This window comes from Aliiglaciecola lipolytica E3, from assembly GCF_000314975.1.
In the GTDB taxonomy this organism is placed as follows: domain Bacteria; phylum Pseudomonadota; class Gammaproteobacteria; order Enterobacterales; family Alteromonadaceae; genus Aliiglaciecola; species Aliiglaciecola lipolytica.
The window spans coordinates 1-115,343 of the sequence record NZ_BAEN01000068.1 but is presented as its reverse complement, the minus strand read 5'-3'; the positions used below and the strand labels follow the sequence as shown (position 1 = coordinate 115,343).

Annotated in this window: 118 protein-coding genes; 22 read left to right on the top strand and 96 right to left on the bottom strand. The window is 41.3% G+C overall.

Annotated features, from left to right (window positions below):
• Positions 1 to 97: 97 nt before the first annotated feature.
• The 3 genes from GLIP_RS17980 to bioH form a co-directional block, all read right to left on the bottom strand.
• Entirely contained in the window at positions 98 to 1,057 is a 960-nt protein-coding gene (locus GLIP_RS17980) for a putative metalloprotease CJM1_0395 family protein (protein WP_008846115.1), read from the bottom strand.
• A gap of 11 nt (positions 1,058 to 1,068) precedes the next feature.
• Positions 1,069 to 1,389, bottom strand: a complete 321-nt coding sequence (locus GLIP_RS17975; protein ID WP_008846114.1) for a hypothetical protein — start codon at positions 1,387 to 1,389, stop codon at positions 1,069 to 1,071.
• A 61-nt stretch (positions 1,390 to 1,450) separates the two neighbouring features.
• Positions 1,451 to 2,236, bottom strand: coding sequence for a pimeloyl-ACP methyl ester esterase BioH (bioH, locus tag GLIP_RS17970; RefSeq protein ID WP_008846113.1), 786 nt, complete (start codon positions 2,234 to 2,236; stop codon positions 1,451 to 1,453).
• A gap of 233 nt (positions 2,237 to 2,469) precedes the next feature.
• Between bioH and GLIP_RS17965 the strand changes: the two genes are divergently transcribed.
• Positions 2,470 to 3,015, top strand: coding sequence for a ComF family protein (locus GLIP_RS17965; RefSeq protein WP_153886370.1), 546 nt, complete (start codon positions 2,470 to 2,472; stop codon positions 3,013 to 3,015).
• Between the two features lie 12 nt (positions 3,016 to 3,027).
• Here GLIP_RS17965 and GLIP_RS17960 read toward each other — a convergent pair whose 3' ends face one another.
• Positions 3,028 to 5,586, bottom strand: a complete 2,559-nt coding sequence (locus GLIP_RS17960) for a M14 family metallopeptidase (protein ID WP_008846111.1) — start codon at positions 5,584 to 5,586, stop codon at positions 3,028 to 3,030.
• A 237-nt stretch (positions 5,587 to 5,823) separates the two neighbouring features.
• Here GLIP_RS17960 and nfuA point away from each other — a divergent pair, with 237 nt between their 5' ends.
• Both nfuA and GLIP_RS17950 read left to right on the top strand, forming a co-directional pair.
• Positions 5,824 to 6,402, top strand: a complete 579-nt coding sequence (nfuA, locus tag GLIP_RS17955; RefSeq protein WP_008846110.1) for a Fe-S biogenesis protein NfuA — start codon at positions 5,824 to 5,826, stop codon at positions 6,400 to 6,402.
• Between the two features lie 56 nt (positions 6,403 to 6,458).
• Positions 6,459 to 6,713, top strand: a complete 255-nt coding sequence (locus GLIP_RS17950) for a hypothetical protein (protein ID WP_052155009.1) — start codon at positions 6,459 to 6,461, stop codon at positions 6,711 to 6,713.
• Here GLIP_RS17950 and GLIP_RS17945 read toward each other — a convergent pair.
• On the bottom strand, positions 6,658 to 8,004 hold the full coding sequence (locus tag GLIP_RS17945) for an MATE family efflux transporter (RefSeq protein WP_008846109.1): 1,347 nt from the start codon (positions 8,002 to 8,004) through the stop codon (positions 6,658 to 6,660). The two genes, GLIP_RS17950 and GLIP_RS17945, sit on opposite strands and share 56 nt — an antisense overlap.
• Here GLIP_RS17945 and GLIP_RS17940 point away from each other — a divergent pair.
• Positions 7,983 to 9,089 carry a polysaccharide deacetylase family protein gene (locus GLIP_RS17940; RefSeq protein ID WP_226992249.1) on the top strand — a complete coding sequence of 369 codons (1,107 nt, stop codon included), beginning with the start codon at positions 7,983 to 7,985 and terminating at the stop codon, positions 9,087 to 9,089. The two genes, GLIP_RS17945 and GLIP_RS17940, sit on opposite strands and share 22 nt — an antisense overlap.
• Positions 9,090 to 9,093: 4 nt before the next feature.
• A complete protein-coding gene (locus tag GLIP_RS17935) occupies positions 9,094 to 9,555 on the top strand; it encodes a GNAT family N-acetyltransferase (protein WP_008846107.1) in 462 nt (153 codons plus the stop codon).
• Positions 9,556 to 9,593: 38 nt separating this feature from the next.
• Here GLIP_RS17935 and GLIP_RS17930 read toward each other — a convergent pair whose 3' ends face one another.
• The 7 genes from GLIP_RS17930 to GLIP_RS17900 are packed head-to-tail and all read right to left on the bottom strand — an operon-like array spanning position 9,594 to position 15,020.
• Positions 9,594 to 10,481, bottom strand: a complete 888-nt coding sequence (locus tag GLIP_RS17930) for a dienelactone hydrolase family protein (protein ID WP_008846106.1) — start codon at positions 10,479 to 10,481, stop codon at positions 9,594 to 9,596.
• 56 nt (positions 10,482 to 10,537) lie between these two features.
• Positions 10,538 to 11,179 (bottom strand): GNAT family N-acetyltransferase, encoded by a 642-nt coding sequence (locus GLIP_RS17925; protein ID WP_008846105.1) that lies wholly within the window; start codon positions 11,177 to 11,179, stop codon positions 10,538 to 10,540.
• Between the two features lie 10 nt (positions 11,180 to 11,189).
• Positions 11,190 to 11,828, bottom strand: coding sequence for an SCO family protein (locus GLIP_RS17920; protein ID WP_008846104.1), 639 nt, complete (start codon positions 11,826 to 11,828; stop codon positions 11,190 to 11,192).
• A complete protein-coding gene (gene cyoE / locus GLIP_RS17915) occupies positions 11,825 to 12,742 on the bottom strand; it encodes a heme o synthase (RefSeq protein WP_008846103.1) in 918 nt (305 codons plus the stop codon). Before cyoE ends, GLIP_RS17920 begins: the two co-directional genes overlap by 4 nt.
• 6 nt (positions 12,743 to 12,748) lie before the next feature.
• On the bottom strand, positions 12,749 to 13,726 hold the full coding sequence (locus GLIP_RS17910) for a COX15/CtaA family protein (protein WP_008846102.1): 978 nt from the start codon (positions 13,724 to 13,726) through the stop codon (positions 12,749 to 12,751).
• Between the two features lie 12 nt (positions 13,727 to 13,738).
• Positions 13,739 to 14,305: a hypothetical protein gene (locus GLIP_RS17905; protein WP_008846101.1), complete on the bottom strand. Its 567-nt coding sequence runs from the start codon at positions 14,303 to 14,305 to the stop codon at positions 13,739 to 13,741.
• Entirely contained in the window at positions 14,298 to 15,020 is a 723-nt protein-coding gene (locus GLIP_RS17900; protein ID WP_008846100.1) for an SURF1 family protein, read from the bottom strand. Before GLIP_RS17900 ends, GLIP_RS17905 begins: the two co-directional genes overlap by 8 nt.
• Positions 15,021 to 15,041: 21 nt before the next feature.
• Here GLIP_RS17900 and GLIP_RS17895 point away from each other — a divergent pair, with 21 nt between their 5' ends.
• A complete protein-coding gene (locus tag GLIP_RS17895; RefSeq protein ID WP_040523472.1) occupies positions 15,042 to 15,251 on the top strand; it encodes a DUF2909 domain-containing protein in 210 nt (69 codons plus the stop codon).
• Between the two features lie 20 nt (positions 15,252 to 15,271).
• Here GLIP_RS17895 and GLIP_RS17890 read toward each other — a convergent pair whose 3' ends face one another.
• The 6 genes from GLIP_RS17890 to GLIP_RS17865 all read right to left on the bottom strand — a co-directional run bounded on the left by GLIP_RS17890 (position 15,272) and on the right by GLIP_RS17865 (position 21,690).
• Positions 15,272 to 16,165 (bottom strand): cytochrome c oxidase subunit 3, encoded by an 894-nt coding sequence (locus tag GLIP_RS17890; protein WP_008846099.1) that lies wholly within the window; start codon positions 16,163 to 16,165, stop codon positions 15,272 to 15,274.
• A 12-nt stretch (positions 16,166 to 16,177) separates the two neighbouring features.
• On the bottom strand, positions 16,178 to 16,747 hold the full coding sequence (locus tag GLIP_RS17885) for a cytochrome c oxidase assembly protein (RefSeq protein WP_008846098.1): 570 nt from the start codon (positions 16,745 to 16,747) through the stop codon (positions 16,178 to 16,180).
• A 13-nt stretch (positions 16,748 to 16,760) separates the two neighbouring features.
• Positions 16,761 to 18,350 (bottom strand): cytochrome c oxidase subunit I, encoded by a 1,590-nt coding sequence (ctaD, locus tag GLIP_RS17880; protein ID WP_008846097.1) that lies wholly within the window; start codon positions 18,348 to 18,350, stop codon positions 16,761 to 16,763.
• A gap of 11 nt (positions 18,351 to 18,361) precedes the next feature.
• Positions 18,362 to 19,516: a cytochrome c oxidase subunit II gene (gene coxB, locus GLIP_RS17875; protein ID WP_008846096.1), complete on the bottom strand. Its 1,155-nt coding sequence runs from the start codon at positions 19,514 to 19,516 to the stop codon at positions 18,362 to 18,364.
• A gap of 513 nt (positions 19,517 to 20,029) precedes the next feature.
• Positions 20,030 to 20,653: a transcriptional repressor LexA gene (gene lexA, locus GLIP_RS17870; protein ID WP_008846095.1), complete on the bottom strand. Its 624-nt coding sequence runs from the start codon at positions 20,651 to 20,653 to the stop codon at positions 20,030 to 20,032.
• A 167-nt stretch (positions 20,654 to 20,820) separates the two neighbouring features.
• On the bottom strand, positions 20,821 to 21,690 hold the full coding sequence (locus tag GLIP_RS17865; RefSeq protein WP_008846094.1) for a PEP-CTERM sorting domain-containing protein: 870 nt from the start codon (positions 21,688 to 21,690) through the stop codon (positions 20,821 to 20,823).
• A gap of 446 nt (positions 21,691 to 22,136) precedes the next feature.
• On the opposite strand from GLIP_RS17865, the gene plsB reads away from it, so the two are divergent.
• Positions 22,137 to 24,587, top strand: a complete 2,451-nt coding sequence (plsB, locus tag GLIP_RS17855) for a glycerol-3-phosphate 1-O-acyltransferase PlsB (protein WP_008846093.1) — start codon at positions 22,137 to 22,139, stop codon at positions 24,585 to 24,587.
• Between the two features lie 56 nt (positions 24,588 to 24,643).
• On the opposite strand, the gene ilvA is transcribed toward plsB, so the two are convergent.
• Positions 24,644 to 26,185, bottom strand: coding sequence for a threonine ammonia-lyase, biosynthetic (gene ilvA / locus GLIP_RS17850; protein ID WP_008846092.1), 1,542 nt, complete (start codon positions 26,183 to 26,185; stop codon positions 24,644 to 24,646).
• A complete protein-coding gene (ilvD, locus tag GLIP_RS17845; RefSeq protein WP_008846091.1) occupies positions 26,186 to 28,033 on the bottom strand; it encodes a dihydroxy-acid dehydratase in 1,848 nt (615 codons plus the stop codon).
• A gap of 515 nt (positions 28,034 to 28,548) precedes the next feature.
• Between ilvD and GLIP_RS21550 the strand changes: the two genes are divergently transcribed.
• A complete protein-coding gene (locus GLIP_RS21550; RefSeq protein ID WP_052155008.1) occupies positions 28,549 to 29,337 on the top strand; it encodes a PEP-CTERM sorting domain-containing protein in 789 nt (262 codons plus the stop codon).
• A 151-nt stretch (positions 29,338 to 29,488) separates the two neighbouring features.
• Positions 29,489 to 31,000 carry a YifB family Mg chelatase-like AAA ATPase gene (locus GLIP_RS17835; RefSeq protein WP_008846088.1) on the top strand — a complete coding sequence of 504 codons (1,512 nt, stop codon included), beginning with the start codon at positions 29,489 to 29,491 and terminating at the stop codon, positions 30,998 to 31,000.
• Here GLIP_RS17835 and ilvY read toward each other — a convergent pair.
• Positions 30,994 to 31,860 (bottom strand): HTH-type transcriptional activator IlvY, encoded by an 867-nt coding sequence (gene ilvY, locus GLIP_RS17830; protein ID WP_008846087.1) that lies wholly within the window; start codon positions 31,858 to 31,860, stop codon positions 30,994 to 30,996. The two genes, GLIP_RS17835 and ilvY, sit on opposite strands and share 7 nt — an antisense overlap.
• A 184-nt stretch (positions 31,861 to 32,044) precedes the next feature.
• Between ilvY and ilvC the strand changes: the two genes are divergently transcribed.
• Together ilvC and GLIP_RS17820 are read left to right on the top strand one after the other, a co-directional pair.
• Complete coding sequence (gene ilvC, locus GLIP_RS17825; protein ID WP_008846085.1) at positions 32,045 to 33,529, top strand: ketol-acid reductoisomerase; 1,485 nt, start codon at positions 32,045 to 32,047, stop codon at positions 33,527 to 33,529.
• A gap of 685 nt (positions 33,530 to 34,214) precedes the next feature.
• Entirely contained in the window at positions 34,215 to 34,547 is a 333-nt protein-coding gene (locus GLIP_RS17820) for a hypothetical protein (protein ID WP_008846084.1), read from the top strand.
• Positions 34,548 to 34,593: 46 nt separating this feature from the next.
• Here GLIP_RS17820 and GLIP_RS17815 read toward each other — a convergent pair whose 3' ends face one another.
• The 4 genes from GLIP_RS17815 to GLIP_RS17800 all read right to left on the bottom strand — a co-directional run bounded on the left by GLIP_RS17815 (position 34,594) and on the right by GLIP_RS17800 (position 37,830).
• Positions 34,594 to 35,850, bottom strand: a complete 1,257-nt coding sequence (locus GLIP_RS17815) for a multidrug effflux MFS transporter (RefSeq protein WP_040523528.1) — start codon at positions 35,848 to 35,850, stop codon at positions 34,594 to 34,596.
• A gap of 184 nt (positions 35,851 to 36,034) precedes the next feature.
• A complete protein-coding gene (can, locus tag GLIP_RS17810) occupies positions 36,035 to 36,625 on the bottom strand; it encodes a carbonate dehydratase (protein WP_008846082.1) in 591 nt (196 codons plus the stop codon).
• Between the two features lie 133 nt (positions 36,626 to 36,758).
• On the bottom strand, positions 36,759 to 37,340 hold the full coding sequence (locus GLIP_RS17805; RefSeq protein ID WP_008846081.1) for a hypothetical protein: 582 nt from the start codon (positions 37,338 to 37,340) through the stop codon (positions 36,759 to 36,761).
• On the bottom strand, positions 37,333 to 37,830 hold the full coding sequence (locus GLIP_RS17800) for an RNA polymerase sigma factor (protein WP_008846080.1): 498 nt from the start codon (positions 37,828 to 37,830) through the stop codon (positions 37,333 to 37,335). Before GLIP_RS17800 ends, GLIP_RS17805 begins: the two co-directional genes overlap by 8 nt.
• A gap of 174 nt (positions 37,831 to 38,004) precedes the next feature.
• Between GLIP_RS17800 and GLIP_RS17795 the strand changes: the two genes are divergently transcribed.
• Positions 38,005 to 38,277: a hypothetical protein gene (locus GLIP_RS17795; RefSeq protein WP_008846079.1), complete on the top strand. Its 273-nt coding sequence runs from the start codon at positions 38,005 to 38,007 to the stop codon at positions 38,275 to 38,277.
• 53 nt (positions 38,278 to 38,330) lie between these two features.
• On the opposite strand, the gene GLIP_RS17790 is transcribed toward GLIP_RS17795, so the two are convergent.
• Positions 38,331 to 39,236, bottom strand: coding sequence for a DMT family transporter (locus GLIP_RS17790; protein WP_008846078.1), 906 nt, complete (start codon positions 39,234 to 39,236; stop codon positions 38,331 to 38,333).
• 122 nt (positions 39,237 to 39,358) lie between these two features.
• On the opposite strand from GLIP_RS17790, the gene GLIP_RS17785 reads away from it, so the two are divergent.
• Complete coding sequence (locus GLIP_RS17785) at positions 39,359 to 40,837, top strand: M20 family peptidase (protein WP_008846077.1); 1,479 nt, start codon at positions 39,359 to 39,361, stop codon at positions 40,835 to 40,837.
• A gap of 142 nt (positions 40,838 to 40,979) precedes the next feature.
• Here the strand turns inward: GLIP_RS17785 and GLIP_RS17780 are convergent, their stop codons facing one another.
• The 9 genes from GLIP_RS17780 to GLIP_RS17740 form a co-directional block, all read right to left on the bottom strand.
• Positions 40,980 to 42,230: a glutamate-5-semialdehyde dehydrogenase gene (locus GLIP_RS17780; protein WP_008846076.1), complete on the bottom strand. Its 1,251-nt coding sequence runs from the start codon at positions 42,228 to 42,230 to the stop codon at positions 40,980 to 40,982.
• 17 nt (positions 42,231 to 42,247) lie between these two features.
• The gene (proB, locus tag GLIP_RS17775) at positions 42,248 to 43,345 is read right to left on the bottom strand and encodes a glutamate 5-kinase (RefSeq protein ID WP_008846075.1); all 1,098 of its coding nucleotides are present in this window, start codon (positions 43,343 to 43,345) and stop codon (positions 42,248 to 42,250) included.
• Between the two features lie 92 nt (positions 43,346 to 43,437).
• A complete protein-coding gene (locus GLIP_RS17770; RefSeq protein ID WP_008846074.1) occupies positions 43,438 to 43,854 on the bottom strand; it encodes a hypothetical protein in 417 nt (138 codons plus the stop codon).
• A gap of 98 nt (positions 43,855 to 43,952) precedes the next feature.
• On the bottom strand, positions 43,953 to 44,321 hold the full coding sequence (locus GLIP_RS17765) for a tellurite resistance TerB family protein (protein ID WP_008846073.1): 369 nt from the start codon (positions 44,319 to 44,321) through the stop codon (positions 43,953 to 43,955).
• Between the two features lie 150 nt (positions 44,322 to 44,471).
• Positions 44,472 to 46,163 carry a Mur ligase family protein gene (locus GLIP_RS17760; RefSeq protein ID WP_008846072.1) on the bottom strand — a complete coding sequence of 564 codons (1,692 nt, stop codon included), beginning with the start codon at positions 46,161 to 46,163 and terminating at the stop codon, positions 44,472 to 44,474.
• Positions 46,163 to 48,979, bottom strand: a complete 2,817-nt coding sequence (gene cphA / locus GLIP_RS17755; RefSeq protein ID WP_008846071.1) for a cyanophycin synthetase — start codon at positions 48,977 to 48,979, stop codon at positions 46,163 to 46,165. Before cphA ends, GLIP_RS17760 begins: the two co-directional genes overlap by 1 nt.
• A gap of 202 nt (positions 48,980 to 49,181) precedes the next feature.
• A complete protein-coding gene (locus GLIP_RS17750; protein WP_008846070.1) occupies positions 49,182 to 49,997 on the bottom strand; it encodes a cyanophycinase in 816 nt (271 codons plus the stop codon).
• Positions 49,998 to 49,999: 2 nt separating this feature from the next.
• On the bottom strand, positions 50,000 to 51,169 hold the full coding sequence (gene iadA / locus GLIP_RS17745) for a beta-aspartyl-peptidase (RefSeq protein ID WP_008846069.1): 1,170 nt from the start codon (positions 51,167 to 51,169) through the stop codon (positions 50,000 to 50,002).
• A gap of 169 nt (positions 51,170 to 51,338) precedes the next feature.
• Positions 51,339 to 51,779 (bottom strand): VOC family protein, encoded by a 441-nt coding sequence (locus GLIP_RS17740; RefSeq protein WP_008846068.1) that lies wholly within the window; start codon positions 51,777 to 51,779, stop codon positions 51,339 to 51,341.
• Between the two features lie 458 nt (positions 51,780 to 52,237).
• Between GLIP_RS17740 and GLIP_RS17730 the strand changes: the two genes are divergently transcribed.
• The 4 genes from GLIP_RS17730 to GLIP_RS17715 all read left to right on the top strand — a co-directional run bounded on the left by GLIP_RS17730 (position 52,238) and on the right by GLIP_RS17715 (position 55,944).
• Positions 52,238 to 53,083, top strand: coding sequence for a DUF3014 domain-containing protein (locus GLIP_RS17730; RefSeq protein WP_008846065.1), 846 nt, complete (start codon positions 52,238 to 52,240; stop codon positions 53,081 to 53,083).
• Positions 53,084 to 53,111: 28 nt separating this feature from the next.
• Positions 53,112 to 53,648, top strand: coding sequence for a DUF1285 domain-containing protein (locus tag GLIP_RS17725; RefSeq protein WP_008846064.1), 537 nt, complete (start codon positions 53,112 to 53,114; stop codon positions 53,646 to 53,648).
• A gap of 95 nt (positions 53,649 to 53,743) precedes the next feature.
• On the top strand, positions 53,744 to 55,048 hold the full coding sequence (locus tag GLIP_RS17720; RefSeq protein ID WP_008846063.1) for a metal-dependent hydrolase family protein: 1,305 nt from the start codon (positions 53,744 to 53,746) through the stop codon (positions 55,046 to 55,048).
• 128 nt (positions 55,049 to 55,176) lie between these two features.
• On the top strand, positions 55,177 to 55,944 hold the full coding sequence (locus GLIP_RS17715) for a class I SAM-dependent methyltransferase (RefSeq protein WP_008846062.1): 768 nt from the start codon (positions 55,177 to 55,179) through the stop codon (positions 55,942 to 55,944).
• A gap of 67 nt (positions 55,945 to 56,011) precedes the next feature.
• Here the strand turns inward: GLIP_RS17715 and tusA are convergent, their stop codons facing one another.
• The 3 genes from tusA to rph are packed head-to-tail and all read right to left on the bottom strand — an operon-like array spanning position 56,012 to position 57,635.
• A complete protein-coding gene (gene tusA, locus GLIP_RS17710; RefSeq protein ID WP_008846061.1) occupies positions 56,012 to 56,272 on the bottom strand; it encodes a sulfurtransferase TusA in 261 nt (86 codons plus the stop codon).
• Positions 56,262 to 56,903: an orotate phosphoribosyltransferase gene (gene pyrE / locus GLIP_RS17705; RefSeq protein WP_008846060.1), complete on the bottom strand. Its 642-nt coding sequence runs from the start codon at positions 56,901 to 56,903 to the stop codon at positions 56,262 to 56,264. Before pyrE ends, tusA begins: the two co-directional genes overlap by 11 nt.
• 18 nt (positions 56,904 to 56,921) lie before the next feature.
• Positions 56,922 to 57,635, bottom strand: coding sequence for a ribonuclease PH (gene rph, locus GLIP_RS17700; RefSeq protein WP_008846059.1), 714 nt, complete (start codon positions 57,633 to 57,635; stop codon positions 56,922 to 56,924).
• 247 nt (positions 57,636 to 57,882) lie between these two features.
• Here rph and GLIP_RS17695 point away from each other — a divergent pair, with 247 nt between their 5' ends.
• Positions 57,883 to 58,746, top strand: a complete 864-nt coding sequence (locus GLIP_RS17695) for a YicC/YloC family endoribonuclease (RefSeq protein WP_008846057.1) — start codon at positions 57,883 to 57,885, stop codon at positions 58,744 to 58,746.
• Positions 58,747 to 60,129: 1,383 nt separating this feature from the next.
• On the opposite strand, the gene GLIP_RS17685 is transcribed toward GLIP_RS17695, so the two are convergent.
• The 12 genes from GLIP_RS17685 to GLIP_RS17630 form a co-directional block, all read right to left on the bottom strand.
• Positions 60,130 to 61,164: a virulence RhuM family protein gene (locus tag GLIP_RS17685; RefSeq protein WP_008846055.1), complete on the bottom strand. Its 1,035-nt coding sequence runs from the start codon at positions 61,162 to 61,164 to the stop codon at positions 60,130 to 60,132.
• Between the two features lie 36 nt (positions 61,165 to 61,200).
• Positions 61,201 to 61,938 (bottom strand): ATP F0F1 synthase synthase, encoded by a 738-nt coding sequence (locus tag GLIP_RS17680; protein ID WP_226992248.1) that lies wholly within the window; start codon positions 61,936 to 61,938, stop codon positions 61,201 to 61,203.
• Between the two features lie 98 nt (positions 61,939 to 62,036).
• Positions 62,037 to 62,609 (bottom strand): hypothetical protein, encoded by a 573-nt coding sequence (locus tag GLIP_RS17675; protein ID WP_226992247.1) that lies wholly within the window; start codon positions 62,607 to 62,609, stop codon positions 62,037 to 62,039.
• Between the two features lie 100 nt (positions 62,610 to 62,709).
• The gene (locus GLIP_RS22365) at positions 62,710 to 63,057 is read right to left on the bottom strand and encodes a hypothetical protein (protein ID WP_226992246.1); all 348 of its coding nucleotides are present in this window, start codon (positions 63,055 to 63,057) and stop codon (positions 62,710 to 62,712) included.
• 67 nt (positions 63,058 to 63,124) lie between these two features.
• Entirely contained in the window at positions 63,125 to 65,242 is a 2,118-nt protein-coding gene (locus GLIP_RS17670; RefSeq protein WP_226992245.1) for a restriction endonuclease-like protein, read from the bottom strand.
• Positions 65,243 to 65,327: 85 nt separating this feature from the next.
• Positions 65,328 to 67,271, bottom strand: coding sequence for an McrB family protein (locus GLIP_RS17665; protein ID WP_008846052.1), 1,944 nt, complete (start codon positions 67,269 to 67,271; stop codon positions 65,328 to 65,330).
• On the bottom strand, positions 67,258 to 68,520 hold the full coding sequence (gene dcm, locus GLIP_RS17660; RefSeq protein WP_008846051.1) for a DNA cytosine methyltransferase: 1,263 nt from the start codon (positions 68,518 to 68,520) through the stop codon (positions 67,258 to 67,260). Before dcm ends, GLIP_RS17665 begins: the two co-directional genes overlap by 14 nt.
• Positions 68,510 to 68,842, bottom strand: coding sequence for an HVO_A0114 family putative DNA-binding protein (locus GLIP_RS17655; protein ID WP_040523465.1), 333 nt, complete (start codon positions 68,840 to 68,842; stop codon positions 68,510 to 68,512). Before GLIP_RS17655 ends, dcm begins: the two co-directional genes overlap by 11 nt.
• A 779-nt stretch (positions 68,843 to 69,621) precedes the next feature.
• Complete coding sequence (locus GLIP_RS17645; protein ID WP_008846049.1) at positions 69,622 to 70,332, bottom strand: endonuclease/exonuclease/phosphatase family protein; 711 nt, start codon at positions 70,330 to 70,332, stop codon at positions 69,622 to 69,624.
• A 12-nt stretch (positions 70,333 to 70,344) separates the two neighbouring features.
• Positions 70,345 to 72,555 (bottom strand): VTT domain-containing protein, encoded by a 2,211-nt coding sequence (locus GLIP_RS17640; RefSeq protein ID WP_008846048.1) that lies wholly within the window; start codon positions 72,553 to 72,555, stop codon positions 70,345 to 70,347.
• A gap of 285 nt (positions 72,556 to 72,840) precedes the next feature.
• Positions 72,841 to 74,034: a UxaA family hydrolase gene (locus GLIP_RS17635; protein ID WP_008846047.1), complete on the bottom strand. Its 1,194-nt coding sequence runs from the start codon at positions 74,032 to 74,034 to the stop codon at positions 72,841 to 72,843.
• The gene (locus GLIP_RS17630; RefSeq protein WP_008846046.1) at positions 74,031 to 74,336 is read right to left on the bottom strand and encodes a UxaA family hydrolase; all 306 of its coding nucleotides are present in this window, start codon (positions 74,334 to 74,336) and stop codon (positions 74,031 to 74,033) included. The genes GLIP_RS17635 and GLIP_RS17630 overlap by 4 nt, the downstream gene beginning before the upstream one ends.
• Before the next feature lie 540 nt (positions 74,337 to 74,876).
• On the opposite strand from GLIP_RS17630, the gene GLIP_RS17625 reads away from it, so the two are divergent.
• Positions 74,877 to 75,782, top strand: a complete 906-nt coding sequence (locus GLIP_RS17625) for a GntR family transcriptional regulator (protein WP_226992244.1) — start codon at positions 74,877 to 74,879, stop codon at positions 75,780 to 75,782.
• A 65-nt stretch (positions 75,783 to 75,847) separates the two neighbouring features.
• Here the strand turns inward: GLIP_RS17625 and GLIP_RS17620 are convergent, their stop codons facing one another.
• Complete coding sequence (locus GLIP_RS17620; protein ID WP_008846043.1) at positions 75,848 to 76,315, bottom strand: hypothetical protein; 468 nt, start codon at positions 76,313 to 76,315, stop codon at positions 75,848 to 75,850.
• A gap of 99 nt (positions 76,316 to 76,414) precedes the next feature.
• A complete protein-coding gene (locus GLIP_RS17615) occupies positions 76,415 to 79,018 on the bottom strand; it encodes an ATP-binding protein (RefSeq protein ID WP_226992243.1) in 2,604 nt (867 codons plus the stop codon).
• Positions 79,019 to 79,278: 260 nt separating this feature from the next.
• Between GLIP_RS17615 and GLIP_RS17610 the strand changes: the two genes are divergently transcribed.
• Positions 79,279 to 79,467, top strand: a complete 189-nt coding sequence (locus tag GLIP_RS17610; protein WP_008846040.1) for a hypothetical protein — start codon at positions 79,279 to 79,281, stop codon at positions 79,465 to 79,467.
• Positions 79,468 to 79,515: 48 nt separating this feature from the next.
• Here GLIP_RS17610 and GLIP_RS17605 read toward each other — a convergent pair whose 3' ends face one another.
• The 3 genes from GLIP_RS17605 to GLIP_RS17595 form a co-directional block, all read right to left on the bottom strand.
• Positions 79,516 to 80,718: an HD-GYP domain-containing protein gene (locus tag GLIP_RS17605; protein WP_008846039.1), complete on the bottom strand. Its 1,203-nt coding sequence runs from the start codon at positions 80,716 to 80,718 to the stop codon at positions 79,516 to 79,518.
• A gap of 99 nt (positions 80,719 to 80,817) precedes the next feature.
• Positions 80,818 to 81,159, bottom strand: coding sequence for an MGMT family protein (locus GLIP_RS17600; protein WP_008846038.1), 342 nt, complete (start codon positions 81,157 to 81,159; stop codon positions 80,818 to 80,820).
• Position 81,160: 1 nt separating this feature from the next.
• Positions 81,161 to 83,158, bottom strand: a complete 1,998-nt coding sequence (locus GLIP_RS17595; RefSeq protein WP_008846037.1) for a tyrosine-type recombinase/integrase — start codon at positions 83,156 to 83,158, stop codon at positions 81,161 to 81,163.
• Positions 83,159 to 83,326: 168 nt separating this feature from the next.
• Here GLIP_RS17595 and GLIP_RS17590 point away from each other — a divergent pair, with 168 nt between their 5' ends.
• Positions 83,327 to 83,917, top strand: a complete 591-nt coding sequence (locus GLIP_RS17590) for a tRNA-uridine aminocarboxypropyltransferase (RefSeq protein WP_040523461.1) — start codon at positions 83,327 to 83,329, stop codon at positions 83,915 to 83,917.
• On the opposite strand, the gene GLIP_RS17585 is transcribed toward GLIP_RS17590, so the two are convergent.
• From GLIP_RS17585 to GLIP_RS17420, 35 genes are all read right to left on the bottom strand, one after another.
• Positions 83,914 to 84,189, bottom strand: a complete 276-nt coding sequence (locus GLIP_RS17585) for a hypothetical protein (protein WP_008846035.1) — start codon at positions 84,187 to 84,189, stop codon at positions 83,914 to 83,916. The genes GLIP_RS17590 and GLIP_RS17585 overlap by 4 nt on opposite strands.
• Before the next feature lie 27 nt (positions 84,190 to 84,216).
• Positions 84,217 to 85,164 carry an alpha/beta fold hydrolase gene (locus tag GLIP_RS17580; protein WP_008846034.1) on the bottom strand — a complete coding sequence of 316 codons (948 nt, stop codon included), beginning with the start codon at positions 85,162 to 85,164 and terminating at the stop codon, positions 84,217 to 84,219.
• A 72-nt stretch (positions 85,165 to 85,236) separates the two neighbouring features.
• Positions 85,237 to 85,644: a hypothetical protein gene (locus GLIP_RS17575; protein ID WP_008846033.1), complete on the bottom strand. Its 408-nt coding sequence runs from the start codon at positions 85,642 to 85,644 to the stop codon at positions 85,237 to 85,239.
• A gap of 74 nt (positions 85,645 to 85,718) precedes the next feature.
• Positions 85,719 to 86,138: a DUF1801 domain-containing protein gene (locus tag GLIP_RS17570; RefSeq protein WP_008846032.1), complete on the bottom strand. Its 420-nt coding sequence runs from the start codon at positions 86,136 to 86,138 to the stop codon at positions 85,719 to 85,721.
• 67 nt (positions 86,139 to 86,205) lie between these two features.
• Positions 86,206 to 86,574, bottom strand: a complete 369-nt coding sequence (locus tag GLIP_RS17565) for a VOC family protein (protein WP_008846031.1) — start codon at positions 86,572 to 86,574, stop codon at positions 86,206 to 86,208.
• 188 nt (positions 86,575 to 86,762) lie between these two features.
• Positions 86,763 to 87,437 (bottom strand): 2OG-Fe(II) oxygenase, encoded by a 675-nt coding sequence (locus GLIP_RS17560; protein WP_008846030.1) that lies wholly within the window; start codon positions 87,435 to 87,437, stop codon positions 86,763 to 86,765.
• A gap of 234 nt (positions 87,438 to 87,671) precedes the next feature.
• Positions 87,672 to 88,241: a hypothetical protein gene (locus GLIP_RS17555; RefSeq protein WP_008846029.1), complete on the bottom strand. Its 570-nt coding sequence runs from the start codon at positions 88,239 to 88,241 to the stop codon at positions 87,672 to 87,674.
• 24 nt (positions 88,242 to 88,265) lie between these two features.
• Entirely contained in the window at positions 88,266 to 88,988 is a 723-nt protein-coding gene (locus GLIP_RS17550) for a ZIP family metal transporter (protein WP_008846028.1), read from the bottom strand.
• 27 nt (positions 88,989 to 89,015) lie between these two features.
• Entirely contained in the window at positions 89,016 to 89,219 is a 204-nt protein-coding gene (locus tag GLIP_RS17545; protein WP_008846027.1) for a DUF3565 domain-containing protein, read from the bottom strand.
• Entirely contained in the window at positions 89,220 to 89,624 is a 405-nt protein-coding gene (locus GLIP_RS17540) for a VOC family protein (protein WP_008846026.1), read from the bottom strand.
• A 49-nt stretch (positions 89,625 to 89,673) separates the two neighbouring features.
• Positions 89,674 to 89,928 (bottom strand): RNA recognition motif domain-containing protein, encoded by a 255-nt coding sequence (locus tag GLIP_RS17535; protein ID WP_008846025.1) that lies wholly within the window; start codon positions 89,926 to 89,928, stop codon positions 89,674 to 89,676.
• A 99-nt stretch (positions 89,929 to 90,027) separates the two neighbouring features.
• Positions 90,028 to 90,516 (bottom strand): DUF2165 family protein, encoded by a 489-nt coding sequence (locus GLIP_RS17530; protein WP_008846024.1) that lies wholly within the window; start codon positions 90,514 to 90,516, stop codon positions 90,028 to 90,030.
• Positions 90,517 to 90,840: 324 nt separating this feature from the next.
• Entirely contained in the window at positions 90,841 to 92,484 is a 1,644-nt protein-coding gene (locus GLIP_RS17525) for a sulfatase family protein (RefSeq protein WP_226992242.1), read from the bottom strand.
• 85 nt (positions 92,485 to 92,569) lie between these two features.
• Complete coding sequence (locus GLIP_RS17520) at positions 92,570 to 95,944, bottom strand: GH116 family glycosyl-hydrolase (RefSeq protein WP_008846022.1); 3,375 nt, start codon at positions 95,942 to 95,944, stop codon at positions 92,570 to 92,572.
• Between the two features lie 270 nt (positions 95,945 to 96,214).
• Positions 96,215 to 96,931, bottom strand: a complete 717-nt coding sequence (locus tag GLIP_RS21545) for an META domain-containing protein (protein ID WP_008846021.1) — start codon at positions 96,929 to 96,931, stop codon at positions 96,215 to 96,217.
• Positions 96,932 to 96,971: 40 nt separating this feature from the next.
• A complete protein-coding gene (locus tag GLIP_RS17510) occupies positions 96,972 to 97,379 on the bottom strand; it encodes a hypothetical protein (RefSeq protein WP_052155007.1) in 408 nt (135 codons plus the stop codon).
• Between the two features lie 12 nt (positions 97,380 to 97,391).
• Complete coding sequence (locus tag GLIP_RS17505; RefSeq protein WP_008846019.1) at positions 97,392 to 99,704, bottom strand: FdhF/YdeP family oxidoreductase; 2,313 nt, start codon at positions 99,702 to 99,704, stop codon at positions 97,392 to 97,394.
• A 51-nt stretch (positions 99,705 to 99,755) separates the two neighbouring features.
• Positions 99,756 to 100,724: a formate dehydrogenase accessory sulfurtransferase FdhD gene (locus tag GLIP_RS17500; protein ID WP_008846018.1), complete on the bottom strand. Its 969-nt coding sequence runs from the start codon at positions 100,722 to 100,724 to the stop codon at positions 99,756 to 99,758.
• 10 nt (positions 100,725 to 100,734) lie between these two features.
• Positions 100,735 to 100,911 (bottom strand): hypothetical protein, encoded by a 177-nt coding sequence (locus tag GLIP_RS21975; protein WP_008846017.1) that lies wholly within the window; start codon positions 100,909 to 100,911, stop codon positions 100,735 to 100,737.
• Positions 100,912 to 101,037: 126 nt separating this feature from the next.
• Positions 101,038 to 101,526 (bottom strand): helix-turn-helix domain-containing protein, encoded by a 489-nt coding sequence (locus GLIP_RS17495; protein WP_008846016.1) that lies wholly within the window; start codon positions 101,524 to 101,526, stop codon positions 101,038 to 101,040.
• Positions 101,527 to 101,836: 310 nt separating this feature from the next.
• Complete coding sequence (locus GLIP_RS17490; protein WP_008846014.1) at positions 101,837 to 102,241, bottom strand: GFA family protein; 405 nt, start codon at positions 102,239 to 102,241, stop codon at positions 101,837 to 101,839.
• Positions 102,242 to 102,622: 381 nt separating this feature from the next.
• The gene (locus GLIP_RS17485; protein WP_008846013.1) at positions 102,623 to 103,015 is read right to left on the bottom strand and encodes a hypothetical protein; all 393 of its coding nucleotides are present in this window, start codon (positions 103,013 to 103,015) and stop codon (positions 102,623 to 102,625) included.
• A 17-nt stretch (positions 103,016 to 103,032) separates the two neighbouring features.
• Positions 103,033 to 103,416 (bottom strand): hypothetical protein, encoded by a 384-nt coding sequence (locus tag GLIP_RS17480; RefSeq protein ID WP_008846012.1) that lies wholly within the window; start codon positions 103,414 to 103,416, stop codon positions 103,033 to 103,035.
• Between the two features lie 115 nt (positions 103,417 to 103,531).
• Positions 103,532 to 103,798 (bottom strand): hypothetical protein, encoded by a 267-nt coding sequence (locus GLIP_RS17475; protein ID WP_008846011.1) that lies wholly within the window; start codon positions 103,796 to 103,798, stop codon positions 103,532 to 103,534.
• Between the two features lie 181 nt (positions 103,799 to 103,979).
• The gene (locus GLIP_RS17470) at positions 103,980 to 104,447 is read right to left on the bottom strand and encodes a hypothetical protein (RefSeq protein ID WP_008846010.1); all 468 of its coding nucleotides are present in this window, start codon (positions 104,445 to 104,447) and stop codon (positions 103,980 to 103,982) included.
• Between the two features lie 61 nt (positions 104,448 to 104,508).
• A complete protein-coding gene (locus tag GLIP_RS17465) occupies positions 104,509 to 104,988 on the bottom strand; it encodes a cold shock domain-containing protein (protein ID WP_008846009.1) in 480 nt (159 codons plus the stop codon).
• A gap of 62 nt (positions 104,989 to 105,050) precedes the next feature.
• The gene (locus tag GLIP_RS17460; RefSeq protein ID WP_008846008.1) at positions 105,051 to 105,557 is read right to left on the bottom strand and encodes a GNAT family N-acetyltransferase; all 507 of its coding nucleotides are present in this window, start codon (positions 105,555 to 105,557) and stop codon (positions 105,051 to 105,053) included.
• A 96-nt stretch (positions 105,558 to 105,653) separates the two neighbouring features.
• A complete protein-coding gene (locus tag GLIP_RS17455; RefSeq protein ID WP_008846007.1) occupies positions 105,654 to 106,454 on the bottom strand; it encodes an alpha/beta hydrolase in 801 nt (266 codons plus the stop codon).
• Between the two features lie 165 nt (positions 106,455 to 106,619).
• The gene (locus GLIP_RS17450; RefSeq protein WP_008846006.1) at positions 106,620 to 107,051 is read right to left on the bottom strand and encodes a hypothetical protein; all 432 of its coding nucleotides are present in this window, start codon (positions 107,049 to 107,051) and stop codon (positions 106,620 to 106,622) included.
• A gap of 298 nt (positions 107,052 to 107,349) precedes the next feature.
• On the bottom strand, positions 107,350 to 107,793 hold the full coding sequence (locus GLIP_RS17445; RefSeq protein WP_008846005.1) for a hypothetical protein: 444 nt from the start codon (positions 107,791 to 107,793) through the stop codon (positions 107,350 to 107,352).
• 147 nt (positions 107,794 to 107,940) lie between these two features.
• On the bottom strand, positions 107,941 to 108,570 hold the full coding sequence (locus GLIP_RS17440; RefSeq protein WP_008846004.1) for a hypothetical protein: 630 nt from the start codon (positions 108,568 to 108,570) through the stop codon (positions 107,941 to 107,943).
• Between the two features lie 85 nt (positions 108,571 to 108,655).
• Positions 108,656 to 108,943 carry a hypothetical protein gene (locus tag GLIP_RS17435; RefSeq protein ID WP_008846003.1) on the bottom strand — a complete coding sequence of 96 codons (288 nt, stop codon included), beginning with the start codon at positions 108,941 to 108,943 and terminating at the stop codon, positions 108,656 to 108,658.
• A gap of 77 nt (positions 108,944 to 109,020) precedes the next feature.
• The gene (locus tag GLIP_RS17430) at positions 109,021 to 109,437 is read right to left on the bottom strand and encodes a GNAT family N-acetyltransferase (RefSeq protein WP_008846002.1); all 417 of its coding nucleotides are present in this window, start codon (positions 109,435 to 109,437) and stop codon (positions 109,021 to 109,023) included.
• 68 nt (positions 109,438 to 109,505) lie between these two features.
• Positions 109,506 to 110,291 carry a DUF2071 domain-containing protein gene (locus GLIP_RS17425; protein ID WP_008846001.1) on the bottom strand — a complete coding sequence of 262 codons (786 nt, stop codon included), beginning with the start codon at positions 110,289 to 110,291 and terminating at the stop codon, positions 109,506 to 109,508.
• Between the two features lie 33 nt (positions 110,292 to 110,324).
• Positions 110,325 to 110,783 carry a helix-turn-helix domain-containing protein gene (locus GLIP_RS17420; protein ID WP_008846000.1) on the bottom strand — a complete coding sequence of 153 codons (459 nt, stop codon included), beginning with the start codon at positions 110,781 to 110,783 and terminating at the stop codon, positions 110,325 to 110,327.
• Positions 110,784 to 110,860: 77 nt separating this feature from the next.
• On the opposite strand from GLIP_RS17420, the gene GLIP_RS17415 reads away from it, so the two are divergent.
• Positions 110,861 to 111,352, top strand: a complete 492-nt coding sequence (locus tag GLIP_RS17415; protein WP_008845999.1) for a DUF2938 domain-containing protein — start codon at positions 110,861 to 110,863, stop codon at positions 111,350 to 111,352.
• Positions 111,353 to 111,711: 359 nt separating this feature from the next.
• Here GLIP_RS17415 and GLIP_RS17410 read toward each other — a convergent pair whose 3' ends face one another.
• From GLIP_RS17410 to GLIP_RS17380, 6 genes are all read right to left on the bottom strand, one after another.
• Complete coding sequence (locus tag GLIP_RS17410) at positions 111,712 to 112,116, bottom strand: GFA family protein (protein ID WP_008845997.1); 405 nt, start codon at positions 112,114 to 112,116, stop codon at positions 111,712 to 111,714.
• Between the two features lie 69 nt (positions 112,117 to 112,185).
• Positions 112,186 to 112,410: a hypothetical protein gene (locus tag GLIP_RS17405; RefSeq protein WP_052155006.1), complete on the bottom strand. Its 225-nt coding sequence runs from the start codon at positions 112,408 to 112,410 to the stop codon at positions 112,186 to 112,188.
• Positions 112,411 to 112,829: 419 nt separating this feature from the next.
• The gene (locus GLIP_RS17400; RefSeq protein ID WP_040523456.1) at positions 112,830 to 113,027 is read right to left on the bottom strand and encodes a hypothetical protein; all 198 of its coding nucleotides are present in this window, start codon (positions 113,025 to 113,027) and stop codon (positions 112,830 to 112,832) included.
• A 1,022-nt stretch (positions 113,028 to 114,049) separates the two neighbouring features.
• Entirely contained in the window at positions 114,050 to 114,475 is a 426-nt protein-coding gene (locus GLIP_RS17390; protein ID WP_008845993.1) for a DUF4177 domain-containing protein, read from the bottom strand.
• 191 nt (positions 114,476 to 114,666) lie between these two features.
• Positions 114,667 to 114,951 carry a helix-turn-helix domain-containing protein gene (locus tag GLIP_RS17385; protein WP_008845992.1) on the bottom strand — a complete coding sequence of 95 codons (285 nt, stop codon included), beginning with the start codon at positions 114,949 to 114,951 and terminating at the stop codon, positions 114,667 to 114,669.
• Positions 114,944 to 115,291 carry a type II toxin-antitoxin system RelE/ParE family toxin gene (locus GLIP_RS17380; RefSeq protein WP_008845991.1) on the bottom strand — a complete coding sequence of 116 codons (348 nt, stop codon included), beginning with the start codon at positions 115,289 to 115,291 and terminating at the stop codon, positions 114,944 to 114,946. Before GLIP_RS17380 ends, GLIP_RS17385 begins: the two co-directional genes overlap by 8 nt.
• Between the last annotated feature and the right edge of the window lie 52 nt (positions 115,292 to 115,343).

Below are 115,343 nucleotides of genomic sequence, written 5' to 3'. Positions count from 1 at the left end.
CGGAGATGGCTCCGCTAGAATCGCTGAATAGAAAACGATAGAGTAAGCTGCTCTTCTCACTCAAATAGTCAGTTGAACGTTAGAAGTTTACTAAGCTTTAAGCACTAAATTGCAGTTGAGAACTGCGAGATTCGGAGATTTTTTGATAAAAATTTTCGATAACTGAAACACGTTGTAAAATACTACTGTCTCTGTTTTCAAGACGTTCACGAACTTGTGCCAAAGTAGCAGTCTCAGTAGTTTGATCTAAGGACCGAGTGGGTGGTTCTGCACTAAAACCATCAACAATTTCATCTAAATTTGGCGTATTGGCTGATATTGCGCTTTCATCATCAACGTTACTCACCAACCCCTGTTGTTCAATGTTATCTGAAATTGCTTGTTTTGCACTTTCGGCTTTCTCTCTAGCAATATCTGATCGCGCTTCAGCAGCTAACTTAGTTGCCTCGCTCGCAACACGTAAATCCTGAGGAGAAGGATCGGCTGGAGCAAGCGCAGCAGCTCTTACTTGTTGCATTTTACGGATAGTTTCTTCAGGCGTATTTTCTTCAGATATATCAATCGACACCTCACCGGCGACCGCATACTGATTACCATCCGGCCCATTCTCATATTCATAAGTGGGTGAAGCGGCATACTGCCCGCCTACGGCACTGTGCGCTTGTTCATGGGCGCGTACCTCAGCATCAGTACTTTTAAGTTCCTCGATTTTCTGTTGATCTGCTAATTGCTGTTGCTGCTGTTTACTTTCGGCATCTTCCTTACCAGCACTGGGATCTTCAGCATTGTCACGGTCAGTTGCATTATCTTGAGTGGGAGCATTCTGAGTCGCATTGTTTTGTTGAGCTTGAGGGCGCTCATAGGTAATTTGTACTTGTTGCCCAGGCGTTTTTACTCGGTCAGACTCAGACCCTAAGCCACTTTCAGCAGCAGAATTCTCGGCATTGGTAGTCTGCGGAATGGTTTCACGTTGCTGATTGTCACGACGCACCGCATCATTACTAATATTATTGGTAGGAAATAATACTGCGGTGGGAGTTGGGGTGACAATATTCATCAGCGATAATCCTACGCCAACTCATCAATAATGCGGCCTACTGTATCGTTGGCAATATCCAATACTTTGCCGGAGGCCAATGCATTACGGCTATTAATTTGTAGAGAGAGTAAGTTATCAGTTAAGGAGTCGCCACCTTGTGGAAGCAATTGGCGGACCTGACCAAGTTGCTGAGTGGCAGCATTAGTTAGCACGTCTTGTGGGGTTTGTTGTTGATTATTCCGCTGCGCAATCGACACTGAAGCCTCAGTAATACCCTGTTGCGCACGATTCAACCCTAGCGTTCCTGATATGATCGCTGAATTTACATTATTAGTTACATCAAATGCCATAGATAACCCCCATTACCTGCACAAATTATAACCTAAACATCTAAAATTGGAAACCTACCAATTATGATGCTGAAGTCACATTTAGCATTTTCAGCAAAACTGCCATAAATTCTTGTGGGTGGGAGATAAAAGGCGCGTGTGAAGCGTGCGGAAAAATATGCATGTTGGTGGATTTTTTTATGCGCTCAATTTCATCCACTACCTTGATGGGAACCAAACTATCAAGACGCCCATATAAGCGATAGATGGGACTCGAAATACGGTCAATATCGATGCGTAAGTCTGTGTCGTCTAAGATGTTTAAACCCGCGTGCAAAGCTTTATCATCGGGAATGGGATATTGCTCAATATGTGACTTTATCAATTTGATATCATCGCGGGCAGATTCACTTCCCATCGCCTGAATAGCCATAAATCTATCGAGTGTTTTACTAAAGTCCTGTTCCAATTGACGGCTAAACATCTGTAAAACATTTTCTTTTATACCGGGCCAATCTTCTGCTTCACAAAACTTAGGGGTACTGGCTACTAATACTAAGTTTTCGCATTTTTCAGGGTAATCAATAGCCAGCTTTTGAGCGACCAAACCGCCCATCGACCAACCGATTAAACTAGACTTGTCGGGCAAGCAATCAACAACCATACTGCATATTGAATCTAGGTCGTATTGCTCGGGTAGAAAATCAGCATTTCGCCCAAACCCCGGCAAATCAAGTAGTGTAATTCTGAAGTGTTGTTCAAGAATATGGCTAACAGGCTCCCAAACCCCGCTATTTAGTCCCCAGCCATGCAGCAATACTAAATTAGGACCTTGGCCGCGGGTTTCGAAAAATAGACGTTCACTCATGAGTTACTCATATACCTGAATAAGGAAAAGTTGTGGATATCATTCACTATTTTAGCTCCAGATGGAATACTAACAAGTGGAACAGTTTTGCTAAAAAAATGCGTATTTGCTTGGAGTTAAACCAACACTGCCTGATATGTCAGCAAAGCAGCGCTTTCCTAATATGTCATTATTGTGAGACGGATATCGATTATTATAAGCTGATTAATTTTCAGCATAATCTGCTCAATAACATGTCAATTCGATTAGGTTTAACAGTAAGCGAATTTGACCAGCTAATTGCCATATCCGACTATCAATGGCCTCTTGCTAATCTAATTACCCAATTAAAATTCAATGCTAAAAGTACCCATGCGCGCGGATTGGCTCAATTATTTTACGATCACGGATTACCCTCAGTGACGAAGTTGCCAGAAGCAATCATTCCAATACCTTTGCACAAAACAAGGTTAGCTCAAAGAAAATACAATCAAGCCGCCGTCATCGCACTAGAAATTGCAAAAATGTCTCAAATACCCTGTCTACCCGATGTGTTACACCGCACTAAAAATACCAGTGCTCAGACCGAATTGAGCGCGTCAGAAAGACAAAAAAATACGCAAGGGGCGTTTACGTTAAATAAAACATTAACGGATGGTATATCTCACATCGCCCTTTTTGATGATGTAATAACAACTGGTGCAACTATTAGTTCTGCAGCAGCGGCTTTGCGCAGTCATTACCCCAAAATGCAAATTGACGCATGGTCAATTTGCATAACACCAAAACGGGAAAAATAATCGGATGCCTAATTACTCATCAATAAAATCAGACATGTAAATGGCATTACTAAACAATCGACTAGTTCCGTACCAAACACCACGGAAGTTGGGATTATTCACAAACCCTATTACTTTGCCTTTACCAAACCGATGCGCAACTATCGCTGCGGAGTCAGAAATCAAGTCTTGGAGTTCATCCGATGTATAACCCGCCATAAGTGGTTTTTCTACGTATTTAGCGACAGTGATAAAAGGTTTTTCAGGCATTAGCAACACATCGTTTGTATTGCGAAAAACAGGCAGTAATTCGCGGCTATAACCAAAACCGAGTGGGTGGCTAAGATCTAACTTGGTTTCAAAAACAGCTCCGGCAATGCGTTGTTTTGCAGCAAAGGCTTCTCTATCTCCGAACATAAGTTTGCTGGCATTGAACGCATCCTTGATTTCAGATTGCTTCATAAACGTGGCTTTTAACCAACCGTTATCACTTAAAAACTTGCTGCCCGATTGTTGACCAATTAACACACCACCGTTATCGACCCAATAAGCGACTTTCTCAATCACTTCACTGGGCAAATCAGAATATTTTCCACTCACCCAAATCATATGTGTGTAGCTGGACATATCCAACTTAGCGAGTCTGTCTTTATCGATGATAGAAACAGGTATTCCTACCCGCGTATCAAGATAATGCCAGGTTTCGCCGGCTTCATATTGATTAACACCTAAACCGCCAACCATCATTACTTTAGGTAATGTAATTGGACGCATTTTAGAGCTCCCCAAATCAATTCCTTGCCCCGTCAATCCACTTTCAATTGACCACACTGGAATATTAAGCTCATTAGATAGTGCGCGCAGTTTCTCCATCATGTCCGATGGCTGCTCCAACCCGGTAGGGATGATAATAGATCCAGAAGAAAAGCTGATAATGCCGCTACTTGTTTTCGCCGAAAAGGGCGTTTCTGCAGCACGAACTTGGATATTATTTTGCAGTAAACGTTGTAATAACTTGGGCGCAAAATAGTCCTGCCAACCGAAGCCATAAGCATAAGCGCCAGCTTTCAAAGCAGGTAGTTTATCTTGTTTTAATTCGGCGGGATGATCTGCGAATGACAGCCTACGGAAATCACCTTTATCTACTTCGGTATATTGAAGATTAAATGCTAGAGGTAAATTCCAATTTGATACGTCGTAAAATGTATTGTCTACAAAACGCTTGCGAGTTGAGAATATAGATTTAACCAAGCGATATCTAGGCTGATCAGTAGGCACAAACAAACTATCTACAGCACTATATGTGACGTCATCAATTTCAGCATCTTTATTCAACGGATAATGTTCAATTTTGTGCTGTTGGAAAATTTTCTTCAATTCATTAAAGCGACTCTTGTCATTACTTTCACTCAGTACATAACCTTTTACTTTGTCATCTTTAATCAATTCATTGGTTTGCTGGTTAAAGCCAGATTGGTATTCAATTAGAGCTTGTTTGTTGGCTAACGCTCCCTTAAATGTAGAGAAAGACGTTGTGACCTGATTTTGGATGGTATCTGAAAAGGCTAATGTTCCATTTACTGTATCTTGTAAATGTCCTCGGCTACTCGCTTGTTCGAACAAGATACCAATAGATCCTAATGCATCAGGATAAGTTGAACCTTTTCCGTAGTAAAAATCGTCATAAGACTCTTGCGTGAAATATAACTGTTTGGTTTCATCTAAAGCGGCGGCATGAAAATCAGCTAATGCTTCGGTGAGTTTTACGTTTTGGTCTGGAGTCCACGGATTTTTACGCGAAGAAATACCGGGCTGGAAAAAGAACGTACTATTGGTGCCCATTTCATGGAAATCCGTCAATACGTGTGGGCGCCATTGTTGATACTGCTTGATACGAGCACGAGACTCAGGATGTGTTAACAGCAACCAATCGCGGTTTAAGTCAAACCAATAATGATTTACTCGCCCTCTTGGCCAGCGTTGGCTGAGTTCTCTATTATTCGGATCGGATACCAGGTTTTGACTTTTATGCATATTAGCCCAATGTGCAAAACGCGCGAGTCCATCGGGATTTATTGCTGGATCAAGCAGTACCACATTGTTATTTAAAAGCTCATCAATTTCTGGTCCTTGGGCTGCCGCCAAGTAGTACGCCACTAACAAGGATGCATTTGAACCGGAAGATTCATCCCCATGCACGCTGTAGCCCATCCACAATATGAGTGGATCACTTTTGTTAGGCGCTTCACCATTTTCAATGACGTTCAAATGTCGCTTTTGAATGCCATCGATATTTTTTTGATTTTCAGGTGAGGTAATCGTCATCAACAACAAGCGGCGATTCTCATGGGTTCTGCCGGTCTCGGTTAGGCTGACACGATCAGATTTCTCAGCCAACACTTCCATATAGCGAACCAGTTGATCATGTCGAACATGCCATGTACCTACAGGAGTACCAAGAATATCGGCTGGCTTGGGAATGTTGCTGTCATAACTAATTGCTTTTGGAAGATAATCTAGATCAGTCAAAGCCAATGCTGAAGAGGATAAAAGTAACAAAAACAGAGTAGTGCAGTAACGCTTTAAATTCATATGAAACTCTTTTCAGTAATTATTATTTTTTTTGAATAGTACAAAAAGTGAAGAAATTTGTTGTTAACGAAATATATAACCCCAAATGAGGCTAAATAGAACTTTCAAAGATTCCTTATAGTATGCATGAAATCTTTGATAGTTAAAAATTTCATAACAGAATCACATTACTTGAGTGTTTTACTCGGGTATTTCTGCTAAACTACCGTCCTAATTTAAGAGCATCAGGAATGAGTGATGATTAAAATTTCTGAAAGTGCACAAGCACACTTCACTAAATTGCTTGAAAAACAAGAGCCTGATTCTAACATCCGGGTTTTTGTGGTTAATCCAGGTACACCAAGCGCTGAATGCGGAGTGTCATACTGTCCACCGGATGCGGTTGAAAAAACAGATGTGCTACTTACATTCAATGGCTTCGACGCGGTAGTTGACCAAGAAAGTGCACCGTTTTTAGAAGAAGCGGAAATTGATTTTGTGACAGATCAGATGGGGTCGCAATTAACATTAAAAGCACCTAATGCAAAAGCACGCAAAGTTGACAGTGACGCTCCTTTAGCAGAGCGTATCAGTTACATGATTGAAGCCGAAATCAATCCGCAACTTGCCAGTCATGGTGGTAAAGTGATGTTGATGGAAATAACTGAGCAAGGCGAAGCCATTCTGCAGTTTGGTGGTGGTTGCAATGGTTGTTCAATGGTTGACGTAACTTTAAAAGACGGTATCGAGAAGCAAATGCTAGAAGCCTTTGCTGGTGAAATAACCGCTGTTAAAGATGCAACCGAACATACTGCCGGTGAGCATTCATACTATTAACCGTTTTACGGCTTTTAGTATGATGTCTATCAATGTTTAAAAGCTGGCTATATAAAATGGGAAATAATCCCCAGAAAAGCTGGACTGATTTTAAACTCGGTCTGGCTTTTTTTATCTCTGGAGTGGTGGGTATTTTCGCAGGTTTACAGCTTTGGATTTGGTTACAAATTCCAGGAGTATTGTTACTCGCCGTAGGTATCTTTTTTGCGGCTAAAGGCTATTTAGGGATTTTTGCTAATCGCTTTTCTCAAACCCTCAGCAACTTAAACGCCGCAAATAATAAAGCCAAACATAGTAACTGGAAAGACTAACACCTCTGGCCGCTAGAAACGCCAACAATGCTATCCATAACGCCCAATTGCCCATATCCTGCCATAACCACCACACTGGGAAATAGACCAACAGGGCGCTGAATATCATGCTATCACGCATTGCTGTGGCACGGGTTAACCCCACAAACACGCCGTCCATTAAAAAGCACCAGTGCGCCACTAACGGTAGCAACCAAATCACCAATAAATATTCACCAGCGGCTTGTTGAAGAGAAGGCAAATCAGTCAAAATCTGAATAATTTGCTTGCCGCCGAAAACAAATACTGCGGCATACACTATTGCAAATGCGCTAGACCAAAAAATCCCTAGAATCACGTTTTCTTTCAGTAATCTGACCTTTTTAGAACCGTCTGCTTCACCAACTTTCGCTTCCACTGCGAAAGCGACAGCATCCAAACCTAACGCAATTAATACAAAAAATTGCATCAATAACGCGTTTACTGCCGCGGCTTGCTCACCGATACGAATACCTTGGAACGTCATGAAAACAAGGCAAGCTTGAAGCGCCAAATTACGAATCAGCATTGCACTATTTAAACGAGTTAAGATGGACAAACTTTTTAAGCCCAACCATGCCATTTTGGGTTTTACCCAATTCGCCCTGAATATAAAGAACAATCCTAAAAACGAGATACAGTATTCAGCAATTACTGTAGCTGCTGCCACTCCCGCCACTTGCCACTCGAGTACATAAACAAAAAATAGGTTTAAGCCGATATTCAGCAGATTGCCAAATACCTGAGTCATCATCACCAGCTTATTTTTTTGCTGTCCAAGCAACCAGCCCATCAAGGCTAAATTAATCAGAGCTGCAGGTGCGCCCCAAATTCGCACGTTAAAATATTCTTTGATAACGGATGAGACCAATTCATTTGCATCTGAAAAATGTAAACTAATGGTCAAAATAGGCTGTTGAAACAAGACCAAGACGGCAGCTATTGTGATCGCACTTAGCATACTTTGATACAGCACTTTAAAACTTGATTGTGTCGATTTCTGTCCTTTTGCCTGAGCGCTAAGCCCGGTTGCAGACATGCGAATAAATCCACAAATCCAGTAAATTTGACTTAAAATCAGAGCGGCTACAGAGGCCCCTGCAAGAAAGTGGCTACCATCCATATGTCCCAGCACCGCAATATCCACAAATCCCATTAAAGGTGCGGTTATATTTGCGAGTAACATAGGAAAAATTAAAGCAATCATTTCTAGATGTGCATTTTTTTGCCAGAATAGGCGTTTTGAAGCAGATGAAGTTGAAAACTCAGACAATGAACATTTCCATGGCGAATAGCAAAATACGTTTTTCTTATTATTTCATTATTTTACTGCTTGGCGGAGTTTTATTTACAACCCATAGTAATGGGCAAAGTGTGGCGTCTGGTCATGGCGTAGTGTTGTTGTATCATCATGTTAGTACCAAAACGCCCGCAAGCACTTCTATCAGCCCAGAAAAATTTTCTGAACATATGGCGTACTTAAAACAGCATCATAGCGTTGTGCCGTTAAAAATGCTGGTAGAAAACATTCAAGATGGAACACCATTACCAAAAGACGCAGTTGCCATAACCTTTGATGACGGATATCAAAATATCTTAGAAAATGCTCATCCGATCCTCAAAAAGTATGATTTCCCCTATACCGTTTTTATCAACCCAGATTTAATTGGCAAAGAAAGTCATCAACTTGATTGGTCACAGATCAAAAAAATGGCGAAACAAGGAGTTAGCTTTGCTAACCATACCCGCATCCACAAACATTTGCTGATTGACAATGAGCAATCTGATTGGTTAAACACAACCATGAAAAACATTGAACATGCAGAACAGAGTATTAAAAACAACAGTGATTTCGACTTAAAATATCTCGCTTATCCTTATGGGGAGTACAACGAATCGTTAAGCCATGCGATTGTTAAAAACGGTTTTGTAGGATTTGGACAACACTCTGGAGCAATTTCTAAACACAGTGATTTTGGTGCGTTACCACGATTTCCAGCCGCAGGGATCTATGCAAACTTAGACACCCTAAAAGTCAAAATGAATAGTTTAGATATGCCTGTCACAAACAAAAGTGTGAACAACCCGCAACGTAGTCGAACCAACAGAAAAGTTTCGCAAAGCATTCAAGTAAATTTGGACGATATGCATAAAAGCCAATTGGCGTGTTTCTTTTCAGGACAAGCAATAGACATCACATGGCAAGAAAATACGTTTAGTTATACTGTGGAAAAGCCATTACCGAGTGGCCGCTCAAGAGTCAATTGTACAGCTCCTAGTATCGCGCATTCTGGAAAGTATTATTGGTTTTCTCAACCTTGGTTTGTACCAGATGAAAATAACAACTGGCCGGACTAAACACATGCAACTTAGAATTGAACAACCGCTTTGTCACCAAGTGTTAACCCTATTAAAAGAACACCATCGGGAAATGTTTGAGCATTCTCCACCGGAAAGTGTGCATGCATTAGATGAGTCCAAATTTAATGCAAAAGATATTACATTTTGGAGTTTGTGGAAGGACAATGAATTAGCCGGTTGCGGTGCGTTGAAAGAACTGAATAACGAACATGGTGAAATTAAGTCAATGCGCACTTCCGCTGGATTTCTTCGTCAAGGTGTTGCAAAGAGGATGTTGGAACACCTTATTGATGAAGCAAAGCTCAGAGGATATCGTCAACTGAGCTTAGAAACGGGTACGATGCAGTTTTTCGCTCCGGCCAGACAACTTTATCAAAATAAAGGCTTTCGCCAATGTACCCCGTTTGCTGACTACATCGAAGATCCGCACAGTGTGTGTATGACACTCAAAATTCAACAATAAGCACAGTATTGAATTAAAAGTGCCTTACAATCTTTAATTTAACTTAAATGCGTGTCAAAAAATGCCAGTGTACGTTGCCACGCAAGCTCTGCCGCAGCTTGATCATAACGACTGGTTGAGTCATTGTGGAATCCATGATTAACACCTTCATAAATATGTGCGATATAGTTGGCATCATTCGCTTTTAAAACTTTTTCATATTCAGGCCAAGTATCATTAACGCGTTTATCTAACCCCGCAAACTGTAACATTATCGGACCTTTCACCTGCTTAACTACATCGTCTTTTCCAGGCGTGCCATAAAAGGGAACCGCTGCGTCAATTTTGTCTGGCATAGTGGCTGCCAACATGTTGCTAATATATCCACCAAAACAAAAACCAACGACACCTAACTTTCCATTGCCCTTTTCATGGGCTTTTAAAAAGTTGGCGGCCGCAACAAAATCTTGCTCTATTTTATCTCTATCCATTGAGCGCTGCATTTGACGCCCCTCATCGTCATTTCCGGGATAGCCACCTAACGGGAACAAAGCATCGGGTGCAAACGCAATATACCCCGATTTTGCCAATCTGCGTGCCACATCTTTAACATAAGGGTTTAGTCCGCGATTTTCATGTACAACCAATACACAGCCTACTTTTTCAGAGAGTGTTTTGGGCATTACTAAATAACCACGACCTTTGCCATGTCCCTTTAGTGACTCGAACTCTTCATAGGTTGCAACAATATCTGGGTCGTTAAACGACACTTGTTCTGCTTTTGCGTAATTCGGGGTTAACGAAGCTGCAATTGTCGAAATAGCTAATCCACTCATCGCTAAGCTAGACAAGCGAGTTATAAAAGTACGTCTATCAATATCTCCGTGCGCATACTCGTCATACCAATCAAAAGCTTGTTGGGGAATTTTAAGCGTAGAGTTACTCATCAGAAATCCTTGTTAACATGTAATAGACCCATCGATATTGATGGGCTGAACAAACTTTACACTAAATTTTTTTGCATGTGAATGTGGGGCAAAAAGCCTACTTTTACCCCTTCTTCACTAGGGCGAGATAAAAAACACGGTTGAAAACCAAACTTAATATAGGTTTTCTGAGCAGCTTGATTATCTTCCATTACATCTAATATCAGCCTAGTTTTACCGAGATTTTTGGCTTGAAGTTCGCAGTAAGTGAGTAACCTGTGAGCGATGCCTTGGCGTCTATGTAACGGCGAAACCGCTAAATGTCCAATACACAAATCTGATTCGCTTGGTGACTGGACCAATTGCGACAGTGCTTCGCTATTATTTAGGATAGCGGCAGTTTCCAGCGCGCCAAAATGAACGACTAAACTCGCTAAAGTTTGTTGTTTAAAATATTCGGGAATAGGAGCTTTCCAATAACTAATGCATCCACATAACTCGCCGTTTTGAAGAAGGACATGCTGATTTTCGAAACCAAACTGTCCATCTGGGAGTTGTAGAGCGGTTTTCAGAAAATCCAAACAAATTTGCTTCTTTTCAGCCACATTCAAGTGTGAATGATGACCGGTTAGCAGACTAATCAGATTATCTGGACCAGACGAAAATAGTAGCTCGGCAAGTGCTTGGTGATCTTGTGCAGTAGCCCGAATAATATCCATTTTGCTTTTGCTACAAGTTAACGATTATAGGCATATCTTTTAAAATTAGTTCACTTTCACTTATCGGTAAAATGCCAGGTTCCATTTTCGGTTTGAAACGACCAATCACCTCACCACGGGGATTTATTACTGTAATTGATGCACTATGATCTACTAAGTAATCTGGGTTGTCTGGGTTATCGCTCATCGCATACATCATGCCCATCGCTCTAACTAAAGGAAATAATTCCTTATGCTCGCCCGAGGTTGCCCAAAAATCCGGATTAAAGAAGTTTACATATTCTTTTAGACGCTCAGCAGAATCACGAGCTGGATCAACTGACAAAAACCACACTTTAATGGGGTTATCAGTTTCTATTGACTGTAATTGCGGATAAATGCTTTTTAATTCAGCCAGTGTGGTGGGGCAGATATCAGGGCAAAACGTATAACCCACAAACGCTAGCGTCCAATTTCCTTCAAGCTGCTGGTTGCTAAAAACATCGCCATTTTGATCATAAAGCGTAAAGTCAGGCAAAGCCCTTTGAACCGGATATTTCTGAAGATATTTCACCTCAGCCACCTCCGGTGGTGCAACTTTAACAGCAAAATATAAACCCGCTGCCAAAGCGACAACGGCGACTAGCCCAACTAAAACGTTTTGTTTCATAGCGTAAATTTTAAATAATGATCAACCAGCAATACAACAAAGAGTACCATCAAGTGAACAATTGAAAAACCAAAGGTTTTCATTGCAGTATTTTCATTACTAGCATATTTCAATTTCCATGCGTAATACATGAAACCTGCATTGAGTAAGCTTGATCCAATCAAATAGATTACACCAGACATACCTGTCAGATAAGGTAACAAACAGACTATCGTCAGAAGTAAGGTGTATAACAGAACGGACGTTTTAGTAAACTCGATACCATGGGTAACAGGTAACATAGGGATTTCGGCTTTGGCGTAATCTTTCACTCGATGAATCGCTAGCGCCCAAAAATGCGGTGGTGTCCAAGTAAATACGATTAACACCAATAGCAACGCATGGGAGTGAATCTCTCCAGTAACCGCAGTCCAGCCTAATAATGGTGGTGCAGCACCAGCTAACCCGCCAATTACAATATTTTGTGGAGTAGCTCGTTTAAGGTACATAGTATAGATAACCGCATAACCTACCAAACTAGCTAAAGTTAGTACTGCTGTAAGTCGATTTACCCAAAGCTCAAGACAAATATATCCAGCTAATCCAAGTACAAAAGCAAACAAGCTCGCACGCTGCGGACTAATTTTACCTTTAGTGACAGGCCGATTAAACGTCCTTGCCATTTTACTATCTATTTTACGATCGACAATGTGGTTGATGACGGCAGCTGATGACGACAACAAGCCTATCCCCCCAAGTCCCGCAATTAGCACTTGCCAACTTACCCATGTTTCAGTCGCTAAACACATTCCTACCAACGCTGTAAGTAGCAGTAGCATAACCACTTTAGGCTTGGTCAGTTCATAGTAATCTCGCCAACTGGCAGATTGCATCGATGTCTTAGCATAATTTGCCTGAAGAGTTTTACTCACCATTGCCTCCTAAGTCTTTCTGTACAAGGTGTAACAAAGTTTCACCATTACTAGTAGCAAACAAGCAGCAATCGCATTGTGCATAACAGCTACTATCAGAGGTAAGCTAAACACGACATTGCTCACCCCAAGCATTACCTGCAATCCCAAAATCAACACTAAACTGATGGATAAATTCTTGATCATCTGTGAAGCTGCGGCCGTATATAGGCGAATTGCTAACCAACACAAATATACGAATGTCACAATCGCGCCAACTCTATGGGTTACATGCATTGTCATCCGTTCAGCCCAATCATGGACACCATATTCGTAATTTTCTGCGTCTGGGATGCTATACGCACCACTAAAATCCAAACGACTTACCCAATCACTTTCGCAAAAGGGAAACTCGGTACAAGCCAAGGCAGCATAGTTTGCCGAAGTCCATCCGCCTAACGCTATTTGCCCAACTAAAATTATGATGCCAACTGCACAATATTTGGCAAAACGTTTCATCTCAGCATCGCCTCCGGGAATTCTATAGGGCGTAATCCTCAGATACAGCAAATACAAACAAGACAAAACTGCGAAACCACCCAGTAAATGCCCCATAACAACCAACGGCATCAGGTTAAGAGTCACTGTCCACATGCCCAGTGCAGCCTGAAAACACACTAAACATAGCAAAAAGAACGGTAATTTTACCGGGCTATGAAACGAGCGTTTTATAAAGCTCACTAAAAAAATTGCTAGGATCAATAAACCTAAAGTGCCAGCGGCGTAGCGATGGATCATTTCGTTCCATGCTTTATGTGCCTCAAATGGACGCTCAGGAAATGCTTCTTGTGCTGCATTTATGTGAGTGTCAGTTGCTGGTACACTCAAATGTCCGTAACAACCAGGCCAATCAGGGCAACCTAAACCGGCATCCGTCAATCGCGTATATGCTCCTAACACAATTACGATGATGGCTAGCACAACTGAAGCCAGCACTAATTTTTTCATTACTATCATTCCCTAACCGATACGCGACAGCTTTAACAACTTGCGTAAATCAGCCAAAATATCGCGACTTTGTTGAATCGCATCTTCTTGTTGTTGTTTTAATGGATACTTAAGAATGACATTTCCCAATGTATCAACAATGAAAATACCATTTGCCGCCCCATCTTTAAACACTTCATTTACATTTTGACTATCTGTCTTTAACACTCTTATATTTGGATGGCGCTGAGTTTCGGTATTTTCGATTTTGGCACTATTTTGTTGTGTTAAAACTAACGGCTCAACGCGGTCAGAATCTTTACCTAGAGCGATCCAGATTTGGTTCATACTATACAAGGCATTTTCGCAACCTTGAGAGCATTCTTCAGGCATGACAAATAACAAACGCCAAAGTGGTTCACGCTCATCCAGTACAGAGCTGATATCCAAAGGTGGAGAGATTAATTCACCTTTGTTAGTGGACGCTTTATTAAACCAATCAAAGGTTAACGCTAAGTAGGCTAGCACTACCGGAAGGACAAACACCAAAAACATAATGATCGGTGTTTTAGATTTTTTATTAAGCGCAACGTCAGACATCTTTTCTTATTTTCCTTTTTCGTAATGCAACGATATAAATAATCACACAAGCAATAGCTAAAGCGAACCATTGGACCGCATAGGCATAATGTTTTTCAGGTGCCATCACCACCGCAACCCAATTTCGCGAAAATCCGATAGGATGTTCTGGATCTAGCTGCAAAACCATGGGTAGCAAATCGGCATCTATAAATGTTGAAATCAAAGACAAATCAATACTTTGCAAGAGTATTGGCCAGTTATCACTCATTGCAGCCGTTTCAGTTACCATAGGATTGACAGTGGGAACGGCGCTGGTCCCATAAAAAACCTGAGAATACGCAGGTAAGTCGAATTTGGGTAGTTTATCTCTATATTGCCCAGATTTTATCCAACCCAAATTTACTAACACTACTCCCAAATCAGTGCTAGCCGGAACTAATACATGAAATCCTACCTGCCCATTTTCAATTCGATTATCAAGCAAAAATGGCTTGTTAACCATAAGCTTTCCAGTAAAACGTATCGGCAAGTCGCGTTTATCTTGTTGCCCTAATACATCTTCTAAAGCTAAAGGATTGTTGCTCTTGCGCAATTCTATTTGCTGCAAACGCACTTCCTTTTGTTGCGCCCTTTGTAGTTGCCATACACCTAAAGAACATAAGATTATGACTGCCACCAAGACTAAAAATGTGGCAAAGTAAGGATGCTTTGGAAGATTTGATTTGTTTGCCATAACTTAGAGGAGTGATCGATTTTGCTAGTCAAACTGATCGTGGGCGGATTGTTGATATTTATGCTCTACAACCTTTTTCTCGCCATGATAATAATGTTAAAAAGCGACCCTAACCAGCCTCCTATGAGTAAATTTATCGGTCGAAGGGTTCTAACCTCGGCGATAATTGTAATATTGCTGTTGCTGGCTGTCGCGACAGGATTGATAACTCCGAATCCGCGCCCCTATTAGGGACGCGTTACTTTTTATTTCTACAGAATATAAACGAAGAAGAACAACATTACCCATACTACATCAACAAAATGCCAGTACCAGCTACCTGCTTGGAAAGCAAAGTGATTCTCTGGAGTAAAGTGACCTTTCAGAATGCGTAAAAACAGCACAATCAAGATAATCGTACCTAACGTTACATGCATGCCGTGAAAGCCTGTCAATAGGAAGAAGGTATTTCCGTAAATTCCTGATTGGAGCGTTAAATTCATCTCACGATAGGCATGTACATATTCTTCCACCTGAAGCACCAAGAAAAAGAGGCCTAACAAAATCGTTACCGCCATAAATGCAATCAATTTAGTACGCTGCTGCTTTTCAAGTGCTACGTGTGCGAAGTGGCAGGTAACTGAAGAAATTAACAAAATTATGGTGTTGTATAAGGGTAAACCCATCCAGCCCATCGCTGTGGTTTCAACGCCACCTGGGGTTTTCGTGAGTGGCCAAATTGCTTCAAAGTTAGGCCAAAGCACTTCTGCTGTCATGGCGTTGTTGCTGGCACCGTCAAGCCAAGGCAAAGCGATCACCCGAGCATAAAACAATGCACCGAAGAAGGCTGCAAAGAACATCACTTCTGAAAAGATAAACCAAGCCATGCCTTGTCTGTAAGAACGACCAAGCTGCGCACTATACAGGCCCGACATAGATTCATGAATTTGATTTCTAAACCAGCCAACTAACATGAAAATCAACGTGGCAATACCTGCTAGGAGAGTCCAGCCCCCATAACCACTTTCACCTTTAGTTTGTTCAATTACAAAATTTCCAGCACCATAGGCAATTAGAAATAATGCCACCGCTCCGACAATTGGCCACGGACTCTGGTCTGGAACATAATATTTTTCGTACACTTGTTCTTGCTGTTGTTGTGCCATTTTGATTTCCTATTATCCCTGATTCATTGCAACGCCTTCGGCACTCGCCGTTACGTCATACAAGGTATATTGAAGGGTAAAAAACTTAATATCTTTGGGGAGCTGTGGATCTACATAAAACTTCATTGGCATAATCGCTTCTTCACCAGCATTTAAAGGCTGATTGTTAAAACAAAAGCATTCCGTTTTATTCATATACAGCGCCGCAGTACCGGGCGAAACTGATGGAACAGCCTGAGCAACATAACTTTTAGTTGTATTGTTTTTTACGTAGAAATCCACTTGATTCATTTCCCCCGGATACACTTCCACTTTGCGAGTTTGTGCTTTGAACTCCCAAGGCATACCGGTGTTCGTGCGGGTGATAAATTCAATTGTAATAGTACGCGAACGATCTATTTCAATGGATTCATATACAGCTGCTGTGTCGCTGGTTTTGCCGTTAATTCCAGTTATCTGACAAAAAACTTCATATAAAGGAACCAACGCAAATGCAAAACCAAACATACCAATCACAACAACAACTAGCTTTATTACCAGCTTGCTGTTGTTGGATTGCGTATTGTGCGAATTATCAGTCATTATTTATTACGACTTATTTAATCACTGGTGGTGTTTCAAACGTATGATAAGGCGCCGGAGAAGGTATCTCCCATTCCAAACCTTCTGCACCTTCCCATACTTGATCAGATACAGGTTCACCCTTTTTACGGCAGGCTTTAATCAACAACGCTAGGAATATCAATTGCGATAAACCAAACGCAAAACCACCTAAGCTGATCCATTTATTAAAATCTGCAAACTGCAATGCGTAGTCAGGAATACGACGAGGCATCCCCGCCAAACCGACAAAATGCATAGGGAAGAACAATACGTTGACTGAAATCAATGAGCACCAGAAATGCCATTTGGCTAACGTTATATCAAACATCTTTCCAGTCCACTTAGGAAGCCAATAATAAACCGCTGCCATAATTGAGAAGATCGCCCCCGTCACCAGAACGTAATGGAAGTGTGCAACCACGAAGTAAGTATCGTGATATTGGAAGTCAACTGGAACAATTGCCAGCATCAATCCTGAGAGTCCTCCGATCGTAAATAGTACGATAAACGCGAGCGCAAACAACATGGGCACTTCGAATGTTAAAGAGCCTCGCCACATTGTCGCAACCCAGTTAAAGACTTTCACACCTGTTGGCACCGATATCAGCATGGTCGCAAACATAAAGAACAATTCTGCTCCCACCGGCATACCTGTGGTAAACATATGGTGTGCCCAAACGATAAATGATAACAAGGCGATTGATGTGGTTGCATATACCATGGACGCATACCCAAACAGTTTCTTACGGGAAAACGTAGGGATAATCGCCGAAATGATACCAAATGCCGGTAATATCATGATGTAAACTTCTGGATGACCGAAGAACCAGAAAATATGCTGGAACATAACCGGATCACCACCTCCCGAGGCACTAAAGAAGCTTGTGCCAAAGAATTTGTCGGTCAATACCATGGTCACAGCACCTGCCAAAACAGGCATTACTGCAATCAACAAAAAGGCAGTTATCAACCACGTCCACACAAACAACGGCATCTTCATCCATGTCATGCCAGGGGCACGCATATTGAAGATAGTCACGATGACATTAATTGCTCCCATAATGGAAGAAATACCCATTATATGTACCGAGAACACAAATAATGCAGTCGTGTCATTACTATAAGTTGTGGATAGCGGAGCATAGAAAGTCCAACCAAACGCTGGGCCGCCCCCCTCCATAAATAACGAAGCAAGCAAAATGCTAAATGCCATCGGCAATATCCAAAAGCTCCAGTTATTCATTCTTGGCAAAGCCATATCTGGTGCGCCAATCATCATTGGAACAAGCCAGTTAGCTAAGCCAGTGAAGGCTGGCATAACAGCGCCGAAAACCATAATAAGGCCATGCACAGTAGTCATTTGGTTGAAGAAATTAGGATCGACGATTTGCAGTCCTGGCTGAAACAATTCTGCGCGGATTACCATAGCCATGGCACCGCCGATTAAAAACATAATAAATGCAAACCAAAGGTAAAGCGTTCCTATGTCTTTATGATTTGTAGTATATAACCAACGTTTAATGCCGCTGGGAGCATGATGGTGATGATCGTCATGACCGAGTTCTGTTGTCGCTGTGCTCATAACTGCTCCTCCTATTGACCTGTCATTACGGCGTTAATATCTTTGGCTTGGACCATATCGCCGGTATCATTGCCCCAAGCATTTCTTTCGTAAGTTATAACCGCTGCCAACTCACTCATAGTCAATTGTTTAGCAAACGCCTGCATTGCAGTTCCCGCTTTACCATTGATAACGACATCCAAGTGAGCAGTCATATCGTTTAATACCATATCACTGCCAACCAAAGCCGGGAAAACACCGGGTAGCCCTTGACCGTTCGGCTGATGACAAGCGGCACAAGCGCGTAAGTATACTTGTTCACCAGTCACCATTAGCTCTTCCATGGTCATATTCATAGCTAATAAGCGTTGCTCTTCTTCTTTAGCTTTGCGTTGAATGTCTTCTTGTTCATTCACCCAAGCTTGATATTCAGCAGGTTCTTTAGCAATGACCACAATCGGCATAAAGCCGTGATCTTTACCACATAGTTCTGCACATTGGCCTCGATAGATTCCTGGCTCATTTACGTTCGTCCACGCTTCATTAATGAAACCTGGATTAGCGTCTTTTTTAACTGCGAAATCAGGTACCCACCAAGAATGAATGACATCATCGGAGGTCACTAAGAAACGAACTTTTTTACCGGTAGGAATTACCAATGGACGGTCAACTTCGAGCAAGTAATTTTCACCCTTAGCAAACTTGTTGTTGATTTGTTCTTGCTGAGTCGCCATCACAGAATAATATTCAACGTCATTTTCCATGTATTTGTAATGCCATTTCCATTGCGAACCTGTCACCAATATTGTGACTTCAGAGTTCTCAGGATCTTCCATTGCGATCAGCGTTTTTGCCGCGGGGAAAGCCATAACCACTAGAATAATAAAAGGGACGACTGTCCAGGCAATCTCGACTTTGACACTTTCATGAAAGTTAGCAGGCTGAGCACCTCGGGATTTGCGATGGAAGAACATACTCCAAAACATTGCACCAAATACTAAAACTGCGATTACTACACAAATGATAAACATAAGCATATGTAAATCGTAAACTTGGCCACTGATTTCTGTTACACCTTTGCGCAAGTTCAACTGATACTGATCAGCAGTCGAACTGGTCTCTGCAGAAACAGCAAACGCAATGAGACTGGTCAGTATTACCAATATGCTGGACCATATTTTTTTCACTCAATACCTCCTGTTGATTTAAGCCGTTTCCAAAGGAGCAAAGCAGGGTAAAAAGCCGCAAAAAACTCAGTTGTGGTAAATGACTTGGAATTTTTTTGTTATGACGTTGTAAAAACAAGTATAAGAATTACTCAACTAGAGTCTAACGTCTAGTGTTTTTTGTGAAACTTTTAAACAAGCGCTTGATTTTTATTCAAAATAGCCAAAAAGTTAGTTATTTATATCGAATTGAAATATGCAGTTAGAATAAACCAGTCAAAAACATCGGCGATTTACTAACAGACAATTTTAGTTAGACAGTTTGAGCATTTTAATTTGAGGAAAATATGTAAAGTGAAAAGAACAGAGCAATAGTTATTAAGAGCTAAAAGCGTTTAAATGATAGTGCCAAACTCACCTCATAGTATGGAAATTAATGTGAAGGTTTATCAGCAAATTTGTCTAAGATGATTGGGGGATAATAGGGCGATCCAGGTAGGATCACCTCAATTGTAATTGCAGGAAAGGCTTTAATTACATCCAATCAGCATTACGAATAACGCCAACAGCGATTCCTTCGATGTTAAATGGCTGCGAGGCTAAATCGACTTTAATGGGATTAAACTCATCATTTTCAGCATGCAGAATAACTTCTCGACCGCGCTTTTCTAAACGCTTAACGGTAACGTCTTCATCTACTCTTGCCACTACAACTTGTCCATTATGAACGTCAGTGGTGCGATGAACAGCAAGTAAATCACCATCTAAAATGCCGATATCTTTCATACTCATACCACTTACCCTGAGTAAAAAATCAGCGTTAGGCTTAAATAAATCGGGATCGACTTTGTAATGACACTCTACATGCTCTTCAGCCAATATAGGTTCACCAGCAGCAACACGACCTATTAACGGTAGCCCTAGCTCTTCGGCTTCATCGTCGAGCGGAACGTTAAGCTTTATTCCTCTAGAAGTGCCCGGAAGAATTTCAATAACCCCTTTACGTGCCAACGCTTTAAGGTGCTCTTCTGCCGCATTCGCAGATTTGAAACCTAACTGTCGCGCAATTTCAGCACGCGTAGGCGGCATACCTGTCGCCTGCATTGTGGTTTTAATTAATTCAAGTATTTCGCTTTGTCTGGGTGTTAGTGGACGCATAAACAGCCTGTTTTTCCATACAGTTTAACTGGTAGTATATACAGTTACCCAAATAAAACAAACTTTGTTTTTAGTAATCTTGTTTTAGTGAATTAACTTGTAATTTTAACACTACATAAAATAAGGCTACCCGTAAGTAGCCTTATAAATATGTAAAACCTTAAAGATTATTTTCTACGTTTTACCATTCTGAAGCCAAGTAAACCAAGCGCTAGTGCGGCAAGTGTTGACGGCTCAGGCATTGGAATACCTGGCTCACCTGGATTTTGACATTCCGGTAGGTTTGGATTTTGACCGCAACCAGGAGGTAAAGACTCACCCGCCAATAAGAAAGAACGAATGTTCTCTAACGCTCTAGCCTCATCATCAGAGATGCCGCTTAGCCAGTCAATGTCACTGATTGTCACAATTCGACCTGCGTTATTGACTAGATCCGACGTTGCATAAGCAACACCAATATTAAAGCCGTTGTCTGCAACTTGTGCAGCAAACACTTTTGATGGGTCAGATACAAAAAGTTGCCCAGGAGCGCTGATATCAAATGTAGTGCTACGAATATCATTTGGCTCGATCAGAATAGTCGTATCTGGGGTTAGGAATGTCCCAGTAGCACCGGATGGAGAATCCCCCGCTCCGCCAAATTGCATGGCGGTATCACCGGTTAATTCCATAAAGATACTTTGCACCCATGCATTGTGGGTTTCACAACACGGTCTTTCAGTTTGCCCGTAAAAACCGCCTCCGCCATTCACGAAGTCAATTACATTTTGCGCAACTGTTGCTCCTGGGTTTGAGGAAAATCCGCCATCCCACACAACGTCATACGCCGACATATCAGTTGGCGCCGAGCCCCAGCTACTAATTACGGTTAATGTGTCACCGAAAGTATCTTGAAAAAGAGTCGTCCAACCACCACCAGATAAACGTCCGCCTTCATCAACCACTAAAATTTCTGCTGCAGTGGTCACGTTAGAAGAAACCGCTAATGCTCCTGCCAATAGCAACGAGCGAACACCTTTAACAATTTTTTTATTCATTGCTTCATCTCCATATATTGAGAATACAGTAATCCATTCCAGTTGAAATGAATTAGGATTTGAGTAAAAAAACACCATTACTGGTTAAATTTCAAGCATACCGAATGCCAACAAATTTTTTTATTCCTTATCAATAACTTGAACTATTGGTCAGCTTTTAAAAATACTTAACTGTAAATTTAGTTGACATTTTTTAGCTTGAAAAAACGCCCTTTTCGTCAAAGTGGTAAGTTTTAGACTCGTGATTGATATGCGCAACGCGATAAACGAAATATTTCATAATATTTAGGTGTATGAAATCTAATGAAGAAGAAAAGCGGATGACATCAGTAATTACAACAAGATAAAATACCCAATTGATCTCGTGATATAGCATGGCAAATATGAAAACAATGTCATTCTTCATGCTATGCTTTCTTCGAACGTGTAACCTCAAGGTATAATATATGGATTGGCTGCATAATTTGCTGCTTTCAATTTTTGCTTTTCCGGTAAAGTGGTTGGTTAAAGTTAATAGTATTCCAACTGATATTGAAAATGAGTTAGGGATAGATAAAGACCGCCCCATTATTTATCTGCTTAGAACTCACTCAATTACCGATCAACTCGCGCTTAAAATGTCCACTAAAAAAGTGGGACTGCCTAACCCAACCAAAAAAATAGTGATTGGAAACGAAGAGCATAGCGCCAGCGTTTTTTTGGAACAGCCGCAGTCGGTTATTGGTAGAAAAATCAAAGGCACTAAGATTGCCGCAGATTTAACCCAGCTATTCAAACTACATAAAGAAAACACCGATGTAGATTTGCAAATAGTACCCGTTACTGTGTTTTGGGGGAGAGCACCAGGTCGCAAATCGAACGGCCTTGCAGACCTATTGGCAGACAAAGCATCCCCCAGTTGGCTACGTAAGTTTTTTATCGTTCTTTTTCTAGGCCGTGATAATTTTGTTTCTTACAGTAAAGCTGTGTCATCTAGAGCGATGACACAATTACCGGGAACCGAAGCAGAAATTGCACACAAGCTGATTCGCTTGGCAGGCACCCACTTCCATCGTAAAAGACAGGCTTTCAACGGCCCTATGCTATTAGAAAAACAAGAATTGTATAATTCAATTCTTGGATCTGTGGCGGTAATTAATGCGATAAACGAAGAATCCAGACAAAAGAAAATTCCATTAGCCAAAGCCAAAGCGAACGCTAAATCTTATATCAATGAAATTGCAGCCGACTATCGAGAAGGCCTAATCCGCTTTGGTGACAGGGTCCTCACCCGAATTTGGAATAAGATTTATGATGGAATCGAAGTTGGTCACGCAGACAAAGTAAGAAAGCTGGCGCAAAATGGACATGAGATCATTTATGTTCCATGTCATCGCAGTCATATGGATTACTTACTTTTAACCTATGCAATTTACCACCAAGGCTTAGTTACGCCTCACATTGCAGCAGGTATCAATCTTAACTTTTGGCCGGTTGGCGGAATTTTCAGACGAGGCGGTGCATTTTTCTTACGTCGCAGCTTTGCAGGCAATAAATTATATACAAGCGTGTTTCGCGAATACCTTGAGCTACTGTTCAATAAAGGGTATTCGGTAAAGTATTATGCTGAAGGTGGCCGCAGTAGAACGGGTCGCTTACTTCCGCCGAAAACCGGCATGCTAGCCATGACCTTGCAAGCCATGATAAAAGGGGTGAATCGTCCAGTCAGTATCGTCCCTGTTTATATTGGTTATGAGCATGTGATGGAAGTAGGTAGTTACTTAAAAGAGCTAAAGGGTAACACTAAGAAAAAAGAGTCTGTTTTTGGTCTTTTTTCAGTCGTCCGGAAATTGAAAAACTACGGCCATGGGTTCCTTAATTTTGGAGAGCCCATTCAGCTTAACAACTTTCTCGACATGCAAGTGCCCAATTGGCGTGATGCTCAGAATAACGATGTCGACAGGAAACCCAGTTGGTTGACCCCTACCGTCAATATTCTTGCTAATCAGGTCATGGTACGCATCAATCAAACAGCGGCAATTAGTGGTATGTCGTTATGCGCTTTATGTTTACTTTCTGCCAAAAAGACCGCGATGGGGCAAAAAGAGTTGGAGCAAGCAGTAGACGACTACCTCCACTTATTAAAATTGTCACCTTACAGTGAATTGGTTAGCTTGCCGAAGAAAAACGGGCAGGAGATTGTTGAGCAAACGCTGAAATTAGGCAAAATGAATGTCTCTGAAGATAGCTTCGGAAAGATAATTTCGTTAGAGCAGCGAAATGCGGTCACCTTGACCTACTATCGCAATAATATTTTGCACCTCTTTGCTATTCCTGGATTAATTGCCGCAATTGTTTTTGCTCACAATGGTTTAGGAAAAACCAAACTGCTTGATTTGATCATGCGCTTATACCCAATGTTACAACGCGAATGGTTCTTATACATGTCGGCTGAGCAAGCAAAGGACTATGTAGAAAGTCTGATAGATAGCATGTTAGAGATGGGCATGATAGTTCATGTAGGCAGAAAACTTGCCCCAGCACACCCAACCGCACCGTCTTTTTATTCGTTGTGGTTGTTAAACCGTTGTGTGCAAGAAACACTGCAAAGATATGCATTGGTACTGTCTTTATTAGCGAAAGAAAAGAAAATGAGTCGTGCCGCATTAGAACGTCAAAGCGCGAAGTTTGCAGAAAGATTATCTTCATTGCATGGCATCAGTTCGCCGGAGTTTTTCGATAAAAACGTGTTAGCCACTTTTGTTAATGCCTTAAAAGAAAATGATTTGTTGGCCGATAGCGATGACGGCCAATTACAACACTCAGAAGCCAGTGAAACTTTGCGTCAAGATATTATTGCTTTGATAGCGCCAGAAATCGCGCAACGCTTAGAAAAACTTTACGCATTGCAAAACTAAATGGTTTAAACCTAAAAACGGCCCTAAAAGAGGGCCGTTTTTATGTAGTCAGTTGCTTATTTGCGCAGGTCAGATAAAAAGAACTGATAAGCTGGATTATTGGTTTGTTCCGTGTAGATATACCCTAGCTTTTCAAGGTGGCGATCAAAATCCTCTCGAGCTTCAGCAGGTAAATCAAACCCTGCTAATACAAGGCCCTCAGCCGCCCCATGATTGCGATAATGGAATAACGTAATGTTCCAGGTTTCCCCTAAGGTATTTAAGAACTTCATTAAAGCACCAGGATATTCTGGAAATTCAAATGAGAATATTTGCTCGTTTAACAGCGAAGGTGGACGTCCGCCAACCATATAACGTACATGTAACTTTGCCGTTTCGTTTTCTGATAAATCAAAACATTGGTAACCACTTTCAGTTAAGAGTCGTTCTAACTGATGGTATTCTTCACGGCCAAAACGCAGCTTAATCCCCACAAAGATGTGGGCTTCACCGTCCGTTGCATAGCGATAATTGAATTCCGTAATGGTGCGACCACCTAATAATTTACAGAATTGTTTGAATGCACCTTTTTGTTCAGGGATTTTAACCGCAAATACGGCTTCTTTCTTTTCACCCAATTCACAGCGTTCTGAGACGTATCTTAAGGTGTGGAAATTGATATTCGCTCCACATAAAATGCCGCCAATTTTTTTACCTGAAATTGAATGTTCTGAAAGATACTTACGAATACCTGCAACCGATAGCGCGCCAGCTGGTTCTGCAATTACTCGAGTGTCATCAAAAATATCTTTGATAGCGGCACATATTTCATCAGTATTGACGGTAATTACTTCATCAACGTACTGCTGACACAAACGGAAGGGTTCAGTCCCAATCGTTTTCACCGCTACACCATCAGCAAATATTCCAACAGACGGTAAAGATACAGGCTCACCAGCTCGCAATGCCGCTTGCAAACACGCTGATTCATCAGATTCTACTGCGATTATTTTTAGATCTGGGCGCAACTGCTTTAGGTAAACGCTAATACCAGCTGCTAAGCCGCCTCCACCAACGGCAATGAAGAGAATATCCAGATCAGGAAGTTGTTCCAGTAACTCTCGACCAATGGTTCCTTGCCCCACTATCACATCTTCATCATCAAACGGAGCTACCATGGTATAACCGTTTACTTGTGATAAGCGTAATGCTTCTTCTTTTGCCGCATCAAAACTGGTGCCATGTAGCACGACATGGGCATACTCTCCACCAAATCGACGGACCGCCTCGACTTTAATGTCTGGTGTGGTTTCTGGCATCACTATGGTGGCTTGAATCTTTTTGATTTTCGCCGAGTAGGCAACACCTTGAGCGTGATTCCCTGCCGACGCCGCGACAACACCAGCCTGCAATTGTTGCTCGCTCAGATTGGCCAATTTATTGTACGCACCGCGCAACTTAAATGACTTCACCGGTTGCTGATCTTCGCGCTTTAGATAAATGTCATTACCTAGCGCAGTGGATAAACTACTTAGTCGGTTTAATTCACTATTAACTGCAACATCATAAACCGGTGCCAGTAAAATACGCTTCAAATAATCGTTGGCTGATAAACTCATTTAGTCTTCCAATTTCGAAGCATCACGTACCCCGCCTTTGTCCGCACTCGTTGCTAGCAACGCATAAGCTTTAAGCGCCAAAGAGACTTTACGTTCACGCGTTGCCGGTTTCCATGGCTTGGCACTATTGTTCATATTGTCACGTCTACGATTTAGCTCTTCGTCACTAATATCTACGCCAATCTTGCGGCCAGGAATATCAATTTTGATAGTATCGCCTTCTTCCACCAACCCTATTCCACCGCCACTTGCAGCTTCAGGAGCACAATGACCTATGGACAACCCAGATGTTCCACCGGAGAAACGACCATCAGTGATCAAAGCACAAGATTTTCCTAAACCTTTGGCCTTCAAATAAGTGGTTGGATACAACATTTCTTGCATACCAGGGCCACCTTTTGGACCTTCATAACGAATAATAACAACGTCACCTGCAACAATTTTGTCACCCAAAATAGCGGCCACCGCTTCATCTTGGCTTTCAAATATTCGTGCACGCCCAGTAAACTTATGAATAGATTCATCTACACCTGCGGTTTTAACGATACAGCCGTCTTCAGCAATATTACCAAACAATACCGCCAAGCCGCCTTCTTCACTAAATGCGTGATCTCGGCTTCGGATACAACCACTTTCACGGTCTGTATCCGCTGTAGGCCAGCGACAATCCTGACTAAATGCCTTGGTAGTGCGAATACCCGCTGGTCCAGCTCTATAAAATTCTAACGCTTTTTGGTTGTCTGAGTTTGTAATGTCCCACTCAGCAATGACTTCGCCAACCGTTTTACCTAAAACATGCGAACAATCCGCATGTAATAAGCCGGCACGATTTATTTCGTTAAGAATTGCCAACACACCACCTGCTCGGTGAACATCTTCCATATGATATTTAGGGGTTGATGGGGCGACTTTACACAAATGCGGTACTTTACGTGACAAACGGTCAATGTCATCAAGGGTAAATGGAATTTCGCCCTCTACAGCAGCCGCTAATAGATGTAAGATTGTATTTGTCGAGCCACCCATAGCAATATCTAAACTCATCGCATTTTCAAACGCTTTAAAATTAGCAATATTACGTGGTAACACAGACTCATCGTTTTCTTGATAATAACGACGGCATAGTTCGACAATTTGGCTTCCCGCCTTTTTAAACAAGCCTTCACGATCTGCGTGAGTCGCCAGCATTGAACCATTACCTGGCAATGACAAACCGAGTGCTTCGGTCAAACAATTCATGGAATTGGCAGTAAACATTCCCGAACACGAGCCGCAAGTAGGACACGCTGAACGCTCTACTTCGTCACTCTCAGAATCGCTTACGTTGTCATCGACACCTGCAACCATCGCATCAACCAAATCTAATTTGATAATTTGATCAGATAACTTCGTTTTACCGGCCTCCATTGGACCACCAGATACAAATATAACTGGCACATTTAACCGCATTGAAGCCATTAACATGCCAGGGGTGATTTTGTCGCAGTTTGAGATACACACGATAGCATCAGCACAATGGGCGTTTACCATGTACTCCACAGAGTCGGCGATAATTTCCCGTGATGGTAAGCTATACAACATACCCGAATGCCCCATGGCGATTCCGTCGTCTACAGCAATAGTATTGAATTCTTTGGCGACGCCGCCGGCCTCTTCAATTGCACGTGCAACTAATTGCCCCATGTCTTTTAAATGCACATGGCCGGGTACAAACTGAGTAAACGAATTTGAAACGGCTATAATCGGTTTGCCAAAATCTTTATCTGTCATTCCGGTAGCTCGCCACAAAGCTCTTGCTCCGGCCATATTGCGACCTTGCGTAGTAGTGGATGAACGTAACTTTGGCATGGTAAAACCCTCTAGATTGAAATCAATTTAGTCATAAAAAATGTTTTTTGTTTAAGCCTACAGAAACAAAAAACCCCCGCGTTTAAACTGCGAGGGTTTCGGCAAAAATACATACACACCTACCCTCGCTGGGCTAATCCCCACGCGTCAATAATCACAATCAACACTTGCTCGATAGATGTAAAATACATGGTATTCATTTTATTAAGATCGTCACTGGTGTATAGAGATAGCATGTAACAGCTGGCAGAATCAAGTTATCAAAGGGTATATATTATTCTTTGCGCGCAATGCAGAGTAATTTTTTATGCGTCGGTATATTTTACATCAACGTGAAATTGCACTTTCGACCGGTAATAAAAATTCTTCCCAAAAAAATCATAACCATTTGATAAAAATATAAAAAATCCAAAAAAATCCAAAAAAATCAAATAATGGCACGAGATATGCTGATCAATAAACGAACAGCTACATGTTTGGTTAGCTGCTGTTTGAACACTTTAAAGGAACTAAATATGAAGAGATTTATAGTAGCAGTTGTTACATCATCTGCCTTACTCACAAGTATGTTTACTCAAGCGGGTGTCGTTACCGTTTGGGGTGAAAGATACAACATTTCTACCATTAATACATTTTACAATGGACTTGCTGGTCACTCTTCCAGCATTGCAAACGGACAGTTGGATACGGTTGATTTGAGCTCAACTGATTTACTTTGGGCAGTTCAACCAGCAGATAGCTATACTGCAAATGAACTAAGCACCATGAGTAGTTTTTTATCCGGCGGCGGGCGCATCGCGTTTATGGGAGAACATGGAAACTTTGCACCTTCAGAAAACAATAACATTAATGCAGCATTAGCCGCGTTGGGTGCAGATATTTCAATAAATAACGTAGTTTTAGATGGTGGATTCAGATCAGCATCGGTAGGCGATGGTCAAATATTGTCTCATCCGCTCACGCAAGGTGTTGACACTTATCAGTACGCTGCCTTCGCGCCGCTAAGTATAAGTGGTGATGCAGTTGCATTGATGCTAGGTGAAGAACTATATAATGGCATGGATAGTGTCATGATGGCCTATCAAAATATTGGAGCCGGCAGTGTATTTCTGATAACTGACCAAAACGTTTGGGATAATTCAGGATCCAATTGGGGTGGCAATTTTGATAATGGCACCATGTTCGAGAACTTACTTGCCGCATCTACCAACAATCCAAACGAGCCGCCTCAAGTACCTGAGCCAGCGTCAATATTACTATTGAGTTTAGGTGTAGCCGGGTTACTTAGACGTCGCAGAAAATAATTCCTAGAGCCATTCTAAATAAGAGTTAAAAGAGGTGTGAAGCACCTCTTTTTTATTTCTGATAGAAAACTAGACTTCGTAAATTCGCTTCGACTCTCTTGTTTGACTACTATAAATAGCAATGAATAGACAAAAACATAAGGAAATGTTGATGTCGTTAGCGGTAGTTTATTCCCGTGCATCTGTTGGCATAGATGCGCCTTTGGTGAGCATTGAGGTGCACCTTGCCAACGGTTTACCAGCATTTAATTTGGTAGGCTTAGCTGATGCCGCTGTGCGTGAATCAAAAGAACGAGTACGCAGTGCTCTATTGAATTCAGGGTTTGAATTCCCTGCCAAAAGAATTACTGTAAATTTGGCTCCAGCCGACCTACCCAAAGACGGCGGTCGCTTTGATATTGCCATCGCCATCGGCATTATTGCCGCCAGCGGATTGATTTCTCTTGAGCAATTAGAACACTACGAATTTGCAGGCGAACTAGCGCTAACTGGCAATATCCGTCCAATTTCCGGAGCGTTGCCATTCAACTATGCGTGCCACAGGGCCAATCATACGGCGATTTTATCCAGTTTAAATGCTCCAGAAGCCTGCTTAATTGAGCAAAGCAAAGTGATTGCAGTAGACACACTTTCGCAACTCTTTTTACATCTTACAGGGCGCAATAAACTCGCTTTACAGCAAGCTCAATCCACAGACACTCTCAAAGATTACGAGTATGATATGGCTGATATTAAAGGCCAACAACTCGCCAAACGAGGTTTAGAAATTTGTGCAGCGGGCAATCACAACATCTTGTTTGTCGGTCCACCTGGCACAGGTAAAACCATGCTGGCGCAACGCCTGTTAACAATACTACCCGAGATGTCTCAGCTGCAAGCGCTGGAAACAGCAACGATTTATTCCATCAGTGGCCATGAAGTAGACCCAAAAACTTGGCGACTACGCAAATTTCGTCAACCTCATCATACTTCCTCTGCGATCGCATTAGTGGGAGGGGGCAGTAACCCAAAACCGGGAGAGATTAGCTTAGCTCATAACGGCATACTCTTTTTAGATGAATTGCCTGAGTACGAACGTCGCGTACTTGATGTATTGCGACAACCTATAGAGTCTGGTTATGTGTCTATTTCGCGTGCTTCAAAACAGGTCAATTACCCTGCGCAATTCCAACTCGTAGCAGCAATGAATCCAAGCCCAACGGGCAGTTTACGGGATGGTAGAAGCACAGCTGAACAAGTACTTAAATATATAAACAAGATATCCGGACCTTTTTTGGATCGTATTGATTTACAGGTCGATGTGCCCAAGCTGGCGAGTGCGGAATTATATTCTATGCAAAATGAAACGTCTGAAAGCAGTGAAGAAATTAAACGCAGAGTCTTGCAAGCCAGACAAATGCAAATCAATCGAGCGGGCAAATGCAACGCCCAGTTAAATAGCAATGAAATCGAGCAGCATTGCAGGTTGACACGTGAAGACCGATTATTTTTGCAAACCAGCGTGGAAAACTTAGGTTTGTCGATGCGCGCCTTTCATCGCGTTATTAAAGTCGCGCGCACCATCGCTGATTTATCTGAAGAACCACAGATTTCGCGCCCGCATTTAGCTGAAGCGCTTGGCTATAGGGCGCTTGATAATATTATCAATGAATTGCGTTATTGAAACTCAGGTTGATTGAAGAACTCTTCTATTAGTGTTTCGTGCTGTCTTGATTGTAAACAACACAACCCTAATTGATAGGGTTCAATATTGGTTAATTTGATCCTATTCACCCGCCGGCTTGCCAAGGAATGATCAAGGACAACCTGCGGCACTATGCCTAATCCACAGCCAAGACCTACCATGCTGACAATCGCTTCATTGCCACCGACAGTGCCGTACACTTTAGGTCGAATGCCCATTTCAGAAAACCAATGATGAACGATTCGCTTAGAAGGGCCTCCTTCGGGGAGTACTACCTTATGATCACGCCAATCAACTTGCTCAAGACTAGTAATTTGTGAATCTTTGGGCGCGATTAGCAACAAAGGAATAGAATCAATGGGTTGAAACTTAATGTCCTTAGGCATATCAGGAGCAAAGATTGCGATAGCCACATCCACTTCTTGACTAATCACTTTAGAAACTGACAACCAAGGGTCGCCGGTGCTCAATTTCACCTCAACTTGAGGGTGCTTTTGGCGAAATAAATTTAAGATATTAGGTAAGTGACTTTGACTAGCAGTGACAGAACAATACAGCTTTATTTCTCCGACTAAGGTTGGATTCAGCATATCGAAATCTGCCTTTAGGGAACTCCAATTCGATAAAGTCTGTTGACTAAATGCCAGCATTTTTTCACCCGCTTGAGTCATTTTTACGGTTCGGTTATCCCGTTCAAACAACGCTGCTCCGCACTCATCTTCAAGGCGCTGAATCGCTCTACTTAACGTTGAAGGGCTGACAAATAATGCGTTTGCAGTTTTGCCAAAATGTAAGCTTTGAGCAAGATGTTGGAACAATTGTAAAGAGCGAAAATCCATAACGTTTCATTTTTTGCAATACTATGTTGCGAATATATCATTTTATTCAACAACAAGTAAGCCGTAAACTGCGTTCATCACAGTCGTCACTGACTCGATAGATAAAAAACAACCAATAGGTTTCGCAGATAACACAGACATTGCGGAACAACATTTTTCAAGAAATAACGAAAGTAGGTACAAAATGGCAAATTACTTCAATACATTATCTCTGCGTCAGCAGTTAGACCAATTAGGTCGTTGCAGATTCATGCAAAAAAGTGAGTTTGCCTCTGGCTGCGATGCGCTGAAAGGCCAAAAGATCGTTATCGTAGGATGCGGCGCGCAAGGTCTTAACCAAGGCTTAAACATGCGTGATTCAGGTTTAAACGTGTCTTATGCTTTGCGTCAAGCTGCGATTGATGAGAAGCGTGATTCATACCAAAGAGCCACAAGCAATGGATTTGAAGTAGGTACTTACCAACAATTAATTCCTGAAGCTGATGTGGTTTATAACCTGACTCCAGACAAACAACATTCAAGTGTTGTTGAAGCTGTTATGCCGTTAATGAAAGATGGTGCAACCCTAGGCTATTCTCACGGTTTCAATATCGTTGAAGAAGGGCAGCAAATCCGTTCTGACATTACGGTTGTCATGTGTGCACCTAAATGTCCAGGTACTGAAGTACGTGAAGAGTATAAGCGTGGTTTCGGCGTACCTACACTGATTGCTGTTCACCCTGAAAATGATCCACAGAACAAAGGTTGGGATATTGCTAAAGCGCTTGCATCCGCTACTGGTGGAGATCGTGCCGGCGTATTGGAATCGTCTTTTGTCGCTGAAGTAAAATCAGACTTGATGGGCGAACAAACCATCTTATGTGGTATGCAACAAACCGCAGCGATTTTGGCATATGAAAAAATGACTGCTGATGGCGTTGACCCAGCATATGCCGGTGCCTTGATTCAGTTCGGGCTAGAAACTATCACTGAAGCGCTGAAAATTGGTGGCGTGTCAAATATGATGGACCGTTTATCTAACCCTGCAAAATTAAAAGCTTTTGAGTTATCAAACCAATTAACTAGCATGCTTCGTCCTTTATTTGAAAAACACCAAGACGATATCATCAGCGGTGAGTTTTCTAAAACCATGATGGAAGATTGGGCCAATGGCGATGCGAACTTATTAAAATGGCGTGAAGAAACAGGTCAAAGTGCATTTGAAAATGCCCCTGAATATTCTGGCAAAATTGATGAGCAAGAGTTCTTTGATAAAGGCATTTTAATTGTTGCCATGATCAAATCAGGTGTTGAGCTTGCGTTTGACGTCATGGTTGAAGCAGGAATACTGCCTGAATCAGCTTACTACGAATCACTCCATGAAACGCCACTTATTTCAAATACCATTGCTCGCAAGCGCTTGTATGAAATGAACGTAGTTATCTCCGATACAGCTGAATATGGCAACTACTTGTTTGCTAATGCAGCAGTACCATTTTTGCGTGAAAAATTAATGTCGACCATATCCTCAGAATTGATCGGTAAAGGTTTGTCAAACACTACCAATAGTGTTGACAACAAGGCATTGGTTGAAGCGAACAAAGCGATACGTACCCATGGGGTTGAGATTGTAGGTGAAACTTTACGTGGTTATATGACTGATATGAAAGCTATCGTTGATGCAGCTTAATAGTCATAGACAGTAACTTTTTCTGTCGTTAGGTGCTTATAACTAAGCGCTTTTTGCCCGGTCATTTGACCGGGCTTTTTATTAAGGTGCAAATATGTTTACTAACTGGATAAAGTTTCACTTAGTGAAGCGATAAAAACACGCATCTTATGATTACAACTTTAGACTAATATAACTGAGCTGTTATTTTGTGCTACCCTGCTTGTTTAGGATAATTGTTTTAGCGCTGTTAGTGAAAATAACTGTCCAAATTGGGCAAATTTACACAATTAAACTTAGAAAAAAACAGTTTTGGGTTAACTTTTCATTAAAATTGTAAAAATCCACTGGAAAATTGGCTAAAAGTCGTATTAACTCTACACTTCAATTACCAGAGAAAATGTTTTAACACTGTAATACAGATAATAAAAATAGTCGCTAAAGCGATACAATAATAATAATAATAAATAAAACATTTAAGCCTTTGATTTACATAAATTAAGCCGTATTTTGTAAAGATATAATTACTCATTATCTGAATGTGAGACGTTTTGTTGTCTCTGATCAGAAACAAATTTTTTGTAAGAATTAACTAGAAGCGTTGTAAAGTAGGCATCGTAGTTTTGGCCTTTTTATTGCATTAGCAGCGTTTGATGCTAAAAACAGCGGTTCTATAATAAAAATCAAGTTCTAAGTGGAGAACACTATGAATTCATCAATATCAAGATTCACGCAAATGGGCGATTGGATCTTCGAAGTGAAAATGGTTAGAGCACTTCGGGTTAAAAAATATGGAGAGCCGTATACGGCATTGGCGACATTGACGGCAAACGGGGAGTCAATGTATATAGATAGCCAATTGACAAGAGAAAATGATGATTTTTCTCGAAAGGACTTTCTAACGTTTTATAAGTTTTGCCAAGCCCTAGAAATGAAAAACGTGATCTATGATAAAGTGAAAAATGGTGTAAGACATCCTCGAGTAGTAGACATAGTCGAAAACGTGAAACCTTCTCCGATCGTACGCTTAGTCAAATAACAAACCTCAGCCAATAACAAAATAGTTAAACCAATTTAGCGTATTTCTATTTTGTTATTTTGCGAGTGTTGCACACTGGTGTTTGCTTAGCACCAGTTCCTGCAAAAATGAAACATCCCAAAGTAATCACCGAAAATATTAAAAACCCAATGGCAATAGGTGCAATATCATTTTGCACAAAACTTCCTATAAACAGTGCTACAGGCACTGCGAAAGCACTACTTAATGAGCCAGTTATCGCTGCCCCTAAGCCTGCCACATGCCCTAAAGGCATCATAGCCAAGGAATTGAGATTGCCAAATAAAATTCCAATGAAGAAGAAGTTCACAAACAAAATGCATATAGTAACTAACAAAGGCGGTAAGCCGTTGTAATGTAGTGTTGCTACTACAAAAACAGTCGACATAACAATCGTTCCATAGAGAGCCAAAGAACACAGTTTACGCATGCCCATGCTCATCACCAAAGTACCATTAATAAATGAAGCGATACCTATCGAAAATGCTAAAGTCGCAAAAATTAGTGGGAACATATCACCTTGCAGATAAAAACCTTCAAATATCGTTTGAGAAGCACTGAGATAAGCGAGGAAAGAACCGAATATGCAACCCATCGACAGGGTGTACATCATTACTGCTCTGTGAGACAGGATGTATTTACTCGATTGCCAGAGATCAGAAAGTGAAAATGGTTTACGCTTTGATTTAGGCAAAGTTTCAGGTTGCCGACTAAAAAACCAAACAGCTAAGCCAAAGCCAATCACTAAAAAAGATGCAAATATTTCACGCCAAGTAGCAAACAGTAATATAGCTTTACCAAATGCAGGGGCTACCATTGGAACAAGAATAAAGACCATCATAATAAAAGACATCACTCTGGCCATTGCTTCACCTTCAAACTGATCGCGGATCAGGGCAATACTCGCAATACGAGGACCAGAGACGCCGAAAGCCTGAATCACACGGCCAACCAGTAACACTTCCATTGATTGTGCAAATAAGCAAATCACTGTACCTATGGCAAAGACAATCAATCCAGACAAAATTGCTGAACGTCTACCCTTGGTATCAGAGTAAGGACCATAATACAGCTGACCAAATGCCATTCCTAAAAAGAATATAGAAATGATCATATGGGTATATTGCGGGCTTTCACTGCCTAAATCGCTACCGATTTGATTAAGCGCGGGTAACATCGCATCAATACTCAATGCCACGATTGACGACATAAACGCCATAAGAGCGACAAATTCGAGCATCCCTAATTTAGGTTTGACGTGTTCGATTTTCTCTTCATTAATCATTAAAGCATTAGTTCCAAAATGGGTAAAAAATGGCAACAAACTCAATTCAAAAAATGCAAATTGTGTTTGCAACTATATGTAAAAAAGTAAATTTTGTTAGAGGAAAAACAAGATATTTCAATGCAAAAGTAGCCTGTAACTATAGACTACTTTTATGAACCTGAAACGACTAGGAAAACGACGCTTAATCTACACTTAAATCAGTCACTAAGCCATTTTTTAAACTATATACCCAGCTGTGGATTTTTAACTTTTGGCCACGAGTGATAGCATTTCTAACAATGGCATTGCGTTTCACATTTTCAGTTTGCTCAAGCACATTGATTTCACACAGACGAGCTGATTTAGCAGCGCCAGAAAGTTTACTTAACTCTTTTTCATGTTTGCTTGCAATATCTCGAATATGACCAAGCCAATTATCTACCAACCCTAGGTTTAGCGGTTCACTTTGTAGCGCAGCATTGATACCACCGCAACCATAATGACCACATACAATCACATGTTCGACTTTCAAAACATCTACCGCAAATTGCAACACAGAGAGGCAATTGAAATCAGTATGCACAACCAAATTAGCAACATTTCGATGAACAAATACCTCTCCCGGCGGCAGATCTACAATTTGATTTGCAGGTACACGACTATCAGAACAACCAATCCATAAAAATTTAGGGGATTGCTGTTTCGCCAAAGATGCAAAAAAATCAGGCGTGACCTTAGTAGTTCGTTCTGACCACTTTCTATTATTTTCTAGGAGCTGTTCGATTTCGTTCATACAATATCGTCAATAACTCAAGGAAGGGTAATCATACAAAAACCCACCCGGATCTGATAGGAAAATATCAGTACAAACAGAATAATACGAACGCGAGCAAGGGAATCGACCGTTTGCTAATTTTATTGAAGCTTTAAGCTCTATCCCAGTGAGCTTCAAAGTCGGCTAACAAGCCTTTAAATTTTTGTTCACGCTTGTGCATCCAGAACCAAATTAGCGGTAAACAAATAGCATTGAATAAAAGCATTAATTTGGCTTTTCTAAGCAGTACTTGCTGATTGCTTGAGTCACCAAAATAGGCAAATAGAAAGAAACAAACAAACACCAACGGCGTGTAAAAACATAGCACTTTATTTACATGTGCTATTTTAATGTTTTGTTTGTATTGTAGTTTTACTCGCTCAATAAAATCGGTTGTTGACGCGGATTCTGATTTAAACCCTAAGGAAAATCGTCTTAACCAAAGTAGATAGAAGAACCAGACAACCACCAATAAAAATACGCTCCACAGCCAGATCGTTTCAAACGTCGACATTTTTCGAGGAAAAAAGTAAATAGCTATTGGCATAGCAATGGCAGCAAGTGCATCCATCAAAATATAAACATATTGTTTCGTTCTCATCAGCCACCACTGCCGTTTAAGCAAATGAAAATCAACTTGCGTCACATCTTGTTGTTGCCAGATTTTATCCAGGTCGAAGTTGTCATTACTCATGATGAAATGTCTCCATTAAGGATTTTTTTGCGCGATTGAGAATCACCCCAACATTGACCGAACTGATGCCACATACATCAGCGATATCTTGATAGCCAAGGCCTTCCATCGACATAGTTACAATCTGTCTGGATTGAACAGGTAGTTTGCGTACCGCTTTTAATAACTTAGCGACATCCGATTGTTGGGCCAATTGATTTTCAGGTGAACCGATGTTATTCGATTGCGGATTTTCAATTTCACAATAACTTTCGTTAAATGGTTGTTTAGCGTGATAGGCCACATGCGTTACGGCTTTATTATGCGCGACGCGAAGAATATATGTTTTCAAGCTGCTTTCACCTTTGAACGCCTTTAACGATTGCCACACAGCCAAACTTATTTCCTGCAACAACTCTTGTTGCAAGTGTTGATTGGCTTCGTAGCTTGATGCAACTCGGCTAAGTAAAGGCCCGTATTCGGAGACAATTGCATTGAAATCCGTATTCAAATGTCTGTTCCTGCAACATTAAAGTGTGAAATTTAAAGTTATAGTCTGACGATTACTGAAAACATTACAAATATTTGTAATGTTTTTTAATTGCCAAAGACTATAAAGACAAACGATGTTTAGACACAGCGTTTCAAACAACTTAAGTGACTTATTGAGATAGAGGAAAACAAAATGAGCGGAATTACAATTACTTTAATGATCGTTGGTTGTTGTTCGATATATTTAGCCGCAGCCTGGCTAGATACAAAACACGATTGGAAACTCATTGATTGGTTTAATGGAAATACACAAAACCCATTTAAAACCAACAAAGAACAGCAGTTTAAGGCCACGATAAATAACAAAGAGCAAGAAATAAAAGACTTGAAAGAACGTATTCAAGTCTTAGAAAAAATAGTGACTGAGCCAGCGTATGAGTTAAACAAAAAAATAAACAACTTATGATTTTGCTAGCGGATGCGCAGTTAACTCAGGTTAAAGCTGCGCATCCTGTATAACTAATTCTTTACTGATTTTTTGAGCAATACGCCTAAAGGTACTTTTCCCATCGCAACCGCATTACCAAACAAGACCACCGCCACACCAATTAGCGCTTGTAAATGCCACTGATAACCTTCAAATAGGGTAGATAAAAATAGCGCAACCAAGGGATACATCAACACCACATAAGCAGCTTTATCGGAGCCAATCTGTTGAACCAATTTCATATAAGCACCAAAGGCCAGTACAGAGCCAAATACGGCTAAAAACAGTAGTGATACGTAATAATCTGACGAACTGGGCAGAACAAATTCTGCGCCATTGAGAAAAGCAAAACCATACAGGAAAAACAAAGCATAAGTCATTGCCCAAAAATTCATCTGAATTACCGGTGTCCCATGGTCTAAAATTCGCTCTGAAATGACGTTACCCAATGCGGCACAGACAAAAGAAATACATGCGAGAGTGATACCTAAAGACAAAAAAAGATGAGTTTGTTCGTTTTCAAATTGCGGCACAAAAATCAATGCCATACCTAGCAATCCAAAAGTAGCACCTAAAACGACTTCCATACGAATAGGTTTTTTAAGGAATAAACGACGCATAATGACATTAATGTAAATGATACAAGAACTCATTAGAGCGACGACGGCACTCACCAAATAACGCTGACTTTCATACAAAAAGCTGTAGTCCAATGTGTATAAACTTAGACCAACAGCTGCCATTTTTATATGGATATGCATAGGTAATTTAAGCGGTAACCGTTTGAACCAACAAACACAACCCAGAATAATTGCGGCAATGGTAAAGCGGTAAGCCACTGATAAGACTGGGTCGACTTCATCGAGTTGAAATGTAATCGCGATCCAAGTTGAGCCCCAAATTAAGGTGCATGTAACAAATAGTTGAAGATTGGACACTCATTGGCCTAGAGATACTGAACAATTTGACATAATATCAAAACATATGAAAAGCGACTAATAATGCTTTGGCTGATATCGTTGTTCTGGTAAAGCAATTTTCTAACTAAAGGACTATTAAAATGAAAAAGCTTATTACCATCTTACTGTTGGGATTATTAATTCTTGCAGCTGTTCTGTGGATACGCGCTGAAACGGTATTTAGCGATAATCAGCTCCAAGTAGAACAATCCAAGCAAGTAATGCCATTAGACCCCGAAGCGGCAGTGTTGAGGTTCGCCAGAGCTATCCAATTCAAAACGATTTCCTATGACGACCCGGAACAAGTTGACGACCAGCCCTTCATCGAATTAAGGCAACATATACAGCAAAGTTACCCTCTTGTGCATCAAGTTGCACAACAAAAAACCTTCAGCCAACATAGCCTGCTGTATTACTTTCCTGGTACCGACAGTTCGCTTAAACCTGCATTATTTATGGGGCATATGGATGTGGTGCCGGTTGATGATGTGACCTTAAGCAAATGGCAACAACCGCCTTTCAGCGGTGCCGTTGTAGACGATGTCATTTGGGGGCGCGGCACCATTGACGACAAAGTAACGGTGTTCGCTTTGCTTGAGTCTATGGAGATGTTGTTGCAGCAAAATAAGCCTCTCAAGCGTGGTATTTACTTAGCTTTTGGACACGATGAAGAAGTAGGTGGAACCCTAGGCGCAGTTAAAATTGCGGAATACTTGGAACAACAGAATCTTGAATTCGAGTTTGTCTTGGACGAAGGTGGCGCTATTACGGAAGGCATCATGTCGGGTATCGACAAACCTGTAGCCATCATCGGAATAGCCGAAAAAGGCTTTGTTAACCTGAAACTTACCGTAAATTCAGAAGGTGGACATTCATCACAACCACCAGATCATACGGCGTTAGGGATTTTGAGTGAGGCGATTGTAAAAGTGGAAAATGCCCCGTTTGATACCGACTTAACCTATAGCAAAAAAACGTTTGATGCAGTCGCTAACCACGCCCCGTTGACTTCGCGCTTACCTATGGCAAACCTGTGGTTATTAGAACCCGTAGTTAAAAACGCCATGTTAAAAGCCCCTTCTACGGCAGCCGGTATCAGAACTACTATTGCGGCTACTATGGCAAACGGAAGTTCTAAATCCAACATTTTACCGACTCAGGCTTCGGCTGTGATTAATTTCCGCATCATGCCTAGAGAAAGTATCAATACGGTGAAACAGCATGTAATTAACGCAATAGATGATGAACGAGTGGTAGTGACAGACTTTATGGGAGTGGAGCCATCTGGCGTTTCTCCCACAGATAGCATGGGCTATAGGTTAATCGAAAAGCATATTCGCCAACAAAACAATGATGTTTTAGTAGCGCCTTATTTAGTAATGGGTGGAACGGATTCGCGTTATTACACCGGGCTGTCTGATAATATATATCGTTTTATGATGGTGCGGTTAGATTCTGAAGGTTTAAAACGCTTTCACGGCATCAATGAACAATTACCTGTTGACGATTACTTAAATGCGATTAGCTTCTTTTATGCCATGCTTGAAGAAACCAGTGGCGTAACAGCCAATCCCCGTTAAAATTCGAACAAGCACTTGGCAGATAGTAACAATCGAAAATAAAAACCCCCAATCCTTAGCGAATTGGGGGTTTAAAAGTGGTAATTTTGAATATCACAAATATTCAGTTTTCAGATTAACCTATACACACAAACCTGATGCGTTAACCACGTGTTTCACCGTCACCGTAGACAACAAACTTTTCAGTCGTCAATGATGTCGCCCCCATAGGTCCATAGGCGTGTAATTTACTGGTTGATATACCAATTTCAGCACCAAGTCCTAATTCTCCGCCATCGGAAAAACGAGACGAAGCGTTTGCCATAACAACCGCAGAATCGACAACTCGAATAAACTCATTGGCAGCGGAATAATCTTGGGTAACAATAACTTCAGTATGACCAGAACCATACAAACCTATGTGCTCAACAGCATGGTCGAAATCATCTACTACGCGCACTGCTATTTCCAATGCTAGGTATTCTGCGTGCCAATCATCCTCGGTAGCCGCTTCAGCTTCATGAAAGTAACGAATACTATTGTTGCACGCGTGCACTTTTACCCCTTTGTTATTGAACATCGCTGCCGCCATAGGCAAAAACGTTTCAGCAACAGATTGATGCACTAACAAGGTTTCTAACGAATTGCACACACTGGTGCGTTGTGTTTTACCATTTTCAAGTATTGACAAGCCTTTTTGTAAATCTGCTTGCTTGTCAATGTACAGGTGGCAAACCCCTTTAAAGTGCTGAATAACTGGAATGCGACTATTTTCCGTGACAAAGCGAATCAAACCTTCTCCACCACGAGGAATAATTAAGTCGATGGAATCATTTAGAGTCATCAATTCGTTCATCACATTACGGTCAGTATTCGGCACCACAACCACAACATTAGGATCTAATTGATGTTTCTCAAGCGCGACTTGAATACACTTCGCCAATGCTAAATTTGAGTGAATGGCTTCTTTACCACCACGCAGAATGACGCCGTTTCCAGCTTTTAAACATAAGGCTGCTGCATCAATCGTCACATTCGGACGAGACTCATAAATCATTGCGATAACGCCCAAGGGAATGCGCATTTTACCTACTCGGATTCCACTAGGACGCTGTTGAACGTGACTAATTTCTCCTACGGGATCAGGCTGTTGAACAATCTCCAATACAGCATCGCGAATTGCTTTTAGACGCGCTTCGTTCAAGCGCAACCTATCTTGCATAGATGCATCAATTTGATTTTCTTGGGCTGCATCTAAGTCTTTTTGATTAGCAATTAATATTTGCTCTTTTTGCTCTATTAATTGCTCAGCTATCTCGGTTAATAAGGCGTTTTTAGCCTGACTTCCCAAGGATGAATAACCTCTAGCGGCTTTCTTTGCTGCCTTTGCTGCAGCGGCGATTGAAAATGTCATATCCTTTTACTCACTTTTTAAAGCAGAACCATATCATCTCTATGCACAACAGCTTCACCAAAAGTGTAACCTAAAATACTTTCAATTTTGCAGCTTCGCATGCCTTTTATATTATTCAGGTCAGAAGAGTTATATAAAGCTAACCCTTTTGCTAATGCATTATTTTGATACTCAATTGTCACCGCGTCTCCAGAATTAAACTGACCGATTACATCGACAATTCCACTAGGTAATAATGACGCACCTTTACTTAAAATAGCGGTTTTCGCACCTGAATCTATCACGATTTTACCGCCACTTTTTAATGTATGTTTAAGCCATTGGCGTCGCGCATTTTCGCGGCTTGCCACAGGTGTAAAACGTGTTCCTAACACCTTACCTTCTAAAAGATGGTCGAATACCGCCCCTTTTTGGCCATTGACAATAAGCGTTTGAATACCGCTTTGAGTGCATTTTTGTGCTGCTTGAAGTTTGGTATGCATACCGCCTGTACCCAACTTGGTGCCGGCTCCACCAGCCAATGCAAAAATACTTTCATCCACACAAGTGACTTCAGGAATGAGGTTGGCGTGAGGATTTTTACGTGGATCTTGGTCGTACAAGCCATCCACATCAGAACAAATAATCAGCGTATCTGCTTGTGCAATTAACGCAGTATAAGCAGCTAAATTATCATTATCACCGACCTTCAACTCGTTTACGGCGACCGTGTCATTTTCATTGACGATCGGTAAAGCTTGGTGATTAAGAAGCTCTCTTAAGGTATTTTTTATGTTTACATAACGGGTTCGACTATGCAGATCATCATAGGTAAGTAAAAGTTGCGCACAAGGGAAATCAAAAAAACGTGACCAGTTAGCCATCATTTGCATTTGTCCAATTGATGCCATAGCTTGTTTTTCAGCGATTGAAGGAGGGTGGTGAATTGGCACACTACTTCGGCCCGCAGCAACACTACCAGAAGAAACCAAAATGACTTCTTTCCCTTGTTCCTTACTTGCTGTAATAAAACGTGCAATTGCTAGCAAATACCGAGCACTACATTGCTGACCATCAGGTGCAATTAATGCGCTACCAACCTTAATAACTGCCCGTTGCCACTCGAACTGATGCATCTTTTTTCTCGACCAATAGAATTATTTGTAGAGTACGACAATTCACAAACTTAACAAGATGTTAAGGGGATAAGATATGGAAAAATGAAAAATTAGTTTTGTGAAGCGTCTTTCAATTGTTGCTTTAACCAGCGTTCAGCTAATTCAATATCATCAAAAAATGCAAAGTGCTCACCGGCATTTTGATAAATTTCACCTATGTGTGATTTGGCGAAATTAGGGGAGTCGCAATCATTTACCAACACCGCTGTTGCAATGCGATTACGTTTTTTCTCAGCACGTACGATTTCCGACAAACGTTTTCCTGCGGCATGCACATAAATACACTCACCATGCAAAATGAGTATAACGCCCCAAGGTTTGCTAGCAAGTTGGTCGATTATTGGGTTTGCTTGATCTCCAGATTGATATAGAGATTCAAGATTCCAAGGCCCCGTTCCTTCCAAGCGCAAAATCTGATCGGTAACCACCAGATCCAAAGTGCCATGGGCCTCAAATTTGTTGTGCACGACAAAGCCTTTTTCGGTTATTTTTTCACCCTAACACCTAGTATATTTTTATTTTAGCTATGATGCCAACATTAAAAGGATATACCTAATTTCCAGAATTAAATGGCCTTATCTAGACTCTTCGCGAGCACGCGATTTTTTAAATATTCAAGTATTTCTTGTTCTTGCTCGGCCAGCTCACCATCGATATGACATATTCCTTGAGCAACCGCGTAAGCCTTTTTGGCATTAAAACTCAGGTCATCTTTCAGTGACATGACAAACTCTTTAGGGTCGCAATTTTCAACCACATCTCTAACTTGATGTATTGATTGGCGTTGAAATTCTTCTAAATCGTCTTCGCCTTGCCAGTGAATATGGCGATATACTGAATCGTAATAGTCCTGCTCAGATAACGTAATTTTGCCGTCTATTCGATACAACAACATGCATAACTTCAGCAATGCCTCGTTGAAATTCTGTTCCATTTCAATTTCTACCCCAACATATTTATATCGATCCGCACAATAATTCGGTGTGTGCTGAGAAAAACTAATCGATCATGAATCACTTCAATGGGGGTTAATATGGAATTTCCAATTCTTTCAACTAATTTTAATGGGTATCAATATACCCACTTAATCTTGATTTGTTATTAGCAGTTGATGAATTTCTTCGCGTTGGTCAAGACAAAACAACACAAGTACATCACCAGGACGACATAACGACAGCGCAAGTTTAGCGCCTGACAAAGGCGAATCGACACATTCTACTAATGCAGCCTCAACACCTTGTCGTTGCAAATACGCGGATACCATTTTGGGAAGTTCGTATACTTGTCTGCCACGTAGGTACCGTTCAAGTTCAGCAATAATGTAGTGATCTGCATCTAATTTGCGAACTTCGTCGGTTAGTTGTTGAATATCTGCATCGGATCTATCTCCGGCGTTACTGAACATCACAATATAACGATTAGCTGGAAGTTGTTTCGCTGTATTGATCATTGCCGCAACGCTATGCGCATTATGTGCAAAATCAAGCATAACAGTTGCACCATTAAAGGCGTATAAATTGCCTCTGCCTGGATTGTCTTTTGCAGAACTACCAAAGTTCAATAGTCCGCGTTTGATCGCATCTACCGGGAGTTTTAATGCCATACATAAACCGATAACACCCAACGCATTTTGAATATTGTGTCTTGCGGCACCTTTCATGGTCATAGGTACATCGGCTACATCGACGATATATTGTTTTTCAGTGTCACCTGAGGCATAAACAAATTGCTTGTTTTGCACAAATACACAAGGCAAGGCAGATTGTTGATTCGACTTAATTAGTGGGTGATTTTCATCTTCACTAAACCAACAAATACGGCAATCTAACTCTTTCGCCTGTTCGACCACCAAGGCGTTATCTGCATTTAAAACTAATGTCCCTGCTGGTGTTAACCCTTTAGCAACGACAAATTTCACCTTTGCTAATTCTTCTACTGTATTAATGCCGTATTGACCAAGATGATCACTGGCTACGTTTGTGATTAGCGCAGCATTAACATTATCAACCGGAATACCACGGCGCAGTATTCCACCCCTAGCAACTTCTAAAAACGCCATTTCAGTACGTTTATCGCGGAGCAACATGCGTGCGCCACCTGGACCTGAATAATCGCCTTTATCAATGATTTGCTCACCTACTTTTATAAAGTCGGTAGATGTGACACCAGCATTAATGCCTGCTGCTTTAGCAATTTCACTGGCAAGACGGACACTGGTTGATTTACCGTTAGTGCCAGTAATAAACGCGCGCGGAATATCCCGAAACGCATTCCAATTCAGTTCTGTTAAATCTGGAAGTTGGTCGATTGGCCAAACACGTACTGAAGCCCCCATTCCAAGGCTTAACTCGTCATCATCACTGATGGCCGTCACTTGGTGGGCTTCAGCTTGCTGCAAAATTTTTAGAAGTTCAGGGTTTTGCTCTTCAGATAGTGCTACTTGCAATTGTTTGGCTTTTAGCTGCCAATCTACTTCTGGCAGTCCGTTCATTTGAGCCACGCTAAGCTCCCAAGCAAACTCGGCCACATCGCATGCAGTATAGAGTGCATCCATTTCCGCGCTTAATGCCATGCTGGCCCCACCTGAATAGAGTCGGTATGTGCAACTTTGAGGCCATTGCATTGTTTGCAATAGTTTATCCACCCAGCTCTGCCAGACAGTCACCACACTGCGCGGATCTACGTCGTCTATAAATACATCTAATATAGCGCCGGGCTTATCCCATAACAGGTTTGGGCCGGTTAACCGCCTGACTTCATCTAACTCTAAACGCATTAATCTGAATCTTCATCACGTTCAACCACGAGGCGTACCCCTCTTTCGTCGTGAACCAGAGTTTGTCCTACATCGAGTTCAAACTTGTGCTCCACGGGTTCAAATAGTTTTTCGGGATAATCACGAGAAGGCACGACTTCAGTTTGAGCTATGTCGCGGTCTGCGTGGAAATGTACAATCTGTTTCCAGCAACGAGTAATATCATCACCTAAGATAATCAAAAGATCACCTTTTTGGCAATCGGCTAAGGCTTTATCAACCGCGTCTTTTTCAGATGGGATCACCTGAATATCGCTGTCAGACTTGCCTTGCTCCAAATAAGTTTTACGCAATAATTGTGGCACTTCATCAAACCCTCTGCCACGACGGTCATCATCAGCTTTACAAATGATTGAGTCAAACCCTTTAGCGGTAATCATTGCCGCTTCAATTACATCTTCGTTGCGTCTATCTCCGGGCATCGCAATGACTAAACGACGCTTACCTGTTACATCTAAACGCATGGCCAAATCAGTTATCGTTTGAATTGCAGCAGGGTTGTGTGCGTAATCTAAAATCACTTTGAACGGATGTTCGTCATAGATATTCAAGCGACCAGGCGCTTGGTAAAAAGAGGTATTAAATATACGAAGCCCCTGACGAATATCTTCTAACGACGTGTTGAAACAATATGCCATAGCAGTCGCAAACATTGCATTTTGCACATTATGAATGGCCTTTCCTTCGATCGTTGCAGGAATAAGATGGGTCCACAACAAAGGAATATGAGAACCTTTGTCGTAAATTGTGATCATGTCACCATTAATGCCTTTTTCTAGTACCACTGCCAATCCACCGCTGCGGATATGTTCACGTACCAGACCATGGCCAGAATCCGTTGTCACATAACAAATCCGTTTTGCCGAACAAAAGTCTGCCATTTCTAAACAATGTCGATCGTCGGCATTTAGCACCACACATTCTTTGGCAACCTCTACCACGACACGTTTAATTTGCGCTAATTGTTCTAAGGTATCTATGCCGCGCTGTCCCAAATGATCTGCGCTGATGTTTAAACAAGCTCCTACATCACATTCGGTATAGCCTAAACCGCGTTTTAAAATCCCGCCACGTGCGGTTTCCATAATGGCAAAATCAACACTGGGATCGCGTAATACGATTTGTGCTGAAGTTGGACCTGTCATGTCCCCTTTTACGGTTAAGTGACCATCTATGTATACGCCGTCAGTTGATGTCATACCGGTTGTGTATCCCACACTCTTCATAATACTGGCGAGCATTCTTGAAGTGGTGGTTTTACCGTTCGTCCCGGTGATAGCTGCGATAGGAATACTCGACCGTGCTCCCGGTGGAAACAGCATATCCATCACTTTACCTGAAACATCTCTGGGAGTACCTTCGCTGGGCGCTACGTGCATTCGAAATCCAGGCGCTGCATTACATTCACAAATGCCGCCGCCGATTTCTTTGTATGACTTACTAATGTCATCGGTAAGGAAATCCACGCCACCTATGTCCAAACCAATTGCTTTGATAGCGCGAACTGCCATGTCACGATTATCCGGATGTACTGAATCAGTAACATCAATGGCTGTTCCTCCTGTAGACAAATTTGCGGTAGAGCGAAGATAGAATTCTTGTCCAGCATCCAACACGGTATTTTCGTCATAACCCGCTTCGGTGAGTAACCGCTCGGCCTGATTATCCAGCTCTAATCTGGTTAGTACTTTTTCATGGCCGATTCCACGACGCGGATCTTGATTAACAATATCAACTAATTCGGCAATCGTATGAGTACCATCACCGATAACATGACCAGGTACACGTTTGGCAACCGCAACTAATTCGTCGTTGACTACCAACATTCGATGATCAAACCCGGTAAGGTAACTTTCAACTAACACCGCGCGACTAGTACCAAATTTCTGCGCTTCATTAAACGCAGTGATAACCTCAGCTTCGCTATTCAGATTGATGCTAACGCCGCGACCATGGTTAGCGTTAAGTGGCTTGATCACGACAGGAAAGCCTATCCGATTTGCCGCACGTACCGCTTGGCGCTCACTGTAAATCATCAGTTGCTTAGGCACAGGTAAGCCCAAGTCATTCAGTAAATTATGGGTGTCTTCTTTGTCACAGGAAATCTCTACAGCGATGTGCTTCGTTTCGCTGGTTATGGTCGCTTGAATACGTTTTTGATATTTGCCGTGACCAAATTGCACCAAACTATAATTATTCAATCGTAACCAAGGAATATCACGTTCTTCAGCGGCTTTTACCAAGCTTCCAGTGCTAGGTCCAAATTCTTTTTTCTGAGCCATACGCACGAAATCTTGCAACTCTTGAGAGAAGTCAAAATCATCATCGATATCTGCATCTATCGCAGATTGCACGTTCTCAGGAAGCAAGTGAGTAAGTAGTCGCATACCCAAAGAGCCTGCCTCTAAACCAACATCTTGCTGCTTGTATTGGTAAACAACGTTGTAACAGCCAGGTTCTTCGAGACTTCGGGTTCGACCGAATCCAACTGGCGAACCAGCAAGATTTTGCAATTCAAGTGCGACATGTTCCCAGATATGTCCCATCCAGGTACCTTCATCTTCACGCAGCCTGCGTATAAAGCCACCTTCTTCTTGATAAGAACAACCGTGACTTTGCAAACTTGGAATTGCTTTTATCAAACCATCAATGAAGCCTTCACCCAGTTTTACAGAGGGCCAGTTCTCAAGTTCTCCCAAATCAATTTGATATCGGATAACAGGAAAATTTGCATAAATATTAGGCCCGACATAAACATTTCTACTGAGGATCTTCATATAACTGGGTTTCCTTGTGTTGTTTGCACCTAAACGGTAAATAACAGATCGAATGTGATTGATTTTAATGAAAGGTGCGTGTTTACCAATTCTATAATTGAAACGTTTGAACGTCTTTAATGTATAGAGTTGTTATATCTAGGCTATATAAAAACAGTGGCTAATGCCACTGTTTTTATAATCAGCATGATTTGTTTAGGAATCAAGCGAATGCTTGGCGAGTACTAATGTTGTAACGGCTGCCAGATGCAAGAATATGGACTTTTAAATTGAGCAAGGTTAGTGCATCACCTCGTCGTGCATCTGCCATTGATGAGTATTCAATATCGGCAGGGTCGACAATGGTTATGGCTCCACTTCCAACAACAGTGAACTCATTATTTTCATCGATAAATGCGGCCGTATCTTCGTCTAGCCCTATCCCCACTAAGAATGGATTGTAGGACACAGCACTGAGCAAACGCGATAAACGATTTCGTTGATTAAAATGCTGATCTACAACTACTGTATTAATTAATCCCATACCCGGCGCTAAGTTAACGCCATCTTCAGTTGGCACGATTCCCGTGCTACCGCCCGTTATCATATGCTGTGAGACTATCGCGGCACCTGCTGATGTGCCAGCGACATGAACCCCTTTTGCATTGATTTGACGAATCGTTTTAGCGATAGGTGTTCCACCTAGTATAGTCGACAAACGGAGTTGATTTCCGCCGGTGATAAATACCGCGGTACAGGTCAATAGTTGCTCAACATATTCATTGTTTTGTGCATCAGAGCGCTCACGAATTGGTAATGAGATGGTTTTCCCAGCACCTAATTCCTGAAATAGCTTTTCATAACGCTCACCGGTGTCGTCTAACTGAGATGCAGTTGGAATAACGCAAATAACTGCGTCTGCTCCACCAGCCAGCTCAACAAATCTTGTTAATATTTCAGGGTTATCTATTTTCTCTTCGGCGCCGCCGATGGGGATTACATAACCTCGTTGCTGTCCTTCTATGTTAGGAGACGGCATATTCAATCCTCAAACGTACCTTTTTTTACAAAAGTTTTATCAAAAATGTGCCACGCACCAAGAGCCATTACATGACTGATGCGGGACGAATCGTCTAGTATAACAAGATCCGCATCAAAGCCAGCTTGAATCTTGCCTTTTTTATGAAAATTCATCAATGTGGCAACGTTCGACGTGAAAAAAGGTAAACAATCCTGTAATACCGCGCCATTATCAAGCAAGTCATACAAGACCTGCGTCATCGATTCAGAGTTAGCAAAATCCATCTTGGTTAAATGCCCGTGTTTATCAAAACAAGGCAAACAACCTCCACCATCAGAACTAATCGTTAGCTTATCTTGTGGATAATCACTGGCAATGTAGCGACTTAATGCATCAACGGGTTCATATCCTTCTTCGCCGGTTTCAAATGCGGTAACGTCAATCCAGCAACCTTGTTGTGTCAATTCACAGGCTTCTTTGAATAAAAAGCGCTGGCGATTCACATGGGTAGGATTGAATGTTCTAGCTGGTATTTCTGACTCTTTTAACGCTTCTCGCACCAAACTTAAGCCGCGCTCTCCATCACCTAAATGTAAATGCACGGTACCAGCTTTGCCGGTCATCAACCTAGCAACATGTGCTTCAGACGCAACCTTTAATAACTCATTAAGAGTAGGCTGACTAGAGCGGTGATCACTTATGGCCAATTCACCCACAGCCACTATCGGATCGACAAACACAATATCAGTTTTAATCGAGCCGGTTAGCGTGGTTGGTGGTAGATGATAACCACCGGTATAACAATATGCTGATAAACCTTCTTCACGCAATGCATACACCTGAGCAACTAAGGATTCTGTACTGCGTGTGGTGTCATCAGTACCCAACAACCCCACGGCTGTAGTTACGCCCGCGCGAGTAAATTGACTAAGTGGAACCGGTGGAACACGGGTAGCAAAACCGGCCTCTCCGCCACCACCGGTGATATGGGTATGTGCATCAATCAAGCCGGGAATGACACTTGCACCTTGCAAATCGAGTTGCTGAACGTGTAATTTAGAATCTAAATTAGGAAGCTGATCTAATATCTGCAAAATTCGCCCACCACCGACCAAAATATGCTTGATACCCAGCGCTTCTGGCGCATAAAGATTGGCATTTTTTAGTAAGGTTAATGAATGCTTGTTCAACCCGCTCTCCAAAATGTGTGCGTTCGTCTGAGACTTAGCTCAGTTCACGCGAAAAAAAGGATTATACACTAGCTGTTGAGCGCAAAACAAAATGTCTCAAAATTACAAGTAAGTGTCCCAAAATTATAATAGATACTAGATTAGCAACACGACAACAAAGTGTGCAGTTTTACCACTCGCCTGTATTTGGCATCGACGCCCAAGGCTCTTCTGTTGCCAAGCTGTCACCACGTTGTAGTAGCTCAATGGAAATATTATCTGGTGAACGCACAAACGCCATGTGGCCATCTCTTGGTGGACGATTAATTGTTACTCCAGCATCCTGTAGCTTTTGACATAGTGCGTAGATGTTCTCCACTTCAAAGGCGAGGTGTCCAAAATTTCTTCCGCCAGTGTATGACTCAGGATCCCAGTTGTATGTCAGTTCCAACAATGGAGCGAATTCTTCTTTAGCTCGCTCGATATCGTCTGGTGCAGATAAATATACCAAGGTAAAGCGACCCTTTTCATTTTCAACTCGCTTACATTCAACCAGTCCTAACTGCTCACAATAAAAATTTAACGACGCGTTTAAATCTTGAACACGAACCATAGTGTGTAGATATCGCATGAGAAAGCTCTCTCCTTTACGGTGTTTGAATAGGGTTTATGTTGCTACAAATGTATTAGCACAACTTACGATAGCAATGCCCAGTAGTATGGTGGGTGATTTAGGATATTCAATCTATTTATTATTAAGTGGCGACGCGTTTGCACCGCATCAGCTAAAATCGATCAAACAAAAAAATTAATAAAAACAAATAGTGACATGCAATTTTGAAGTATCTAGACTGTACAAGACGTTGTTGCAGTTTATTTGCAACAGGTTGTGTATAAAGATTTCGTACACTTTCTTGCAACCGCTGTATTAAAGATCAAAAAGCTCCAACAAAAGCAAAATGCGTTTTGTTTACATAACTTTATGTCACTAAAAGATCAGCAAAATTTGGTCTATAGTTAAATAAATTCAACGATTTGCTTTCTAGCTTGTCATAATATTATCTGGTTGCGTGTAATATAGGAATGAAGATGACTGACGAAACAAACTCCAAATCCATTAAGCCGCATATAATTTTAGCTGTGATTGTGATCTGTGTAGTAGTAATAGGTTTTTTCACGTTAAGCGGCGGTGACGACCCGGAAGAAATTCCAGAGCCTAAAATTGAAGCCCCCATTCCCGATCCAATTGTTGACGTCATTGAGCAGCAAGAAATAGACGAATATGCGGTTGAGGACGAATCTGAGAGTATGGATGAAGCGCCTGACGTTGTAGATATGCCTCCGCCTGAGCCAATTCCCGAACCCATTGATACCAGCGATGCAGCAGTTAAAACGTCTGTCATTGGATTAGCCGATTATGAAGCTGCCGCAAGATTATTAGTCAACGATGATTTATTGAGACGCTTTGTGGTAATGACGGAAAATGCAGCTAACCGCACTATTGCCACAAATCATCAAGTCATTGTGCCACCTGAACAAAAGTTTCGAGTGTATGAACAGTCAGATAAAAGCTTTATCGATGCTGCGAGTTTCAAACGTTACACTCCGTATGTAGATACGCTGGATTCGATGGAAACTGAGTCACTTATCTCTTTATATGAGGTGTACAAACCGGCGATAAAAGATATCTATGCGGAAATTGGTGATCCTGATGAAGATTTTACGTTTGTATTAATGGATGCCATCAACCATTTACTCGATACACCTGAGGTACCGGTACCCATTGAAGTAGAAACTGACAGTGTTATGTACAAGTTTGCTGATGATCGCTTGGAAAGTTTATCTTCTGTGCAAAAGCAATTACTGCGTACCGGGCCAGAAAATATGCGCCGCATTAAAGCCAAGTTACGTGAAGTGAAAGATGCGTTGCAATAAGCATTGGAAGGTTTAGGCAAATCGTCTGATGGACTTAGCTAAGTTACAAAGCCAACTTGCTGAACAGCAAGGTAAGATCCCGCCAGTGGAAAAATGGCAGCCTGACTTTTGCGGTGATATTGATATTCAAATCAAGCACGATGGGAGCTGGTTCTATATGGGCACTCCCATCGGTCGCAAACCCTTAGTCAAACTGTTTGCCAGTGTATTGCGCAAAGATGAAGACGAATATTTTTTGGTGACTCCAGTAGAAAAAGTACGTATTCAAGTTGAGGACGTGCCATTTATCATTACCCAATGGAATAAACAGGACGAGTTGCTAACTTTTACCACCCAGACTGACGACACCTTTGTTGTAAGCAATGACAATCCGGTAGAGATTCGCCAAGATGGGTCAACCAAAGCGATGCTTCCCTATGTTAGGGTTAGACGTAATTTATGGGCCAGATTACATCAAAATGTATACTATCAGTTAATCGAAATAGCCAAAGAAGTGACGACCGATAATCAACGTAGCTTGCAACTAAAAAGTGGCACTTATACCTTCTCATTAGGTTCATTTTAAACAAAACTTTACATTTCAATCTTTAGCCAGTTTTGACCTGCCCATCAAATTAACCTAATGTTGTTCATTCAAAAAATAATATTAGGAAAACCTAAATGCTCCGCTGCGCATCAGTACTTCTAAAAGCAACCACACTAGTTATCACATCAGCATGTCTCAATGTTGGTCATGCCGCCACTATTATTCATGCAGGAACATTAATCAGCGCCGAATCTGACGATGTAAGAAATGAGGTTTCTGTGATAATTGAGGGAAATAAAATAAGCCGCATTGAAAAAGGCTTTGTTGCAGCAAGCAGCGATGATGAAGTCATCGATTTATCAGAATACACCTTGATGCCCGGATTAATGGATATGCATACGCATATTAGCAGTCAGCACAGTGGCCCAAGTAGCTACTTAGAAGGATTTGTTTTAAATGAAGCTGACTATGCCATTAAAGGCGTGGTATACGCAGAAAAAACCCTTAATGCAGGCTTTACCACAGTGCGTAACTTAGGCGATGGCTATAATGAAACGGTCGCGTTACGCAATGCCATTAATCGCGGCCAGATTCCAGGCCCGAGATTATTCACAGCCGCCAAATCCATAGCCACTACAGGGGGGCACGCAGATCCGACAAACAGCCATGCAAAGATTATCCATCGGGACCCCGGACCACTGAGAGGCGTGATCAATGGTGAAACCGAAGCTCGCCAAGCGGTTAGACAGCGTTATAAAGATGGTGCGGATTTGATAAAGATCACAGCTACTGGTGGTGTACTTTCCGTGGCTAAAAGCGGCCAAAACCCGCAATTTATGGAAGATGAGTTACAAGCTATTGTAGCCACGGCAAAAGATTATGGCATGACAGTTGCGGTTCACGCACATGGCAAAGAAGGTATGCGCAGAGCTATTTTAGCAGGCGTGACATCTATCGAACATGGCACCTACATGGATAAAGAAATCTTTAAATTAATGAAGAAACACGGCACTTATTATGTGCCAACTATAATGGCTGGGAATTGGGTAGCAGAAAAAGCAAAAATTGATGGTTTCTTTCCTGAGTTAGTGCGCCCTAAAGCTGCTGAGATAGGTCCGCTGATTAAACAAACATTTGCAGATGCATATAAAGCGGGGGTAAATATTGCCTTCGGAACGGATTCTGGCGTATCAGCACATGGTGACAATGGCTTAGAGTTTGTACTTATGGTTGAAGCGGGTATGAAGCCGATGGAAGCCATTCGAAGTGCCACTTATCATGGCGCAAAATTACTCAATGAACTTGACCGATTAGGGACTATAGAAGCAGGTAAACTGGCTGACATGGTTGCGGTAAAAGGCAATCCTCTGGATGATATTACCGAAATGCAAGATATCGATTTTGTGATGAAAGATGGCAAAGTATTCATCCATAAATAGGGTTAAAGACGATTGAAAGTTTTTTTGTCGAAGGTGAAATAAACCTCTCACTTTCACCGGTCTTTAATCTTGAGTTGATAAAATACTAAATACCCTGAAGTAAGCAATTTAATTACATGGAGAAAAGAATGAAATTACGATCAACCGCTATCGCACTATTCACTACCTTGGGCTTATCTGCGAGCTTCCCCTTGTTGGCTGCGCACCATGAAGTTGGTGATTCAATAAAAGCTGCCATGCAAAGCGAAATTAGAAGTGATGCTGAAAAAGAACGGGATCGCAACCGAAAGCCAGTTGAGACCCTAGAGTTTTTCGGTCTTAAACCGGACATGAAAATTTTGGAATTGCTGCCTGGAGGTGGTTGGTACACCAAAATTTTAGTTCCTGTTGTGCACGACAAAGGTGAATATTATGCCGCGATAGGTACAGGACGTATTAAAGACACATTAAGCGAAGAGCCTAGCTTTGAAAAAATGAATATTGTCGCAGAGGATGCCAAACTGTGGCGTGAAGAGGGTGCGCGATTCTATTCATTGCAAATAGACTCATTTGGCGTAAAAGACCTTGATATGGTTCTAACCTTCAGAAACTATCACAACTTTTCTGAAGAAGGCCGTAAAGCCATGAATAAAGCGGCATTTGAAGCACTTAAACCAGGCGGAATCTACGCCGTGGTCGATCATACTGCCCGCCACATGGAACCAGCAACTAGTTCAAACCGTCGACGTGTTGACCCAGTGTTAGCCATCAAAGAAATTATCGAAGCTGGTTTTGAGTTCGAAGATTTTAGTGACTTACATTATCGTGAAGACGATGAGTTAAAATACGAAGTAGGTGCAAGATCAGTAACTGGTAATACCGACCGTTGGACAATCAAATTCCGCAAACCAGAATAGGATAGTCGACTCCTACGGGAATTATCCCGTAGGATTTGATAAATAATTCGCTGGCCTAAAGCCCAGTCTATAAGCCTTTACGGATCAAATAAATATACGGAGCTGTTTCGGTTAACGAACGCTCCAACGTATGTCCCATAAAACGGCAAAAGCTCGGCATATCCCTGGTTGTAGAATGATCATCTGCAATTACGCTCAACGTCTCACCATCTTGCATATTGCGAACTTTCATTCTGACCATCATCACCGGCTCAGGACATCTCAGTCCAAGCGCGTCTAAATGATAGTCGGCAGCAAATTCAGCCGGAATCGTAAAATCAGATCCCATAGTCCTGCCGATACTGCTCAATATTCGCCAAATGTTCTGCCATATCAGGCTGCTGTTTCAAAAACTCAACCAAGTCACCAAGATTAATAATAGACACAACTTTAGTACCGAAATCACGTTCTACTTCCTGAATAGCGGACAGCTCACCTTTACCTTTTTCTTGACGGTCAAGTGCGATTAAAACCCCAGCAAGACTAGCGCCATGGGCATCTATCAACTGCATGGATTCACGAATAGCGGTGCCAGCAGTAATAACATCATCCACCAGCATAATTTTGCCTGCCAAAGGGCTGCCAACTAACGTACCGCCTTCACCATGAGCTTTCGCTTCTTTGCGATTAAAACAATAAGGTGTATCAATATTGTGTTTATCAGCTAGCGCGACGGCTGTTGTTGTGGCAATTGGAATACCTTTATAGGCAGGGCCAAACAACACGTCATAATCAATACCTGAATCAATCAATGCTTGCGCATAATACTGACCCAATTTAGCTAAATCATTTCCAGTATTGAACAATCCTGCGTTAAAGAAATAAGGACTTACGCGTCCAGACTTCAAGGTAAACTGACCAAATTTTAAAACTTGGCGGTTTAAGGCAAATTCAATAAATGCTTTTTGATAATCTTGCATGACGTTTAAAAACCTGTTCTAGTTCAAAGCGCTTTTTTGGATGTCGAATAACTCACGAAGACCGTGCTTGGCTAATTCCAACATCTCATTCATTTCATCAAAACTAAAGGGTTCGCCTTCTGCTGTACCTTGCACTTCGATTAGCTTACCGGTTTCAGTCATTACAACATTCATGTCAGTTTCTGCATCAGAATCTTCCAAATACTCCAGATCAGCAATCGCGTTACCTTTGTAAACACCGACTGATAACGCAGCAATCATGAATTTAAGCGGGTTAGTTTTGATAATGCCTTTACTGCGCATAAACGTTAGCGCATCAACTAGAGCCACACATGCTCCAGTAATTGACGCAGTACGAGTACCACCGTCAGCCTGAATAACATCACAATCAAGCGTAATTGTATTCTCGCCTAAAAGTTTCAAATCTACCGCGGCGCGCAATGAACGAGCTATCAAACGCTGTATCTCCAACGTGCGTCCGCCTTGTTTACCACGAGCGGCTTCACGACCCGAGCGCGTATGCGTAGAACGCGGAAGCATGCTGTATTCTGCCGTGATCCAGCCCTTTCCCTGACCTTTCATAAAACGAGGTACGCCTTCTTCTACAGTCGCGTTACAGATAACTTTAGTATTACCGAACTCCACCAAAACAGAACCTTCTGCATGACAGGTAAACTGGCGAGTAATTGTAACCGGACGGATTTGGCTAGCAGTTCTTCCACTTGGACGCATATTTTCACTCCTAATTGATATGGCGCAGGATTATAGCGTAACTCTAGGGAATGTTGCAGCCAGCAATGAAATAAATACGACCGAAAGGTCAAACACACCTGTAAGCTGAGCTTCAGCCCAGTGAACAAACCACCAAACCCCACGAGATAAATCCCGTGCTACATCAGACCTACAAAAACCAGTGCGCATTTAATACAATAGCGTAGACTATGCCAGCGTCTAAAATTTATTAAACTGAGGAATTCCCATGATTTACAGCATGACCGCATTTGCCCGTACAGAACTAAAAGCTGACTGGGGCACCGCTATATGGGAAATTCGCTCCGTCAATCAACGCTACCTAGAAACATTCTTTCGCTTACCTGAGCAATTTCGCTCGCTTGAACCCATGCTTCGCGAACGCTTCAGAAAACGCCTGCAACGAGGCAAAGTAGAATGTGCTTTGCGTTATATCCCTAATGACGCAGCCGCCGGCGAATTAAACCTCAATGAAGATCTTGCCAAACAACTGCTAAAAGCAGCAGATTGGGTTCAATCACACGGCCAGTCTAGCGGCGTGAATCCTGTTGATATTTTGCGTTGGCCTGGCGTAATGGCAACAGTCGAAACCGACATGGATGGCATACAAACCGATATCATGAAAAGCTTTGATGAAACCCTAAACGATTTCATCAAAGCACGTGCAGCCGAAGGCGTTAACTTAAAAGACATGATTGAACAACGGCTCGACGGTATTCAAGAACAAGTTAAAATTGTCAGTGCCAGAATGCCAGAAATAATCACATGGCAAAAAGAGCGCCTGTTAAGCCGATTTGAAGAAGCAAAAATTGAGCTCGAAGAAGGCAGAGTAGAGCAAGAAATGATCATGCTGGCGCAAAAAGTCGACGTAGCCGAAGAACTCGACCGACTCAACTCACACATTGGCGAAACCCAAAACATCCTAAAAAAAGGCGGCGCCTGCGGCAGAAGACTGGATTTTATGATGCAAGAATTCAATCGCGAATCGAACACCTTAGGATCAAAATCAATCCACGCCGACATCACTCAATCAGCCGTCGAACTCAAAGTTTTAATTGAGCAGATGCGCGAGCAAATTCAGAATATTGAATAAAGTTCAGCAGAACTAACACAAACTAATAACTAACTGAAAAACCTTGCTTTGCAGCGAGGTTTTGTTTTTTATTGTTCCACATTTTTTCATTCTGTTTCATCCAGTTGGTGAGTATTTTTCGCTGCTAGTCTCAAACTACTGGTGAGTAAATGAGGTGAAAAATGCCAAATTTAACAGTTAAACAAGTCAATATACTTGCTAAAGGTCAGCCAAGTAAAACATCCGATTGTAATGGATTGTCCTTCGTCCTTCGTCGCTCCGAAGCGTGGCGAACCATACTGGTCTGAAATGGCCCAATCTTTTTGAAGCATATAATGGACTCTATTAGTTCCGATTTGAACAGCTGCTGAAGGGTGTACGAAGCCAGCTCAAGCTCTGATTCGAAGAAGCCAATGCTCCCATCATGTGATTCCCCTCGAGGATTCAAGCTAAGCCGCCATTTATTGATTAACTTGGAAAGCTTCGTAATAACTTTCTTACATTCTGAGCTTTCAGTGCTATTGCGAACATCTAGCCAAATGGTTGCTAACAACATGATTGAAATGTCTGGTTTTAAGACCTGATGGATCTCTTAATCTATAACCATGGCTAAGTAGCTATACTGCTGGAAGGTTTAAAACATTGCGTCGGGAAGCTCTAGTGCTAAAGCTACTTTCGCGGTGTGTGTTGTTCACCATTTGTGAAGACGATATCCTAATTGGCTCATTTCATGCTCCTCATAAATTTAAAAATTGATTTTGAAAGTAATGAGAAAAACACCAAACCAAAGACTAGAGGGCGAAATGCCCAAATAGGTAAGTTTTAAATCCATATGAACGGTGCGTAACTGAGCATATTGTCATAAGACATAAAGGCTAACTGGTCTAAAGCAACAAAGCTGAGCCGTGTGATTTCTGTTGAAATACAGCGCGAACTACTGTGGTTTATATTTGTGTTGTTTATAGTGGGGTGGTCGTGTGACCCATAATGCTGCGAATGCAGCTCCTCAGGAACGTGTTGCGGGCAGTGGATACGCCCTTTTTCTTGATGCTCAATTCGAGCTAATTCATAAATAAAATTATCACAGTGATCAGAGATTGCAACACCTTTTTGACACGCTCAAATCTCCATCCCTCTTCTGGCCCTGCAATTTTTCAAGGCGGATTGGGTATCGAGGCATCATGAGCAGAGGCCTTGACGGGCGACACTGCGATTCGTTATCGATAGTAACGGCCCACATGAGACAGGGCTATGGTGCATCAAAGTGCGACCCTGGAGACGTGTAATCCTAGGGTTTATCGTCTGTAGTCTTCGAGGATAGTCGTGTAGTACACGCGCACCCCATTATATTGGGCTGTTTTTCTTAAGAATTGGTGTGTGCTGCTTTTATGACTTTGATTGTTTCTATTTATCTTTTTTAAGTATTGCCTTAAGGGCTGCGATATTGACTTGCGCGCCTTCAGCCTCTTTTAGTAGGCGACGCTTTTCTGCAAAGTTATCAAATTCCAGCTTAGCCTTATCATCTGCCGCTTTTTTGGAAATTCTTCCGGCACCGCTCAATACATCTCTATCATTAAAGTCCAAAAACTGATCAAGCTTTTCGGCCCAGTCGTGCAAGAAGACTTGGTTGCGGCGAAGAGCTTGGTCCTCTGCAAAATCGAGCCACATATTTACGATACGATTGAGCTCTTTAATTTCATCTTCACGCAAATAGTTCTTTGCAATGGTGACATCTGTCTTGCGGACTTCATCGCCTTTATAACTTGTTAAGCCCATATCTGGTTTACTGGCATCCACTCGACTGGCAATCAACTCAGCCGCAGTCATTTTTGTGCAGGCATAGTGAAGCTTGTTCTGGATGGTTTGAAAGAAACGGTTTGTATCTTGGTTAGATGGCTCGTAATCAGCAGCCATGGTAAAGATTTCTTTCACTCGCAGATAAACACGACGCTCACTGGCGCGGATATCGCGAATACGTTCCAGCATTTCATCGAAGTAATCTGGTACCGCAGAATTACCAACGGGCGGATTTTTCAGACGCTCATCATCCATAGCAAACCCCTTGATAAGATATTCTTTCAGGATTTGCGTTGCCCATTGGCGGAATTGCGTACCTCGTTGCGAACGAACCCTGTAGCCTACAGACAAAATTGCATCGAGATTGTAGTGGTCAATCTCACGAGAAACTTGGCGAGTACCTTCTAGTCGAACTATCCGGAATTTCCGGATGGTTGCGTTTTGTACAAGCTCACCCTCGTTATAGATATTGATTAGATGTTCATTAATTGTCCGGACATCCTTATCATAAAGCTCGGCCATTGCAGCCTGAGAAAGCCACAAAGTATCTAATTCAAAACGGCATTCAACGCGGGTTTGACCATCAGCACTGGTAAATAGAACAAACTCTCCTTGAGGGGCTTGAGGAATATTATTTGTCATTCATTCAACCTTCTTAGCTTTGTCTGATACCATTTTTTAATTTATTGCTTGTACTGAATTTGCAATGCGTCTTTCCTTACCAAAGGGGGTGGTATAAAAGCGCTGTTCAATGCCGTAAACCAACAATTTCAAGTCTTCATCAGTTGATATTTCAAACTTTTTATTCTGTTGATCGAATTTAAGTTTTTGCTCGCAGTATCCATCTATGTATTCAAGCATATTGGTTTTATCATCGACTGACATTCCGTCCAGTGTTTTCATTGCAAGACCAATGCGTTTTCGATTTGGTTTTGAAACTTTTTCAACGCTGTAATTGTTGCTCAGTTCTATAAATGACTCGTCTAAGAACTGTTCAACTTCTTCTTTTGTCGCTTCCTTATACAGTTCATCTATACCTTTAAATATACTTGAAATCGTTGCCAGTTTTTTGAATATTAAAGTATCTGCTGCTTTGAAATACACTGCATCAGGTAAGGCATTAATTACCAAGCGCGTTTGACTTTTTTCAAGCTCAGCCGTTTCACCAAATACAAGTGTTTTGCGCTTAACAAAAAGGCTAGGGGTTATTTTTTGAAAATAAAAATTTTCGCCCTGAACAGCAAACAAATAAGCAATACTAGAAAAATTATCCTTAGTTAAATCATTGTAGTCTTTCGAATCGAACTCTTTTTTCAATAGATCTAAACAGTAGGCTTGCCTGCTAAACCCTTCAATTTTGAACCATGAGTCTTCATCGAGGTTATGGTCAGGATCATATGGAATACAGGCATTCAAATCGACGTTAACTGTACCAAATAGAGATTGATCGGAAACTAATTTAAAAGTACGTTTTTTTGCTCTTGTTTTTATGTGTGCCAGTATATGGTCCATCACTATCCTCGCTCGATAAAGGTGTAATTGTTAATGCGGTAAGCCAAGGGTATTTGAATGTCATCAGGCTTTTTGTAGCGCTCTTTACTGATCAAAAAAATTGCTGTGCCGTTTTTAGTCGTGATGTTGTAAAACTCATAACCAAACAATAAAAACAGCGGATTAAAGTAGAGTGCCTGCGAAAGAAAGGTGAACACGAACAATATCCCATACACAAACCACAGAGTTTCTAAATTGCCTATGCTCAACGCCACAAAAAAGTAGCCCAAGTAACTGGGTAGAAAGCTGTTATTTGCGTGTTCGATACTGGAAACTTCACCCGCATTGAACTCGTCTTTACCTAAGTATTTACTTAGCCATATACTCAAGCCTGTTGATAAAATGGGTATGGCCAAATAAAACAAATAAGAGACTGCGTTCGGAAGTTTTACTGTCCAGTTTAAACAATCTGCACCACCGAATAATTGGGCCAGCGTGACTCCTTTTTGCACCAAAAAGATAATCACCAGTAGCGATGTGGCATTGGCGGTGAGTAAGACCCGAAACGCAGTATTTATCATTTTAATATCACTCACTCATTCACTATCATTGCAAAAAACCAATTTCTGAGTCGATCTTTAGAGATACTGGCAGCCATTTTCTTCACCTCCTGCATAAACGATAAAACTCGTATGATCACGCCATTGCCCCTTCGTAGACCTTTTCAACCTCAGCAAACTTAGTGACACTCTCTAGGCAAGTTAAAGTTGTGAGTTTCATCGAGTTTTTCATGGGTCGATGTGGCACGTTGGTCACCGGTGTTTGTAGCGAGAGCGGTTTACCCAGCTCAAATAAATAATACAAATCAGCAGAGCCTGACTTCTTACCCGATTGATTTTCGGTAATGCCGTAGCGTGGTAACACTGCAACTTGTTTAACCGGCCAAAGTTTGTCAATTTGCTTGGTTGAACTTTGGGTGTCAGAGGTAGACGCCAACGCTAAATAGCGAATTTCCTCGGCAATATGCTGCTTAAATTTCTGCAAAAATGTACTTTGCGGCAGGTGATACCACTGTGCTGTACCTTGCTCAAATTTTTCAAAGTAGTCATTATCACGACCTCGTTGCCCCCCCCAATGCCACTGTCATCGTCAAATCAGGGTACAGCACTTGGCGCATGCCATAATACGGTATGCGTGCCGCTTCCTGTACGTAGAGCCTTTCCGCCATGCCAGCCACAGGGTACATAGCTTCATTACTTTGCCCTATTTGTGCATTTGGCACTGTGCCAATTTGCTCTTGCAAAAACTCTAGCAACCACTTATGACCGGAATAATTATTCTTAGTCTGAATAGGATCACTTTGACAAGGCTCATCTTGGCTGGGTAATAGTGCAAATGCGCCAATACCTACTTCTTCTATTGCGGCTGCGTAGGGGTTGGGTGTTGTGGCTTGATCAAAAAAGCCTGGATATAAAGCAAAAGCGCCAAAAACTGGGCGGCTTTTTTTAACAGGTTGTCCTTCGATTTTACTGGATGGTGACTCAGACAAACGGGGCTCTGATAGGCGAATCAAGGCATCCCGATAACGGTGCATTTGGTTGATGGCATCGTCTGGTACGTAATCCTTACTTTCGATATCTTCATTGCTGTCATCAAAGCGGTTTTTCTCGGTTTTAATGCGGTACTTGGCATCAAACAGCCAAATAAACTGCTTTTCTTCTGATGAGTCTGCTTTCGTTAAATCAGCGCTTTTAGGCAGTGTCACTTCCAACACAATATCCGGCTCTTGGTTCACCAAATACGAGCGGATTGATTGGCCCTTTTTGGTAAATTTAGGCTCGTGTGCCAGCCTAGCGGTCACACCATCACTGCGTTTAAAACGAAAGGCACCGGCAAACCCATCTTTAAGTTGGTACTCAAAAAAGTCATTTTGGGCGAGCTTAGTCGCCCCGTTTTCCACCAATTCAAAGCCGAGATCCTGCTCTAAAATCTGTTTCAAACACAAAAAGCACCACACTTCGTAAATCTCGGCCACTGATTTCATTGAAATGCTCGACTGATTGCCAAACACATCTAAATAAAATTTCAGCTCCTGCCAAATACGATACACCGCGCTGTAACCAGTTTTTTGCTGTAGCACTAACGACTCACGGTTTAACCCTGTGTATGCACCAACCTCTTTTAAAAAGCTTTGACTTAAAATTTTTCGTAGCGGCTGCTGCCAACTATGCAGCTCATTTAAAAATGAATCTGACAACCGTTGCCGTTCTGGTGCTTGGTTACTCTGCCTAAGCTTTTGTTCAAACTCCGCTAATTGCCGCTTGCATTTACTCACCGCCATTCTGATAAAGCGATTTTCTGGGGTGTCAACACTCAGTTGCTTTTTTTCAACCGCATAACGTTTATCGTACTGGCCATTCGCAAAGTCTTGTTTGACTTGCTCCGCTAACTTATGTGGTAGGCGGCCTTTTAATTTGGCCGCTTTGATTTTGGCTACCGTCGATTGCAAACGGCTATGTGGTGCGGCACAAATCACTTTTAAGCCTTGCTCAAAACGCTTCCGTAACGCGGCAAAATTAGCCAACCACATCAGTGGAAAATGTCCGCGTTGCTGGCTGGTCGCTGCATCTTGCTCGGTTTTTTCGACCAAACTAAAGCGCCAAAGGGGGTAAACTTTGTCGATGGCTTCGTACATGGCGGGCAAGTCTTGGTGAAGTGCCATTTTGATTGGCAGCACTTCAAAAGCAATATGCTGAGTCTGTGTTTTGCCATTAAGCTCAAAAGTGAGCGGTAAACGCAACCAACCCACACCATTGCCGGTATTAATGGTGCCGGTTAAACGTGCGGGCACTATGCCCCTTGCGGTTTTTACTTCGGGGGCAAAACGAAATGCCTCATTCACGCTTTGGCTGCGATGGGTTAACCGCGCATTAGTTACTTCACTAAAAAAGACCCACTCAAACTGGTACTGAGTATTCTCAAAAAACAAGGGAGAATTTAATGTCAGCTCAGCGTGTTTCGCTAAGCCATCTGCTAGAAGCCCTTGCGGTTCAATAGCATTGCTCAGCTGCGCCGCAGGCGCAAAGCGCAATTCGTAGCTAGGTTGTACATCATTAGCGCTCGTCCTGTGCGCCATTGTATTCTGGTACACGCTCAATCGCTGGCTAATATCATTCGCCCAGACCGAAAACTCAAAGTCAGGGGTTTGTAATCGTATTAACTCCGGCATTCCCTACCACTCCTTACACCATCACTGTACGGGTTCTGCTTATAGGTTGCATTCATTGCTGAAGGCATCAAACAGCACCGACTCATTAAGGCCAGAAACTGGTAAAGGTGGCACTGGCTAATCGCTCACTCATCCACTTCAATTTCGCTTTTGAACGGCAAGGTATTAGAAGTACTTTTTCCTCATCAGTAGCACCATCGGCCACTATTTTTTCGCGATACAAGTCAGGGCGTTGATTCTTATCGCCTTGTTCTGCTTGCCAAATAGGGGCTAACTGGTCTGAAAGCACAGCGCTAAGCTCTTCCAGCAAATCCTTGCGATTTGATGTGGTCAGCTTGTCGGTATCGCCTTCGATACGCGGCAGAACCTTGCACATCATAAAGTCGTCCCATACGGCTTTTAAAGTCAAGTCATCTTGGGGGTGGCTACTGGCAACCGCGAGAAGAAGTTCATTGAGCGCACGGAACGCCAACTCAAACGGTGTATTTTTTAGCACTGCATTAACGGCCGATAAAAACGCAACCGTTTTTGTGCCATCAACATCAAAAGTATCAGCTAAATCCACTTTGCTGGCGTTTGACCAAATAGGATAGCTAAGGCGTTTAGTGCAACTGGTTGGGGTGAAGAAGTCGTTATAGTCGTTAGGGAAAAACGCACCAAAATCAAAGCTCAGCGCTCGGTCAATCACCTTGCGAGAAAAACCATGGGTGGTTTCATCCATATTCACCGTGCCTGCGACCAACAGGTTAAACGGAATACCTAAACCATATTGGCAAATATGTACCCACAACTCATCGTATTGCGCGCCATCAAAGCCTAGGGCTTTACGCAGCTTTGCTATATCAGCGACTTCTTTAATGGTGGCGGGTTTTAATAAGGCATCACTGCTGTAGGTAAAGCTGTCATCTGTCCAACTCCATTCGCGGGTTTCCAGTACCGACAAATAATCAGCAAAATACTGCTCAACAGGGGCAAGATTCATTTCATCCAAGCACAGCCAGTAAGGCAGTACCTTATCTAGCTCATCGCGTTCACCTGCCACAACTAAACGCTCGCCTTGGTCTTCGCTCTCTTGCGCTTCAATAGTTAAGCCACTATCAGCAATCGCACGCCAAGCTTTGGCGATAAATTGCAATACATCGGTAGTGATATATTTAGCAGCGCCGTTTAAACGGGAGATATAACCCAGCAAATCACTCGGCTCATGCCAATCGGGCCGCACCGAGGTTAAGCAATATATATCGTCTCGGCTCACCGTTAAGCCGAAAGTCTCTGCAAACTTTTTGGTAGCTTCTGATTGCTTGCGTACAAAACGCGTTTTACCTGTGCCTGAGATGCCAGCGAGAAGGAGGAATGGTTTGGATAAACTTGAGCATCCCCAACTTTTATTACTCAAAAGAGTTTCCGTTGATTTTTGCACTTTAGGTATGAATATGGGCTTAAATGAGTTTTTTAGTGCTGGGTTTTCAGACAGTTGCTTTGCTATTTCAGCTACTGCACTTTGAGTTTCTGCCAACAAATTGCCAGCCTGCAATAATGGGGATACGTAGTAATCATTGCGATCTATTGTTTTACCTCCTCCCCAACTTTTGTAATCCGATACGAATGATAAAAAGCACTCAAGATCATCATTTGTATAACCCTTTGAACTGAAATAATTTTCAATCTTGCTTTTTTCTTGTTCGGAAACTCCATCTCTTAGAGCGACGGCAGCTTGTTGAAGATCTGTATCCTTATATATATCTTTAAAAATATTTTTTTGTTGTGATAGACCATCTAAGTAATTAGAAAGCTCTGCAGCAATATAGAACCAAAAGTTAGTGATAAAAATGGCTTTACCAGTTGATGTGGTGATTTTAGTAGAAAAATCAGCAAACTCTACTTTAGAGTAACCATTTGCCCTATTCTCACTAAGATAAAGCTCATATTCTTTTTTGAATTTTTCTGTTAGCTTAACATCAGTAAAGTTGACCCCATCAACTGAGCTTCTGATTTCTCTGAACTTCTCACTTAAATCAATTAATGCCATCTAATATATTCCTAATTTTTTTAGCTAATCCATCAATTACATTAACAGTAACGCTATTACCAAATTGTTTATACGCTTGCACTTTTGAAGCGCTTGGTTCAAATTCATCAGGGAACCCTTGTAATCGTGCTGCCTCTCTTGGACTAATCTTCCGAGGATTTTTTCCAACCTGATCAATCAGTACTTCGCTACCGTCTTTGTAATATCGTGCTGAGATAGTATTGGTATAGGGGGATGCTTCCGTAACCAAGCCAAAACCAAAGCCTTTGCCATTTTTTTTATTTTCAATTTTTCTACGTTGATGGCCTTCCCATAATCTATCAGAAATAGTTAATTTAGGATCTGGGTTTTCCTCAAGCATATCACCAACTTTAACTTCAATACCTAGTGGATTTGGGTACTCAAAACTTTTAACTTCGCCATCACGCCATAAAACGATGTATATGCGCTGTCTATTCTGCGGTATTCCAAAGTCCACTGATTTCAGAACCATTTCTTTGGCTAAGGCTTGAATTTCCTTTGTAGAACCATGCTCAATAACACTTTTAGGAATATTACAGCTATATCCCATTTTGGTTAGCGTTTTTAAAATAACCTTGAGCGTATAGCCTTTATCATGGCTAATTAAACCTTTCACATTTTCAAGCAACGCAAACTTAGGCTTTTTCGTTTCTAGAATATTGGCTATGTCATGAAATAGAGTACCACGGGTATCTTCAATTCCTAGTTTAAGGCCTGCATGCGAAAATGGTTGGCATGGGAAGCCAGCCAAAAGAATGTCATGATCAGGGATTTCACTCGCGGGGATCTTTGTAATATCGCCAAATGGAATCTCGCCATGATTATTTTTGTAGGTTTGCTGAGCATGCTTATCAAATTCGGAAGAAAAAACACAAATGCCGCCATTTTGTTGAAAACCTAGTCGAACCCCACCGATCCCTGCAAATAAGTCGATAAAGCGAAACTTACCGTCAAAATCAGGTTTTAGCTTTAAAGCACCAAATACCTCATTAAAGAACTCGACTCTCTTTGTGTATAAACCATTTTGCTGTAGCTGACTGATTACACTTTCTTTGAGTTGTTCTGGCTTGCTGATTTCTGGATTACAGTAAAACTGGCTATCGGTTGCAATGGCGTGTAACCATTGGTCAATTACAGCTTCAACGTCACTGTCTTGTGGCACATGCTCAACTGCTAAGGGCTTAATAATTTCTTCTGCTTGTAGAAGGACGTTGCTTTTATTGATCATTATTAACTACTACTAAAAATGCTTGATGGTTAACTGTAGGGCGATGCATGTTTTTTGTACTTTGCATTTCAACCAAGTTGTACTTGCCCAATGTTTTCAATGTTCTCGACACATTACTAACCGCTCGGTCGGTAAGCGCGGCCAACTCGGTGACTGATTGCGGCTCTTGCTCGGCGATTATTTTTAACAAGTGCTGGTTTTCTTTCGACAGCACATTGGCTACCGATTTCATCGAATCGAACCAGATATCGACGGGGTAATCGGGGTCGAGGCTTTGCCCTTTGATCCCAATAACACAGCGCGAATGTTTAACTTTTCTCATTACTTACTCAAATCGTGTATTCGTTAGATTGACTATAGAAAAACAGCAATTAGTCAATCTACAACTGTACACTTATACATAAGTCACATATCTTATCAACTGATGATAATAGCGCAAGAGTAATCCTAGGTTTTACTTCGTTTCCCCCTAAACCACTTCGTTCAAATCCCGTAAAGCCATAAATCGGAACCCCGCTAGCGGGGCCCCCTTGCTACGCAACCCTTCGGGCGATTTCTAGCTTGACTGGCTTTTCTCTACGTAGTGCGTGTTGGCCATGAGGTATGGCGCGCCTTTAGGCGGCAAGCGCCTAAAACTTACCAACCTCATAGCGAAAGGGGCTTCTATGAAATCTATGGACTTTATAGACAGGGCTAAAAAAGTAGAATTTGGTGATATAGCAAGGTCGGCAAAACCTATTGAGCGCACAACTCTCAAACACGTTCGGGCTACCGATAAATGTTACCTGGTTAAAGCTGGTAGTAGGTTACAATTCTGGATTACTCGTAACGATTACTTGTTATCTGTGAATGTCTCTTTAAACTCACCATTTTGTGTTTGTACTGACGTAGATAGTTATTTATGTTTCCCATATCCCAACTTTCCCAGTTAGAAATTGAGCATTTTTTTAATTTTTTTCATAAATTTTTTCGATTTCTTTATGGTGAGTACACTGGTGAGTAAGAGGGCTTAAAAACGAGTCAAAAGTACTTAGCAGGCCTTGTTATTACTGAAATCGTGAAATTTAAAACGATAAACAGATCCAAAACATCGAATAACATTCACCTTAATTCAAAGTTAAGCTCAGCTTGTATAGGATAATGATCGGAATACACTCGTGTTTCTGGGGTTTTTAGCACTCTTGCTTGTTGGACTAGTTGATCAGGTTTGCACCAAAAACGATCGAGTTTGAATAAGGGAAATTTGTTTGGGAAAGTAGGGCCTAACGGAATCGGCCTAAGGGTTTTGTTAATTCTACGCAGGGTTCGCGGGAAAAATTGCCATTCGTTAAAATCACCGGCAACCAAAAGTGGGGTGTCATCTTCGCTGATTATTTCGTTAACAACCGCGTTCAATTGGGTGAATTGTGCAAAGCGTTCATGTTGTTTTAGCCCTTTATGGGTATTTAAAATGCGTAATTTGTGGCCGTTTATGTTAAAAAGAACATCTTGAATATTGCGTGGTTGGCGAGTTTCGACGCTGATATCTACCGATCGCTGACTAAGATGAGCGAATCGTGACAGTAGCGCATTGCCATACCAGCCAGATTCTGTGAATACGGCAGGTGAGGCAATAAATTCGGTAAAATAGTTGGCTTTTAAACGTTCGATTTGCTCGTGTTTATCAAGATTAAGCGCGCGCAAATCCATTTCTTGCAAACAAACAATATCGGCTTTTTGGCTCGCCAAAAACTCACCTATTCGTCCATAATCAAATACGTTATCTATTCCGATACCACTGTGAATATTATATGAAATTACTTTTATAGACATAATAAATGAGTTCTATACTTGCTCGTGAACTTCGGTTGCCGATTGTTCTAGATTTTTACTTTTACCCCGAGTGTTTTGAAAATAATTAACCAATTTTTGCGAACCATAGGCAAGTAGAATCCACGCCACAAGACCACCAACCAGTAACCCAATATGTTTTGGAGTAGGGTCGCGGATGATGTCTGCAATTGAGCCGCCGACAACCCCTTTTATTATCATTGGAGGTAACATTCCTAAAAATGTCCCCGCTAAAAAGTACACCAACTTTATCGATGAGATACCGGCAACTAGATTGACCAAACTAAATGGGGCTATGGGGATCATCCTAATTACGGCGACACCGAAAATGCCGTTTTCTGCAAATTTTTTGTCAATTTTGTTTATTTTCGGGCCAATAAAGCTACGTAGTCCTTTATCACCGATTAAATGTCCAAAGAAAAACAGTACAGCAGTACTGGCCATAACGCCGGCCATGCCATAAATTACGCCCCACACGGCACCAAAAACCATTGCGACGGCCAGCGAGAGTACGGTGACCGGAAAAAATAATATTCCAGCAATAATATAAATACCGCATACCGCAATAATCGCCCAAGGACTGTCTCGTAAAGACTCTAGCAAAGCTTGCAAGTGGTCTTTACTCATCCAATCTACGTTTTGGCTTAACAAATAGCCGCCACCCACCAGCAGTGCAATGATGACTATCGTGGCAGTAATCACTAGACCACGCTTACTCGGATTAGGGATCGACAGACGTTTTCCGTTAAACAAAGGTATGGAAGGCACAATAGGCTCCTGTGGATCACCAATAGGCGTCAAAAGTTGTTGTAAGCTCTGATCAGTAAAAATCTTATCGTCTGCTTCATGTAGGCAATAAGCATACTTTTCTTTACATTGGGTTAATTGTTTAAACGTATTTTCACCGTCGATAAAGGATTGCACATCTTCGACCGACCACCCCGCGTGTTCGCTAATCAAATCATTCCTAAACCACGCGATTTGCTCTCTATGCTTTTCCGTAGAGGCTACAAAGGTTAAGTCACACTCAGTATCTAACGACATTGACCTGTTGCTTAAATTGGATGAACCGATTACAAAGTAGGCATCGTCAATCACCATGACTTTTGCATGGACACGTTTTTGCCCCTCAACGCCTTCTTTGTTGGTCGATCCAGAATAAGCCACCAGTACTCGTTCATCTTCAATCCCGTTTTCTAGTATGCGTTTGAAATCTATGCGCCCAGCCCAATAAGCTTCGGTTTCCATCGTTCCTTTAGGCTGATAAGAGCTAACGATTAATACACGTAATTTAGGACAAGCTTTGAGCCGGCGATTTAGGGCTTCTGCAATTTCGCCTCGATTAGCAAATTGATTTTCGATATAAATAAACTCTTCCGCTTGTTCAATGAGTGCTAAAAGCATTTTTCGCACTTCTTGAACCGGCTCGACATCATCCATAAAGGGGATCGTTTGCGAAACCGCGCAATCAATATTTTCCAGTAACGGTTTGACACTTTGCGGCCAACAGTTGGGTAATTGATCTGTGTTGTCAGGGTGCCTTTGTTCTGTAGATTCGGTTATTTGTTGAGTTTCATCAACTAATCTATTCCAGCGCCAACGCACTAACTTCGACAATTCTTTAACGATTGGACCAGACACAGCAACCTGTACATCGTGAAACGGTCCATAGCTTCCATCACCATCATCGCGCTCGGGTTCAACAAGGCGGTGTTCGCGCGTGTCCCAACGGTGCACGGCAACATCCATTCCGCCCGAGAAAGCCAACTCATCATCAATGATCACAATCTTTTGGTGTTGGCTTCCGCCCATAGGTATGCTGCCATCAAGCACGGTATGCACATTTTCAGGTGTTTTTTCATCCCAGACCTCTTTAGCCCATATTTCACGCATCCCGAAAAAAGCTAAGGACGAATCCCAACGTAGCAAATAAACGCGTAAATCAGGGTTTTCTGACGCCTTCAGATTAATCAGTTCACTGATCACAGATGGTAATTCAGACGCTTTCTCTTCTTCGCCTCTCAGTAAGCGGACACGACTATCTATATCCCAACCTACTATAAAGATTGAGCGCTGAGCTTTTTCAATCGCCTCATGTAAGGCGCGATAGTAATTTGCACAATCAACCACGGGAGCCGCATATCGAGCGGTACTCTTTAGTGTGTAAACTTCGTCATTTTGAAGAATTGTATTGGCGGCATCCATCGGTAAATATCTCCCACTTAATGCGTAAATGCTTCATACATCACAACAGTGCCATTTAACAAAGCACTGTTTGTACAGCAATTTACAGCCGATTTCATTTTAGATATCTAAGAGTAAGCAAGAATGATGCCCCTAAAATTTTTTGAGGCTAAGATCAAAACCTCACCATTTGACGAGCGGTTTAATCAAGGGGTTTCAGGGAGTATTGAGATATGAATCGAAGCTTATCGTTGGTTTTGTGTAATGTTAAACAAATAATAAACTTCGAGTTAATTGAATGCTTAGTTATCGAACAGTGGGTAAACAAGATGGGCCGATGTCTTCGAACCGTTTGTAGGTGAGTACAAATTCTTGATGCCCTAGTTCTTCTGATTTTGACTGCTTACCTTGCGCAACATCGCACACAAGTTGATAGATTTCGTCACCGACTTGACTAACCGATGCTTCTCCGTTGATTATTTTGCCTGCATTGATATCCATATCGTCCGATAAGTTGTCGTAAGTCTCGGGGTTAGCGCAAACCTTAATCACTGGAGAAATAGCTGAACCAACAACTGACCCTCTGCCGGTGGTAAACAAGATGATATGTGAACCTGATGCAATCATTTCAACTATTTCGGCGTTATCTACAATATTAGGAAAGCCGAATTGTGGCTCTCCATCAGGAACAACATCCATCAAGTACAAGCCCCCCTGACTGGTAAGATCGCCCGGTTTAATCAGACCATGAATTTTTGAACTGCCCGACTTAGCATAAGCACCCATAGATTTTTCTTCTTGAGTGGTTAAACCACCCTCTGCATTACCAGGAGCAAAGCTGCCATAGCCCATTTTGGTATAATAGACTTCGGCTTTTTCAACAGACTTCATTATTTCAGCACCTAGTTCCGGTGTTATAGCGCGTTCTGCCATAATCTGTTCGCAACCAATCAACTCTCCGGTTTCTTCAAAGATACAAGTAGCGTCGTTGGCAATAAGCTGATCAAAACAATGGCCTACCGCTGGATTAGCACTAATCCCACTTGTGCCATCTGAGCCACCGCAAATCGTACCAACCACCAGTTCATTAATATCCATGGGTACTAAATCAACTTTTTCAGCTTCAACCAGTAGGTCGTTAACGCTGACTAATCCTGCATCTATCGTTTTGCGTGTTCCACCGGTCTTTTGAATCACTAAGGTGTCTACAGATCTTCCACTTTCTTCAATGGTTTTGGCCAATTGCTCACGATTAAATCCTTCGCAACCTAAAGAGACAATCAATACGCCTGCTACGTTGGGGTGGGTGCAGAGTCTTTCCATTATTTTTAAAGAGTATTCGTTGGGATAGCACCCTGGGAAGCCAATTAACTGAACGTTATTGCGTGCGTATCTATTCACAATTGCTCTGGCAACATGGTGTGCACATTCAACAAGATATGTGACTAACACAACGTTGCGGATACCTTTGCGGCCATCAGCTCTCAGATAGCCTTTCATGATTTCACTCCAGCTTTACTCTGGCGAGTATGGCTGGCGATGTAGTCGCTCTTCATATTGTGCATATGAATATGCTCACCAAAACTGATGTCTTCAATTGCAGAGCCAATCGAAACGCCGTACTTAATGATTTTTTCACCTTTGCTAATTTTTCGTCTGGCAATTTTGTGACCAACAGTAATATCAGCAGTCATAGTCACATCGACGTCTTCAAGCGACACCGAACTGCCTTTAAGTAACTGTTTGCAACAAACGAAAACATTGTCTTCGTTGCTTAATAAAACAAAGTGTTTATTTACCATTTAAATTTCCCAATAAGACTATTTAGCTAACCTACTCCCTTCATTATGTGAAAAAGGTACATACCTACTAATTATTGAATAAACCTCGATGTCATAATTGGTAAGTTTTATTTCAGCCAAATTTAATTTAATCATTGATTAGGATACTGGTCAATAAATTTATGTATTATTATATTTAATAGAACATTTGAGCGTTGATTTTTAGTCGCATTAACAAAAATAATCGTGAACTTTTAAATAAAAACAAACAAAATTAACCTTGTTGTTTTGATGTGTTCGATTAGCTGCTCTTTTTGTGCTTGGGTGTGTTGAATTATTTTGATGGGTAACCTTACGATTGAGGGTGATTTGTTAAATTCAAAATGACAGAAAAAACAAGGTCGGTAATCTTTTATCACAGTTAAAAAAGTCATTGAAACAAGGCCAGAGGTATTAATTTATATAAAAAAATATACTTCTCTGATTATCATCTGTTAAATTACATACAAGAAAATTTAAAAATTTGTCGTTCCACAATTTATCATTTGCAAGGAAACTGATTTGAGTAGTAAAACCTATCTCTTTAAACAATCGATTAACCGTATGCTGAAGCTAATACTCGACCTTCCTGAGGGAGAGAGTGTTATGGCGAATGATATTGAGCTCACTAAGCTTTTAAATATTAGTCGCACCACGGTTAGATCTTGCGTTGAGTATTTAGAAGAGCAGGGGATAGTCAAAAGAGATGGTCCTAACAAGGTTGTATTGCGTAATCCAAAAGATACTGATTTTTTTGACATAAAAGACAAAGATTCCACAAAAGATATTCAAATCGAAAAGTACTTTCTCAATTTAATTAATACCGGACAATTGTTACCTGGAGACAGGTTTTCTGAACTGAGTTTGGCCAAAAATTCGGGCTGCACCACAATTACAGTTCGAGAGTTTCTGATCAAATTTTCGAACAATGGGCTAATTGAAAAAATCCCTCGCGGTCGTTGGAAAATGGTGAAGTTCGATGAAGATTTTGCTCGCGAGCTGGTCTCTTTTAGAAAAATGGTTGAAATGCATGCCATTAGCGAACTTTTAAAACGTCCTAAAGATCATCCAGTGTGGGAAGAATTGCGTGAACTATTGGTGAGACACCAAGAAGTCAGTAACGACATGGAAAATCGCTACATGGAGTTTCCTGATCTAGACAGGGCGTTACATTTTATTATCTTACAAAGTGTTAAAAATCGATTTACCCAACAGTTTTTCGATATTGTTTCTTTTGTTTGCCATTATCATTATCAATGGGATAAGAAAGGGGAACTTGAACGTTTTACCGTTGCGATTAACGAACACATTGATTTGTTGAATAATTTAATTACACACAATAATGCGGGGGCCATCATGAGTTTAGCAACACATTTGGAAACAGCAGAAATCACGCTATTACGATGTGTGCATGGGTTAGAGAAATAACCCGTTAACCATCTCTAAACAAACGCTTTGGGCAATACTTATTGGTAAGTAATTTCAACTCGGCTTTACAAGCATCTCTGCTGTTGAAACTTATTTTCACTTGCTTGGGCAATAAGACTGCGCACTGCTGGTATTTGTTCAAAATGCGACTCAATCCTCTGATATTCTTGTCGATAGGTCATTCTGCCAAGCACACCTTTTTTTGTAAATAAGCTCAACTCATCCTTGAGTTGTTCGTTTATTCTACGCATATTTTCAATAGATTTAGTTTGCACTTCAACGCTTTGCCGTTTGAATTTAGTGACAAAACATTGGCAAAGATCAACACTTTCGGTTTGACTAATTTCACCATCAAACAGCTCCAGAAGCTGGGCAGTGCTGATATCTTTCACGACCTGAAATTGCACCATGTAGTTTATAATAGAGCGTTGTTTTTTATCGTTACAATGAGCATATAGGGTATCGATGGTAAGCAGTTTATTACAACCGTAAAGCATCGAAGTGGATAACAGAATTACAGCCAACTTTTTCAATTTGCGTCCTTTCTAAAGTGTAAAAAGTCTTATGACTTGACGATAGTGGTAGCAGATTAACATTGTTTTTCACTAAGCGTAATATCCTTGAAAGGTCCATCAATCTCGACTGATTTGGATCATTTGCGCAATCAATGTTTTTAAGTGAAGTACGACAGCATCCTTTTGTTTATGCTCAATTAGGTCTTCTGCTTGTTTAGCTAATTCGCTTATATTTTCGAAGCCGTAACTGCCTGCAGACCCTTTTAACTTGTGCATTAATTGCTGTAATCGTTGCCAGTCCTGTTGCTTTTGCGCAGCTTGAATATCTTTGATTTTGTCATCAAAGCTAGCTTTGTATTGTTGAATCAAGCGTTCAAATTCGTGGCTATTTTCGCGTGGTTGTTGATCTGCTGACACCTCAGATACTTGGCTTAGAAACTCACTTACTGTGGTATAAAATTGCGCTGTTTTAATTGGCTTGCCAAAATGTGCGGCTGCGCCAGCACGTTCCACTTGTTTAATACTCTCACTATCGACATTTGCGGTTAACATAATTATTGGGCATGTTACACCCGATGAAATCAAGCTACGGGTGGTTTCTAAACCATCCATATCCGGCATTTGCATATCCATTAGGATTAAGTCAAACCTATGCTGTTTAGCGAGTCTGAGCGCATGCTCGCCACTGTTAGCTAAACTTATACTCACACCTGTTTTTTTAAGTAAATAAGCAACCAGCTGTAAGTTATCTTGGTTGTCATCTACACACAATATATGACCAGTTAAGGTTGGAACTATCAATTCATTGTGATGATGTTGAAGCGCTATTTCACGTGCTTGCTCTGGATTGGTCAGCATTTCTGTATTGTTTGCTTCAGACCATGGTAAATAAACCGCGAATTGACTTCCTTGCCCTTCTTGCGAGGTTACTTTGATATGGCCTCCCATTATTTCAATGAGTTGCTTACTGATGTATAACCCTAATCCTGTGCCGCCATACTTACGATTAATTGCCGAACTTCCCTGAGAAAAAGCCGTAAACAAGCGAAGCTGCTGCTCTTCACTCATACCCACGCCGGTATCAGACACCACGAAAATAAAGCGGCGCTTATAGCGGTCTAAATAAACCTGTAACTCCACTTTTCCGACATCGGTAAACTTGATGGCGTTATTACACAAATTCAGCAATATTTGTTTGAGTCTAGTTGGATCAGTATTAAAAAAACGTGGCAATGGGTAATGTAGCTGCGAGTTAAATGCGAGATTTTTTTCATTGGCGAAGCGACTCATATAGGTTTTAACTTCATTGAGTAGGCTAACCATGCAAGTATCAATGTTTTGCAAATGAATTTTACCCGCTTCAATTTTCGATAGATCCAGCACATCGTTGATGATGTTTAATAGATATTGGCCACTACTATTGATTGCGCTAGTCGCCTTATGTTTATCCTCAACACTGGCATCTGGGTCGTCCAAAACTTGGGTATAGCCAATGATTGAATTTAGCGGTGTACGAATTTCATGACTAACATTGGCTAAAAAGCGGTGCTTAGCTTCATTTGCAGATTTGGCTAATTGCTGTTCTTTTTGCACAATTTCAATTTGAAACTTAGCGTTATTGGTTTGGCGTATTTCTTCAGCTTGATCTTTAATTTTTTGTTCGCGATCCATGACGGCATACTGCATATTGCCGAACTCTAGCGCCAGCTCTCCTAATTCACTTTTTTCGGATACCTCAATTTTTTCGCTGTACTTCCCGCTGGCCACTTGTTTAGCAGCATCTAATAGTCGTCCAACCGGTCGGGTGATACTGCGCGCGATATAGTAAGAACCGATTACAGCTAACAAAAGACCCAAAGCAAAAAATGGCAGAAGTTCCAACATAAATACACGCAAAGTTTGTAGCCAAGCTTGAATCGAGTCCTGCAGCACTACGATAAATTGACGACGATTGTCTTCAAATAGCATAAACGGCAAAAGTACCGTTTCATGGGTGTCTAGGGTTTGAAATTCAATCGGTCGATTTTCATCGGGCAACCTTAAACTGACGTTTTTAATAGCAGTATTGAGCATGTGGTCGTTTTGCGCAGTAGAAAGTGGCACTAGCGCTTGATCTGAACTCACCACGCTAAGATTAATATCCAGCGAAATTAGCCCTTTAATACGCTCTAGTAAGCTCAGATTGAGCTTTTTACCCATAATCAGCCATCCAATAACCCCAGGTGCGCGAATAGGCTCAGCTGATACTAGGTAAGGTTGTTCCCCCATCATGGTGATCCATGCCCGCTGCTTTTGGTCATCACTCAGTTCATGCCCAAGCGCCTGAGCGACTTCTCCGTCTTGGCCTCCATATTGAGAAATCAACATAAACTTTTTATCTAGAACCAAAGCCACATCGGCATCAATTCGATTTCCAAAGTTAAATAAGATTGTGCGGATAGACTCTGAATCTTCACCTTGACCAATGGCACTGCGCAGCGCCCAGTCTTTGGATACCGTTTCCACATTTAAATCAAGTTGAGATTTCGCATTCGCTATTTCATTCAGGAATACATTTTGTCCCACACTTAGACGAGATAGAAACTGTCGTTCAGCCAAGTTATATGCAGCGGTATAAATGCTCAGTAAGGTCAGCGCAAATACCATGCTAAATAGGCTCACCACCAACACAAATATTTTGATTTGCAGGGGAGTCCAAATTAGATGCTTTCGCTTGTGCAAACTCGGTTTCAACATTTAGCCTATTGATGATTAAGCAACGCTTGATTAAATGACCAGCGTTGAGCGAGATAACTTTCAACTTAAGAAAATGTATTTTTGACCATTTCTGTCAGCAATTTTGACAAGCTGTGCATTTCAATAGCATGCCAACAATCACTAACTATTTGTATTAATTAGATTTCTTAAACTTGGTTCGATTTATGCTGTACAAGAATAGTACAGTTGTTTGATTAGTAACCCTAGAAGTATCAGGTGGAAGTATGTCTTGTTTAACCCGAAAATTGCAGCAAAACTTAACGCGCTATATCAAAAAGCATAGTGAGCAGATTGCCGACAAACCAGTTGAGTGTGTAAAAGAAGAGTTGGTAGATAAAGGCTTGTGTCCATCGCATATTACTGATGATCAAATGCGAGAAATTTTACGGTGTGCATATCATTCAGGAAAATAGCGTAGGTATCTTGGCTTTTGCTCCAGATTCTAGAAACAAAATGACAGTTTAAACTGCGATGTTATCTTCGAAATAACGATTGAAATCTATGTTGAACTCGCTAGGCATTACACCTTTTTCAACCTTCATCTGACTTTGTGTTAGGTCGATTTGTTTTATTGGCAGATAATTTTCATTGCGAGCAGAATAGAAAACTTTCACAACCGGCTTTAACGGCGAACTATCATTGTGACTAACGACCATGCCAATGTGTTCGTTATTTAATTTAACTAAACTTCCAACCGGATAAATACCAACACATTTAACAAATTTCTGCACTAACTCTTCATCGTACATCACGGGTGAATCGTTCAGTAAAATTTTAAGCGCTTTTTGTGATGGCATACCGGGCTTATAACAACGGTCAGCGGTAATCGCATCATAGGTATCAACGATGGCAATCATGCGACCATACAGGCTAATCTCTTCACCTCGCAAGCCTTCTGGATAACCATAACCGTCTAAGCGTTCGTGGTGTTCAGCCATTGTTTTTATAATGTGTTCAGGTAACCCCATCTCTTCCAATGTTTGAATCCCATAAAATACGTGATCACGCATAATGTTCATTTCGGGATCGGTGAGTCTACCTGGTTTATGCAAAATGCTATCTGGGATTTTTATTTTGCCAATGTCATGCAAAAATCCCGCTAGCGCAAGCTCTTGCACTTCCACTTCTTTTAAGCCAATAAATTTAGCAAACCGAGCGAGTAACACTGCCACATTGAGTGAATGCTCTAAAAGATAGCTATCTTTTTCACGGATTTTTGTGAGACACATCAGCGCATTTGGATTTCTATCGATTGAACCTACCAGTTGTTCAGAAAACTCTTTGGGCATTTTTAAATCTATAGGCAAACCATCTGCCACAGACTTGAGCATTCTATTTTGAACCACTTTTCCTTTGTCATGTAATTTTTTGGCAACCGCAATTTCTGCATCGAATGTAACGTGTTGATTCGTTTTTGATGTTTCTGTTGGGGGAGGGGTTGCTTCAAGCTCGTCACTATCAGTGGGATCTTGCTCTAACTCAGGAGTAAACTCTTTGCTAGGATCGATAAGAAGTCGAATGATGCCTTTTTTTCGCAACTGTCCGACAATCGCGTGTTTCGTTACCTTTCCTTGGCTTTTTATCTTCATATTGCCACGTTGTTCAACGATGCCTTGAACATACATACCCGGCTTCAATTCATCGATTGAAATTTCTTTTAGCACGCGTCAAAAACTCAGTGGAAAAATTGTAATTTATCAAACATAAACTAAGCCGTTACTTTGCACAAGAAATTTCACATAATAGTTACATTAATCATGTATTTAGTAATTTAATTTGAATAGCAAATCTGCTAAGTCAGGTTGCCATTGAAATAACGTTAATTTAACTCTGTTATTGAACACCGCTACATTTTCCTGCTGCAATAATGCTGTTTGATTTTTAGCCTGCTCACTTTGCGCGGCAAAGGCAATTTTTCCATCCGAGCGCAGCACACGATACCAAGGCACTTTTAGTGCCTCAGGTGCAACACCAAGCGCTTTACCCACTAATCTTGCTCGCCCAGGTAAACCTGCTAAATCGGCAATTTGTCCATAACTGGCTACTTTGCCACATGGAATTTGTAAAACGGTTTGCCAAATCTGTTGCTGGTATTGATGATTCACGTTAGCCAGCGAGAGGAAACTGCAGATTTAGCGCTTCTATGTCACACGGCTCTCCGCGACGGTTTACCTGTCGGTACAAGCTCAAGTCTGCAGGGCTCACAAACCCTGCCACACGCTCTAAATCATTCAGTCGTGCACCTTGTACGACTAAAAACGTCAAATAGGTATGACGTAATGCTGCAATAGAAAACTGTTCAGCAAATGCCACCCCTGCATCATGGGCAATATTGATGATCATTTGATCGAGTTGTTGCTCATCTAAACGAGATCCCAGCAATTTACTTTCTGGCGGCTGAGTAGCACTTAAGTTTTCGACGATCTGAGCACACTCCTCAGTGACAGCGACACTTCTGGCAAACTCGCCGGGGATCTCCAGTGATTGGGTTTCCAAATCAAAATCCTGAATCGTGACAACAAGCAATTCGCTAGGGCTCACACCGTTTAGTATCAACGACATTGCCAGTTTGCCATCTCGATTGGCCACCTTGTATAAACTTTGACACTCCGCCTCAGATATTAATCGTGCAGGAGTCGAAGTCGCAGTCTGTGATAATTGAAGTGGCGTTTGTTGATGACCAAGTTGCGCATTTTTTTGCTGCTCCAACGCATGCTGCGCAGCCATTTGTTGCTCTAATGTGAGTCCTAAAGAGGGAGGAACCACATTGTAACTTGTCATTGTTGGTGCAGGCGTTTTTTGACGATGTATAAAGCTAAATATCAGCAATGCAAACAAGCTTACCAACACAGCAGCAGCTAGTGCGATAGCTGAATCTCGCCAATAATTTGGAGAGATGGGGTAGGTAGGCACAAAAGGTTCTTCCAGAACATTAATTTTTGCTTGGAATGGCTTTTGAACTTCGGTTTCCACCAATTGATCTTTGAGTTGTTGTGCTTGTTCTTGCAGTTGACTCAATGAACGCATTAAGCGGCTGTATTCTTCCAATTTTTGATTAAATGCTTGCGCATCTTTGCCCAATTCATCTAGTTGCATCTCGAGTTGTTTTTGCTTTTGTTCTGAAGCAACCACTGTGCGTTGCAAATCTTCAACAAAATTCTGCTGACTCTCAGCAGTGATGGCTTCATACCGTGACTCCAACTCTTTGATTTTGCGTTTTTTATTCACAATATCTGGGTCTAGATTCATGTATTCCGGTGTGTATCTTTGCGACAATTCATGTAATTCGGCTTTTCTATCTCTTATTGCACTGCGGATCCCATCAAGTCTCGCTTTATCAGCGGGATGATAGACAGCCTCTCCTTGAGCGATACTTTGTTTAACACTTTCAAGTGTTGCGGTAGCTTCGGCTTGTTGGGTCTCTGCTGTGTCTAATGCAGCCCCCATACTTTTTATTTTCGACAGCGCTCGGTTTTCGTCACGCTCCATCGAGATAATGTTATTTTCTTCACTGAATTGCTCAGCTAATTCCCGTTGCTCGATAATTTTTTGTTCCAACGCTATGAGCTTTTCTTGCCCTAAAGACAAATCTTCAACGGTGTTTTCGTCAGTTTCTTCTTGTAACCTTTCTAAATACAAAGCAAGCCATTGCTCGAGCACCGGTTGTAAATGATCTTTATTTTCACCCGTGGTGAATAAATTGATGATCCGGCTATCAAGGTGTTCTTCAGTCGAGACCATTTTGGCCAACGCTTCGGTACTTAAATTAAGTGAATATTCGTTTGCAAGTTGGGTGCTCAGCGAATCTAAAATACGATTGCTGGTAAGACGTTTATTATTCAGCGTAATTTGTTCTTCTGGTACAGCTGTTTGCTCGTTATTAAGCTGCTGGGCATAACTGAAATGTATAATTGCTTGGCTTTGATAAATAGGCGAGCGTGACCAAATCCAAATCATTGCGACAACAAACACCACCAAAAAGCTGATACTCAATACCCACCATTTTTGTTTTTGCAGTTTTTTGGCTTCTTGCTGTGAACGCATGTCGGTGCTGTCAGCGCCAAATTGTGGTGGGATAACTTCCACGTTTTCGCTAAATGCCATGTTATATTTCCATATTCCTTAAACACGTGCTTACTGGTGTTAGTTTGCACACAAAGATTTTTATGTCTAATAGATTATCAGCTAAAGTAAGGTGCCGCGACTGATATTATATTACCTGAATACATCCACAGGCTTCAAAAACCTTAACATATGTAATGACAACCTATTATGAAAAAACGTTCAATCTGCTCTCGCTGTCATTATCCTCAAAACGTGTGTGTTTGCGGTGCTATTAGTTGCATCACGATCCCACTGCAATTGGTCGTTTTGCAACATCCATTAGAAACTCGTCATGCAAAAAATACCGCAAGGCTGATTCCGTTGTGCATACCAAATACGCAGACATTTGTAGGCCAAAGCGAACAAGATTTTACAGAACTAAAACAACAATTAGTAAAAACCAATAAAACGGCGTGGGTGCTGTATCCAAATTCACAAAGTCAGCCGTTAGAAGATTATCAACAGCACTATCCCGACACACTACCTGATGTACTCATTGTGATTGATGCGACGTGGCGAAAAGCAACCAAAATGTGGCAACTCAACCCGTGGTTACATGTATTACCCAGTTGGCATTTTAATGCACTTCCAGAAAACCAGTATCGTATTCGAAAAACCCAATTAGCTCATAGTTTATCAACATTAGAGGCCGCAGCTCAGGGTTTAAAAATTCTGACAAAAAGGGATGTAAAGCCACTACTTAGACTATTTGATGAGATGCAAATTCAACAAGAGAAACATATGCCAAAACACGGTTAATTTTGGCGTTTAAAGTTAAACCATTTAGGTAATCTACCAACAAACACGAGATAATATGCAAACACGCCTAATGCAGAGAAAATAACCCCGCTCATACCCGGCTCTTGCCAATTTCCAATCCATAAACAATAAATCGAAAAAGCGATAACCATTAGCGTAGGTGACGCCACCAAGGCAATCATCACCCTAACATTTGGTGGTATTTTACTGCCCTTTTTAGGCTCAGAATCAGAGGAGTTCGATTGCTGTTCAGGATTAGAAGACTGGCTCATAGTTTACCTTTACACTGTTTCATTGTGTTACTCACGGTCTAAAAACTCCATGACACTTTTAACCGTAGACTGCGGATCTTCTTCATGTGGTACATGGCCTAAGGTTGCGAAAATCACCAACTCACTATTTTCAATATCCTCTTGAAAACGACGACCAAAAGAAACCGGTATCAACCTATCTTCTTGCCCCCAAATAATCAGTGTCGGCTGTTTAATTTCCACAATTCTATGCATTAATGGTCCTGGCTGCGTTTGTTCAAAACGTTCAGCCAATGCTTGTCGATTCCCAGCACGCGTGGTTAATTGATAATAACGATCGACTAGTTCAGGCGTCACTTTGCTAGTATCGCCATAAACATTTTTAACGCTTTTAACCACTAAGCTTCGTGGCAGCATATCACCGATGAGCAGTTTTAATAATGGCTGCCTAGAAATTTGAAATGCCAAGGGCACCGATGTCGGTTCATACGGATAACCACTGGCATCCACTAAAACAAGTTTAGTGACGCGTTCAGGATGAAAAACTGTGGTTGCCCAGGCAATATAGCCCCCTAACGAATTACCAGCCAAGACAAACTGATCAACCCCAAGCTTGTCCATCACGGCGATAACGATGCGACTATAACTTTCAATGCTGTAATCATTTTGTGGGTTTGGTCCGGTCAAACCAAAAGCTGGTAGGTCGAAACTAATGACTCGGTGTTGAGATTTTAAAGTTTGTACCCAGCCCTCCCACGTATGCAGTGAAGCACTGGTGCCATGCAAAAGTACAATGGGCACAGCTTGTCTCGGACCTTCGTCGCGCAGATGGATACGCATACCATCAATTTCCACAAACTGTGAAGGCGGTGGGGCCCAACGAGGAGCAAGTTCAGCGACGGTTTTATCTGGTTGCTGAAACATCACTAACAAAACAATATACATTGCTAACAATAGCAACAAAATTGCACTCAATATTTTAATAATTCGTTTCACTCATGTCTTCCAGCAGCACTACAAATCCAGATTAAGTTATGGCTAAACTTAACACGGGTAGCTGAGTTTTCTTTAATAACACTCTACTTGTTCGAAACGCAACTTTTTGCGATATAAATAGGTTGCCACCAGCAAAGGAAGTGGGGTGATGAACACTAAGTAAGAAGGGTAATCGATAAAAAATAAAGTGCATAATACGCAGCCTATCGCGCCGCATAGCATATGAAAACGGTAAAACGAGATACTTTCTTCGTAAGCATCAGGAAAGATTAGTTTCAATAATAACTGGAATAATCCCCATACGCCTACCGAACTTAGAATAACGCCAAACACGACTAGATAACCACTGATAAAACCACGACTTATCATTTCCATTCCGACTAAAAAACCGGTATCGATCACGGCAATCCAAAGTGCCACAACGGCACAAAATCCGATGACAGATTCAGCCAGAAAAATATGTCTTTTGGGCTTTTTCACGTTGGAAAATCTCGTTAATGTTATTCTTAAAAAGGGTTGCAGAATTGAAATACTAACATGACAAAAGGTAGGTTTTAACACCCTAATAAAGGTAAGTGCTTAATTTTTTGATACTTAAAAGTCAGCTCAAAACAATGTGCTAACACCTGCAGAGGCAAAGGCTTGTTAAGTGGCAGCGCAATTTCGCGATTACCGACGTAACTCAATTCTTGCGGATATAACTCTTTGAATGTTTCAATTAGTTTGGTTTGGCAGTTAACAAAAACGCTTATATGGGCTGGTTTAGAAGGTTTCCAATCCATTCTAAGAGTGCTGCCCGTTTTGGTAATGTAACTTGGCTCCCCCCATTTAAAGGTTTCTTCTAAATGCTTGATTTCGGGAGTATTGTTAGCAACGTTAAGCAACAACTCTCGTAAACACAGTAAAGCTTCCTGAGCAATGTCCGGGCATTGTTTGATGTGTTCTATGACGTTTGGATTTGCTTGAAAAACCATTTTTTTTAACTCGTTATCGATAAAAGCGGTGGCAAAAATCGTTGCATCTCAGGGTTTTTACTCTAGGTCAATTTACTCGCCAAGGTGGATTTAAACGGTTTTCACCTGCCCAATAAAGTTTTATCTTATTGCCCGAAGGATCATACAAAATAGCTTCTCGCCATAAATACGACTGATCAGTCGGTAATTGCTCAAACACAATATTTTTTTGTAACAGTGATTCTACCCACTTATCAAGGGCTTCATGTTCAAAATAAATCACCGCCCCATTTTGACAGTTTTCTTCTAGTGATAACGAAAACGTTGCATCGCCAATTGGACACTCAAACCGAGCATAGTGCGGCGTATCAACAATGAGACGAAAGCCAAGCAATCGATAAAAGTCGACGGCTTTACTCATATCCTTCACCGGCAGCGTAACTTGATTCAAATTCATTTTAGACAACTAAACGGATAACTTTCTGTGTAATTTATACCCTAAAATGAAGACGATAACCAATTGCTTAAGCGTGACTGGAGAATGACACTTTGTGTGGTCTTTGTTTTTAGAATGCGTCAAATGACAACGATATAGGTGTGTAATTGCGTCTATTGAACAGAATGTTTCCAAGACGCACATCAACGTTAGCGTGGAGGGTCGACTTTCTCAGCAACTGAGGTATTTACTCGATACCAACCAGCAATAGAATATCTGTCACGTTGGGCAGGTAAAACTTCGTGGGGAAAGTCTTCACTCAGAAACACCACGACCGTTCCCATTAAAGGCACAACTTTGGTTCCTTCGGTATCACTGTCATCGTTAAACAATACCAATTCGCCACCATCATCATTGCCCCAGCCAGAGTTGAGATAAGTGACAACTGACAATACGCGTTGAGCTTCGCCTTTAAACGCATCACGGTGACGTTTGTAGTATGTGCCCGGTGCATAATGCGAGAAGTGGCTTTCGAACGAAAACAAGCCGAGAAATAACCGGCTATTCAAATATCTTTGTAGATCACCAGTCCAATTTAACCATGCAATTTCCGCAGGCGATTTTCCTGTGATCCAGCAAATTTCGTCGGTTCGCACAAACTCGTTTTTAAGATAATCATTACCTCGCCCTATACCAGCGGCTTTAAAACGTTGCTCATCCATTTCTAACTGATATTGACTCAATGACATACTCAGCTCTTCAGGCAAGGCAGCAGGTCGAATACTATACCCTTGGGTATACAAATCATCTGCTATGGCAGCAAACAAAGATTCGTTTATTTCGCTGGTATCAGTTTTAAAAAGCAATGGTTGGATGGCGTTCACGTTTTTACCCTATTAAAGCCTAAATATTTAATCCACATTGACTGGTGAATCGCACCGATAAAATAAGCTCAAGTTTTGTGCAGATATCGCCAGGGCGGCGAGTATACGACTAATCAAGCATTTTACTAACGTTTATTTTTGTAAATTATTTAAGCTTCGTTTTTTGTATTTCTCAACGGAGGTTTTAAGTGGCAAATTGCCAGTGCATTATCCACTTGTGAGCTTGTTTTTGGGTTATGATTTGGGGCAATTTGAAACAACCTTTAAGGCTTCTTGCCATGCAAGATCAGCATCAAAATTGTTAATCAGTCCATTACTATGCTTTTGCTCTGTGAACGCGCCCATGCCGTGTTGGATCATGTAGGTAGGATGATAAGTTGGCATGCCAATATTTTTTAATTGTCCACAAACCTGACTATTATCGGTCGTTTTTTGGGTAATTTCTGATAACAATAGATTGAGTACGTCCTGATCATAAGGAGCAAAAGTATTCATGCGCAGGACCATAACCGCTTGATGTGCTGATCTATCCACCACCCTGCGCGTATCGAAATATCCATTGCTCATGGCCGCCAAATACATATCCGCTGCGGAGTCGAATTGCTGTTGCTCCACACACGATGTTAAGCCTGAAAACAAATCAGCTGGCGTATAACTAGAACGAATTTGAGTCATGCTCAAACAAGCTAATGAATGATGCGATTGTAGATTACCTTGCGTTTCATAATTCACCACGCTTTCTTGTGACGTTGATTGACAACCCGTCAATAATAACACCAGTATTCCGAAAACTCGTTTAGCCATATTCACGCTCTCATGTAATCTACATTAATTGGTTTGCACCAGCATCTCACTAAACAGTGCTAAACAAAAACCGAAAACGGCCCCAAGTGGTGGTCCCCAGTGTTTAGCCAGACGTGATTGAGGCGCAATATCTTGGAAAATAATATAAAGGATACCGCCAGAGGCAAACAACATAATTGCGCCTAACAGCCATTCGTAACTTGATAAATACAAATAGCCGACTACACCTGCAATTGGCCCCAACGGTATCAGCGCACTCATGGTTAACAATGTTTTAGATGCTTTATGTCCATTATTGCGGTTAATTTCTCGGTAACTATTAAATCCCTCTGGTAGGTTCTGAAGGCCGATAAACAAAGCTAACAAAGGTGCAGCTGGCGAACCTAAAGCCACTAATCCCCCCAATGCTAACGCCTCAGGAACATAATCCAGCATCATACCCAACAATTGGGGAGAGTCGTGTTTCTTTAACCCTAACCACCTTTCTACTAATAAAAAAGTAGCTCCTCCCAGTAACATAATGGGTATCGAGAACAAAGAATCATCCATATTCTTGATCCCTTCAGGGACCAAAACGACTGATACAGCTCCAAGTAAGATTCCGCCACCAAACGCAATCACAAAATGCCTAACTTCACGTTCAAACCAACGTGGGCGAATATGTTCGAAACTGGCTAGTATGCCGCCAATTAAAATACAGCTACCGGCCAGTCCAGTGAGTAAAATAATGGAGACGATTTCGGGCATAAAAAATTCCTAATGAATAAATAATGGTTAGTTATCTATAGGCTCATTTCGATCACATTTTTTGCAATCTAGCTGAAAACCCAGCTTGGTGTTTCGCCCTTGCGCAGTTTCGACCCAAGGTCGATTAGTCCAAGGCGGCTCATGCCTGACATGTTGATTGTGACCACAATCCAGTTCAGCCACCCAGTGGTTTTCTTGGTCTTTATGGTAACCAATTATTGCATGTTTCATTTATTCAGCCGTTTGAATTAAATCCCATTTATTGCCATATAAATCTTGGAATACCACGACCGTACCATAAGGTTCAGTGCGTGGACGTTCATCAAAAACAACACCTTGCGCTAACATAAACTCATAATCCCGCCAGAAATCATTGCTTTGCAGGATCAAAAAGACGCCACCACCAGCCTGCTTACCCAAAACAGCAAGCTGACTTTCAGACTCTGCTTTGACTAATAGAATATGGGTACCATTGGCATTTCTAGGAGAGATTTGCACCCAGCGTTTGCCATCACCAGAGTCGATGTCTTGGACCAATTCGAAGTTTAACTTATTGATATAAAAATCTAAGGCATCTGAATAACATTCAACAAGTAAGGCAATACTGCCAATTTGCTGTTTCACCGGCTTATCCATCGTGTAGCTCCTGACTATTGAATAGCAACCTCACACTGACTCAATCAAGCTATTTCTCAGAGCCTTTATCCTCGGCATATTTAACGCGTATTTTATTACTTCCAACGGTTTTATAATTAAGATTTTTAATCGCTGCTTTTGCCTCTAGCGTTTTCGGCATCTCTACAAAACCAAATCCTTTAGACGTATTGGTATCTTTATCAAACACCACATTGCAAGATTCAACCATGCCGAACTCTTCAAACAACGCTTTTAATTCGTCTTCGCTGGTTGTTCGATCTAAGTTACGTACTAATATTTTCATTTGTTTCCTGATTGTCGTGTTATTTAAACAAAGCGTACAGTAAATGAATACACTCAAAAACGATACTAAAGTTGCAAGAGAAGCACCTTAAACTGTGTTTTATGCATCAGAGCTGTTTACAAATAATAAAATCAGCCCACTAACAGCACCGTACATGAAAGCTCCTTCAAATGACGCGATGCCAACCTTTGTTTGCCACATTTGAAAAAGCCCTCCACCAACCACAATAAACCCGCCAAACCACACAACTAACGCCATACCGGCACCTAAAATGGCATACTTTTTTGCAGCATTGTATTCAAGTCCATTCGCTTTTCTCGTCGTCCAAAGATCCCATGCCCCTTTTAGACAAAAAGCGCCGATTAAAAACTCTCCCAATACTATGCATACCAATGCGATGGTAATTGCAGCGGAATGAGTAATAGCAGGGAAGATAGGATTACTGTAAATTTCATGCCCGTGCATGCCAACGACATAGCTTACCGCTGTCATTGCGGAATTCCAGTTGGCAAGATTTCCCGCTACGTAAAACCATCCTTGCAATCCGACAAAAACAACTAGAACGATTTTCAATATCCGAATTTCCATTGGATTCTCCCATGAGCTCGTATGTGTGATTATGTACTGACCAAGTTTTCAACCTAAGGTGTCTAGAGCGCTGATGGCACTACAGCGAGTATTCGCAATACATTATAGAACTAGAAATTGACTATACTCAATTACTGCCCCCCAAAAGTGAAATGAGTCACCTTACGAATAGTTTATTAGCTTGAAAGCATAATGTTGCAAATCAACAAAAGCCTATTAGGAAATACCGGGAATCGACTCTACCTATGAAACGTTAAATACAAAAAAACACACCCGTAGGTGTGTTTTTTATTTCAGCGAACGACTAATTTCAGACCTTTAAAACTATCCCTGCTCCTTCGCGATGATAGCTTTAAGTTTCGCTTCCATTCGCTCTACAATTTCGGGATGCGTATGGTACAGATTTGTAGATTGATACGGATCTGAGGCAATATCGTAAAGTTGGGCTGGTGGCGCGTCAGGTAGTAGTTTGCCGTCTGCCATATCACTATTAACGCCCCCTACAAAATTAACCGCAGCTGCGCCGCCCCAAGCATGAGCAGAAGGTTTAGAACCTCGAAATCCACCACTACCTTTAGCGGGGATATAAACCCATTTGCCATCGCGTAATGCCAAATTTTTCGGTTGACGAGGCGCAATAACCAGTTCTTCACGAAGTTGATTGGTAGTAGTACCGAGCAAAGCTGGCAGCACATTAATACTATTTGTATCCTTTGGTACTGCGTTTTCCTGTCCGGTCAAGCTTGCAAATGTTGAATACATATCGACAAGTGAAATAAGTTGATCAGACGTTTCGCGTGGTCCGATTTTTCCCGGCCAGCGAGCGATAAACGGTACACGGTGTCCGCCTTCCCACACACCAAACTTAAAGCCGAGTAAATCGCCATTAATCTTGTGACCGGCTTCATAGGCGTTACGCCCACCTAAGTTCAGCATTCCACCATTATCACTGGTGAACACTACCAATGTATTATCTGCCAAATCATTTTCTTCCAGATAGGTCATCAGTTCGCCAACCATCCAATCTAATTCATGAACGAAATCACCATACAGACCGATTTCACTTGTTCCTTTGAATTTAGGTGACGGAGTGAATGGGTGATGAACTTGTGTGGTTGAGAAATACAGGAAAAAAGGATCTTGTTTGTTTGCATCTATCCAATCAATTGCCTTGTGCGTAAATTCGATGCCGAGTTGTTCATCGTCATAACGCATGTGAGCCGCTAACGCCCCGCCAAAATGGTTCTGCGTTTTTTGCGATGCTTCTTTAGGAAATTCTTTAATTGGAGTAGGTTGTACTTCAGTGTTAGTGCGCGAACGCGGTGGCCCCAAATAGACGAGAGGATCTTTAGGATCATGCTCGACGACTGTTTCGTTTTCTACCAATACGTAAGGTGGAGCACTATTTACGATGGGCACCCCATAATAATAATCAAAGCCCACATCTAACGGACCCGGAGACAACGGCATTTGCCAGTCATTTTGACCTTGTTTAAATCCTAAGTGCCACTTTCCTATTGCCGCGGTTTTATATCCTTTGTTTTGCAACATTTTACCGAGGGTTAATTCGTCGGTTTCAATAATCAGTTCAGATTCGATGGGTAACGGTCCCCAAACGCCTACTTCCTGATTGCGCGCACCTTTTTTTGCGCGCATTGGATACTTTCCGGTAAGCAAAGCATAACGAGACGGTGTGCAGACCGCAGACACTGAGTGCGCATCTGTAAACATGCGTCCTTGGGATGCAAGTTTGTCAATATTTGGGGTTTTAATTTTTGTTGCCCCATAAACACCCACATCGCCATACCCTAGATCATCAGCAAGAATAAAAATGATATTTGGCGGTTTTTCTTCTGTCGCTTTTTCAGTGGTGACGATTTCATCTTTTGGTGCTTGTTCGCAACCGGATAAAATGCACAAAATAGCAAACATAAAAAAACGGGTTAGATATTGTCGTGAACAGTTCAATTTCACTCTCCTGAAACTTTGACTAAGCGTGTTTGGCGCAATTGAGAATCAGGCTTAATCAATCAAGCCTGATTCAAACTGGGCTTTACGAATAAACGATATGTATTTCTAAATTCTCATCAGCCTTAATATTCAGCGAACGCGCAAGCTGTATTGTCACTTCACCTTTTTGGTATGCGTGTTTGACGTCAACAGCTGCACCAGCATATTTTGCGCTAATCTTTTTAGGCGCAGCTTTCACACCTAGAACTACTTCAGATAGATGCACACTACCTTCACGCATCGCAATGACCGCAGTTAATGCATTGTTGCTTTGAGTTTGTTCGAAAAGTCCGTAACCTTGTGCCACTGAAAAAAAGCTGGCGTGATTTTCTGGCTGCAAAATTGGGCGGAAGCCTATAAGACCTGCTGGACCGTCGTAAATAAAGCCTTGTAGCGCAGTTAATGCAGACCAAACACTGAGTGAGCGTCCATAGTACTTGCCACATTCATCATCACCATAAGGATTTCCAGAGTAACCCCAAGGCCCATTGACAACATTTGATACACCTTCGGTGCGTAATCGCCCGTCGTAACGGTCAGCGACCACTTTTAATAACATCAAACCTTCGTCTATCATGCCATTTTGCATCATTGTAACAGCCGCGCCATATTCAAAACCGGTCATGACTTCGTCACCGTATTTCATACCGGGAATAGGCTGCTGACCTCTGGGCCAAGTGATCATTTTCATCCCGCCATCTTCTATTTCACAATATTGACGAGGTTTGAGTGACTGCCCGTAAAAGTCAGCGCGAAAGTTGTATTTCAAAAGGGCTGACATCGCTTGTTGCGCACGTTCACGAGGATAATTGCGATCGATATTTAACTGATCGGCCCACCATTCCCCCAGTAATTGGTCGATATGACAGCCATCCAGATAGTCTTGGAAGCGTTCTTTTCCTTCTTCTTGAATATAATATTCACCATTCCAAAGGCGCTTATTCTGCAATTTTTTGCCAGACTCTCGAATTGCACGATATTCCTTCGCAGTCTGCGGCTCTCCCACTATGTCAGCCATCCGGGCCGCCGCTTCAAGGGATGTGAGATACAAACTTCCAATCCACGAAGAACACCCTGTAATATTCCCATCGAGTGTGTTGTGTTGAGTGTTTGACATAAAACCAATACGATTGGGATCCCATTCATTGATGCCCCATTCCACCGCTTTTTTGACTCTAGGCCATTGAGATTTTAACCAACTGTCATTCGCGCTACATTGATGTTCACGGTAAGTATTAAGAATGGTACCAAAGTGCCCATCAGCCGCCGATTTTGTATTGCTATGACGATAAGGTATTAACCCATCCGCTAACTGCATGTCATAGTCTTGTTTACGCATGATGCGGCCCAACTCGGGTAACAAGCGAGCATGCGCTTGAGCGTAATGCCAAACATGAGTACAGTTTGCTGCACAACACCCATTTTCGGGGTTACACCCTTCCCATGCACCAAAATATCCATCTTGCGACCACCAGCAAGTTTGGCTGCGTAAAACAGCTAATTGGGAAGAACAACGGTCAAGTAGCCATACTGGAAGAGTAGATGCATAGAGCGTGTCGTGGAATCGTCGGGTACGCTCACTTAAATTCACAAGATGCTCATCTAGGTAAGACGCTACGTCCATAGCATCAGACCACCAATTATTGTACATCTGGCCAGCTCCTACCCACTGTTTTCCTTTTGTACTTTTGTTAGCCGCACCATGTTTTGTTTCGGTAAAATACCAAGTCAGCACAAAGGTAACCGATTTAGACTCGCCAGGCGCAAGAGTCAAAGGTGCACTTAACGCGCCATTTACGGTTTGACCAGCACGAGAAATGGGGGAGTTGTTCGGACCTGTCAATCCACCATTGTCAGTAAATTCACGTTTAAATTCTGCAGGCGATGTCCAATTAGTCGTTCCTGTTGCATCAGCAGCCTGGGTTAATAACACCATATCGGCTTTCGGGTGAGAACCTGCGCGTGTCATATGCAACAGGGTAGTATTTCCCTTTTTGAGCAGCGTATTTTGATTACTGCCAAATTCGCCCTTTTCCCCTTCGGTATATCCCAACGCGTTTTTTTGCGATGAAAGTACACTCGTTGTCACCTCATCAGTCGACGTATTCTTCACCGTAACTTGATAAATAGCACAAGGAATCGAGGAGTTTTGCAAATCCATCGGAATAAAGGGATTGAACACTTCAAGCGCAACATCCACTGGTAAACTGTTGTCTTCAAATCGATATTTGCCGAGCGGATATTCTCCTTCGAATTTCACGTCGGACATAGGACTGAACTGTCCGTTCGCTTTTGTTTGCAACGCCTTGACGACAGGCGGCGCATTTTTCGCTTTTATGCGAATAGCTAAAAAACTATCATCTATTGTTCTTTCAACGTGATTACAGGCAATTTGCCAAATCTTAGGTACCGCATTGCCATCAAACTGAATTGCACCCGCGCCGATTCCGCCAACTGTAAAATTAATTGCGCTTAGATATTCCCCTTCGTATACACGAGTTTTACCGGGTGCTTTGAGTGCAGGATCTTTAATGATGTTGGCTGCTTTTTTATCCCGGTTAGCATCCCGCATGGCTTTGACGCGACTAACCAAAACACCTGTTTCAGCTAATTGCTGAGCTAAACCTCCCGCTCTGAGGTGTTTTTGAAATTCTTTTGGTGTTAAACCAGCATCATAAATAGCTACTTCGTCTAAGCTAATATTGCTTGCACTCCAACCTTCAGCAGTCGTATTACCAAAGGTCATAACCGAGGTTTTGGGTCCAGCTCGGGTAAACTCATAAGCACCACCAAACAAGCTACATTCGTAACCATCCACATAAGCTCGTACATCTAGATCGAAACTCGTTACAGCTAAATGATACCAACGGCCAACTTCTACTGGACGATTGGTCGGAAGATCTATGCGGGTTACAACTTCTTCCTTAGTATTTCGATACAGCAAAGCAGATAAATCGTTTTTAACACCAATGATATAGCGCACATTATCGCCATCGGCTTGGGCAATGATCACCGAATCCTCAGTTCCGCTGGGCTTGGCATTCACTTTAAAAAACAATTCAATGGTAGCAAATCGGCCAAATAAGTTTTTGGTATCACTAACCGCTAAATTTTTTCCCGGAGCGAGCTTGATACCAGAGCCCTTCACTGCGCCGTCATCAAATGAATTTACACCACTGGCAACTGCAGATTTACCACTGATTAAATCAACCAGATCGTTTTCAAATCGCCAGTAACCACGCAAAGATTCATGGGATTTAACTGCCTCTGCATATGCGTCGCTGCTAACTCTGCCGCCGGGCCATTGCATACAGCCCATTAAGCCAACAGAAGAAGCGCCTGCTATTAAAAAGTGGCGGCGAGACATAGTTGGACTTGAACATCCACAACCATTGCTTGAATTTAGTTTAGTTCCCATCGGGTTTTACTCAGCTTAAAGTTATCTGCAATTAGTTTTATCTAATAATATTACTGTGATCAGATAAAACCTAAACGAAATGTATTATTATGTATAAAATAATCATAACAGTCAGTTTATTAGCCTGCAACATCTAATTAACAATGAATTTTACATATAAAATATTATTCGAGGTGTTTGAAATCCGGTCGCCAGACATTGACTAGATTGTGCGGAGTTTTATCACAGTGTCCGCAATTTTATTCATCGAAGAAAAGAACTAAAGATTAATTATCGAGGCTTTCTGGGGAGACTTTTAACGCAAGGGTAAGCGAGTCCGTTTAAACTTAATTGTGCTTTATTGCCTTTGTTCCAAAACGTCATATTTTCCGCGGTGTATTTAGCACCAGATGCAGATTGTTGACGATTCAGAATGGTTTGCTGATTGTCGATTGATACTTTTATCGTTTCAGGCCCCACAAATCGAAAATTCACTTCTCCGATTTGTTCACATTGAAAAGTATTGGCTTGCGAAGCTGCTTTATCGATTGGGTCTTTATGTAACTGCGTGGATAACGTCGTTTCAATCAACTTAAGTCTCGGTTGATGCGAAGCATCAAAAATCACTAACCAGGTATCGGCCTCGACTTTAAAATAAGCTGCTTCATTTAACGCACTTAAAAACCGTTGCTCTTGTTTTGCAATTGCTGGCACACAAGCGCGGCGAGTGGTAATCGTTTTGGAAACAACAAACGTAGCGTCTTCTGTTTTTAGACTTCCAGAGAACCGATTACAGCCTGTACTGCCTGATATTCTGCCGTCTTCCAAAAATTCGATGGTAACCATAGCATTATCAATCACACCACCTTGATCAATATCTTCAACCTGCCAAGTACCAGTTAACGTTGGCGTCTCCGAAACAGTCTCGTTTTTTTGGTTATGTGAAGCGCAAGCAACTAGAGTTGAGCTAAACATCACAAAAAATAACATTTTAAAAGTAGGGAACATACTGTCTCCTTGAAAACATGAAAAATACGTTAGGTTAATTTTAAGCAACAATGGTAAGCCACATTGTACTCCATCTCTGTACCTTTTCCGACTCAGACAACCGCTTAGGAGAAACGGCGATTGCCTCTGGCAATGCATGGCTTGTTGAAAAAAGTTCAGATGACACCGCGCCTTTTTGCAATTCAGCGCTGTAATAGGTAACCGCGACCACTTGTAAACAATTGGCACACTGCAAAAAAGAAGCTTGCTGTGAACCTTGCTTGAGGGTATTTAATTTCGCTGTTGGACTGATCGACAAAGTCCCATCTTTATCTGATAAATACGATAAATTGTGGGACTGACAGAAATCACAATCGCAGGCTCTAGGTTGATAAGACTCAATTGTATTCGGTAGCGATATGTTAACGGTAATACTTTTGCAATTGCAGTTCACAGAATACTGCTTCATAGATACAAATTCCTAGACTGCCTGAATGCTAATAACAACCGACTTATACGCTGGCGTATTACTTTTGTCTGCCACACTGTCGATGGGAATAAGATCATTGGTCTCAGGATAGTAAGCCGCAGCACAACCTAATGGGATTGCATATTCCACCAGCACAAAATTGCTAACTTCTCTCATCGCTACTTTGTCATTGGGCCAATGACTACGAATACGAACCTGTTGTCCGGCCGTAAACCCCAATGCTTTAATATCCGCAGGATTGATAAACAAGACTTTACGAGTACCATGAATGCCACGATAACGGTCATTATTGGTGTAAACCGTGGTATTAAATTGATCATGACTGCGTATGGTCATCATCAATAAACATCCCTTTGGTACATCAATATTATCAATGTCATGCACCACAAAATTAGCCTTACCCGTGGCGGTGGCAAATTGTCTCGCGTCTCGTACCGCATTGGGCAACACAAATTCGCCTAAATTATCGATGCGCTGATTAAAATTCTCAAAACCGGGAATGACCTGTGCTATATGATCACGAATTAATCGGTAATCTGTTCGTAACGCGAGCAAATCAAGTTCGTCATTTTTAAGTGTCGCATGCGCGAGCTGTGCGATGATATCCACTTCGCTTTTGAGTAGATCAGATGCAGGAGGAATTTTACCATGAGATGTCTGAATAACGCCCATTGAGTTTTCAACAGTAATGGTTTGAATACCGCTTTGTTGAGTATCTATTTCTGTGCGTCCCAAAGCAGGTAAAATAAGTGCTTGCTTGCCTGTATGTAAGTGCGAACGGTTAAGCTTTGTAGAAACTTGTACGGTTAAATCACATTGACTCAACGCCACATCGTTGGCTTGATGATCTGGCATCGCCCGGAAGAAATTCCCGCCCAACGCAAATAGCACTTTAATATTTCCCTGTTGCATACCATGTACTGTTTCTACTGCATCTACGCCATTTTCTCGTGGTGCTTTGAATCCAAATTCAGCTTCCAATGCATCTAAAAATTCGGGGTTTGGTTTTTCCCAAATGCCCATGGTACGGTCACCTTGCACATTGCTATGTCCTCTTACCGGACATACGCCTGCGCCAGGCTTTCCTAGATTTCCTTGTAACATTAAAAAGTTAGTCATGAGCTGAATATTCGCCACCGCATTTTTATGCTGCGTCATGCCCATAGCCCAACAACAAATGGTTTTCTTGGATTCACAAGCAATAGTGGCGGCTTGTTCAATCAATTCTCGTGTTATACCGCTTCCTTGCTCTATATCTTGCCAACTGGTGTTTGCTAAATCGGCTTTAAACGCTGTAAAGCCATGACAATATTGCTGAATAAAATCGTGATCTAGAATAGGGGTATGTTGGCTATCGCGCTCAATCAGTACTTTACACAAGCCCTTTAACAGGGCCACATCACCATTAATTTTTACCGGTAGAAATAAATCACGTAGGGCGGTTCCATTACCAATCACACCTGATGCTTCTTGTGGATTTTTGAACCGCTTTAGTCCCGTTTCATCTAGCGGATTAATGGCCACTATTTTAGCACCGCGACGCTTTGCTGCTTGCAGTGATGACAACATACGAGGGTGGTTTGAACCGGGGTTTTGGCCGAATACAAAAATGGCTTCGGCATGCTCTAAATCCTCAAGGCTAACTGTACCTTTACCGACGCCAATGGTTTCACCTAAACCCACGCCGCTGGACTCATGACACATGTTTGAGCAATCTGGCAGGTTATTAGTGCCAAACTTACGCACAAATAACTGGTACAAAAACGCGGCTTCGTTACCCGTGCGACCAGACGTATAAAAGGCCGCTTGATTGGGGTTGTCCAGCATATTTAATTGCTCTGAGATTAACTCAAACGCCGCTTCCCATTCGATTGGTTGATAATATTCTGCACCTTCAGCTAGCCACATTGGCTGAACTAGGCGGCCTTGATTGTTGAGCCAGCGATCAGATTGGTCTCGTAATTGTGAAATACTGTGGCGAGCAAAAAATTCAGCGTCTGCCCGTTTTGTCGTGGCTTCATCTGCCACCGCTTTTGCTCCATTTTCACAAAACTCAAACGTCGCTCGTTTATGCAAAGGGTCAGGCCAAGCACACCCTGGACAATCAAATCCTTCAAGTTGATTCAAATCTGACAGCAATCTAGAGCCTTTAAATGGTCCAGCCTTAGCCGCTACATTTTTATAAGCAGATAACACCGCTGGAATCCCAGCGGCCCACTCTTTTGGTTCGCTGATTGCAATTCGTTGGCTGTCGTTAGGAGCAAATGAAACCGGTGTTGCATTCGCAGGTTTTGAAGACTTCATACTGACTCCTGAGGTTTTAACAGGTGTAAACTTTATTAGGTTTTAATATGTTTAACTTACTCGCTGCGCACAAGTGTATATATTAATGCGCTGCTGCTGGATAAACCCTACTAAACAAATATCACATTCTTGGGCTAACTCAATGGCTAGACTGGACGGTGCCCCCATAGCTAAAATAAATCGAATATTTGCCATGGCAGCTTTTTGCACTAAATCAAAACTGATCCGCGAACTTAACACGATGCCGTATTCTAACTGCTCGTTTGAAGCATCGCCTAATTCGGCTAGATGCGCACCGATGATTTTATCCAACGCATTATGGCGTCCAATATCTTCTCGAACATCGATTAATCTAGGTACCTCGTCTGTTTTTATAGGAAGGCTGAATAGACCAGCACCATGCGAACCGCCCGTTAACGCAAATTCGCTCTGAGCTTGTTTTAGCTCATCAGCTAATGAAAAAATAGAGGCAACTGACATCTGCGGTCGCACTAAATGTGTATCCGCATCAAGTTGTGGCAACTTATCAAGCAACACATCGATAGACTGTTGACCACACACACTGCACCCTGAATTTACATAATCGATATGTCTCATTGCGTGACGGTGCGAAGATGCAAAATCAAAATTCGACTGAGGGTGCAAAGTGATTAGCACCTGATTACTTTGCACGCCCTTAATTCGCTGGCTTCCCATGTGCGAAACATTGTATATTTCTGAATAATGCTCAATTAAACCGCTTGCATTTAGCCAACCTTTAACTAAATCCAAATCATCACCTGGACTGCGCAGGGTAGTAAGCATTAACTTAGGATTACCAGCATTATGCAAAGGGTGCTTTAACCAAATCTCGAGTGGCTCTTCACAGGTCACCAAATCATCGATTTGATTGATTATTATTAAAGAGGAATTGGCCGCAGATTCACTGTTAAGATTAGGAGTGCTGACCAAAGTTGGGTGGCGGCCTTCATCTGTATTTATTGTGAGCCGGGTAATTGCAAACTGTTTAACCTTACTCACCGTAGATTAATCACAATTCAGTTAAAAAATCGGCAAATTGTTTGGCCAATTCGGCAGAACTAAAAATGGCTTCAGAACCTCCGGTAGCATCTTGGTAACGCACGCAATTTTCATCACGTCGAAAATCACTCACCGGCAAAGAAACCGTGATCATCTGGCCATCAATTTCAATCTCTTCAAAATCCACAAGCAGACTCCGTCAGTAAAATAAAACGTGAACACCAGTCTACTAAAATGTTCAGCATATCGAAACCAAATGCGAAAAGACTTATTGCTTACTGTATAGCATTAAAATTTCGAAACTTAACTTGTTTCAGTGACCGCTGCCAATAGAGCCTTTAAGCAACCTTTTACTGTTTAAATACTCTATGAAGATATTTAAACTTAACAATAAAAAGCCAATGAAAAAACTGAGACCACCGAAATCTAGATACCTAAAATTACCATTTATTTCATATTGTTGATTGAAGTCTGCGCCTTTTAATGTCGGTATGAGAATATCAACTATCCACAATCCAAAGCAAACACTTGAGACAGCAAAAGCAATAACCCAAGCATATTTGCATATAAAGTTGAAAGTGACATTTTCTAATTTATTCGACGTTTGCAATTCATCAGGAGTAACACCAAAAACAGACGCTAACGCTTTTGTCGTCTCTAGGGATGCGGTGCCGCTTTTTTCGACCCGTTGAATCGTTCTTGCACTTAACCCGCTAGCGGATGCCAGTTCTTCTTGGCTCCAACATTGAATAGCTCTTAGTTTTTGAATTTTAGCGTTGTTCAGTTTCACATCATTACTCATCAGTTGACCTTACATTATAGTTTCACAAGGGAAGGCCATAGTAATCACAATTATTTGAAACAATCCTGACAATTGCAAGACAGGTTGCCGACATTAACCCGACATCAATACGACAATCTTTGCCGTCGGGGTGGGGCTAGAGTAGGAGCTTAGCCATAGAATTAATGCACTTAGAGTCAAGCCGATTGCTGCGGCTTTGGTTAACTCCTTTTCCAAGTACACTGGCGATAAATGCATGACCAATTTAGACGGTAGAAGAGGCAAACCTGAATGGACGCTTCTAGAAGTTAACTATTTAAACTTTGGTTTGTCACGGCAGCTTATCGTAGCTGGGAATATTACTTAAATTCATAGACCAACTAGCGCAACTACCAACAAAGATTTTGGCCGTAGGCGTCATTGGAACTGAGCTATCAAGGCTGCCTGCTGGAACCACTATACTATCGATACTTTCAGCGCGTGTTGGAAGTGCAGAGCCGCATTTTTGACAAAAACTTTTTGCATGCAATGAGTTGGGGTAGTTATAGGTGTTAACGTCACTTTCACCCTGCAACCAAGTCAGAGTGCTACCTCTAGCAAACAAATTTGCAGCATGCGCCGAGCCGGTATCCTTTTGACAACGAGTACAATGACACAAGAAGAACGACTGGAAGTCACCTGAAAGCTCAAACTTCACACTTCCACATAAACATGAACCTTGATGTTTTTCTGTCATGATAGCCTCCTTACTTCCGATTACACCTACTACTTTTTATTCCTAAGATACTAATTTTGTTGATCATGTATTCGCTAAATAGAGTAGTGCAAAAACAAACAACATAAAAAGTACAAAGTATATTTTGTGATGCCAATTCTTCGCATAATTTGTTTTGTAATAACGAATCATAATATCAACGTCTTGGGCTGAAAAGTTGTGATTACAGTTGTAGCAATCCTTAGTTCCTTTTTTAACGTAAACGCCACAATTGACGCATTTATATATATACCTCAAGCGATCTATATTTAAATAAGGATACGCATTTTTATTTCGCTTCATGCTGAATGACTACTGATAATGAAAAAATTTGCTCTTAAACACCGCACAATAGGATTCACTTTAAGCTAGATTACAAAAATATGTGCGGTTTCGGAAGGTCAAGTACCCAGTTACAGGAATCGGCAGAAACATGACGATTGCTAGCTTCCAGTCCAAGTAAACAGCAAAACCAGTAACAACACAGGAGCTCAAAATTCCGAGTGATAAGTAAATCACCAGCCGTTTCGGGGACGTGTCGGTGCGATGAGGATGCAGTGTTAAATTATTAAGAGCAAGCATCCCCCAAAAGCCAAACCCTCCAGCAATGACCAACAGAAGTGGAATTAAAGTAAAAAAACCACTTTCAATAAGGCTATAGACCCAAACGGGACTGAAAATCACGCCAAGAATGAATAAAAGCGCTGATGGCCCAAAAGAAACGACTAAAACAAGCAAATAAAGAAAGATTTTCATAATTTATGTTTAGTTTATTAGGTGCATTCGTTTGTAACTGCCAGACCCAAATCTATATGAGCTACGATATAACCATACTCTTTTTTTGACAGCTCACCACTGCTGTACATTTGTTTGGCAAGTTCATGCGACCACATCATGCCACATGGCGCATCTGGAATGCTGGTATCGATATCTAGAAGATAGGTTTCGTTGATTTGATAGCCTTTTTTGACAAAGCTCTTAGCGCATAGACTTAATGCGTACTCCACTGCAAATTTATCAACACTAGGTAAGCCAACAAATTCGACGTCACAACCAAGATGCTTTTTACCTTGAGAATCAACATAAAAAAGTTGTCCGGTAGTACATGCAGCCAAAAATACCGAAATGAACAGAATTAAAAGCTTTGTCAGTTTCAAAATTACACCTTTTGCACTTCACGACACGAATAAACCGAAAAACACGCTACCTTTCGATGAGAGGCCCAAACGAAGGCCGCAAATTAAAATCAGCTCGGTTTAATTGATTTCGTTTTTAAATGACTAAAATTAAAAACGCTCCGCCAAACACCATAATTAAATAATATTTCAATCCATCAGGAAATTTAGACAGCAATGCAAAATAAACCAAGGTGACACAAAATGTAATGACGCCCAAAACGAGCACATGAATTAGGTTAGCGCCTGATATTAATGCTGCAATCACGAATGCGACAACATACAAAACAGTTGGTGGTATCGGATCGTTTTTCAGATCATGTAGTTTTAAAGCAGCTAATAAAATTACCAATTTTATAATCAATTAAAGTTCCCTTTAAAAATTTAATACTTCCGTTAAAACGCAGCTTTTATGCTTGCAACCAACACGAGCGTAACATTTGGCAAGCAATCTGATCAATTTATAAGTCAGCGACTTTTAAGCTGGCTAAAATCATAAGAAAAGTGACGATGCCAACTCAAAGTCGTCCCATTAGCATAGTTTTTTAGTGTTTTGACAACAATTCGATAAGTCTTTTTTTTTGCTTTGCTGCTTCAATGCCGAAGCCACCTGATACCAATGCAATACCGAAAATTAGCATTCCAAACGGTATTAGCATAGGCAATGAGAACTCGTCCATAATTGAAAAAAACGCAATACAACCAATACCTACACCTGTAAACCAGATAAGCATAAAGCAAATTACGATAGGGTGAAGACGCATTGTAATTGTTATCTTTGTGCCTAAATCTGTTTGCTTAATTTTTCCTACTATCACCGGCAGAAAAGAATTTCGATACGAAATATTTTTCGTGATCTCAAACGCATTTTCATTAACATGACCACTAAACTCATGGGTATGGCTAAAATTGAAGAATTTCTTTTTACCAGTACAGTTTTCAATTCGTTGTGCCACTTCAACAGAAGATAAGTCTGAATTGATTTCAAATTTTTCGTAAGGAATCAACTTCATATTTTCCTAAAATCCTACCCCTCTACACCACCAGAAATAGGGAGAGACCTGATAAATTGATTTACCAACTGTTATTACAAAACTGTCTTTCACAAGGCTCGCCATCATGGTCACCATCAATCAGAACGTTTGGGCAATTAGCTAGATAGTATTTCGCTTCGTTGCAAGATGTCATTTGGCTGCAATGCGTTTTACCTTCGCAACTAAACCCCATATTTTCATACGCTGGAAATAATCTAGGCTTTACAACAAAAGAGTAAATTGCAAAACCAATGATCAATGTAAACAAAAGACTAACCAACTTTGAACCTAATGATGGCTTATCTCGAGGCTTAGGATTAACACCAATTAGCGAAATTAATTTGGCATTCTGCTTCCCGTTCTCAATTACTACCTCAAATAACACCGCGTCACCAACTTTTGGTCTGCGATAGCCTTTCTTAAACTGAGAAATATGTGCGAAAACATCACCTTTTACTTCTTTGGAGGAAATGAAACCGAATCCTCTGTCATCATTCCAACGAACTATATTTCCTTGCATTACACATCCTATGTTCGATTATCAACTTAACGCCTCAACCAGTGTTTTGCCAAGTTAATTTGTTAATCCTTTGCGGAAAAAGATTCATTATAAGTAACTATCCCTTGAGGTAAATCTCCTTGTAATAACAAGGCTTGAAAATATTCCGGCGGTACATCCTTGAGTACTAATCCTTCTCTAGGCTTGAAGCCGAAGCGGTGATAGTAGTTTGGGTCTCCGAGTAACACACAACCTTTAGCTTTTATATTCATTAGCTCTTGAATAGCTGCATTCACAAGCTTCGAGCCAATACCTTTATTCTGATTATTAGGAAGCACGGAGATTGGTCCCAAACCATACCAATTGTCTGTGCCGTCAGAAATAGTTACATGAGAAAGAGCTACATGACCAACGACATTGCCTTCTTCTTCAGCAACAAGAGAAATCGACAATGCTCCTGATTCTCGCAGCGCATTAACAATAAACTGCTCCGTATGATCGGTATGTGGTGCCTCAAGAAAAGCGGCAACCGTAACCGCATAGATACTTTCGACATCGCTTTGATGTTCTTTTCGGATACGAATACTCACTCGGATATCTCCTAAAGGGCTAACGTTTGAATTTGCGATGCATGTGATTATTGTAAATTAATGCCTAGAGGCTAAACGAACAACGCTATTTGTTTGTTATAAACCTTTACTCTGTTGATATTTGTACAACCCCTTAAAAGCATTGTACAAACCTGCCGCGAGGGTTAAACCATGCCCTTCATAATCAAACTCATCGGTTCGCAAAGAAAGGTCTAAGGTACGATTTTTTGAAATGGTTTGTACTAAAGAATCGTAAACAACGCGCATTTCTCCACCTTCGCTACCAATATTCAAGTACAGATAGTTATTAATATCTTTATCTGAAAGGACATATTTCTGAGTTGCTTTAAGAGTTTCCCGTTCACTCCACCATACAGCAGGACTAAAAGCTAAATGAGCCTGAAACAAGTGAGGTCGAGAATGAAAACTATGTAGAACCAAAAGACCCGCAATAGAATGACCTGCAAACACTCTTTCATTAAGTGTACGGAACTGTTTATCAACGTCAGGTATAAGTTCGGCTTCCAAATAGTCTAGGAATTTATCCCCACCACCACCTTTTCCAACAGGACCTCTTGGATCGTTGTTTATTGTTGGAGCATAATCTCTGAGACGATCGCTACTATGTATTGCAATAACAATATGTTCATTAGAACCTTCTGAAAGATGCATGCGACGGAACATACTAGCAGCAAGATCGCCATTAATTTCTCCATCTAAAATGTATAAAACAGGGTAATGTTTAGATTTTTCTGAATTATAAGTATCTGGAAGGTAAACAGTAATTTCTTGGTTTTCTGACAAAATCGTAGAAGTAAGTATGTGTCTAATTGGCGAGTCCGATGCTTGGCAATAATTGGATAGAGCAACGAGTAAAATTAATAGTGCAGTTTTCAATTCCAAGGTTCCTTTTCAAAATGATCGTGTCAGTGACAAGTTAACTTTTAAATGAGGGGCGCAGATATATGATTTAAAAGACGAGTGAAGCGAGTCAACCCACATGCTCGCGTCCTAGCTCGCCGTTGACAGGGCGAACTTTATTTTTTTGTTACAAACCGTTATTTAAATAGACTTACGCATTTTATCGATTAAATCAATGCAAACATGATAAAGCAGGGTGTCCATATGTTTATTATTATAGAGTGGCCCCCAGCGAAACATGCCTCGAAGACTAAACAGTTTTATTGCAAACTCACACCACGTCACATACTTAGAAACGCTAAACGTTTTAATAGTTTTGTTGTGTTTGATGTTATATAAGCGCGACACCAATTTGATTTTTGGACGCCAAAATATAGGGATGCTAGTAGCACCAACGTTAACAGCTAAGGCGTCATCACCATGAACAGTAACTACATCCAAGCCAACATCTGATTTTTTAGGATCGGTTATGCATGAAATACTGTGAAAGCAAAAAATTTCTTCGAGTTTTTCGCACGTATGGTCTTGTAGCGAATTACCCGTTATGGATAAGAGGGATTCAACTTTAGACACCTTACTGCCATTTACTACAGCTAATGACCCTAGGTATACATTGGGCTTTTTTGAACTGAACCGATTGAAGAGCAAATTCAAAATCCTATAGGCTAATAACACCCAACTAAGTTACCTCAGAGCTTGTGATTGTTTTGCACGAGCACTGCGGCAAATTCTCTCTCGATATTAGGCTTACCCAATTTTTCTAGAGCCCTTTCTTTAGTACCTCCATTTTCTCCAAATTCTTTATAGCTAGTCGCTTGAGAGCTAAGAGAGATTATTAAATTGAGTAACAAAACCATCTTCATTTTAATGATCAGCTCAACTTCATAATTTTAGTTGAACCATAAGCTAATCCTCCGGCTATGGTACTAATCCAAACAGCGTAAATTGGGATAAATAAAATATCGAGCCCAGCAGTTGAAGTTGTGTGTTCTGATGTAAAAAGAGAATGCTGCATACTCCAATAACCCCAGAAATGGAAAGCAGAGATTGCTGCAAGAGAACAGGAAAGCGCAATTTTTCCGGCAGTCGAGTTTTTTAAATTTGAAAAGAGGGCTATAGCACTAAGCACTGAATAAGGGATCAATCTGAAGGAAGATGAAAACAAAAAACTATCTAAGGTGAAATTTTGTATGGCACGTTCAAAACCGGGATGCGCCTCGTACCCACCAATGTTAATCGCTAATAGCCATTGTACTGTTATCTCATTTATCAAAATAAAAGAAAGTAGTAATAGAGTCCAAAATATCCATTTCATATTGAATGCCTTTTTGTGCTTAACGGCCCTGATAAGCGACTTAAATTTGTTGACTAAAATTAGCGCGGAGCATTGTGTTACTTGCACTAATTAACATAATTAATATCCCTATTATAGAAATTCCCAGCATATCATTTTTGTTTAAACCTACACGAGGTCTCTCTTGAAATCATCATACAGCTTTTGAACAATGGGTTCTGAAGCTGCACTTAAAAATTTAACCATTGATTCCTTAGATGAGAACAAGTCCTTTAGCTTTATAGAATATCCAGGAGCAACAGGAGAAATAGGTATCGCATTATAAGACCAGATGATTTTACCTGAGCTATCGAATAGCTGTGCAGCGATATTAAAGCGAGAATTAAACTCGTCAGAAAAACCATGAACCATACCTAAAACGACTACGTTTAGTGTAATAACTAGCTTATTTTCAGAATTGCTATCGAAGCTAATATTTAGGTTATCAGCATGTACTTTTTCAATGAATTGATTTTGTACTATCTCATTTAGGCTTATTTGGTGTTCTTCCATAAATTTTAACGCAAGTTCTCTTACTCCCAGGCCGTCACTACCAGTTGCAGAGAAGTAATAACTGACACCAGTCCATTGAATTTCAACCGTACTTATAGCTGTTAGCATGGAGTTGTCGTTTGGGCTGGCCTCAAGCTTTATAGTTTGTAACAGATCGAAATTTTCTTTTTCCAGTTTTACACTCGGGACTGATGAACATCCACTAACAAAGATTATAAAAATAAGTATCAAATAATGAGATTTCAACGAAATTCTCCTGTAGGCCTAACACTTAAATAAACTGCTGAGACGAGCACTACCAATTGAGATCAGATTAATTTTTTCGTTGAAGTTACTCACCTTTAAAATTACTTTCTCTCTTTTCTCTTTCATCCAACCTTTTTAATTTCTTGTCTATCTTGAACTGCTTAACTATGAGAACAAAGTTGTGAATTGTTAGAAGAAAACAAACACCTGCAATAAGTGCTGTTGATAAAAATAAAACTAATGCTTCATCATAAGTATAGTACGCAAAACTTGCGCAAATTAACCCGATAGCAAACTCGATAAATACCGCCTCATAGTTGCTCTTTAGGCTGCTGCTAACTGGCTGAGCATAATGTTTAAACTTATATGACACATTAACAATCCTTGTAAACATAACGACGCGAGTTTGCGCGCAACTGGCGACAGTAGGGAGCGAATTTAACGGCCTTGTTAGCTGTGAATACTTGCATCGCGCTCAAGTACCCAGCAGCGCGGATTATTTGAAAAACCAATTTGCTCATAATATGAATTAGCTGCCGGTGCTGCAATAAGAATTAGTTTGCAGCGTGGCCCAAGCTGATCTTGGGTGAGAATTTGTAAACGCTTACCAATACCCAGTTTTTGATATTTTTCAGATACAGCCAAATCTGACAGATAGCACGCATAATGAAAATCTGTCATACAGCGGGAAATACCCACCAGCTTTTCGGAGTCCCAGGCGCTAACCGTCAGATTGCTATTCGAGATCATACCCATCATACAATCCCGATCTTGAATTGGTCGGCGCTCACCCAATGTCGAATCAGCCAACAGTGATATGAATTGATCCGCAGTTATTGGGTGATTAATTTTATATTCGATGCTCATAACTTCCTTTTACAGCTAACAGTTAAATAATACGGACCTTAAGAACTATATATTATTTTTTTATAACTCTATTTCAGCACTTTAGGTGGTAAATAAATAGTAAATTCATTGATTGGCTCAACTAGCACACTATGTGGAACTTGCTGTTCTTTCTCAGTTACTAACCCCAAGCGACTTAAAAGGCCAAACTTCGCGTACTGAAGTTGTGCGGGAGTTACATTCAACGCTTTGTGCCATACTCGATAAGTACCTAGCTTATTATCACGACGGTGGTAAAACCCAGCTAAAGGGTGTGTCAGATACACCAGCCCCGTTTCAGTATCAGGAAACCCTTCTAGACTTATTTTTTTATCTTCAATTTGTTTTAACTCAACCTCAGCCGGAGCCCAATCCGCTACGGTTATCATATGATATCGATGATAAATATTTTTAGAGGAATCAAAATCGCAGTTAAAGGTTACTTTACCTCTGTACCAAGGTAACTTCCAAGCAAAGTGAGGAATAGCAAGGGTCCAAGAATCTAATGTTGTACCAAGGAACCAGACACAACGTTCATTCGTTTCAGTATCAATGATGTAAATCCTGTAGTTAGTTTGCCCCATTGTAAATTTGGGGAAAGGATATACAGCAGAAGTAAAATCAACGTCTATAAATGGGACTACTGATATTAGTGCTTTGTCTTTACCATCGATTTGTACTGTGTCTAATTTGAATCTGTCTGGAAATAAACCATTGAAACGTTCTGGCGGGACTGCATAGGTAATAATTGCAAAGTGCTGTAATTTACACAGAACATCAATACCTTTTGGTATTGGTCTTTCGCTCAGGTAATCTTTAAATTTAAGAGAATCCACAACCGATCTTTCCTTAGAAATATAACGCCGCGTTCAGCGATTTGTCGGCTGCAACGCTTTATTAGAACTGTGTTTTTTTACTAGTTTATTTGAAGCTTCACCTTTAATCGCGCCACTTACAGCTAGCTTCATTAGTCGCCGAAACCTTGGGCATTCCAAATGACTAGGCGCTTTACAAGCAGCTGCGTGTTGAAGACCATCACGCATTGCCACTAACTTTTGAATAGTATTATCCAGTTCACAGGCTTTTTGCTGCAATAAATCCCTATCAATGTTGGGGTTTTCTTCAGATCCTAATATGCTCGCAATTTCTTCCAACGAAAACCCAGCTACCCGGCCCAATGCAATTAATTCTAGGCGCTCCATAACACTTGCTGCAAAAACGCGACGTATACCTTGCCTTCCTACAGAGCTGATTAATCCTTTTTCCTCATAAAAGCGCAGAGTTGAAGCAGGGACACCAGACTGCTTCGCAACCTGAGAAATATCCATAACACCTCTTGACTTAAAGTTGACTTGAAGTTGTACACTAACATTGAGTTGAAATCAAAACCAGCAACGGAGTAGTCGTGGACAACATTATTTTTGTAATATTAATCGGAATTGGCGCAACCGCAGTGATGGACTTGTGGTCTTTGTTAAGGAAATACTTACTTAACATTCCGCCAACTAATTGGGCGCTGGTTGGGCGCTGGATAGCTTATATGGGATATGGGAAATTTCGCCATATCGCTATCGCAAAATCTGACCCTATTCGCGGCGAGCAATTCATTGGATGGGCAGCACATTATTTGATCGGTATAGCTTACGCAGCGCTATTGATAATCATCTGCGGACAAAAATGGACCCTTAATCCTTCGATTGGTCCCGCACTCGCGGTGGGTATTGCCACAGTTGTCGCTCCTTTTTTTATATTGCAACCAGGAATGGGAGCAGGTATTGCTGCATCGCGAACGCCCAACCCAAACTCTGTGAGGCTACAAAGCATTATTAATCATGCAGTATTTGGCTTTGGCCTTTTTCTATCAGCTGTGGCAGTAAAATTTATTTATTCTATATAAATCCTGTACTCAATAATGGATAGAAAAGAATCAGAAGGCGAGTTTATTGCAAAGCTCTACATAGATGAGTCTAGATCTAACTTTTTAATATGAGGCGCAAAAGCGTGGGATAAACTGCAAAGCAGCCTACGTGTCTGTGTCACCAACGTTTGATTGTTCGGCCGGTCAGGTAGATCAATCATTTTTCTTTAGATACTCTTGCACTTCATTTGAAAAGCCAGCAATTTGCTCCGCATCTTGACTCCTTTGTAGCCCTAACTTCGCAATTACATGCAATAACACGGTGGCGAGAATATCGAAGCCGCCCCTGTGTTACTGACCCAGCCCGCTTGCGGGTATGTTTATTGTGTTGTTATGTTTCAATTGCTCGGAACACCTTGTGGCAAGCTCAAAAAATCAGCAACATTGTGAACCCAATTTAACTTTGAATCGCAGTATATATTGATATCTGGAGTTAACTCTAATGCAGAATCCAATGAACCAAAATGTAAAATTACTAGCCCTTCGAGTTTAGGATTGGTATTGAATATCGGGGTGCCGCACGAACCGCAAAAATGCTTACTGGCATTAAGAGACACTTGATGTGAGGTGAGATATCCATTTAATAGTTTGAAGTCGGTATTTAGAACAATAGCGTACGTTGAAAAGGCAGAACCATTCATTTTTCGGCACAACGTGCAATGACAATTTACGACTTTTTTAACTGAACCAGTAACTTCATATTTAGCTGAGCCACAAATGCAACTTCCTTTTATATTTCTCATAGCTAATTAACAACCCTTTTGAAACATAACAGTTAAATGATGCGGCCCCTAAGAACCGCATAATAATTCTTAGGTTTTTGGATATAACCCAACCCAATCTGTTGGTTCCTTATATTTATTTAAATACTGATGCCTTTCGTTTTCAGAAGTATATTTTAAATAGATATGTATATCAGTAATTAAGCTTTCACCGTCACCCATTCTAAAAAACATATCAGATGGCTCAATATCAGGATATGCGATCCACGGTGGTAGTGGTGGGGTGACTTTTAATAAAGTATTAAAACGATCCATTTCCCATTCTTTTTGAGTTAACAAATACCCTTCATATTTTTTTAATTCATCTGCATTCTTAGATTTGCATCCAAGCTCAATGAAAACCTATAGGTTTTCCTATTTATTACGTTTTGAAGCTGCAATAACAACTATTAGGACTATTATTACTACAACTACTCCACCAATCACTGAGCTACTCATAAGAATCCCCTGTTAAAAGATGCACCAATATTTCTAGTTAAAATTATCACCACTGCTCAAGATAACCTCTAAAATACCTAACGCCAAGCTAAGCGCACCCGGCAAGTAGTGGAAGCTCGGGCAATAATGCCTAAGGCATGCCCGAGATGCCGTAGAGTGTTGGGTGTCCGACGAGCTTGCGAGTGAACTTGAGCGCCTTGTTATATGCAATAGATCCATGATGTATATCGAGATAATTATTTAATTAACTCTTTAATCAATGCTTGACGTAAGCCTTTTGATAGTAAGCTATCGTCAGCGGCGGCCAACAACTCAGCTGCAGCCAATTCGACAAATGATTTATCTCCACTCATAAACCCGTCCGCATGTATATCATCAAGTACCTCTACCAGACGCCTAGCTTCCCTAATCGCCGCTTTCTCATAATTGTTCATTTCTCAGTTTCCAAAATTTTGCATATAACACTTAACATAGGGAGATTTTAAGAGCGCTATTTCAGCGAGTAAAATTCCCACTATGATGTTTTTGTTATGTGCCATTAAAGCCCCCATTTTTGATTGGTGATGGCTAAAAGGTAAAAACAAAAATATACCGATAAAACGGCTAGCAACCCAGATAATGGAATTACCCAAAATCTTAGCTTGCTAGTTTTTACCGTAGTAACCATGAGGATACCATTTAACCAAATACTAGCACTTACCAATAAAGCACTGCCAAATTGGCTAATTTCATGATCTGCTTCCCAAGTATGCCAACCCAAGATAAATAGTAAGCATAGAAACACCAACCAAAGAGCAGCAAAATAACGTGGCCTTTCCTTAGCACGAACCCAAAACAGGTAGACGAACACTAGGCAAGAGGTTGGAATTAAAAAACGGAAAATTCAAAAAATGTCATATTCTATTGGCATATAAAGCCCCAGCTTTGGGGCACAAATACATAGGCTAAAATAAGGAGCGAAGCGACGGGAGCCTACGTGTTTTTGTCCCAGCGAACGCAGTGAGCGACAATAGTTATTTGTTAGTGACACAGCCCAAAATGACCTATGAATTTGAAGGCCAAACATAAACACCATTATTGACGTAGTATGAATTGAGATTTGGCAGCGTTCTCTTTGTAAATAATTCGGGTACTGAGCCAAAACGTTGCTGGTATAGCTTAACAGCTGATAACCGTTTCCAGCGATAACGATTAAACGAGGCGTTTCGGCTTTGCCTTAGATTACTCTCTCTTGTCGCAAGTCTTTTTATCAGAGTTTGAAACATTGGCTTATTAAGAGCAAACCAATTTCTTTCCTTAAGAAAGGGACTCCCTAGCTCTGCTGAATATTTCCTTTTAATTTGTAATCTTCCTTCGTGTAGCTAACGGGCAGTAACGTAGCGGTATAATCGCGAAGCGCCGCTGCGTTACTGTCCCAGTGACCGAAGGGAACGAGTTTAGCGTTTTGTTAAAACTCTTAATCCTGAAACTCCCTCTGTAACAAAGCCACAAGTTTTCCAGTTTTTGCTGTCCATGCAGCCTGTGCAATTTCTGGCGCTAATATTTGAACAAGCATCCAACCTTCTTTGCCTTCCTGATTAAGTATTGACGGCAAATCCGGTAGCTTTGATTTTTTGAGTCCCGTAAGAAACCCTTCGTTTGTTTCGATTTCCACAGTTTTAAATTCGTATTTTTTCATAGCTGGTAATTCCTTGTAATCCAAGTCACTGAAACCTACATCTAAAGCAGAAGCCAAAGCCTTCTTTGATTGCAATGAAGCGGTTGCCTCTTTTTCTATGCGCTGAATGGTTCTCAGATTTAAACCTGAAGCCATAGCTAGTTCTTCTTGCGACCAACACTTTTGCGTTCTGAGTTCTAGAACAAGTTCTGCGTTTATTTTCATAGATTCCTTTGGACCGTTGAATGAGGCGTTCTTAGGATGCTCAAAAACAACGGAAAGATTTACGTATTTACTACGACATGAATACGAAAGTTTTACGACATTTTACGACAGCTTGCAACAACGCAGGGTTCTAACACCTTACATAAGCGGTTTTGTGGCGCTCTTCCACAAAATCCGTCTTCATGTTTTTGTTAGCCAAGTGCTCGCATGACCGCTTGAGGTTCTTTTGCAACAACATTGAGCAAAGCAAGTGCTGGGCCATGTGGATTGCGATCACCCCTTTCCCAGTGACGTAGAGTTGAAACGCTAATACAAAATTTAGAAGCAAACTCCATTTGAGTTAGCCCAAGATTTTGTCGTATTTCCGCCACATTAACTTCTGGGGCTCTATGAATTCTAGCTGCTACCTTTTTACCATCGTTAAGATCTATTGCTTCTTTTAGACCTTGAGCAATACTTTCAAATGCACTAGTCATTATGTTTCTCCAAAGCTTTTACTACCAATATTTTGACAAGTTTCGAAAGTGAGTTTCTATCGGCTTTCGTCAAATTAGCCTGTTCATTTTTCCCAAACATCGTTAATAAATAAAGCGGAATTCGTTCATCATGATAGTAGTAAATTACCCGAACACCACCACTCTTCCCCTTATTACCTTTACTCCAACGCAATTTCCGAATACCACCAGTACCTTCCATTAGAGTCCCGGCTTTGGGGTGCTCTGATAAGTAATCGATAACATCCTTGCGTTCTGATTCAGTTAAAAGAGAATCAGCACGTTTTATGTACTCTGGTAGTTCGGCGATAGCATTTTGCATCTACCGAGTATAATCCAATGGATTACTTAAATCAAAGAGATAATTGAATGGC

Bases quoted from the DNA above. Each gene is read 5' to 3' on its own strand.
- GLIP_RS17980 (WP_008846115.1), bottom strand. From the start codon at position 1,057: ATGAATATTGTCACCCCAACTCCCACCGCAGTATTATTTCCTACCAAT.
- GLIP_RS17975 (WP_008846114.1), bottom strand. From the start codon at position 1,389: ATGGCATTTGATGTAACTAATAATGTAAATTCAGCGATCATATCAGGA.
- bioH (WP_008846113.1), bottom strand. From the start codon at position 2,236: ATGAGTGAACGTCTATTTTTCGAAACCCGCGGCCAAGGTCCTAATTTA.
- GLIP_RS17965 (WP_153886370.1), top strand. From the start codon at position 2,470: ATGTCAATTCGATTAGGTTTAACAGTAAGCGAATTTGACCAGCTAATT.
- GLIP_RS17960 (WP_008846111.1), bottom strand. From the start codon at position 5,586: ATGAATTTAAAGCGTTACTGCACTACTCTGTTTTTGTTACTTTTATCC.
- nfuA (WP_008846110.1), top strand. From the start codon at position 5,824: ATGATTAAAATTTCTGAAAGTGCACAAGCACACTTCACTAAATTGCTT.
- GLIP_RS17950 (WP_052155009.1), top strand. From the start codon at position 6,459: ATGGGAAATAATCCCCAGAAAAGCTGGACTGATTTTAAACTCGGTCTG.
- GLIP_RS17940 (WP_226992249.1), top strand. From the start codon at position 7,983: ATGAAGTTGAAAACTCAGACAATGAACATTTCCATGGCGAATAGCAAA.
- GLIP_RS17935 (WP_008846107.1), top strand. From the start codon at position 9,094: ATGCAACTTAGAATTGAACAACCGCTTTGTCACCAAGTGTTAACCCTA.
- GLIP_RS17930 (WP_008846106.1), bottom strand. From the start codon at position 10,481: ATGAGTAACTCTACGCTTAAAATTCCCCAACAAGCTTTTGATTGGTAT.
- GLIP_RS17925 (WP_008846105.1), bottom strand. From the start codon at position 11,179: ATGGATATTATTCGGGCTACTGCACAAGATCACCAAGCACTTGCCGAG.
- GLIP_RS17920 (WP_008846104.1), bottom strand. From the start codon at position 11,828: ATGAAACAAAACGTTTTAGTTGGGCTAGTCGCCGTTGTCGCTTTGGCA.
- cyoE (WP_008846103.1), bottom strand. From the start codon at position 12,742: ATGGTGAGTAAAACTCTTCAGGCAAATTATGCTAAGACATCGATGCAA.
- GLIP_RS17910 (WP_008846102.1), bottom strand. From the start codon at position 13,726: ATGAAAAAATTAGTGCTGGCTTCAGTTGTGCTAGCCATCATCGTAATT.
- GLIP_RS17905 (WP_008846101.1), bottom strand. From the start codon at position 14,305: ATGTCTGACGTTGCGCTTAATAAAAAATCTAAAACACCGATCATTATG.
- GLIP_RS17900 (WP_008846100.1), bottom strand. From the start codon at position 15,020: ATGGCAAACAAATCAAATCTTCCAAAGCATCCTTACTTTGCCACATTT.
- GLIP_RS17890 (WP_008846099.1), bottom strand. From the start codon at position 16,165: ATGGCACAACAACAGCAAGAACAAGTGTACGAAAAATATTATGTTCCA.
- GLIP_RS17885 (WP_008846098.1), bottom strand. From the start codon at position 16,747: ATGACTGATAATTCGCACAATACGCAATCCAACAACAGCAAGCTGGTA.
- ctaD (WP_008846097.1), bottom strand. From the start codon at position 18,350: ATGAGCACAGCGACAACAGAACTCGGTCATGACGATCATCACCATCAT.
- lexA (WP_008846095.1), bottom strand. From the start codon at position 20,653: ATGCGTCCACTAACACCCAGACAAAGCGAAATACTTGAATTAATTAAA.
- GLIP_RS17865 (WP_008846094.1), bottom strand. From the start codon at position 21,690: ATGAATAAAAAAATTGTTAAAGGTGTTCGCTCGTTGCTATTGGCAGGA.
- plsB (WP_008846093.1), top strand. From the start codon at position 22,137: ATGGATTGGCTGCATAATTTGCTGCTTTCAATTTTTGCTTTTCCGGTA.
- ilvA (WP_008846092.1), bottom strand. From the start codon at position 26,185: ATGAGTTTATCAGCCAACGATTATTTGAAGCGTATTTTACTGGCACCG.
- ilvD (WP_008846091.1), bottom strand. From the start codon at position 28,033: ATGCCAAAGTTACGTTCATCCACTACTACGCAAGGTCGCAATATGGCC.
- GLIP_RS21550 (WP_052155008.1), top strand. From the start codon at position 28,549: ATGAAGAGATTTATAGTAGCAGTTGTTACATCATCTGCCTTACTCACA.
- GLIP_RS17835 (WP_008846088.1), top strand. From the start codon at position 29,489: ATGTCGTTAGCGGTAGTTTATTCCCGTGCATCTGTTGGCATAGATGCG.
- ilvY (WP_008846087.1), bottom strand. From the start codon at position 31,860: ATGGATTTTCGCTCTTTACAATTGTTCCAACATCTTGCTCAAAGCTTA.
- ilvC (WP_008846085.1), top strand. From the start codon at position 32,045: ATGGCAAATTACTTCAATACATTATCTCTGCGTCAGCAGTTAGACCAA.
- GLIP_RS17820 (WP_008846084.1), top strand. From the start codon at position 34,215: ATGAATTCATCAATATCAAGATTCACGCAAATGGGCGATTGGATCTTC.
- GLIP_RS17815 (WP_040523528.1), bottom strand. From the start codon at position 35,850: ATGATTAATGAAGAGAAAATCGAACACGTCAAACCTAAATTAGGGATG.
- can (WP_008846082.1), bottom strand. From the start codon at position 36,625: ATGAACGAAATCGAACAGCTCCTAGAAAATAATAGAAAGTGGTCAGAA.
- GLIP_RS17805 (WP_008846081.1), bottom strand. From the start codon at position 37,340: ATGAGTAATGACAACTTCGACCTGGATAAAATCTGGCAACAACAAGAT.
- GLIP_RS17795 (WP_008846079.1), top strand. From the start codon at position 38,005: ATGAGCGGAATTACAATTACTTTAATGATCGTTGGTTGTTGTTCGATA.
- GLIP_RS17785 (WP_008846077.1), top strand. From the start codon at position 39,359: ATGAAAAAGCTTATTACCATCTTACTGTTGGGATTATTAATTCTTGCA.
- GLIP_RS17780 (WP_008846076.1), bottom strand. From the start codon at position 42,230: ATGACATTTTCAATCGCCGCTGCAGCAAAGGCAGCAAAGAAAGCCGCT.
- proB (WP_008846075.1), bottom strand. From the start codon at position 43,345: ATGCATCAGTTCGAGTGGCAACGGGCAGTTATTAAGGTTGGTAGCGCA.
- GLIP_RS17765 (WP_008846073.1), bottom strand. From the start codon at position 44,321: ATGGAACAGAATTTCAACGAGGCATTGCTGAAGTTATGCATGTTGTTG.
- GLIP_RS17760 (WP_008846072.1), bottom strand. From the start codon at position 46,163: ATGCGTTTAGAGTTAGATGAAGTCAGGCGGTTAACCGGCCCAAACCTG.
- cphA (WP_008846071.1), bottom strand. From the start codon at position 48,979: ATGAAGATCCTCAGTAGAAATGTTTATGTCGGGCCTAATATTTATGCA.
- GLIP_RS17750 (WP_008846070.1), bottom strand. From the start codon at position 49,997: ATGCCGTCTCCTAACATAGAAGGACAGCAACGAGGTTATGTAATCCCC.
- GLIP_RS17740 (WP_008846068.1), bottom strand. From the start codon at position 51,779: ATGCGATATCTACACACTATGGTTCGTGTTCAAGATTTAAACGCGTCG.
- GLIP_RS17730 (WP_008846065.1), top strand. From the start codon at position 52,238: ATGACTGACGAAACAAACTCCAAATCCATTAAGCCGCATATAATTTTA.
- GLIP_RS17725 (WP_008846064.1), top strand. From the start codon at position 53,112: ATGGACTTAGCTAAGTTACAAAGCCAACTTGCTGAACAGCAAGGTAAG.
- GLIP_RS17720 (WP_008846063.1), top strand. From the start codon at position 53,744: ATGCTCCGCTGCGCATCAGTACTTCTAAAAGCAACCACACTAGTTATC.
- GLIP_RS17715 (WP_008846062.1), top strand. From the start codon at position 55,177: ATGAAATTACGATCAACCGCTATCGCACTATTCACTACCTTGGGCTTA.
- tusA (WP_008846061.1), bottom strand. From the start codon at position 56,272: ATGGGATCTGATTTTACGATTCCGGCTGAATTTGCTGCCGACTATCAT.
- pyrE (WP_008846060.1), bottom strand. From the start codon at position 56,903: ATGCAAGATTATCAAAAAGCATTTATTGAATTTGCCTTAAACCGCCAA.
- rph (WP_008846059.1), bottom strand. From the start codon at position 57,635: ATGCGTCCAAGTGGAAGAACTGCTAGCCAAATCCGTCCGGTTACAATT.
- GLIP_RS17695 (WP_008846057.1), top strand. From the start codon at position 57,883: ATGATTTACAGCATGACCGCATTTGCCCGTACAGAACTAAAAGCTGAC.
- GLIP_RS17685 (WP_008846055.1), bottom strand. From the start codon at position 61,164: ATGACAAATAATATTCCTCAAGCCCCTCAAGGAGAGTTTGTTCTATTT.
- GLIP_RS17670 (WP_226992245.1), bottom strand. From the start codon at position 65,242: ATGCCGGAGTTAATACGATTACAAACCCCTGACTTTGAGTTTTCGGTC.
- GLIP_RS17665 (WP_008846052.1), bottom strand. From the start codon at position 67,271: ATGGCATTAATTGATTTAAGTGAGAAGTTCAGAGAAATCAGAAGCTCA.
- dcm (WP_008846051.1), bottom strand. From the start codon at position 68,520: ATGATCAATAAAAGCAACGTCCTTCTACAAGCAGAAGAAATTATTAAG.
- GLIP_RS17655 (WP_040523465.1), bottom strand. From the start codon at position 68,842: ATGAGAAAAGTTAAACATTCGCGCTGTGTTATTGGGATCAAAGGGCAA.
- GLIP_RS17645 (WP_008846049.1), bottom strand. From the start codon at position 70,332: ATGTCTATAAAAGTAATTTCATATAATATTCACAGTGGTATCGGAATA.
- GLIP_RS17640 (WP_008846048.1), bottom strand. From the start codon at position 72,555: ATGGATGCCGCCAATACAATTCTTCAAAATGACGAAGTTTACACACTA.
- GLIP_RS17635 (WP_008846047.1), bottom strand. From the start codon at position 74,034: ATGAAAGGCTATCTGAGAGCTGATGGCCGCAAAGGTATCCGCAACGTT.
- GLIP_RS17630 (WP_008846046.1), bottom strand. From the start codon at position 74,336: ATGGTAAATAAACACTTTGTTTTATTAAGCAACGAAGACAATGTTTTC.
- GLIP_RS17610 (WP_008846040.1), top strand. From the start codon at position 79,279: ATGTCTTGTTTAACCCGAAAATTGCAGCAAAACTTAACGCGCTATATC.
- GLIP_RS17595 (WP_008846037.1), bottom strand. From the start codon at position 83,158: ATGGCATTTAGCGAAAACGTGGAAGTTATCCCACCACAATTTGGCGCT.
- GLIP_RS17590 (WP_040523461.1), top strand. From the start codon at position 83,327: ATGAAAAAACGTTCAATCTGCTCTCGCTGTCATTATCCTCAAAACGTG.
- GLIP_RS17585 (WP_008846035.1), bottom strand. From the start codon at position 84,189: ATGAGCCAGTCTTCTAATCCTGAACAGCAATCGAACTCCTCTGATTCT.
- GLIP_RS17570 (WP_008846032.1), bottom strand. From the start codon at position 86,138: ATGGTTTTTCAAGCAAATCCAAACGTCATAGAACACATCAAACAATGC.
- GLIP_RS17565 (WP_008846031.1), bottom strand. From the start codon at position 86,574: ATGAATTTGAATCAAGTTACGCTGCCGGTGAAGGATATGAGTAAAGCC.
- GLIP_RS17555 (WP_008846029.1), bottom strand. From the start codon at position 88,241: ATGGCTAAACGAGTTTTCGGAATACTGGTGTTATTATTGACGGGTTGT.
- GLIP_RS17550 (WP_008846028.1), bottom strand. From the start codon at position 88,988: ATGCCCGAAATCGTCTCCATTATTTTACTCACTGGACTGGCCGGTAGC.
- GLIP_RS17545 (WP_008846027.1), bottom strand. From the start codon at position 89,219: ATGAAACATGCAATAATTGGTTACCATAAAGACCAAGAAAACCACTGG.
- GLIP_RS17540 (WP_008846026.1), bottom strand. From the start codon at position 89,624: ATGGATAAGCCGGTGAAACAGCAAATTGGCAGTATTGCCTTACTTGTT.
- GLIP_RS17535 (WP_008846025.1), bottom strand. From the start codon at position 89,928: ATGAAAATATTAGTACGTAACTTAGATCGAACAACCAGCGAAGACGAA.
- GLIP_RS17530 (WP_008846024.1), bottom strand. From the start codon at position 90,516: ATGGAAATTCGGATATTGAAAATCGTTCTAGTTGTTTTTGTCGGATTG.
- GLIP_RS17520 (WP_008846022.1), bottom strand. From the start codon at position 95,944: ATGGGAACTAAACTAAATTCAAGCAATGGTTGTGGATGTTCAAGTCCA.
- GLIP_RS21545 (WP_008846021.1), bottom strand. From the start codon at position 96,931: ATGTTCCCTACTTTTAAAATGTTATTTTTTGTGATGTTTAGCTCAACT.
- GLIP_RS17510 (WP_052155007.1), bottom strand. From the start codon at position 97,379: ATGAAGCAGTATTCTGTGAACTGCAATTGCAAAAGTATTACCGTTAAC.
- GLIP_RS17505 (WP_008846019.1), bottom strand. From the start codon at position 99,704: ATGAAGTCTTCAAAACCTGCGAATGCAACACCGGTTTCATTTGCTCCT.
- GLIP_RS17495 (WP_008846016.1), bottom strand. From the start codon at position 101,526: ATGAGTAATGATGTGAAACTGAACAACGCTAAAATTCAAAAACTAAGA.
- GLIP_RS17490 (WP_008846014.1), bottom strand. From the start codon at position 102,241: ATGACAGAAAAACATCAAGGTTCATGTTTATGTGGAAGTGTGAAGTTT.
- GLIP_RS17485 (WP_008846013.1), bottom strand. From the start codon at position 103,015: ATGAAAATCTTTCTTTATTTGCTTGTTTTAGTCGTTTCTTTTGGGCCA.
- GLIP_RS17470 (WP_008846010.1), bottom strand. From the start codon at position 104,447: ATGAAGTTGATTCCTTACGAAAAATTTGAAATCAATTCAGACTTATCT.
- GLIP_RS17465 (WP_008846009.1), bottom strand. From the start codon at position 104,988: ATGCAAGGAAATATAGTTCGTTGGAATGATGACAGAGGATTCGGTTTC.
- GLIP_RS17445 (WP_008846005.1), bottom strand. From the start codon at position 107,793: ATGAAATGGATATTTTGGACTCTATTACTACTTTCTTTTATTTTGATA.
- GLIP_RS17430 (WP_008846002.1), bottom strand. From the start codon at position 109,437: ATGAGCATCGAATATAAAATTAATCACCCAATAACTGCGGATCAATTC.
- GLIP_RS17420 (WP_008846000.1), bottom strand. From the start codon at position 110,783: ATGGATATTTCTCAGGTTGCGAAGCAGTCTGGTGTCCCTGCTTCAACT.
- GLIP_RS17410 (WP_008845997.1), bottom strand. From the start codon at position 112,116: ATGAGAAATATAAAAGGAAGTTGCATTTGTGGCTCAGCTAAATATGAA.
- GLIP_RS17405 (WP_052155006.1), bottom strand. From the start codon at position 112,410: ATGGATCGTTTTAATACTTTATTAAAAGTCACCCCACCACTACCACCG.
- GLIP_RS17400 (WP_040523456.1), bottom strand. From the start codon at position 113,027: ATGAACAATTATGAGAAAGCGGCGATTAGGGAAGCTAGGCGTCTGGTA.
- GLIP_RS17390 (WP_008845993.1), bottom strand. From the start codon at position 114,475: ATGAAAATAAACGCAGAACTTGTTCTAGAACTCAGAACGCAAAAGTGT.
- GLIP_RS17385 (WP_008845992.1), bottom strand. From the start codon at position 114,951: ATGACTAGTGCATTTGAAAGTATTGCTCAAGGTCTAAAAGAAGCAATA.
- GLIP_RS17380 (WP_008845991.1), bottom strand. From the start codon at position 115,291: ATGCAAAATGCTATCGCCGAACTACCAGAGTACATAAAACGTGCTGAT.